Consider the following 111,606-nt stretch of genomic DNA (forward strand, 5'->3'; position numbering starts at 1 on the left):
GGAGGCGGTTGCGGCTGGTCTTGCCATCGTCGATGACGATGCCGTCCCTGATGGCCTCCTCGACGCTCGCCACGATCAGGCGTACGCCGAGCCGGTTGACCCAGTTGTCACGGGTGGCGAGCACCTCGGGGAAGTCGTAGCCGGTGTCGACCTGGAGAACCGGGAACGGGATCTTCGCCGGGTAGAACGCCTTCTCGGCGAGGCGCATCATCACGATGGAGTCCTTGCCGCCCGAGAACATCAGGACGGGCTTCTCGAACTCAGCCGCGACCTCGCGGAAGATGTGGATCGACTCCGCTTCCAGCTGGTCGAGCTGACTCAGCCGGTAGTCGGTGTGGGTCTGGGTCATGACGGTCGGAAAACCTCTCCTCGGGACAAGCAGCCCACATCGTAGCGATCAGGCAGCGCTCCGGACGAAGCACCGACCAAGTCGAGTGACGTGCTTCACTTTACCCATGACGGATGCGTGAATCTTTCCGGTCTCATCGGAGAGCGCGGGATCTACCGCTTAGCCTCGTCTCGTGAAGATCGCTATTGCCGGCCTGGGGTACGTGGGGCTCTCCAACGCCGTCGTGCTCGCCCAGCACCACGATGTCTGGGCGATCGACCTCGACCCGGGTCGCGTCGATCAGGTGAACCGGCGCGAGTCGCCGATCGAGGACGCGGAGCTCGAGGAGTACCTCGGCAGCCGTGAGCTCCACCTGACCGCAACGCTCGACCGGAGCCAGGCCTACGGCGAGGTGGACCTGGTCGTGGTGGCCACGCCGACCGACTACGACCCACGGACCAACAAGTTCGATACCTCGTCGGTCGAGGCGGTGGTCCGCGACGTCCTCGCGATCGCGCCGGCGGCGACGATCGTCATCAAGTCGACGGTGCCGGTGGGCTACACCGCGGGGCTGCGCGCGGAGCACCCGGATGCCGCGATCCTCTTCAGCCCGGAGTTCTTGCGTGAGGGCCGCGCTCTCTACGACAACCTGCACCCCTCACGGATCGTCGTCGGCGACCGCAGCGCGGCCGGGAAGATGTTCGCCGAGCTGCTGGTCGAGGGCGCCGAGTCGACCGACATCCCGGTGCTGCTGACGGACTCGACGGAGGCGGAGGCGATCAAGCTCTTCGCCAACACCTACCTGGCGCTGCGGGTCGCCTACTTCAACGAGCTGGACACGTACGCCGCGACGCACGGCCTCGACAGCGCCCAGATCATCGAGGGCGTCGGACTGGATCCTCGGATCGGCGGTCACTACAACAACCCGAGCTTCGGCTACGGCGGCTACTGCCTGCCCAAGGACACGAAGCAGCTCCAAGCGAACTACCGCGAGGTCCCCCAGAATCTGATCAGTGCGATCGTCGACGCCAACACCACCCGCAAGGACTTCATCGCTGCCGACATCCTGCGCCGAGAGCCGCGGACCGTCGGCATCCACCGGCTGATCATGAAGTCCGGCTCCGACAACTTCCGGATGTCCTCGATCCAGGGCGTGATGAAGCGGATCAAGGCCAAGGGGGTCGAGGTCGTGATCTACGAGCCCAACCTCGAGGAGGACTCGTTCTTCAACTCCGAGGTCATCCGTGATCTCGAGGAGTTCAAGGCGCGCGCCGACGTGATCGTCGCCAACCGGCGCACCGACCTGCTCGACGACGTGGCCGAGAAGGTCTACACGCGCGACATTTACGGTCGCGACTGAGTCGATTCGGCCGACGGGGGCGGTGGCGGGCCGTACTCCATCCGGTCGAGCTCGGTGACGGTCGGCGCGCCGTACATCGGCAGACCCTCGGTCTTGCGGATCAGGCCCCAGATCAGGGGGACGAGCACGAGCATCGCCAGGCCGATCAGGGCGATCAGCACCGGGTGCGTCTCGTCCTTGCCCAGCGGCGCCCAGCCCGACTTGTCGAGCAGCGCGACCCCGGACATCGTCAGCACGATCACGATGCCGCGACGGATGATCGACTGCGGCACGCGCGGGGCGATCCGGCTGCCGAGCATGGTGCCGGGCGTCGACCCGAGCACGAGCGGGATCAGGATCGACCAGTCGAGGCCGTTGATCGCGATGTTGGAGATCGCCGCGGCGAGCACCAGGGGCACGGCCTGGACGAGGTCGGTGCCGACCAGCTTCACCGCCGACAGGCCCGGGTAGAGCATCAGCAGCGCGATCATGATGACCGAGCCCGAGCCGACGCTGGTGATGCCGACGAGCAGGCCGCCCATCGCGCCGACCAGCAGGGTCGCGAGCGGGCGGATGTGCGGGTCCGGGTCGGCGTCCGGCTGTCCGCCGCGCACGCGACGCAGGTTGATGTAGAGGCGCAGGGCGTACGTCGAGGCGGCGAAGAGCAGCGCGAACCCGATGCAGGTCTTCAGCAGGTTGTCGAGGGACTCGGGCTCCTGCCCCGCGATCCGGTGGATGATCCACGGCCCGAGCAGCGCCATCGGCACGGACCCGACGATCAGCCACTTCGCGAGGCGGTAGTTGGGCGAGCCCTCGCGGGCGTGCACCGCGGCGCCGCCGGACTTGTAGATGGCCGCGGCCGTCAGGTCGGCGGTCACGACCGTCGCGGCGTCGCCGACGCCGAGGAAGATCAGCGCCGGGGTCATCAGCGCGCCGCCACCCATGCCGGTGAGGCCCACGATCACGCCCACGAAGAAGCCCGCGGCGAGGATCGAGAAGAAGGTGGTCGTGATCAGGTCGTTCATGCGCGCAGTCTCCTCGCGTCGGCGAGAGCCGGGACGACGGCGCGCAGGAGGTCCTGGAGCTGGTTCGCGCACGCCTGGGCGGCCTCGGGGCCGCGACGGTAGGGGTCGGGTACGTCGAGGGCGGGGTCGGCCGGGCCGCGGTGCTCGCCCGCATGATCGAGCAGGTCCCGGCCGGCGAGGTCGGTGGCCCGTGCCGCCTCGGCGAACTGCCCGAGGGTGAAGACCTTGCGGAAGGCGCCGGGGTGGTCGTCGAGGATGAACTGCCGGTGCGTGTGCTCCGCGGTCAGCACCAGGTCGGCGTCGCGCAGCAGGGCGGCGGTGAGCGGCCGGCTGCGGAAGGCGTCCCGGTCGTCGGCATCGAGCAGCTGGGCCATCTCGGTGTCCATCGCGCTGTCGCGGAAGCCGTGGGTGCCGGCGCTGCTGAACGTGACCTGCGCGTCCGGACCGGCGACCTGGCGGGCGAAGAGCTCCATGTAGGGCGAGCGGCAGATGTTGGCCGTGCACACGAAGAGCACGTTGAGGGGGGCGGCGGCGTGGGGTGGTTTCGAGACAGGCGCTAGCGCGCCTTCCTCAACCACCGTGCCTGCGGCTTCGTCGACCACCGTGCCGGCCGTCAGGTCGAGGTAGCCGCTCTCCGCCAGGGCGTCCAGGACGTCGTCGAGGGCGTCGTCGATGGTGCGGCCGGTGGTGTCGACGCGGACGTCGGCGTCCTCCGGCTCCTCGTACGGCGAGGAGATGCCGGTGAACTCGGGGATCTCGCCGCGGCGCGCCTTGGCGTACATCCCCTTGCGGTCGCGGCGCTCGCACTCCTCGAGCGGCGTGGCGACGTGGACGAGGAAGAAGGCGCCGCCGGCGTCCTCGACCATGGCGCGCACCTGCTGCCGGGTCTCGTCGAACGGGGCGATCGGGCTGCACACCGCCAGTCCGCCGTGCCGTGAGATCTCGGCCGCGACCCAGCCGATCCGCCGGATGTTGGTCTCGCGGTCCTGCTTGGAGAACGTGAGCCCGGCGGAGAGGTGCCGGCGTACGACGTCGCCGTCGAGGCTGGTGACCGAGCGCGCGCCCTGCTCGAGGATGCGGTCCATCAGCGCCCGGGCCAGCGTCGACTTGCCGCTGCCGGAGAGGCCCGTGAAGAAGAGGACCAGCCCTTGGTCCGCGGGCTCGGGGCGGGCCTGGTCGATGATCGCCTGGATGCTCGCAGGCGAGGGCGACGTCGAGTCGGGCACCCCGATGACCGGGTCCGGGCCCGCGTAGTTGGCCACCACCTGCAGCCCGAGGGAGTGGTCGGCTCCCGCGTCGCCGTGCGACGCGAGCGGCACCGCCACGACGACGGCGTCGGGCAGCAGGTCGGCGGCGGCCAGGGTGGCCCGGATCAGGTCGGTCGCCGGCAGCTCCGGCGTCCCGGTGCCGACGAGGGCGAGGAGCAGGACCGGTCCGGCGGCTCCCAACACCGCGAGCTCGTCCTCGGTCAGCGCGTCGACGAGTGGTACGACGGTGCGCCCGGCGTGCTGCTCGCGGGTCTGGGCGGGGGACAGGTAGAGGCGCCGGAACGGGCCGTACTGCGCATGGGTGAGCGGCGTGACCGCGCCGCCCGGGACGCTGACCCGTGCGAGAGGGAGCCCTTCGGGGTCGACGATCTCGACCGCGCCGGCCGCCTCGGCCGTCGCGGAGACCTCGGAGGGGAGGGCGAGCGTGACCGGGCTGCCGGGCTCACCGAAGGACGTGGTCGGCGCCAGGGCCCCGCTCGCCAGGAGCTCGAGGTCGTCGAGCTCGCGGGGCGTGGGGCAGTACTGCGGTGGGGCGGGGGTCGGCACGGGCGCAATCCTGCCATTCCCAGTGAAGTTAATCTGCACCCATGTCTAACCCCGAGGCCCCTGCGCCGGTCGTCGTGGCGGAGCTCGTCCGGTCCGGCTTCGTCGAGGGCCACCACCACGGCTCCGTCGTCGCGCTGGACCGGGACGGGCACGTGGAGTGGACCGTCGGGAGCACCGACCAGCCGATCCTGCCGCGCTCGAGCAACAAGCCGCTCCAGGCGCTGGCGATGGTGCGTCTCGGCCTCGACCTGCCGCCCGAGCTGCTCGCCCTGGTGTGCGCGTCGCACTCGGGGGAGCCGTTCCACCTCGACGGCGTACGCCGGATCCTCGCGTCCGCCGGGCTGGACGAGAGCGCGCTCCAGACCCCGCCCGACTACCCGCTGGAGGACGCCGAGTGGCACGCCGTCGTCGCCGCCGGCGGCGAGCGGACGCCGCTACAGATGAACTGCTCGGGCAAGCACGCGGGGATGCTCGCCACCTGTGTCGTCAACGGCTGGGACATCGAGACCTACCTGGCGCCCGACCACCCGCTACAGCGGGCGATCCTGGCCACTGTCGAGGAGGTCACCGGAGAGCCCGTCGCGGTCGTCGCCGTGGACGGGTGCGGTGCGCCGCTGCTCTCCACCTCGCTCGTCGGCCTCGCGCGCGCCTTCCGGACCCTGGCGGTCGCCGAGGACGGGCCTGAGCAGCGGATCGCCGACGCGATCCGTGCGCATCCCGAGTGGGTCTCGGGCACGCGTCGGGACGAGCGGGCGCTGCTCGCGGCGATCCCGGGTGCGATCGGGAAGGCCGGTGCCGAGGCGTGCTACGCCGTGGCGCTGCCCGACGGCCGGGCGTTCGCGCTGAAGATCGACGACGGCGGCGCCCGCGCGCGACCCGTGGTGATGGCGGCCGCGCTCGAGCGGGCGGGCATCGACGACGACGCCGTACGCCAGACCGGCGATGCGCCTCTCCTCGGCGGCGGTGCGCGGGTCGGCGAGATCCGCGCCGTCCTTTGAGGTCCTAGACCGCTATCGAGCCGCCGTTGGTCGAGCAGCGAGCGCCAGCGAGCGTCGTCGAGACCCCGGAGGTCGGGCGCCGTCGTCGGGTGCGGGGGACTCGACAAGCTCGACCACCGGTTTCGCTCGACCATCGGTTTCGCTCAACCGGGTCCTACTGCTGTGACAGGCTTTGGTGGTGACGAGACGCGCGCTGATCACCGGGATCACCGGTCAGGACGGCTCCTACCTCGCTGAGTTCCTGCTCGACAAGGGCTACGTGGTCCATGGCCTGCGGCGACGGTCGTCGTCGTTCAACAGTGCCCGGATCGAGCACCTGTACCGCGACCCGCGGGACCCGGAGGCCCGGCTGTTCTTCCACTACGCCGACTTGACCGACGAGTCCCGCCTGATCCGGCTGCTGCGCCGCATCCAGCCCGACGAGATCTACAACCTGGCCGGGCAGTCCCACGTCGGTGTGAGCTTCGACGAGCCCGAGTACACCGGCGACACCGTCGGGCTAGGGGCCGTGCGCCTGCTCGAGGCGATCCGGACTGCCGAGCTCGACTGCCGCTACTACCAGGCGTCCAGCTCGGCGATGTTCGGCAACGTGCCGGCACCGCAGAGCGAGGACACCGCCTTCCGACCAGCGTCGCCGTACGGCGCGGCGAAGGCTTACGCCCACTGGACGACCGCGACCTACCGGGAGGGCTACGGCATGTTCGCGGTCAGCGGGATCCTCTTCAACCACGAGTCGCCGCGGCGGGGCGAGACGTTCGTGACCCGCAAGGTCAGCCGGGCGGTGGCGCGCATCCAGGCCGGCCTCGCCGACTACCTCTACATGGGCAACCTCGACGGCGTGCGCGACTGGGGCTACGCGCCGGAGTACGTCGAGGGGATGTGGCGGATGCTGCAGGCCGACGAGCCGCGCGACTACGTGCTCGCCACGGGCCGCAGCTACACCGTCCGCGACTTCGTCATTGCGGCGTTCGAGCACGCCGGGCTCGACTGGGAGAAGCACGTCCGCACGGATGAGCGCTACCTGCGGCCGACCGAACCCTCTGCGCTGATCGGTGATGCGGCCAAGGCCGAGCGCGAGCTCGGCTGGAAGGCGCAGATCTATGGCAAGCGGCTCGTGGAGATCATGGTCGACGCCGACGCCGCCGCACTCGAGCACGAGGGGAATCCCTGGGTCGACCGACCTATGAGCTGGCCCCGTCCCTGAGGTGTGTCAAGAAGGAACGCTCGCGACGGCCAACGTGCCCTCGCCCTCGAGGGAGATCGGCCCGTCGGCGTGCGGGACGAAGAGGGTCTGGCCCCGACGCATCTCGTGGCGCGCGTGCGCGCTGGTCACGGCGACCTCGCCATCCAGGCAAAGCGCCGTACGCGGCCCCTCGGCCGGCAGCCGGTCGCCGGGCTCGCGCGCGACGGTGAGCTCGAACTCCGCGACCGGAGGCCGGTAGACCAGCGTGTTGGTGGTGAGCGCCTGCGGCTCCCACAGCGGCGCCGGCATCGGCGTGAAGTTGGCGATGTGCAGCAGCTCGTCGACGTCGACATGCTTCGGGGTCAGGCCGGCCCGTACGACGTTGTCGGATGCCGCCATGATCTCGACGCCGAACCCCGAGCTGTAGGCGTGCACGACGCCGGCGTCGAGGAACATCGCCTCGCCAGGCGAGAGCACGACGTGGTTGAGCAGCAGGGTGACCAGGACGCCGGGATCCGCCGGGTATTTCTTCGCGAGCGACGCGGTCTGGGCGAAGAGCCGTGTGCTCTCGCGCTCGACGCTAGCCCGGTCGAGGTACATCCGGCCCGGCGTACGAAACTTCTGGTGGCCGACTGCCTCGGCCGCTGAGGCCGCGGCGGCGATCTCGCCGACCAGCTGTTGGAGTTCGTCTCCGTGCTGCTCGAGGATCTCGCTGACCACGGTGTGCAGCGCCTGGAACGGCGGTGCGGTCTCGAGCTCCTTGGCGACGCGGTCGGCCCAGGGGTGCTCGAGGAGGCGCAGGATGCGGACGGTCTTCTCGACGTCGCGGAAGCCGGCCATGCCCTCGAACCGGGTGATCGCCACGATCATCTCGGGCTTGTGGAAGCAGTCCTGGTAGCTGCGTTCGGTGGCACCGACGGGGATGCCGGCCTGGTTCTCGAGCTCGAAGCCCAGGGCGGCGCGCTGCGAGGTGGGGTGCACCTGGAGCGACAGCGGCTCGGCGGCGGCCAGCGCCTTCATGAGGTAGGGAAGCCGGGGGCCGAAGGTCTCACGCACCTGCTCGCCAAGCGCAGCGTCTTCGTGGTCGCGGATGTGGTCGTCGAGCCGCGTGCCGTTGTCCAGCACCGCGGGATCGCCTGGGTGGGCGCCGACCCACATCTCCGCCTGCGGGCGGCCGTCAGCAGGCGTGCCGAGGAAGCGGGGGATCAGGCTCGTCGATCCCCACGCGTAGTCACGCGTCACGCACGTCAGGTGCTCCACACATCGATCGTAGGACCGTCGGGCGCAGGGCCGCCGCGTTTGTGGGCGACTTGTTGACGACCTGTGGGGATGCCGTGCTTGCTGTTGCACGCGCGTAACTCTCAGATGTGGAAGGACTCACACTCCGCCTGCTTGCAAACTGCTAGCACCTGCAAGCACAGTGGGGGCATGGCAATGGGCAAGGTCGGCAACGCCGTCGAGACCCTCGGCGACTACCTCAAGGAGCAGCGCGTCAGCGCACAGCTCTCCTTGCGGCAGCTCGCCGAGCAGGCCGGCGTGTCCAACCCCTACCTGAGCCAGATCGAGCGCGGACTGCGCCGGCCATCCGCACAGGTCCTGCAGCAGCTCGCCAAGGCACTGCGCATCTCCGCCGAGCAGCTGTACGTGCGTGCGGGGATCGTCAGTCCCGAGGCGGGCGTCGGCGGCTCCGTCGAGCTCGCGATCCTCGGCGACTCCGCGCTCACCGAAAGACAGAAGCAGTCACTGCTCGACGTCTACACGTCGTTCCTCGCCCTCAACGGGACGACGACCCAACCGAAGGAGTAGCACCATGGCGAAGTTCGCCCTGCCCACCCTTGACCTGCCCGCCGAGGCCACCCGCCCGCTGTACGCCGCTGCCGGCGCCACCGATCTCGTCGTCGGCTACGTCCGCGACGCGTACGCCGACCTGCAGAAGCAGCTCGCCGACGTCCAGAAGGACGTGCAGACCCGCATCTCGTCCTTCGAGTTCGAGCCGAAGGCCCTGCGCGACCAGGCCGTCACCGTCCTGGCCACCCAGATCGACGCGCTGTCGAAGGACGCCAAGTCGAGCCGCGAGGCCATCGAGAAGCGCGTGGCCGAGCTCCAGGCCGAGGCCGCAGGCCTCCCGGCGACCGTGACGGCGACGTACGCCGACCTCGCCAAGCGAGGCGAGGTCCTGGTCGGCCGGATCCGCACCCAGGAGTCGACGAAGGCCACCGCCACTGCGGCCAAGACCACGACGGCCAAGGCCAAGACGACCCAGACGCAGGCCACCAAGGCCGCGAAGAAGACGTCGACGACGGCCAAGAAGTCGACGAAGTCGACCGCGAAGAAGGCCACCTCGACGGCGAAGAAGACCTCGACCGCGCCGAAGAGCAGCGCCAAGGCGACCACCACCGCGGCGAAGAAGACCGCGACGGCTGCTGCCGCCGCGACGACCGACGCCGCTGCCAAGGTCGGCGACTGATCGATCGCTCCACTGCGAAGGCCGGCGACCCTGGAGGTCGCCGGCCTTCGTGCGTGATGTGGTGTCGACGCAGGACTTCGTCCTTCCTCGACCATCGGTCCCCGTAGGCTGTGCCGCGTGATGACGGTCCTCAACCTCGAGTACGGCTTCATGACGATCGTGGCGCTCGTGCTGCTCGTCGTGAAGATCTTCGCGTTCGTGAACTCGCTGCTCTGGTCGTCCGAGTCCTACACGGCGGCCGGCAAGCTGACCAAGCCGGCGTGGACGATCATCCTCGGCCTGGGCGCCGTCGTGCAGTTCGTCTTCCCGGGTGTCATCAATCTCCTCAACCTGGCCTTCACGATCGCGGCGTTCGTCTACCTCGCGGACGTGCGGCCGGCGCTCGCGAGTCTCACCCGTCGGCGCTGAGGTACCGCTCCAGCGCCACCGTGGCGTCCTCCGGGACGAACCCGGTCGCCTCGATCTTGGCCAGGCTCATCGCGCTGTTGAGCGGGCGCGGTGAGGCCTCGGGCTTGTCGGCGAAGTACTCCGCGGTGGTCGTCGAGGCCACGTCGGCCTCGTCGCGACCAGAGAGCCGGAAGATCGTCCGAGTGATCTCGGCCCAGGACATCACCGGGCCGCCGTTGCTGAGGTTGTAGGTGCCGTGTGCGGCACCGGTGTCGACCAGGTGCCGGGTGGCACGCGAGAGCTCGGTCGTGAAGGTCAGCCGTCCGACCTGGTCGGACACCACGCTGGGGGAGACACCGTTGTCGGCGAGCCGCTTCATGGTGCGCACGAAGTTGTTGCCCTCACCGATCACCCAGGAGGTGCGGAGCAGGTAGTGCTTCGAGGAGGTCCCGACCGCGATGTCGCCGGCGGCCTTGGTCTGGGCGTAGACGCCCAGTGGGGACAGCGGCTCGTCCTCGGTGTGCTCGTCGGCGGTGCCGTCGAAGACGTACTCCGACGAGTAGTGGACCAGTGTGAAGCCGTGCTCGCGGGAGAGCCCCGCCAGGGTCGCGGGTGCGCCGGCGTTCGCCGCCCACGCCGTACGGCGCCCCTCGGGCGTCTCGGCCGCGTCGACGGCCGTGTAGGCCGCGGCGTTGAGCACGAGCGCGTACTCGTGCCACGGCCAGGCGGCGACAGCCTCGGCGTCGGTGACGTCCAGCTCGTCCAGATCGACCAGGTCCGAGCCCGGGAAGTCGACCTGCAGCGCGCGGCCGAGCTGGCCGCGGCAGCCGATGATCAGCGTCTTCTTCGGCTGCATCCGCTCCGCAGCGTCGAGCGACGGGTTGTTGAGGTCCTTCTCCGAGATCTCCGCCTCGTCGAGCGGGATCGGCCACGGGATGGCCGCGGTGGCGTCGGCCAGGTCGAGCGCCGGGTAGGGCGTCGCCGGGCGCCAGTGCTCGTTGACCAGGTAGGAGTAGGTGACGCCGTCCTCGAGCGTCTGGTAGCTGTTGCCGACGCCTCGTGGCACGAAGACCGCGGTGGCCGGGTCGAGCTCGACGGTGTAGACGGCGCCGAACGTGTCGCCCTCACGCATGTCGACCCAGGCGCCGAAGGCGCGGCCGTTGGCGACGGAGACGAACTTGTCCCACGGCTCGGTGTGGATGCCGCGCGTGGTGCCGCGCTTGGCGTTGAAGGACATGTTGTTCTGCACCGGGCCGAAGTCCGGAAGGCCGAGCGCGACCATCTTCTCGCGCTGCCAGTTCTCCTTGAACCAGCCGCGGGCGTCCTCGCGCAGGTCGAGCCGGAGGACGACCAGGCCGGGGATCGGGGTCGTCTCGAGGGCGGGGAGCGACATCACTGGCCCTTCGCGGCGTACGACGCCTCGACCGCGTCCTTGTGGGGGCGCCACCAGGCCTCGTTGGCGACGTACCAGTCGATCGTGGCCTGCAGGCCGGCGTCGAAGTCCTGGTACTGCGGCTGCCAGTCGAGCTGGTGGCGGAGCTTGCCGGACTCGATGGCGTAGCGGCGGTCGTGGCCGGCGCGGTCGCGAACGAACTCGATGTCGTCCGCGCTGCGGCCGAAGTGACGCAGGATCGCCTGCACGACCTCGAGGTTGTTCTTCTCGCCGTCGGCGCCGATCAGGTAGGTCTCGCCGATCTGGCCGCGCTCCAGGATCGCCAGCACGGCCGACGAGTGGTCCTCGGTGTGGATCCAGTCGCGGACGTTGAGTCCGTCGCCGTAAACCCGCGGCCGGCGGCCGTCGATGACTTCGGTGATCTGCCGGGGGATGAACTTCTCGATGTGCTGCCAGGGCCCGTAGTTGTTGGAGCAGTTGGAGATCGTGGCTCGGACGCCGAACGAGCGGACCCACGCCCGGACCAGGTGGTCGGAGCCTGCCTTCGAGGCGGAGTACGGCGAGGACGGGTTGTAGGGCGTGTCCTCGGTGAAGCGCTTGGGGTCGTCCAGCTCGAGGTCGCCGTACACCTCATCGGTCGAGACGTGGTGGAAGCGCTTGTCGTGCTTGCGGGCGGCCTCGAGCAGCGTGAAGCTGCCGACGATGTTGGTGCGGATGAACGGGCCGGGGTCCTCGAGGCTGTTGTCGTTGTGCGACTCCGCCGCGTAGTGCACGACCGCGTCGACGCCTGCGACCAGCGGCTCCACGACTTCGGGCTCGGCGATGTCGCCGACGACCAGCTCGACGCGGTCCGCGGGCAGCCCGTCGAGGGACTCCTGGGTCGCGGCGTACGTGAGCTTGTCCAGCACCGTCACGTGGGCGTCGGTGTTGGCCACGACGTGGTGGACGAAGTTGGAGCCGATGAAGCCGGCTCCGCCGGTCACGAGGATGCGATCCATGGCCACGATCCTAGGAGGCGCCGACCCGGCACATAGGATGCGGGCCATGCGAGGGATCATCCTGGCCGGTGGGACCGGCTCCCGGCTGCACCCGATCACCCTTGCGGTGAGCAAGCAGCTGATGCCGGTCTACGACAAGCCGATGATCTACTACCCGCTCTCGACGCTCATGCTCGCCGGCATCCGCGACGTCCTGGTCATCACGACGCCGCACGAGGCCGAGCAGTTCGTTCGGCTTCTGGGCGACGGCAGCCAGTTCGGCATCTCGATCACCTACGCGGTGCAGCCGAGCCCCGACGGCCTGGCCCAGGCGTTCGTGATCGGCGAGGAGCACATCCGCGGCGAGGTCGCGGGGCTGGTGCTCGGTGACAACCTGTTCTACGGGCCAGGACTGGGGACCCAGCTCGCCCGCTTCGGCGACCTGCGGGGCGCGGCGGTCTTCGGCTACCGGGTCGCCGACCCGACGGCGTACGGCGTCGTCGAGTTCGACGAGGAGGGGCGGGCGCTCTCCCTGGAGGAGAAGCCCGAGAAGCCGAAGAGCAACTACGCCGTGCCCGGCCTCTACTTCTACGACCAGACGGTCGCCGACCGCGCCAAGGTCCTGCAGCCCTCGGCGCGTGGCGAGCTCGAGATCACCGACCTGAACCGCACCTACCTGGACGAGGGGACGCTGCAGGTCGAGGTGCTGCCGCGCGGTGTCGCCTGGCTCGACACCGGGACGATCGACGACCTCAACGAGGCCGGCAACTACGTCCGGGCGATCGAGCACCGGCAGGGCTTCAAGATCGGCTGCCCCGAGGAGGTGGCCTGGCGCAACGGGTTCCTCACCGATGCCGAGCTCGCGAAACTGGCCGAGCCGCTCGTGAAGAGCGGCTATGGCGCCTACCTGCTCGGGTTGCTCGACGACTGAACGTCGAAGGGCCGGTCAGTAGGCGCCGCGCGACCCGAAGACGGCGCCCAGTGTGCGAGCAAGGATCGACAGGTCCTGGAGCATCGACCAGTTGTCGACGTAGTAGAGGTCGAGGCGGACCGCCTCGGCCCAGGAGAGGTCCGAGCGGCCGGAGACCTGCCACAGTCCGGTCATCCCGGGGCGGACCCGGAGGCGACGGAGCACGTCGGCCTCGTAGCTGGCTACCTCGCGAGGCAGGGGCGGACGGGGGCCGACCAGGCTCATCTCGCCGCGCCACACGTTGAAGAGCTGGGGCAGCTCGTCGATGGAGTAGCGGCGCAGCCACTTGCCGGGGCCGGTGATGCGCGGGTCGTCGGCCATCTTGAAGAGGCCGGCCTCGTGCCCGGTCTGGGCGTACAGCTCGGCGAGCCGGGCCTCGGCGTCGACGACCATGGTGCGGAACTTCAGGCAGCCGAACTGCTCGCCGTCGCGGCCGGTGCGGGTCTGCTTGAAGAAGACCGGGCCGCGGTCGGCGACCTTGACCCGCAGGGCGGCGTACGCCATCAGCGGGGCGAAGGCGACGATCAGGAGCGACGAGCCGACCACGTCGAAGAGCCGCTTGCCCCAGCGGGCCGCGTCGGTCGCACGCGGCGGGTCGATGTGCATCAGGGGCAGCCCGCCGACCGGGCGCACCTTGATGCGCTCGCCCGAGACGTCGGTGACGCTCGGGGCGACGACGACCTGCACGTCGGCCTTCTCGAGGTCCCAGACGATCCGGCGCAGCTGGCCGGCCGAGGTGAGCGCGCCGCCGGCGAAGAAGACGAGGTCGGCGTCGGACGCCGTGATCACCGAGGTCGCCTGCTCGCAGGCGCCGATGATCGGGATGCCGGAGGCCGTCTGCTCGCGCAGGTCGCTGGCGGGCACCAGGGCGCCGGAGACGTGGTAGCCGAGCCAGGACTCGCGGTGCAGCACGGCGGCGATCTCGTCGACGTGGCTGGGGGACCCGGCGATCAGGACGCGGTACTGCAGCTTGCCCTGCCGCCGCGCCCGGTGGACGGCCTGGCGCAGCACCCAGCGGCCGACGAGCAGTGCCGGGATGCCCAGGCCGAAGGCGAGCAGGAAGAAGCCGCGCGAGAGCTGGAACTTGGCGAGGTAGCAGCCGACCCCGAGCAGGCCGGCGGTCACGATGCTGGCGTTGAAGACCCGCTTGTACTCATCCGTGCCGGCGCCGAAGACGTCGTCGCGGTAGCCGCCGAAGGTCGCGATCACCAGCAGCCAGGCGAGCAGGATCAGGGGGCCGACGACCTGGGCGGCGTCCGTGACGTCCGCCGAGCTGTCGAAGAAGTCGAGGCGCTGGCGGCCGAGGACGGCGAGCACGAAGACGCCGGTCATGATCGCCAGGTCGAGGATCAGGGCGGAGACCGGCAGGTAGCGGAGTGCGCGACTAGGAGGTCCGAGTGTCCTCGTCCTCTTGACCGAAAGAAGCGTCATACCAGTCCCCATGCCGTACCCCGAGTCGAGTGGTGTCGCACCCGGAGCCCCCCGTGATCCACCAGGCTGAACTCTGCCTGATGGAGCGCTCATGCGCAGCCGATTGACCAAACGGTAGGACGCGTTTGTTACGTCCGAAGCAAGGACGTGCGTCCGTGGGATTTCTGACGCGCATCTCCCGGATGACTTGGCTGGTTCGGAGTGGTTTATGGGGTCGTGATGGTGGTCACAATGCGTGCATGACCCTCGTGCTGGTGGTCCTTCTCGGGGCCGCGCTGTGGTTCCTGGCCCCCCTGCCGTTCGCGGTCGCCGTCGGACGATCGTTCCGGGCGAGCGAGGACGAGGCGGCGGTCCAGGAGATCGTCCGCGACTACGACGCCTCGAGCGTGTGATCCTCGACCCCGACGCTGTGCTCGAAGAGCGGCCAGGCGCGGGAGTCCTCCGGGTGCAGGTCCATCGACGCGCACCACTCCTCGAACGGGGTGGACAGCGACTCCGCGTCGCCACTGCCGGCTGAGAACACCAGGATCATGCTTGTGTCATCGGCGTCTCGCCGGCGCACTTGAGCCTTCGCCTATCAGGAACTCTTTGCAACCGATCGGTTGACAGCGGCCAGAGGCCGTGCGACGGTTGTTCAACTTGTTGGTTGAGCACGCAGGAGGCGTCGTGACGGACCAGCTCTCCCGGGCGTTCCAGGCCCTGGCCGACCCGACGCGACGCGATCTCGTCGCGCGGCTGGCGGCCGACGGCGACGCCAGCGTGGGCGACCTCGCTGCGCCGTACGACGTGACCGTGCAGGCCGTCTCCAAGCACCTCAAGGTGCTCGAGGAGGCGGGACTGGTGAGCCGCAGCCGGGACGCGCAGCGCCGGCCGGTGCACCTCGAGGCGGAGGTGCTGGACCTGATGACGAAGTGGATCGAGCGCTACCGGCAGCAGGCGGAGGAGCGGTTCGGCCGCCTCGACGCCGTGCTGGCCGCGATGGACGAGGACGAGACCGAGAGCGACGAGGGAGCAGCATCATGAGGACGCAGAACCAGACACAGATCGAGGCGGTGCCGGACCTGCCGGCGGTCCGCCTGGTCCGAGAGTTCGAGGCACCGCCGGAGCGGGTGTTCCGGGCCTACGTGGAGCCGGAGCTCTTCGCGCAGTGGTGCGGGCCGCGCAGCATCGACACCCGCATCGACGTGTGGGACGCCCGCAGCGGCGGCGAGTGGCGCTACACCGCCAGCCGCGCCAGCGACGACTTCGAGATGGCCTTCTGGGGCTCCTTCCACGAGGTCCGGCCCGCGGAGCGGATCGTGCAGACCTGGGCCTTCGAGGGTGCGCCCGACGGCGTCAGCCTCGAGACCGTGACCTTCGAGGCGCTGGACGGAGGGCGCTGCCGCGTGGTCGCCCGGTCGCTCGTCGAGTCGATGGAGGTGCGCGACCAGATGCTGCGCAGCGGGATGGAGACCGGGGTGCGCGAGGGCTTCGAGAAGCTCGACGAGCTGCTGGAGGAGGGCCGGTGACGACCCCGGCCGAGCACCACCGCGAGGTCGCGAGCGGGTTCGCCCGCCGCGTCGACGGCGCCACCGACTGGGACGCCCCGGCGCCCGTGGACGGGTGGACGGCGCGCGACGTGGTCGGGCACCTCGTCGAGTGGTTCCCCGCCTTCCTGGAGGGCGGCACCGGTATCCGGCTCGAGCCGGGTCCCACCGTCGCCGACGACCCGGTCGGCGCGTGGCACGCCCACGCGGCCGCCGTGCAGCAGCTGCTCGACGACCCGGCGTACGCCGACCGCGTGCTCAGCAACCCGCACATCGGCGACGTCCCGCTGCCCGAGGCGATCGAGCGCTTCTACACGGCCGACGTCTTCATGCACACGTGGGACCTGGCGCGGGCGACCGGCCAGGACGAGACCCTCGACGCCGCGACCTGCGCGGAGATGCTGGCGGGCATGGAGCCCATGGACGAGATGCTGCGCGCCAGCGGGCAGTACGGCCCGCGGGTGCCCGTGCCGGACGACGCCGACGCGCAGACGAGGCTGATCGCCTTCATCGGTCGCGACCCCGGATGGAGCGCGCCGTAGGGTTGGCGGCATGAAGATCCTGGTGACCGGCGGCGCCGGCTATATCGGCTCCACGACCGCGAAGGCGCTCGAGGAGGCCGGTCACACGCCGGTCATCCTCGACTCGCTGTTGACCGGTCCCAAGGCGTTCGTGCGCGACCGGATCTTCTACGAGGGCGACATCGGCGACCGGCAGCTGGTCCGGCGCATCGTCGACGAGCACCCCGACCTGGACGCCACCATCCACATGGCGGCGCGGATCGTGGTCCCGGAGTCGGTCGAGAAGCCCTACCTCTACTACAAGGACAACGTCGCGAAGTCGCTCGAGCTCTTCGACGAGCTCAACGCGGTGGGCAAGCCGCGGGTGCTCTTCTCCTCCTCGGCCTCGCTCTATGCCACCAAGGACGACTTCGAGGTCACCGAGCAGGACCCGCTCGCGCCCCAGTCGCCGTACGCGCGGACCAAGGGGATGATGGAGCAGGTCCTCATCGACATGGCGGCCGCCACCGACCTGCGCGCGATCATCCTGCGCTACTTCAACCCGATCGGCTCCGACCCCGACCTCGAGTCCGGCATCTACGCCAAGGAGCCCTCGCACGTGCTCGGCCAGCTCGTGATGGCCGCGCGCGGCCAGAAGGACTCCTTCACGATCACCGGCACCGACCTGCCGACCCGCGACGGCACCGGCATCCGTGACTACATCCACGTCTGGGACCTGGCCAAGGCGCACGTCCGCGCGATCGAGCGGTTCGACGACGTGATCGCGAAGGTCGGCGAGCCCAGCGTGGTGATCAACGTCGGCACCGGCTCGGGGGTGACCGTGCGCGAGCTCGTCAGCGCGTTCGAGGGGGTCTTCGGGCACGAGGTGCCGGTCACCGAGGCGGCGCCGCGCCCGGGCGACGCCGTCGGTGCCTTCGCGAACGTCGACCGGGCCGCCGACCTCCTCGACTGGCGCACCGAGCTCTCCCTCGACCAGGCGATCGAGTCGGCCCTGGCCTGGGGCGAGAAGCGCCACGAGATCCTGGGCTACGAGTGAGGGTCCTGGTCGCCGGCCTGGCGCTGGGTCTGACGCTGGGCACGGGGTCGTTGGCGGGCGCCCCGGCGTACGCCGACCGCTCCGACGTGCTCGCCCGGACGCCGGCCCAGCCGCTCGCCGGCCGGTTGGTCGTGCTCGACCCCGGTCACCAGCTCGGCAACCAGAACTTCCCGCGTCAGGTCGGCCGGCCGGTGCCCGACGGCCGGGGTGGCCGCAAGCCGTGCAACACGACCGGTACGGCGACGAACGCCGGCCTGCCGGAGGCGACGTTCGTGTGGCGCGTCGCCCGGCTGGTCCAAGCCCGCCTGGAGCGCCTCGGCGCCACGGTCGAGCTGACCCGGAGCAGCAACAGCCTCGACGAGTGGGGCCCGTGCGTCGACGCGCGTGGCCGGGCCGGCAACCGGGCGAAGGCCGACCTCGAGCTCAGCATCCACGCCGACGGGAGCCTGAAGCGTGGCGCCCGCGGCTTCCACGTGATCGCGGCGCCCGATCGCGGCCGCGCCTCGGTGCGGCTGGCGCGGGAGACCCGGGACGTCCTCGAGCACCGGGGACTCCGGGCCGCGAACTACATCGCAGGCGGCGACGGGCTCGACCTGCGCACCGACCTCGCGACGCTGAACCTCTCGCGCGTCCCCACGGCGATGGTCGAGCTCGGCAACATGCGTGACCGCGTCGACGCCCGGCGGATGACGACCGGCGCCGGGCGCGCGGCGTACGCGACCGCGCTCACCCGCGCGGTGCTGCGCTACCTGGGCTGAGGATCCTTCGCGGCGATGCCGTGCAGCACCATCGACACCACGTGGCCGGCCCGGGTCTCGATGTCGTGGTCGTCGTCGTCGCGCCGCTCCAGGCGGTAGGACAGCGAGTTGACCATCGCCGCCCCGTAGATCGCCTCGGTGAGCGCGCCGGAGGGGAAGCCCTCGATCATCTCGCCGCGCTCCACCGCTCGCAGGCAGATCTGCTCGACCTGGCGGCCGTGGACCTCGGTGACCGCGTCGGCGAAGTCACCGAGCCGCTCGGGGGAGCTGGCGCAGTCGAAGGTGACCCGCAGCGACGCCCAGCCGACGGTGCCGTGGAAGTAGCGCAGCATGTTGACCGCGAGCTGGTGCAGGTCCTCCGCGAACGAGCCGGTGTCGACCGCGGTCAGCCCCATCCCGTTGTTGGTGACGGCAGCGGTCAGCAGCGCGTCCTTGTCGGGCCAGCGCAGGTAGACGGTCGACTTGCCGACGCCGGCGCGGCGGGCGACGGCGTCCATCGTGAAACCGGACCAGCCGCGCGTGCCGTACTCGTCCAACGCTGCCCTCAGGATCTTGTCCTCGGCCCCGGGCGTGCGTGGTCGACCACGCCCCCGCCGTGGCTCCTCCCCCGGAGTCATGGGGCTGATTGAAACATCAGACACCTGGTGTCGGATATGGCCCGAGTCGGCTACTCGCCGGTCTGGGGTGGACTAGGAGGGAGTATTACCCGAGTCCGCCGATGATGACCTCGATGACGTCCGCAACCCGGGCGTCGACCATCTCGTCCGTGATCGGGTCGTGGTCGAGACGGCGGCCGAGGGTGAAGAAGAGTCCCGCTCCGTAGATCAGGTCGGTGATCGCGAGCGGGTCGACCGACGCAGTCAGCTCGCCGCGCTCCCGGGCGCGCCGGAAGATGCCGCCGATCACCTCGCGGTGCACCCCGCTGATCTCGCGGGTGAACTGCCCGAGCGGCTGGCTCGCGCTGGCGCTGTCGACGACCATCCGGAAGCCGGCCCAGCCCTCGGGGTCCGCGAACTCGTGGAAGACGCCGGTCGCGAGGCCGGTGAGGTCGCCGCGCAGCGAGCCGGTGTCGACCTCGACGACCGTGCGGCTGCGCAGGCGTACGGCGTCGGTCAGCAGCGCGTCCTTGTCGGGCCAGCGCAGGTAGAGCGTCGACTTCCCGAACCCGGCACGTCGCGCGACGCCGTCCATCGTGAACCCGGCCCACCCGTGCTCCGTGTACTCCTCCAGCGCGGCGTGCAGGATCTTCTGCTCCGCGCCGGGAGAGCGCGGCCGTCCCCGGCCGCGCTTCGGTACCTCGTCCCCCGACGTCATGCTTGATTGAACATCAGACATCCGGTGTCTGTTATGACTTCGAAGGTCAAATTTGGGCCGGGGTGGGTCGGCGACGCTCACCGTCTAGGCTCGATCGCGTGCCTGACACCCCTCCGTCGTACTCCGTCGACGGCTGGTCGGGGCGGCACACGCACCACTGGGACGACTGGAGCCTCACCGCGCTGACCGCCGCCAAGGGCGAGCGGACCGTCAGTCTCGTCGTGCCCGCCCGCAACGAGGCCGCGACCGTCGGCGACGTCGTCGCGAAGGTCCGCTCGGCGCTCGTGGACACGGTCGCCCTGGTCGACGAGGTCGTCGTGATCGACTCCGACTCGACCGACGACACGTACGCCGTCGCGACCGACGCGGGCGCGACCGTGCACCGCTCCGCCGAGATCCGTCCCGACCTCGGCACCCGCCCCGGCAAGGGCGAGGCGATGTGGAAGTCGATGTTCGTCACCTCCGGCGAGCTGATCGTCTTCATGGACGCCGACCTCGTCGACTGGGACACCCACTTCGTGCCCGGCCTGCTCGGGCCGCTGCTCACCGACCCGGGGGTCGAGCTGGTCAAGGGCTTCTACGAGCGGCCGATGGTCGTCGACGGCGCGACGGTGCCGTTCGAGGGCGGCCGGGTCACCGAGCTGGTCGCGCGGCCGCTGATCGGGCTGCTCTTCCCGGAGCTGGCGGGGCTGCACCAGCCGCTGGCGGGGGAGTGGGCCGTGCGCCGCTCGCTCTTCGAGAGCCTGTCGGTGCCCCACGAGTACGCCGTCGAGCTGGCCGCGTTGGTCGACACCCAACGCACCCGCGGGCTCGACGCGATCGCGCAGGTCGACCTCGGCGTACGCGCCCACCGGCACCAGTCGCTCAGCGACCTGACCGGGATGGCGACGCAGATCCTGGCCGCGGCCCTGGCCCGCGCGGGGGCCGGTCCGCAGGTCGACGAGCGGGCACCGGCGAGAGGATTCCGATGACCCTCCGCCTCGGACGACACGCGTTCGCGGACGACGCCACGCTGATGATGGCGATCGTCAACCGCACCCCCGACTCCTTCTACGACCAGGGCGCGACGTGGGCGGAGGAGCGCGCGCTCGAGCGCGTCGCGCTGGTCGTCGAGCAGGGCGCCGAGATCGTCGACATCGGCGGCATCAAGGCCGCTCCCGGGGTCGAGATCTCGGCCGCCGAGGAGATGGAGCGGGTCGTGGAGTTCGTGGCCCGGGTGCGGGCGGCGTACCCCGACCTGGTGATCTCGGTCGACACCTGGCGGGCCTCGGTCGCCGCCGCCGTCTGCGCCGCCGGGGCCGACGTCATCAACGACGCGTGGGGCGGCGCCGACCCGGAGCTCGTGGACGCCGCGGCGGAGGGTGGCGCGGCGGTCATCTGCACGCACACCGGTGGCGTGACGCCCCGGACGCGGCCCTACCGGATCGAGTACGACGACGTCGTGGCCGCGGCGATCGCCGACACCGTCGCCTACGCCGAGCGTGCGATCGCCGCCGGCGTCGCGAAGGAGTCGGTCGTCATCGACCCGGCCCACGACTTCGGCAAGAACACCTTCCACTCGCTGGAGCTCACGCGCCGGCTCGGCGAGATGGTCGACACCGGCTATCCCGTGCTGGTGTCGCTGTCCAACAAGGACTTCGTCGGCGAGACGCTCGACCTGCCCGTGGGGTCGCGACTCGTGGGGACGCTGGCGGCGACGGCGGTCTGCGCGCTCGCCTGCGCCCGCATCTACCGGGTCCACGAGGTCGTCGAGACCCGGCAGGTCGTCGACATGGTGTCGTCGATCGCGGGCCGCCGCCCGCCGCGCCGCGCGATCCGGGGGCTCCAGTGACCCGGGCCGTGCTCGTGCCGGGCGTGCTCGCGCTGCTCCCGGAGTACGCCGGCCTGGAGGACCCCGTCGCCGACCTGCGTGCCGCCTGCCTGGAGGCAGTGCGCTGGCTGGGTCCGGACCCGACGATCCTGGCCGACGAGCAGGGCGCGCGAGTCGGGAGGTCGCTCCTCCGGGCAGCTGGTTTCGAGACAGGACTTCGTCCTTCCTCGACCACCGCGGGTCTCCTCGTCGTGGGCAACGGCTCCGCGCGGCGTACCGAGAAGGCCCCCGGCCACCTCGACGAGCGCGCCCACGGCTTCGACGACGACCTCCGGGCGGCGCTGGCGTCGAGTGACGCGACGTGGCCGGACCTCACGCTCGGCGACAGCCTCTGGGCGTCGCTCGACGGGATCGGGCGGCTGCGCGAGATCCGCCCGCCCGGGGTCACGGCCACGATCGACTACGACGACGACCCGTTCGGGGTGCAGTACTGGGTCATGAGGTGGCAGTGGTGAGGGTGCTGGTCGGGCCGGACACCGACGACCTGGGCGAGCTCTACGCGCCGCTGCGTACGCCGTGGCTCCGGGTCAACATGGTCAGCACGGTCGACGGCGCCGCGACCGGCGAGTCCGGCACGAGCGGGTCGATCAACAACGCCGCGGACAAGGAGGTCTTCGACCACCTCCGCGCGACCTGCGACGTGATCGTGGTGGGAGCGGCCACGGCGCGCGCGGAGGGCTACGGCCCGGCCGAGCGCCCGATCGTGGTGGTCAGCCGGCGCGACCAGGTGCCCGAAGGACTCCGCGACGCACCGGCTGGCTCGGTGGTGGTGCGGCCGCTGGGTGATTCGGTCGACTTCCGGGCCTGGCTCCTCGAGCAGGGCTGGTCGACCGTGCTCTGCGAGGGCGGGCCCACGCTCCTGGGCCACCTTCTCACGGCGGGCGTCGTCGACGAGCTGTGCACGACCTTCGTGCCGCGGGCGGTCGGTGGCGACCACGGCCGGATCTCGGTCGGCCCGCCCGTCGACGTGCCCCTCACCCTGCACACGCTGCTCGAGCAGGACGGGACGCTGCTGGCGCGCTGGCTGGTCTGAATACCTCGTTTTGGTGACGACAGCCCGCCGAGGCGTTCCTACGGTCAAGGCATGTCACGCCGTCAGGCCACCGCCGAGCAGCTCGTGTGGCGAGTGCTCGTCGGCCTCACGCTGCTCGTCGCCCTGTGGCTGCTGCTCCTCGCCTCACCCGGCATCGTCTGACGCCGCGAGGTCCGCGTGCTCCTCGCGCAGCTGGCGCTTGAGGATCTTGCCGGACGGGTTCTTCGGCAGCGCGTCGACGACGACGACGTACTTGGGCGTCTTGAAGCCCGCCAGCACCGAGCGGGTGTGCTCGACGACCGCCTCGGGGGTGAGCGTCGCGCCCTGCTGGGGTACGACGACCGCGGCCACCGCCTCGACCCAGCGCGGGTGGTCGACGCCGAAGACGGCGACCTCGGCGACCCCCTCGAGCTGGTAGATCGCCTCCTCCACCTCGCGGCTGGCGACGTTCTCCCCGCCGCTCTTGATCATGTCCTTCTTGCGGTCCACGACGTACAGGCGGCCGCCCTCGTCGAGGTAGCCGAGGTCTCCGGAGTGGAACCAGCCGCCGCGGAACGCCTCCGCCGTCTTCTCGGGGTCGAGGTAGTAGCCCAGGGTGGCGTGCGGTGAGCGGTGCACGATCTCCCCGACGGTCCCGGCCGGCACGGTCTCGTCGCGGTCGTCGACGATCCGGGTCTCCACGTTGAGCGCCGCCCGGCCCGCCGAGCCGGGGAACTCGAGCTGCTCCTCCGGGCCGAGGATCGTGGCGAGCGGCGCCATCTCCGTCTGGCCGTAGAAGTTCCAGAGGTCGACGTCCGGCAGTCGGCGACGCATCTCCTCCAGGACCGCGACCGGCATCGGCGACGCGCCGTAGTAGCCCTTGCGCAGCGACGACAGGTCCGCCGCCTCGAAGTCCGGGTGGCGCAGCAGCGCGATCCAGATCGTGGGCGGCGCGAAGAACTTGGTGACCCGGTGCTGCTCGATCGCGCGCAGGATCGCGCCCGGCTCCGGCGCCGGCAGGATGATGCTGGTCGCACCGAGGTAGACGTCGACGCCGAGGAAGCAGTCCAGCTGGGCGCAGTGGTAGAGCGGCATCGTGTGCAGCTCGACGTCGTCGGCGCTCATCTGCCCGTCGATCACGCACGAGACGTACTGCCACATCAGCGACCGGCTGCTCAGCAGGGCGCCCTTCGGCCGCGACTCGGTGCCCGAGGTGAACATCATCCGCACCGGGTCGTCGTCCTCGACGAGCACCAGCTGCGGGGTGCCGTCGTGGTCGAGCCAGTCCTGGAGGTCCTGCCAGCCGTCGGGGACGTCGGCGCCGCCGAGGCGGACGACGGCGCGCATCGACACGCTCCCGGTCGTCGCGGTCGCGAGCGCCTGCTCGGCGACCGGCAGCAGCGCGTCCTCGACCACGAACGCCGCCGCGCCGCTGTGGTCGAGGATGAAGGCGATCTCGTCGGCGCCGAGCATGAAGTTGATCGGCACCAGGACGACCCCGGCGCGGGCGCAGGCGAAGTTCAGCACGACGTACTGCCAGCTGTTGTGGCACAGCAGCGCGAGCCGGTCGCCGGCCGCGAGTCCGTGGGCGTGGAGGGCGGCCGCCGTACGGTCCACGACGGCGTCGAGCTCGGCGAACGTCAGGCTCGCCCCGCCGTCCAGCACGGCGAGCTTGTCGGGGCTGCGCCGCGCCGTACGACGGGGCAGGTCGCCGAGGGTCTGCTGCCGGGCGCTCTGGACCAGGGGTGAGGGAGCCATGCCAGCAACGTAGCGCGACCGGCCGCCGCGGCCGCCGCTTCGTATACGATATCGCGACGCGAGGCGTCCGATATGTTTACCGACCCGAAACGAGCGGCAACGTCGGCGACACCGTCCGTCCCTAGATTGACGCCGTCAAGCCGGACTCGGACCGGCGCGTCTGACCGCCTCGCTGGCACGCGGCGGCGCCGTGGACATCTTCTGTCCTTCGCTGTGCGTCGACCAGCCCGGCCGCATGTCCGGGCGCCTCGGTGTGCGCGCGGACGCGTGCCAGCGCGCCCGCGCGCACCCCGTCGCCAGGCGCACGCCTCGCACCCGAAAAGAGAGCAAGCGTGCACACACCCCCCGTCTCACCCCTGCGGAGGCTCGCTGCCGCCGCCGTGGGCGGCCTCCTCGCGGTCGGCCTGCTGGCCGGCCTGCCGGCCGCCGCCGATGCCGCGGACGACACCGTCGCCACCGGCTCCGACTGGACGATCACCCAGGTCCCCGGTGGCTACGAGGTCACCAAGGAGCTCGACTCCCCGCTCCCGATGGTCGGCGACGTCCCGGTCCTGACCGTGGACGGCGTGGACGTCGGCGTCGCCCAGGAGTCCGCCGACAGCCTGTCGCTCACCGTCACCACCACGGCGGACGTCGCCGGCGCGAGCGACGTCGAGGTCGGCTGGTCGACGGGCCGCGCCAAGGTCGCGCCCACCAACTCGAAGGTCACCAGCACCCAGGAGCCGGTCGCCCCGGTCTCGAAGGCCAGCCTGCGCGCGCTCGCCGCCAGCGACGACGGGTCGACGCCCGGCACGTACTCGTACGTCGAGGACGACTACGACTTCGGCGACCAGGCGATCCCGCTGGCCGCGATCGGCGGCATCCGCGGTGAGATGACCGGCCGGATCTACCTGCCGACCACCGGCGGCGCCCGCCCGACCGTGATCATCCAGCACGGCCGGCACACCTCCTGCACGACGGGCACGGCCAACCCCAACCGCTGGCCCTGCGGCGCCAACCAGGTCGAGGTCCCGAGCTTCAAGGGCTACGAGTCGCTCGCCCAGAACCTCGCGACGCACGGGTACGCCGTGCTGTCGATCTCGGCGAACGCGATCAACGCCAACGACGCCCAGCTCACGCTCGACAACGGCGCGCAGGCTCGCGGTCAGGAGGTGCTCGACACGCTGTCGATGCTGAAGAAGGCCACCGCCGGCGAGCCCGTCAGCTACCACGACGCCGCCCGCGACCTCGACGTCAGCCTCGACACCGCGCTCGGCGTCGACACGACGCTCGTCGACAAGGGCTCGGCCCCGACCTCGGGCACCAACCCGGGTGAGCCGATCACGGCGAGCAGCCTCGTCGGCCGCTTCGACCTGAGCAACGTGGGCCTGATGGGTCACTCCCGTGGCGGCGAGGGCGTCGTCTCGGCGGTGAACCTCAACCAGGCGCTCGCGCAGCCGTTCGGCATCAAGAGCGTGCTGCCGCTGGCCCCCGTCGACTTCGGCCGGGAGACCGTCGCCGACACCGACATGATGGTGATGCTGCCCTACTGCGACGGCGACGTCTCCAACCAGCAGGGCCAGCACTTCACCGACGACTCGCGCTACGCGTTCGACGACAACTCGCTGCGGTCGGTCGTCTGGGTGATGGGCGCCAACCACAACTTCTTCAACTCCGTGTGGACGCCGGGCAAGTACGCCTACTCGACCTCCGACGACTGGGGCGCCACCAGCACCGACGCCGTGTGCGGCCCGGCCGCCTCCGGCAACCTGCGGCTCACCGCCGACCAGGAGTACAACGTCGGCGTCGCCGTGATGAGCGCGTGGTTCCGGCTGACCCTCGGCGGCGAGGACCAGTTCCTGCCGATGTTCGACGGCAGCGTCGACCCGGTGCTCGACTCGGTGCCGTCCGCGGACCTCTGGACCCAGGCCACGGCCCCGGCCAGCGACCGTGCCGACATCCAGACGTTCACCACGAAGGACTCGAACATCCGGGTCATCGGCGCCGCGCAGGCAGTGACCTGTGCCAGCGCGGGCTTCCGCACCACGCCGCAGCAGCTCGCGGCCTGTGCGACGGCGAGCTCGCTGCGCAGCACCAGCGCGATGCCGCACTGGACCCCGGCATCGTTCGGTCCGAACGCGCCGGCCTCGCCGATGATGAAGCTGACGTGGACCGCGGTCACCGGCACCAACGCCGCCTCCATCCGGGTCCCCGTCCCGGCCGGGTCGCGGGACGCCAGCGGCTACGACATGCTCAGCTTCAAGACGGCTCCGGACGAGTCCGTCACCACGGGCACCGACATGACGATCACGGTCGTCGACGGCTCCGGTGCGACCTGGTCCTCGCCGGTGTCGGCGCTGAACGCGGGCGCCGTCAAGCGGCTGCCGACCAGCACCTCCACCACGCTCAACAAGATCGTGCTGCAGCAGGTCGCCGTGCCGGTCTCGACCCTGGCGGCGTCGATCGACGTCACCAACATCCGTGAGGTCCGGTTCGCCGGTGCCACGGGTGCCGACGCCACCGCGGCCGGCGGGGTCTACCTGTCCGACCTCGCCCTGTCGCGGTCGACGACCGGCACGGTGGCCGGGCTGACGTCGACCCCCACGGTCAACGTCGACCCGACCTCGATCGAGGAGGGTCAGGAGCAGGGCGAGGCGCACGCCGCCGTCGTGCTCAGCGCCCCCGTCGACCACGAGGTCTCGGCCTGGTTCACGCTGATCGCGCCCAACACGCTCAGCACCTTGGGCAAGGTCGGCATCGCGGCGCAGCAGGTGACGTTCGCTCCCGGTGAGACCTGCCAGGAGGTCACGTTCCCGACGTACGGCGACAAGACCTACAGCGCGACGCTGACGACGGCGTACAAGATGGACATCGTCGCGCCGGTCGGCGCGATCGTCGGTGCCAAGCAGTTCGGCAACGTCACGGTCCGCGAGGACGACGTGCAGCAGGTCGAGCCGCCGGCGACGCCTGCGGCCCTGGCCCCGGCTGTCGGCGTCCAGGGCGACGTCTGCACCGAGTACGCCGCGAAGTCGGCGGCGCACCCGCTCTCGGCGAGCGTTGCCGAGCCGGCTCCGGGCACCTCGGTGACCCTGACCGGGTCGGGCTTCCGCTCCGGCGAGAGCGTGGCGTTCTCCGACGGCACCACCGCGCTCGGGTCGGCGGTCGCAGGACCGGACGGCACGGCGTCGTACGCCTGGGCCGTCCCGGCCCAGGCGACGCTCGGTGACCACGAGGTCACCGCGCTGGGCGCCGGCTCGGCGCGGACCGCGGAGGGCGAGGTGAGCGTCCTCGCGGCGACCACGACGACCCTGGCGATCGCGCCGGCGGCTCCGTCGATCAAGCAGGGGGTGACGCTGACGGCGACCGTGGCCGGCACCGACACCACCGGCTCGGTGGAGTTCTTCGACGCGACGACCTCGCTCGGCACCGCCGACGTGGTCGAGGGTGTCGCGACGCTCCAGGTGCCCGCCGGGTTCCTGGCCGGCGCGCACAGCCTGACGGCGAAGTTCGGCCAGACCGGCACGGCGAACGACTCGACCTCCCCGGTCGTGGCGTTCACCCTGGTGAAGGGCGTGACCACCACCGTGGTCACGCTCTCGGCGGCGAGCACGACGTACGGCACCGGTGCGAGCGGCACCGTCGCCGTCGGCGGCTCGTCCACGGGCGCGGTCACGGTGACCGTGGGCGGCACTGCCGTCCCGGTGACCGCCGGGGCGTTCGCCCTGCCGGCCTCGCTGGTGCCGGGCAGCTACCCCGTGGTCGCGTCGTACGCGGGCTCGGACCTCGACGACGTCAGCACCTCCACGGTCACCTACACGGTGACCAAGGCGGCGTCGAGGACGACGGTCACGGTCCCGGCCAAGGCCGCGGCCGGCAAGGTCGTCACGGTCTCCGTCAAGGTGGCCGGTGTCGCCGGGGCCGCTGCCCCGACCGGCAAGGTGGCGATCAAGATCGGGGCCAAGACGGTCGCAACGGTCGGGGTCCCGGCGTCCGGCAAGGTCATCAAGAAGGTCAAGCTGACCGCGGCCGGTGCCACGAAGGTCACCGCGTCCTACTCGGGTGACACGAAGTACGGCGCCTCCTCCGCCACGAAGGTGGTGAAGGTGGCGAAGGCGAAGAAGAGGTAGTCGCCCGCTGACGTCCGCCCCGACCTCCACCCCCATGGAGGTCGGGGCGGACCCATGTCGTGGGAGGGTGACGGCCATGCAGGTGGGGATGACGTTGCCCGTCATGGAGCCGGACCTCTGGGCCGCCGACGACACGCTCGAGGCGTGGTCGCGTGCCGTGGACGAGGGACCGTGGTCGTCGCTGTGCTGGGGCGAGCGGATGGCGTTCGACAACCCGCACTCGTTGACGCTGCTCGGTGCTGTCGCGGCATGGACGTCGCGGGCCCGGCTCACGACGACCGTCGTGGTGCCCCAGCTGCACGACCCGGTCTCGCTCGCCAAGGCGCTGGCCACCGGCGACCGGTTGAGCGGCGGTCGCCTCAGCGTCGGGCTCGGGGTGGGCGGCCGCGAGGAGGACTACCGCGCCGCCGGCGCCCCGCTCGGCACGAAGACGATGCGCGAGATGGCCGACCGGGTCGCGGTGATGAAGCGGGTCTGGGCCGGCGACCGGGTGGTCGACTCCGTGCTGCCCGTCGGGCCGGCGCCCGTGCAGCCCGGCGGCCCCGAGCTGCTGGTCGGCACCCTCGGACCGCGCACCATCCGCAGCGCGGCGTCCTGGGCCGACGGCCTGGCCGGGATGTCGCTCGACCTCGACCTCGCCGAGATGGCGAAGGTCTTCACGACCACCCGGGACGCGTGGGCCGACGAGGGCCGGCGTACGCCGCGGCTGACGACGTCCTTCTGGTTCGCGCTCGGCTCGGTGGACGTTGCGCGCGAGCAGGTCCGACGACACCTGCGGCACTACATGAACTGGATCCCCGAGCAGTACGTCGACGCCCTGGCCGCCACCGCCGGGTTCGCCGGCACCCCGGCCGAGCTGCGCGACCTGCTGCGCCGGATCGAGGACCTGGGCTGCGACGAGGTGCAGCTGATCCCGACCGACTCGGCCGTCGACCAGGTGCACCTGCTCGCGGACGTGGTCTGACCTCACCCCAGCGAGCGAGCCGATTGTCCCTCCGGACGGCCCGCCAAGCCCTACGGTGTGCGGATGCGGATGGACTGGGTGCCGATCTCTGCGGCGCTGCTCGTCACCGGGGCGCTCGCGCTGTGCCTGGGTGCCTTCCTGCTGCCCTCGTCCGACGGCACCGCCGAGACGCTGCGGATCGTGCAGCACCAGGGCGGTCAGTGGCTGACGGTCGCCGCGATCTTCTTCCTCGCCTCGGTCTGTCTCACCCTCGGGGTGCCGGCGATCCTCACGCTCTTCGACCGGCGCGGCTGGGCTCTCGGCATGATCAGTGCGCTGATGCTCGAGGTGGGGTTCATCGGCACCGCGGGCTTCGCGATGCTGATGGTCTTCTTCCGCTCGCTCGTCATCACCGACGCGCTGCGCGACAAGGGGCTCGAGGACGCGTCCTCCGAGGCCGGCCTCGCCGTCTTCCTCGCCGTGTGGGTCGCCGGCCTCTACCTCGGCGAGCTGCTGCTGGGCATCGCCCTGCTCCGGGCCCGCGCGACGCCGCGCTGGGTGCCGTTCGCGCTGATCGCCCACGCGCTGTCGTTCGCGATCTCGAGGTTCCTGCCCGACGTGCTGGGGAAGGCGCTGGTCCTGCTGCTGGTCGCCGGCTTCTGCGGGATCGCCATCCAGGCGACGCAGCCCGGGCCGAACCGCCGCTACGGCTGAGCTACACCGCCCCGAGCGCCTGTGCCAGCTCGGCCACCTGCTGCATCGGCGGCTCGTAGCCGGGGAAGTAGCAGCACACCCGCTCGGCGACGTCGCCGAAGCGGCGCCCGATCTCGGCCGCGCACTCCTCCGGAGTCCCTCGTACGGCGAGGGTCTCGAGCATCTCGTCGGAGACCAGCGCGAACATCGCGGCCAGGTCGCCCGTCTTCGAGAGCCGGTTCAGCTCCGGCTGCACGTCGGCCCAGCCCTCGGCCTCCAGCACCGGGACGTACGCCGGGGTGGAGCCGTAGAACGCGAGCAGCCCGCGGACACCCACCGACGCGGCCTCGAGCTCGGCCTCCGTGCGGCCCATCGCGACGATCGCCTGCGGCAGGATCGAGAAGCCGGAGCGCTGGCGCCCCGACCGGGCCAGCCCCTCGTCGACCGCGGGCAGCGTGCGCGAGCGGAAGTGCCGGTGGCTGTGGAAGGGCATCACCAGCAGCCCGTCGGCGACCTCGGCGGCCGTGCGGGTCATCACCGGGCCCAGCGCTCCGAGCAGCACCGGAGGCACGCCGTACGGGTTCGGGCCGGGCACGAACGTCGGCGGCATCAGCGTGTGCCGGGTGTGCTCGCCCTCGAACCGCAGCGGGGTGCCGTCCTGCCAGGAGCCGAGGATCGCCTTCACCGCAAGGACGATCTCGCGCATCCGTGCGGCGGGCGGCGACCACGTGGCGCCGTACCGCTTCTCGATGTGCGGCTTGATCTGCGAGCCGAGGCCGAGCCGGAAGCGGCCGCCCGACATCAGCTGGAGGTCGTACGCCGCGTTCGCGAGGTGCATCGGGCTGCGCGGCATCGCGATGGCGACGTTGGTCATCAGGTCGGTGGCGATCCCGGCCGCCGCGGTGGCCGCCAGGGGCAGGAAGACGTCGTGCGGGCCCTCGAACGTGAACAGCCCGGCGACACCGGTCGCGGCCAGCTCGCGGGCCCTGTCGACGGCGAGATCGGGTCGGGCGTCGAGCTGGATGTCGAGGAGCACGCGGTCAGTGTGGCGCAACCCGGGGGGCCGGCGCGGCACGATCCAGCAGCACGGCCCCGACGGCCGCGACCACGAAGAGCGACGACACGGTCAGCAGCGTGGCACGGAACCCGGGCGAGCCCCCGCCGTACGCCGCCATCAGCGCCACGCTCGTCGCGCTGCCGATCGTGAACCCGAGGTAGCGCAGCACCTGGTTGAACGCCATCGCGCTGCCGGTCTCGGCCTGCGGGAGGTGCGGCACCATCAGCACGGCCAGCGACGAGAACGTGAAGCCGCTGCCGACCCCGCCGAGGGCCATCGCCAGCAGCAGCTGCCACAGGTGGTCGTGCCAGAGGGCGAGCGCGACGGTCGACGCCAGGAACATCAGGCAGCCGGTCGGCAGCAGCGGGGCCGCGCCCAGCCGGACGCGCACGACCCGTGCGAGCTGGTTGCCGAGCACGCTCATCAGCGAGTAGGGCACCAGGATCAGGCCGGCGACCCAGACCGGCATGTCGAGCCCGAAGCCGGGCTCGTCGGCGCGCACGAGCACGACCGACAGCGTCAGCAGGCAGTACATGCCGAGGCCGGCCACCAGTGCGACGAGGTTGGGGGCCGCGATCCCGGGACGGACGGCCATCCGCAGGTCGACGAGTGGCGTTGGGCTGCGCAGCGTCCAGAAGGCCCAGGTGACCAGCAGCGCCGCGCCGCCGAGGCCGAGGCCGAGCGTCCGGGGCGACGTCCAGCCCCAGACCTCACCCTCGCTGACCGCGAGCAGCACGGCGAGCATGCCGACGCTGAGCAGCGCCGCGCCGGCCCAGTCGACCCGCATCGGCGCCGCCTCGGCCGACCCCGGGAGGTGGCGCCACGCCATCAGCAGCGTCGCGCCGGTCAGCACGGTGCCGAGGGCGTACGCCGCCGACAGCCCGCCCAGCTCCGCGACCAGCGCGGTGAGCGGGTAGCCGAGCCCGGCCCCGGCCACCGTGGTGACGGAGAGCAGCGCGATGGCGCGGTTCATGGGCTCGCCGACGAGGGCGTCGCGGGCCACCGCGATGGCGAGCGGCAGCAGCGCCATGCCGACGCCCTGCATGGCGCGGCCGGCCACCAGCACGGCGTACGTCGTCGGGACGATCGCGATCGCCGTCCCGGCCGTCACGACGGCCAGCCCCACCAGGATCGTCGGGCGTCGGAGCCGGCCGCTGGCGAAGCGGCCCACGATCGGCGTCGCGACCGCACCGGTCAGCAGCGTGGCGGTCAGCGACCACTGCGCGGTGGTCAGGCGGACGTCGTACGCCGCGGCGATGCTGGGTACCAGCGGCGCCCCGAGCGAGGAGACGACCGCCGTGATGGTGGTGAGCAGCGCCAGTGTGGGGAGCAGCAGGCGGGAGGTCGCTTGCCCGGTCACCGCTCCGGGTCCGGCTCGACCAGCGCGCTCGGTCGGAACCCGGCCCACTGCTCGGCGACCCGGTCGGGCTCGAGGAAGTAGTCCGTGCCGGCGTCCCACGTGTGCCCGGAGGCGGTACGCCGGAGCACGTAGCCGAGGCCGTGGCTGCGATAGACCTGGCCACCGGCGGCGCGGGCGCCGGCCAGCAGCTGGAGGTCGACCGAGCGGACCACCGGCCGGAAGCCGCCGACGCTCGCGAGCAGGTCGCGGCTGAAGAGCATCGTGCCCCCGGCGACGAAGCCGCCGGTGAGCTCCGAGCGCTCGGTGCGCTGGACCGTCCGGTCGACCTCCTCGAGGTAGACGAACTCCGCCGGGGTGCCGACGATGTCGGCGCCCGAGTAGTGCCGGGCCAGCTGGAGGTCGCCCAGGAAGTCGGGGCCGTACCAGTCGTCGTCGTCCATCTTCGCCAGCAGGTCGCCCGAGGCGGCCCCGGCCGCGCGGTTGAGCGCGTCGCCGTACAGCTCACCGGCGTCAGCGGACAGCACCACCGCGCCCGGGACCTGCGCGTGGACCAGCCCCGCATCAGGCTCGAAGCCGTGGCCGACCACGACCAGCTCGAGGTCGATGCGCTGCCGCGCGACCTGGCGGACGGCGAACTCGAGGCGCTCGGGCCGTCGCGTCACCAGCAGCACCGAGCAGGTGGGGAACGCCCGGAACGGCGTCCCCGCGGCCGCCGCGAGCCGGTTGCGCCAACCCAGGGACGAGTGCTCCAGCAGCGCCGTACGCCGCAGTCGCACCGAGTGCTCCTGGCGACGCAGCGGGTCGTCGAGGTCGACCTCGGTGGTGAGGAGGTCGGCCAGTCGCTCGCCCAGCGCCGCGCGGGCGTCGGCGGGCACGGGCCCGCCGACGAGCGGCACCCCGGCCATCGCCAGTCCGGCAACGGCGCGAGGGTCGGCGGGCCAGCCGACGCGCACCCCGCGGTGCTCGCGCAGGCCGGCGACCAGGGCCGCCGTCGCACCGCGCACGGGGTCGAGCCCGAGGCTGTCGAGCGGGACGACGTCCGCGGAGGCCTCCGCGAGGAACCCCCGGGGGTTGAGCAGCCCCTCGTCGAGCGGGCCGCCGAGGAGCAGCGGGTCGGTCACGACGACGGGCTGGCGCCCCGTGACCGGCTGCTCGTACGTCGGGGCCCCGGATCCGAGGACGACGTCGGGAGGGAAGTGGTCGTCGGGCTCGTCGTACGCGCCGGCGCTCCCCAGGACCTGGAACGGGTCGGCGGTCGCGACGACCAGTCCCGCGTGTCCCCGCGTGCCGCCGGGGGCGGCGGAGCGGGCGAGCTCGGCGATCGGGCCGCCGGCCTGGAGGCGGCGCGCGAACCGCAGCACCGTGAGCCACTCGCCGCTCGGCAGCCGTCGGGCGTTGCACGTCGTGAGCGGCGGCCACTCGGGACGCGGCACGAGGAGGGCGGGTTGCTCTCCCTCGGCCAGCCAGCAGGCGATGACGCGCGTCCCCCCGACCTTCGGCAGCACCGAGGCCAGCCGGCGCAGGGCTGCGGCGTCGGCGACCGCGACCAGGACCGCGGCCCAGGCGCGCGGCTCCGGCAGGTCGCCCGCGCCGCCGGCGCGCAGCAGGCGGTCACCGTCGACGTCGGCGAGCGGCGCGGCGGATGCGGCGTCGTGCAGCAGCAGCACGTCGCCGTCCGCCTGGTCGACCAGCCGTTGCAGCTGGTCGGTCGCCGCCGGCGCCATCAGAGGGCTACTTGCTCGCCTTGCGCGCCCGCGCCGCGATCTTGGCCCGCTCGTTCTGGTCGAGGATGACCTTGCGGATCCGGACCGTCTCGGGCGTGACCTCGACGCACTCGTCGTCGCGGCAGAACTCCAGGCACTGCTCGAGCGAGAGCTTCTTCGGCGGGATCAGCTTCTCGAAGTTGTCGGAGGTGGCGGACCGGATGTTGGTCTGCTGCTTCTCCTTGGTGATGTTGACGTCCATGTCGTCGGCGCGCGAGTTCTCGCCGACGATCATGCCCTCGTAGACCTCGGTGGTCGGGTCGACGAACATCACGCCGCGCTCCTGCAGCGACGTCATGGCGTACGCCGTGGCCGCACCCTTGCGGTCGGCGACCAGCGAGCCGTTGTTGCGCGAGCGGATCTCGCCGGCCCACGGCTCGTAGCCCTCGGAGATGTGGTGCGCGATGCCGGTGCCGCGGGTGTCGGTGAGGAACTCGGTGCGGAAGCCGATCAGGCCGCGCGCCGGGACCAGGAACTCCATCCGGACCCAGCCGGTGCCGTGGTTGGTCATCTGCTCCATGCGGCCCTTGCGGGTGGCGAGCAGCTCGGTGATCGCGCCGAGGTACTCCTCGGGGGCGTCGATGGTCAGGCGCTCGACGGGCTCGTGGACCTTGCCGTCGACCTCCTTGGTGACCACCTGCGGCTTGCCGACGGTCAGTTCGAAGCCCTCGCGACGCATCTGCTCGACCAGGATGGCCAGCGCCAGCTCGCCGCGGCCCTGCACCTCCCACGCGTCGGGGCGCTCGGTCGGGAGGATCCGCAGCGACACGTTGCCGATCAGCTCGGAGTCCAGGCGGTCCTTGACCAGGCGGGCGGTGACCTTCCCGCCCTTGACCCGGCCGACCAGCGGCGAGGTGTTGGTGCCGATCGTCATCGAGATCGCGGGCTCGTCGACGTGGATGAGCGGGAGCGCGACCGGGTTCTCGGTGTCGGCGAGGGTCTCGCCGATGGTGATGTCGGGGATGCCGGCGATGGCGACGATGTCACCCGGGCCGGCCGACTCGCCGGGCTGGCGCTCGAGGCCCTCGGTGACCAGCAGCTCGGTGATCTTGACGTTCTTGACCGAGCCGTCGCGCTTCATCCACGCGACCTGCTGGCCCTTCTTCAGGGTGCCCTGGTGGACGCGGACCAGCGCGAGCCGGCCGAGGAACGGCGAGGAGTCGAGGTTGGTGACGTGCGCCTGCAGCGGCGCGCCCTCGTCGTACGTCGGGGCCGGGATCGTCTCGAGGATCGTCTTGAAGAGCGGCTCGAGGTCGGGGGAGTCCGGCAGCTCGCCGTTCTCGGGCGCCTCGAGGGCGGCCACGCCCGCGCGGCCCGACGCGTAGACGACCGGGAAGTCGAGCGCGTCCTGGCTGTGGTGCTCGTCGAGCAGGTCCATGAAGAGCTCGTAGGTCTCGTCGACGACCTCGGCGATGCGGGCGTCGCTGCGGTCGGTCTTGTTGACCACCAGGATCACCGGCATGTCGGCGTTGAGCGCCTTGCGCAGCACGAAGCGGGTCTGCGGCAGCGGGCCCTCGGACGCGTCGACGAGGAGCACGATGCCGTCGACCATCGACAGGCCGCGCTCGACCTCGCCACCGAAGTCGGCGTGGCCGGGGGTGTCGATGATGTTGATGACCATCGGCTGGCCACCGCCGGCGGGACCGGCGTAGTGCACGGCGGTGTTCTTCGCGAGGATCGTGATGCCCTTCTCGCGCTCCAGGTCCCCGGAGTCCATGACGCGCTCGGCGACGCTCTCGGCCTGGTGGGCGGTGAAGGCGCCGGCCTGACGCAGCATGGCGTCGACGAGCGTGGTCTTGCCGTGGTCGACGTGCGCGACGATGGCGACGTTGCGGAGGTCCGTACGAGTGGAGGTGGCCATGCGCGCTGCTGCAATCCGTTCGGGTGGGAGAGTCGGCCCGAGCGGGCCTCGTCGAGTCTAGTCGGGGTGGACGTCTCGGCCCGCATCGCGCCGGGCCGCCGTACCCTGGACACCGTGGGGGGCCACGCACTTCGTGCTGTGCTCGTGACGGCCGTCGCTGTCACGAGCCTCGTCGTCGTTCCCTCCGATCCCGTCGGCGCGGTGAGCACCGGCCGGCCGACCGCGGTCGCCGTCGCGGCCGACGGCACGTCGTACGTCGGGTTCGCGAACGCCGCCGGACTGCTGGTCCTGGCCGCGGACGGCTCGCCGGCCGGGTCGTTCGCGACCGGCGGCCCGGTGACCGCTCTCGCCGCCGAGCCGAGCGGCGGCGTGTGGGTCGACGACGGCTCGGTCGTCACCCGGCTCAGCCGGTCCGGCGCGGTGCTCGCGTCGTTCCCGCACCGACCCGCCGCCTCCTGTGCCGCCGACGCCGACCGGTACGGCGGTCTCGCCGTGACGACCGCGCGGGTCTACGTCGCCGAGCGGTGCCTGGGGAGCGTCGGCGTCTACACGCGTGCCGGCGGGCTGCTGGCCACCGTCGACCTGCCGGGGTCGGGCAGCCCGCGCGGGATCGCCTGGGCGCCGGCGTACGGGAAGGTGCCGGCCCGTCTCTACGTCTCCGTGCCCGACGCGGGGAAGGTCTACGGCTACGACGCGGCGCGCCTGAGCGGGCGCTCGAAGCCCGTCGTCACGGTGACGGGCTCCCGCCCCGGCGGGCTCGCGGCCGACGACCGTGGGCACCTGGCCGTGCTCGACTCCACGACCAACGGGCTCTACCTCTACGACGCGCGCCGGCGCTACCGGCAGTACCGCACCCTGGGTCACCCGCCGACCGCCGCGACCACCAAGGGCTACCTCAGCCGGCCCGCCGCGATCGCGCAGGGCGGTGCGACGGCCGGCCGGCACTTCTGGGTCGCCGACACCGGCAACGGCCGGGTGCAGCGCTGGAACTCCGCCGGGACCACGCAGTGGATGGCCGACACCCGGCTGCCCGATGCGCCGGAGGAGCCCGACGACCCAGGCGACCCGGGCGACCCGGGTACGCCGACCGAGCCGGACCCACCGAGCACGCCGGTCACCACCTGCCGCGGCACCCCGTCGGTGCGCATCGACGCGGGCGGTCGGGTCGCCCGCAAGCCCTACGTGACGCTGGTGGTCCGGGCGCCGGAGGGCGCCCAGGAGGTGCTGATCTCCAACGACGGCTTCAAGCACTCCGACCGCAAGACCCTCACGTCGTCGTGCCGCTACCCCTGGACCCTCGAGGGCGGCGCGGGCCGGCGACCCAAGGTCGTGTCGGTGCGCTTCCCGGGCGTCTCCGGGGCGGCGAGCGACCGCGTGCTGCTCGACGGAGCACCGCCGGTGATCCACCGCGTCACCGCGAAGTGGGTGACCGCGCGCCGGGGCTGGGTCGTCAGGATCCGGGCGACCGACCGCGGCACTGGCATCGCCTACGCCAAGGTCGGCAAGACCCGCTCCAGCACCCGCCGGTTCTCCTGGCCGGCCGACATCGTGTCGTGGGACAGCAGCCAGCTGCGCTGGATCCAGGTCGTCGACCGGACCGGCCTGAGGAGTCGCTGGTACCGCCTCCGGCTCTGAGTACCGTGGAGGGATGCCTCGCATCGCCACCGCCGACCGCGTCGACCTCGAGCAGCTGCTGGACTTCGTCCGCACCCGGCACCACCTGGTGCTGGTCACCACGCGTGCCGACGGGCGGCCGCAGGTCTCCCCGGTGACCGGCGGGGTCGACCCCGAGGGCCGGATCGTGATCTCGACGTACCCGGACCGGGCGAAGGCCACCAACCTGCGCCGTCGCCCGGCCGCCTCCGTGCTGGTGCTCTCCGACGAGTGGGACGACGCCTGGGTGCAGGTCGACGGCACCGCCGAGGTGCTCGACATGCCGAGCACCGAGGCCGAGGACGGCCTGGTCGAGTACTTCCGCTGCATCGCCGGCGAGCACTCCGACTGGGACGAGTACCGCGAGGCGATGCGCCGCCAGGGCAAGTCGCTGATCCGGATCTCGGTCGACAGCTGGGGCCCGGTCGCCACCGGCGGCTTCCCGCCGGACCGCGCGCCCGCCTGAGCCGTCTGGACCGGGGCCGCCCGGAGGCTACTCGCGGGTTAGCCTCCCGCTGTGAAGGCCCTCGCGGGCCGGCTCCTCTGCCTGGCCCTGATCTCAGCGGGCCTCGGGACCGCCTCGTCGGCGACCCTCGGACCGGCGGTCGCGGCAGGGGGCGACGCCCCGACGGCGATCGCCGTCGGCCCGTCCGGGGTGTCCTACGTCGGGTTCGCCGGCGGCGGTCGGCTGCTGCGCCTCGACCCGCGCGGCGGCGCTCGCGGCACCGTGCCGCTCGACCAGGACGACCCGGTCGACGGCCTGTTCGTCAACGCCGCCGGGCAGATCTGGGTCGACTACGGGACGAGCACGTCGCTGCTCGCGCCCGGCGGCCGGGTGCTGCGTCACTTCACCCATGACGCGGCGGTCCTCTGCGACGGCAGCCCCGCCTCGTCGTACGGCGGGATCACCGTCGGTGGCGGCCGGGTGTGGGTCGCCGACCGCTGCGCCGGCACCATGTCGGTCTACAGCGTGGCCGGTCGGCTCCTCGCGACCGTGGACCTGCCGGGCCGCGACCACCCGCGCGGCATCACGTACGGCGTCGCGCAGTCGGGCCGGCCGGACACCGTCTACGTGGCGATGCCCGACACTGGGCGGATCGTCTCCTACCGGGCCGGCCAGGTGCGCAGCTCGGCACGCCCGGCGCGCACGGTCGTGCTGCGCCGACCGCCCGGCGGCGTCCGGCCCCGGCCCGGCGGCATCGCCGTCGACCGGTTCGGCCAGCTGACGGTGGCCGACGCCGCCAACAACGCGGTCTACCTGGTCGACACCAACCACGACTACGACCTTTGGCGGATGCTCGGCCACCCGCCGCGGGCCAGTCGGGAGGCCGGTCGGCTCAGCTCCCCGAGCGCGATCTCCCAGTACGCCCAGGACGGCGGTGGCCTCTCCGGCAACCTGTTCATCGCCGACGCCGGCAACCGCCGCGTGCAGCGGTGGAACACCAGCGGGTGGACCTACTGGGTCAAGCCGGTCCGGGCGGGTCGCGGATCCGGAGGCATGCGTGCTGCGCCGACCGTGACCGGCGCGGGCACCGTGGGCTCGGCGCTGACCTGCTCGTCGGGCAGCCGGGAGGGCGGCGACCTCCGGTACGCCTATGCCTGGTCGCGCGACGGCGTCGCCATCGAGCACACCGCGTCGGCGACGTACGTCGTGCTGAACGCCGACGCCGGCACCTCGCTCGGCTGCACCGTGACTGCCACCGACGATGACGGCGCGTCGGCCACTTCGGCGCAGCGCACCGTCGCCCGACCGCCCGCCGGCGCGCCGGGCGACCTCACGCCCCCGACGATCTCGGGCAACCCAGTCGCGGGGCAGACCCTCACCTGCGACCCGGGCGCCTGGTCCGGCAGCCCGACCACCGTGACGGCCCTGTGGCAGCGCGACGGCACGACCGTCGCCAACGGCAGCTGGACCTATGCCGTCGGCGCCGGCGACAGCGGTGCGGCGATCCAGTGCCTGGTCGTCGCCGGCAACGGGGCCGGGCTCGGGGCGGCGCGCTCGCGGCCGGCTGCCGCCGACGCGTGCCACGGCGCGACCGGCGTCGAGATCGACGGCGGCGCCACCGAGACGAGGTCGGCCTCCGTCACGCTGACCCTGCGCGCGCCGCGCGGGACGACGACGGTGCACCTCTCGAACGACGCGAGCTTCGCGGGCGAGACCGTCACGGCGTACCCGGCCGGTTGCACCCTCCCGTGGGTGCTGCCGTCGATCGCCGGGATGCCGCTCTCGTGGTCGGTCTACGTGCGCTACGACGGCTCCGCGACCACCTACACCGACGCGATCGTGGTGGACGTCCCCAGCTGAGTGAGAGGCTGGCGGCATGGGCCGCTGCCGGTTCGTGCCGCCGTACCTCCTCGCTCGGGTCGCTCCGCAGAGCCTCACCGTGGATGCGGCGCTGCGCGCCGGCCGCGCCGTACCGGTCGACGCGCGATCGGCAGTGCTGGCCGCACCCGGGCCGGCGTGGACCGTGCACACCGCCGAGCAGACCGAGACGCTGCCCGGCCGGGTCGTCCGCTCCGCTGGCTCGGCGCCTTCGGGCGACGAGGCCGTCGACGAGGCGGCGACCGGCATCACCGGGGCGCTGGCGCTCTTCGAGGAGGTCTACGGCCGCGCGTCGTACGACGGAGCCGGCGCGCCGGTCAGCCTGACGGTGCACTACGGCCAGGACTACGACAACGCCTTCTGGGACGGCGTGCAGCTGGTCTTCGGCGACGGCGACGGTCGCGTGTTCGAGCGCTTCACCAAGCCGGTCGACGTGCTCGGGCACGAGCTGACGCACGCCGTCACCGAGCACACCGCCGGGCTGGTCTACCAGGATCAGTCCGGGGCCCTCAACGAGTCCGTCTCCGACATCTTCGCGGCGTGCCTCAAGCAGCGCCTGCTCGGGCAGTCCGCCGACGAGGCGGACTGGCTGATCGGCGCGGGGATCTTCGTGCCCGGCATCTCCGCCCGCGCGCTGCGCGACATGGCGGCTCCGGGCACGGCGTACGACGACCCGGCGCTGGGCCGCGACCCGCAGGTCGGCCACCTCGACGACTACGTGTCGACGTCCGACGACAACGGCGGGGTGCACCTCAACTCCGGGATCCCCAACCGCGCCTTCCAGCTCGCCGCCGTCGCGATCGGTGGCTCGACCTGGGAGGGCGCGGGACGGATCTGGTACGCCGCCCTGACCGGTGACGCCGTCGGGCCGCGCTCCGACTTCGCCGCGTTCGCGGCCGCCACCGTCGCCGCCGCCGGGGCGCAGGCGGACGCCGTCGGCACCGCCTGGGAGACCGTCGGCGTGACGCCGGGCTCGACGTCAGCCCCCGCGACCCCGGCACCGGTCGGCACCGCGCGGCGGGTGAGCGTGCGCCGTACCGGTGGCTTCGCCGGCCGGCGCTCCGACGGTGAGCTCGACCTCGACGGCGACGACCCCCGCGCGCCCGAGGTCGCCTCGCTCGTCGACCGGGTCGACCTCCGGTCGGTGGCCGGAGGCGCCCCCCAGCCCGACCGCTTCGTCTACGAGTTCGACCTCTGCGGGGACCGCGCGACCCTTCCCGAGCAGCACCTCACCCCGGACCTGCGCCGCCTCGCCGACCTGGTCCTGGAGCCGCCGCCGGGGTAGTCCCTGACGTTTCGGCCCTCGGGGAACGATCCCAGGGACCGTTTCGTCAGGGACTACCCCGACGGACGGGCCTACGCCAGCGCCCGGTCCAGGGCCGCGGCGACGTGGAGGGTGGTGCAGGGGAAGACCGGGATGTCGGCGTCGGCCTGGTGGACCAGCAGCTCGAGCTCGGTGCAGCCGAGGATCACGCCGCCGGCGCCGGCGTCCCAGAGCTCGTCGATGAGGCCGACGACCAAACGACGGGAGCCGTCCAGCACCTTGCCGTGCACGAGCTCCTCGTAGATGACCCGGTTGAGGGTCTCGTGGTGCGCTGCGTCGGGGACCACGACGCTCAGGCCGTGCGAGGCGATCCGGTCGGTGAAGAACGAGCGGGACATCGCGAACGTCGTCCCGAGGAAGCCGACCGACTCGAGGCCCTTCGCCTTGCACTCCTCGGCGACGACGTCGGCGAGGTGGAGCAGCGGGATGCCGACCGCGTCGGCGACCTGGTCAGCCACGCGGTGGAAGGTCGTCGTGCAGAGCACGAGGAAGTCCGCACCGCCCGCCTCGACCCCGCGGGCGGCTGCGGACAGGATCTCGGCGACCTCGTCCCACCGCTCCTGCTCCTGGAGCGCCGTGACCTCGGCGAAGTCGACGGACGCCATCACGGTCCGGGCCGACGACAGCCCACCGACGCGCGTCTCCACGCCGCGGTTGAGCTCCTGGTAGTAGACCGCGCTGCTCTCCCAGCTGAGGCCTCCGACGAGTCCGATGGTCTGCATGAGCGTCAGTGTGGCAGACCCTCGCGGGTCGGTCGGATGATGTCTCGGCACGCCTGTCGCGCCCTCGCAGGCTCGGCCGCGGGCTCGCTCGACCACCACCGCGACAGCCCTTCGCTTCGCTCAGGACTGGCGGTGGACCTTGTGCTGCGCCGCTTGCGCCCGCGGACGGATCACGAGCTCGTCGATGTTCACGTGCGCCGGGCGGGTCACCATCCAGGTGATCGCCTCGGCGATGTCCTCGGCGACCAGCGGCTCGGCCACGCCGGCGTACACCGCCGCTGCCTTCTCGGCGTCGCCCTCGAAGCGGACCAGCGCGAACTCGTCGGTCTTCACCATCCCCGGCGCGATCTCCATGACTCGCACGGGCTGGTCCCACAGCTCCAGCCGCAGGGTCGCGGTGACGACCTGGGTGCCGTGCTTGGCCGCCGTGTAGCCGCCGCCGCCCTCGTAGGCGACCCGGCCCGCGGTCGAGCCGACGTTGACGATCGCGCCCGCTCCGGTGGCGACGAGCGCGGGGAGCAGGGCCCGGGTGACCTGCATCAGCCCGATCACGTTGACCTCGTACATCTGGCGCCACTCGTCGCTGTCGGCCCCCGACACCGGTGAGGCCCCGAAGGCGCCGCCGGCGTTGTTGACGAGTACGTCGAGCCGGTCGCCGACCGCGGTGGCCAGGGCCGCGACGGACTCCTCGGACGTGACGTCGCACGCGACCGCCGTACCCCCGATCTCCGCGGCCAGTGCCTCGATCCGGTCGATCCGGCGGGCGGCGCAGAAGACGTGGTAGCCGGCGGCGGCCAGCTGACGGGCGGTGGCGGCGCCGATGCCGCTGCTGGCGCCGGTCACGACGGCGGTCTTGGGGGTGCTCATGGAATCATTCTCGACGATCGGGGTAGGGATCGTTGCTGGAGGTCCCCGGACCGAGAGGAGTGAGCATGCGTGCAGCGATGGCCGTCGCCGCCGTCCTGGGCGGACTGTGCTGGGTGGTCGCGCTCTGGGTCGGCCTGCTCTCGGTGGTCGGCGCCGTCCTGCTGGCGGTCGCCGCCGTCGGCGCCGGCGTGGGGCTGGTCAGCCGAGGGGCGACGTGGCTCCGGCTGCTGGTCGGGATCTGCTTCCTCGGGTTCGTCGGGTCCGTCCTGCAGGTGCTGCGCCAGAACGCCGACGACCAGGCCGTGCTCGCGCTGGCGGGTGCTGCGGCCCTCGTGGCCGGCGTCGTCGTGCTCGTACGCCGGCCGGCGACCTCGCGGGGCAGCCACGCTGCGTGAGACGCGGGAATCAACCGCCGGGCCTCCGTGTTCCCTCTGGTTGGACCTGTTCACGAGCGAAACCGAGGTGCCTGTGGAGCCGATGCGGCGTGTGGCGATGATCAGCCTGCACACCTCCCCGCTCGACCAGCCGGGCACCGGCGACGCCGGCGGCATGAACGTGTACGTCGTCGAGCTGGCCCGGCAGATGGCCGCGCAGGGCATCGAGGTGGACATCTTCACCCGGGCCACGAGCTCCACGCTCGACCCGGTCGTGCCCGTCAGCGACGGCGTCCAGGTCCGGCACATCCATGCCGGCCCGTTCGAGGGCCTCGGCAAGGCCGAGCTCCCCGGCCAGCTCTGCGTGTTCGCCCGCGAGGTGCTCCGCGCGGAGGCCTCCCAGCCGCTCGGCCACTACGACGTCGTGCACTCGCACTACTGGCTCTCCGGCCAGGTTGGCGCGCTCGCGCGCGACCGGTGGGGCGTGCCGCTCGTGCACTCGATGCACACGATGGCGAAGGTCAAGAACGCCGCGCTCGCCGAGGGTGACACCCCCGAGCCGATGGCCCGGATCATCGGCGAGGAGCAGGTGGTCGAGGCCGCCGACATGCTGATCGCCAACACCGACCTAGAGGCGCACCAGCTGGTCGACCTGTACGACGCCGAGCCGTCGCGCGTCGAGGTGGTCCACCCCGGCGTCGACCTGGATGTCTTCCGTCCCTACGACCGCGCCGAGGTGCGTGCCGAGCTCGGGTTGCCTCCCGACGCGGCCGTGCTGCTCTTCGCGGGGCGGATCCAGCCGCTCAAGGCCCCCGACGTGCTGCTGCGCGCGGTCGCGGAGCTGCTCGCCCAGCAGCCGGACCTGCGGTCCCGCCTGGTCGTCCCGGTCGTCGGCGGCCCGTCCGGCAGCGGCCTCGAGCACCCCGAGTCGCTCGCGCAGCTCTCCTCCGAGCTCGGCCTCGACGACGTCGTACGGTTCGTGCCGCCCGTGGCCCAGCGCGAGCTCGCCCGCTGGTGCTCGGCCGCGACGCTGGTCGCCGTACCGTCCTACAACGAGTCGTTCGGCCTGGTCGCCGCCGAGGCGCAGGCGACCGGGACCCCGGTCGTCGCGGCCGCCGTCGGGGGTCTGACGACCGTCGTCCGCGACGGTCACAGCGGCCTCCTCGTCGACGGCCACGAGCCGGGCGCCTGGGCCGACGCGCTGCGCCGCGTCATCGAGGACGACGCGCTCCGGCTCCGCCTCGAGGGCGGCGCGCTCGAGCAGGCCCGGCGCTTCTCGTGGGAGCGCACCGCGGAGCGGACCCTCGACGTCTACCTCCGCGCCCGGGCCGAGATGGCACAGTCGTTGGCATGAGCTCCCCGGAGAGTGCCGACCCCCGTCAGGTCATCCGCGACCACCTCGACGCCGCCGAGGTCGAGTACGACGAGGCCGCCGACGGCGTCTTCTCGTTCTCCCTGCCCGGCGAGAAGAAGCTGCAGACCGCGGTCCGCCTCGACGTCGGCACGCACGCCCTCGGCATCCACGCCTTCGTCTGCCGCAAGCCCGACGAGCAGCACGAGCGCGTCTACCGCTGGCTGCTCGAGCGCAACCTGCGGATGTACGGCGTCGCGTTCGCCCTCGACCGGCTCGGGGACATCTACCTCGACGGCCGGCTGCCACTCGAGGCCGTCACGCCCGACGAGCTGGACCGGCTCCTGGGCTCCGTGCTCACCTACGCCGACGAGTCGTTCAACACGATCCTCGAGCTCGGCTTCGAGAGCTCGATCCGCAAGGAGTGGGAGTGGCGCAAGCTGCGCGGCGAGCCCACCCACAACCTCGAGGCGTTCCGCGGGTGGCTCGAGAGCTCACCAAGAGACCAGGACGGCGACCAGGGCGAGTAGCGCCGGCACCGCCTGGACGACCAGGATCCGCCGGCTCACCGTGATCGCGCCGTACACCCCCGCGACGATCACGCAGGCGAGGAAGAACACCGCGACGTCGAGCTCCTGGGTGACCAGTGCCCAGACGAGGCCCGCGACCAGGAAGCCGTTGTAGAGACCCTGGTTGGCCGCCAGGACCTTGGTCGCCTCGGCGAACTCCGGGGTGTTGCCGAAGGTCTTGCGGCCGAGCGGCTTGGTCCACAGGAACATCTCCAGGGCCAGGAAGTAGAGATGCAGCGCGGCCACGAGGCCGACCAGGATGTTGGCGAGGATGCTCACCCGAGCAGCATGGCAGCCTCAGGCCGGCGGCGAGACCTCTTGCGCGACCGTCCTCGGCTTGCGTCGCGCGACGGCCACGCCGACCAGCGCGAGCACGCCGCCGACGTACGCCATCGCGGGCGGCGCCTCGTCGAGGAGCAGGACGCCCATCACGATCGTGATCGGCGGGACGAGGTAGGTCGTGATGGCGAGGCTGCTGGCACTCATGTGCTGCAGGGCGTAGGCGTACGTCGTGAACGCGATCGCCGTCGGGAAGACGCCGAGGTAGACGACCCAGAGCACCGACGAGGTCGGGGCGTCGCCCGCCTGGTCGACGAGCTGGCCGAGGAACGGCAGGCACGCGATCGCACCGATCGAGCAGGCCAGCCAGGTCACGTGGATCGCGGGCAGCTTGGCGACGAGCGGCTTTTGCAGGATGAGGCTGATCGAGTAGACGACCGCGGAGACCAGGCAGAGCACAACGCCGAGGACGTCGTGGTCGCTGGAGTCCGAGGAGGAGAGGCTGATCAGGCCGACGCCGGTGAAGGCGAGGGCGAGCCCGAGGCCGATGTAGATGGTGAACCGCTCGTCGAGGAAGATCGCGGCGAGCACGGCGACGAGCACCGGCGAGACCTGGATCAGCATCGCGGCGGTGCCGGCGTCGACGCGGCGCTCGCCGGCGTTGAGGGCGACGTTGTAGACGCCGAACCACAGCACGCCGATGGTGACCAGCGAGACCCACTGCCGTCCGGTCGGGCGCGGCAGGCCCTGGCTCGCCAGGGCGACCACGCCGAGGCAGACCGCCCCGATCAGCGTCCGACCCAGGGAGAGCGCGCCGGGCGAGAAGTCCTCGCCGAGGTGACGGATCGCGACGAAGGCCGATGCCCAGAGCACCAGCGTCACGCCGACCGCGGTCACCGGCATCCAGCTCGGCGGGCTCTGGGCCTCGGGGACGGCCGGGGGCGTCGTCGTACTGGTCACCGGCTCAGACTAGGGACGCGCACCGACACCTGACATGCGGTTTTCGGACGTGGTTGCGCGATCCGCTGCCAGACCGGATCAGAGATCCAACTTGTAGCCCAGCCCGCGCACGGTGACGAGGTACTTCGGCTCGCCCGGGTCGGGCTCGATCTTGGCCCGCAGCCGCTTCACGTGGACGTCGAGGGTCTTCGTGTCGCCGACGTAGTCGGAGCCCCAGACGCGGTCGATGAGCTGCCCGCGGGTGAGGACCCGGCCGGGGTTGCGCAGGAACATCTCGAGCAGCTCGAACTCCTTGAGCGGCAGCCGCTGCGCCGAGCCGTCGACGGTGACGACGTGGCGCTCCACGTCCATCCGCACCGGGCCGGCCTCGAGGGTCGCCGGCGCCAGGTCGGGCTCCTGGCCACGACGGAGCACCGCGCGGATCCGGGCGACCAGCTCGCGGGGCGAGTAGGGCTTGGTGACGTAGTCGTCGGCACCGAGCTCGAGCCCGACCACCTTGTCGACCTCGTCGTCCTTCGCGCTGACCATGATCACCGGCACGCTGGAGGTCTGCCGGATCTGCCGGCACACCTCGGTGCCGGGGATGCCGGGCAGCATCAGGTCGAGCAGCACGATGTCCGCGCCGTTGCGGTCGAACTCGACGAGGGCGGAGTTGCCGTCGGCGGCGATCGCGACCTCGAAGCCTTCCTTGCGGAGCATGTAGGCGAGCGCCTCGCTGTAGCTCTCTTCGTCCTCTACGACGAGTACGCGGGTCACCGGTATTCCTCCTGGCTCTCCCTGGTGGAGAGGTAGCGGGGGAGGGTCAAGGTGAACGTAGACCCTTGCCCCTCGACTGACCACACGTTGACGTCCCCGCCGTGCGAGGCCGCCACGTGCTTGACGATGGACAGGCCGAGGCCGGTGCCACCGGTGGAGCGGTGCCGGGCCGGGTCGACCCGGTAGAACCGCTCGAAGATCCGGTCGATCTCCTCGTTGGGGATCCCGATGCCCTGGTCGACCACGGAGATGGACACGTTGTGCTCGTCGGCCTTCGTCGAGACCAGCACGGTGGAGCCGGACTCCGAGTAGGAGACGGCGTTGGCGACCAGGTTGGCGACCGCCGCGGTGACGAGCTCGGTGTTGCCGAGCACCTCGATGCCCTTGGCGCCGCTGGTGACCACCGCGATGTGCTTGCTCACCGCGTCGATCGCGCTGGTGTCGACGGCGACGTCGATCGCCGAGTCGATGGAGACGGGGATCGGCGCGTCCAGCGGGTCGTCGCCCTGGAGGCGGGAGAGCTCGATGACCTGCTGGACGAGACGCGAGAGCCGTTCGCTCTCGATGAGCATCCGCGACGAGAAGCGCTTGACGGCCTCGGGGTCGTCGGCCGCGTCGTTGACCGCCTCGGCGAGCAGCCGGATGGCGCCGACGGGGGTCTTGAGCTCGTGGCTGACGTTGCCGACGAAGTCGCGGCGCACGGCCTCGACGCGGCGCTCGCGGGTGCGGTCCTCGACCAGCGCCAGGACCAGCCGCGCGCCGAGCGGGGCGACCCGGGCGGTCACGTGCCGCGACGGCACGCCGGGGCGGGCCATCACGAGCTCGGTCTCGCGGATCTGCCCGTCGCGGCGTACCTGCTGGACCAGCGTCGCGAGCTCGGGGGAGACCAGCTCCTGGCCGCGCACGAGCCCCATCGAGTACGCCGGCGCGGACGCCTTGAGCACGGTGTCGCTGTCGTCGACGACGACCGCGCTGCTCTTGAGCACGGAGAGGACGGTGGCGACCCCGGCCGGGACGACGGGTTCCTCGGTGGCGACGCCCGTGCCATGCTGCTGACGGTCGCTGACGTGCCACGCCAGCACCGCGCCGCCTGCGACGACGGCACCGATGAGCGCGGCGAGAAACGCCTGCGTCGTCGCATCCACAAGAGAATCGTACGAGGGAATTCAGCGGGAGTTCGCCCACGAGGCTCGGGCTTCTGAACGTTCACCCCTCGTTCACGTCACAACCCCGGCTGGACACCTACGATGCTTAGGGTCTGTGCCATGCGAGAGGCATTCCACGAACAGCTCGACGGCATCTTCATCGACCTGGCAGCGATCTGCTCCGAGGTCGAGTCTGCGGTCCGGCTCGCGACCGAGGCGCTGCTGAGCGGCGACGCCGACATCGCCCAGCAGGTCATCAGCGCCGACGTCGAGATCGACCGGTCGCGCGAGCGCGTCGAGGACTCGGCGTTCCTGCTACTCTCACTCCAGCAGCCGGTCGCGAGCGACCTGCGCACCGTCGTCGCCGCGCTGCGGATGGTCAGCGAGCTCGAGCGGATGGGCGACCTCTCGGTGCACGTCGCCAAGATCGCCCGTCTCCGGGTGCCCAACCTGGCCGTTCCGGCCGCCGTCCAGCCGACCATCGAGCGGATGGCCTCGGTCGCCGAGGACATGGTCCGCCGGGTCTCCAAGATCATCACCGACCGCAACGTCGACGAGGCGCTCGCCCTCGTGCACGCCGACGAGGAGATGGACCGGCTGCGCCGCACCAGCTTCGCCGAGCTGCTCTCCGCCGACTGGGACCACGGCGTCGAGGCCGCGGTCGACGTGGCCCTCCTGGGTCGCTACTACGAGCGGATCGCCGACCACGCCGTCTCGGTCGCCAACCGGGTCGTCTTCGTCGTCACCGGCGAGAACCCGCGCTCCGTCGACGCCTGAACGGCCAGTACTCTCCGGCTGCTTCTCGACTCGCCGGATTTCGACGCGCCCGTCGCGGCTTCGTTCCTCAGCCGCGGGGCTTGCTCAATCTCCCTGAGCCCACGTCGGGTGCGGCTTCGCCGTACCCGACTGCTCAGCGACCCTGGTTCGCGACGGCGGCAGCGGCTTCTGCAGCGGCCTCCGGGTCGAGGTAGCGGCCACCGGCGACGGTGGGCTGCAGGTCCTCGTCGAGCTCGTAGACGAGCGGCATGCCGGTCGGGATGTTGAGGGCGGCGATGTCCTCGTCGCTGATCCCGTCGAGGTGCTTGACCAGCGCGCGCAGGCTGTTGCCGTGGGCGGCGACGAGCACCGTCCGGCCGGCCCGCAGGTCGGGGACGATGTCGGACTCCCAGTAGGGCAGGAACCGGGCGATGACGTCCTTGAGGCACTCGGTGCGCGGCAGCTCGGCGCCGAGGTCGGCGTACTGCGGCAGCCCGGCCTGCGAGAACTCGCTGTCGTCGTCGAGGGGCGGCGGGGGTACGTCGAAGGAGCGCCGCCAGAGCATGAACTGCTCCTCGCCGTACTCGTCCAGGGTCTCCTTCTTGTTCTTGCCCTGGAGGGCGCCGTAGTGGCGCTCGTTGAGGCGCCAGGAGCGCCGCACCGGGATCCAGTGCCGGTCGGCGCCGTCGAGCGCCGTGGCAGCCGTGTTGATCGCGCGCCGCAGCAGCGAGGTGTGCACGACGTCCGGCAGCACGCCGGCCTCGCGCAGCAGCTCTCCGGCGTGCACACCCTCGGCGCGGCCCTTGTCGTTGAGCGGGACGTCGACCCAGCCGGTGAAGAGGTTCTTGGCGTTCCACTCGCTCTCGCCGTGGCGGAGCAGGACCAGGGTGTACGTCATCTCAGTGCTCGATCTCAGTGCTCGGCCGTGGCGGGCTCGGGCTCGCAGTCCGCGGGCGGGGTGCCCGTCTCCGCGGTCGAGTCGAGGCCGGCGTACTCGTAGCAGTCGGGGACCGACGGCAGGTCCACGGTCGCGGTGCTGCCGTCGCCGAAGGTGAACTCCAACGTCAGGAAGTCGCCGGTCTCGAAGTCGCCCTCGATGGTGACCGGGGTGTCGGAGTCGGCCAGGTTGACCAGGCCGCCCGCCGGGATGTCGATCGGGTCGAAGTCGCCGACGGTGAGGTCGGCCGTGTCGCCCGCGCCGGCGATGCCGGTGACCGAGGCGTCGTCGTCCTGGTTGTTGTTCGAGAACGACGTGATCAGCGTGCCGGAGCCGTTCTCGGCGCTCACGACGACCGCGCCGAGCACGTCGATGTCGGAGTCCTGGTGGTTGGTGCCGGCGCCCGGGGTGTACGGCTTGTCGGTCGCGTAGTCGAAGCCGCAGGAGGTGAGCACCGGGGCGGCGAGCAGGAGCGCTCCCGCGGCGGTGAGCAGGCGAGCGGAACGGCGAAGCTGCATCTTCAAAGCCTTCACATCGAGGAACAACGGAGCGCGACGACAGGGGTGCGGGCTCAGCCTAGCGGTCGCCGGCCGCGGCTCTGACCCCCACTACTGACTGAGGCCGACGGCGTTCCCGACGAGGAGCAGCCCGACCAGCGCGAGCCCGGTCCAGGCGAGCGACGCGATCAGCAGCCGGGTGGCCCCGATCTTCAGGGCGACGCGCAGCGGCAGGTGTCGGAAGCCGTTCTCGTGGTCGCCGACCAGGCCGGGCAGGGCGCACAGGAAGTGCACGCCGACGCCGAGCGCCGCGGCCAGGGCGACCATCGCGGTCGCGGGCGGGTTGCCGGTCGCCTGACCGCCCCAGCCGCCGTACGAGAGGAAGCCGGGCAGGAGGGCGTACGACGCCGCCCAGGTCAACCAGGAGAGCCAGCCCGAGCGGAGGATCAGGTTGCCGAGCAGGCCGATGCCGACCGACGCGAGGTAGAGGCAGCCGGCGGTCACGCCGTTCGAGATCGCGAGCGGGACGAGGAGCAGGACGCCGCAGCCGAGCGCGAACCAGGCCGTCCCCGGGTCCAGGTAGCCGTCGGCGATCGGCTTGCCGCTCGGCAGGTGCTGGGCGTCGCGACGGCGGTCGACGAGGTCGTTGTGCCAGCCGAGCACGGCCTGGCCGACCAGCACGGTCGCCAGCACCAGCCCCACCTCGCGACCGGGCCGGCCGGAGAGCGCGGCGGCGACGGCCACGCCGGCGGCGGTGAGCGCCGCGAGGCGCGGGTGCGCGGCACGCAGCAACAGGATCGGGGTGGCGTGCGCCAGGGTCCGCCGACGCTCACGACCCCGGGAGGCGGGGCTGGAGGCCGGGGTGGGGGCCGGGGTGGGGGTCGGCTCCGGTGTCGGCTTCTGCGCGGACTCAGGGGCAGGCTCCGGCGTCGCCTCGGTGGGCGGGGGCTCGGTGGTGGTGGCCGTGGCGGTCCCGGCGTCGAGCTGTTCGGCCGGTTCCGTGCTCCGTCGGCGCAGGCGGGGCGACATACCCCGCAGTATCAACCAGCCGTCGCGTGGGTATGCCTCTTCCGGGTCCGGAACTGTCGACGCGCTGTCCTGAAGAGGGTTGCCGGGCCCGTCCGCGGAGGGCCGGCCACCACACCCACCGCGGTTCTGTCAAGCCCGGATTGTGCCCCTGACCTGCGCAAACGATGTCGGGTCCGCTGGGAGGCCGTGTTAGAATCCTCACCTAGGAAGGGGTACCTCACATATGACTTTCACCGTCGGCGAAACGGTTGTTTACCCGAATCACGGGGCCGCGATCATCGAGGACATCGAGATGCGGACCATCAAGGGAGAGGACCGGGAGTACCTCGTACTACGGATTGTCGCCCAGCAGGACCTGGTGGTGCGCGTGCCCGCCTGCAACCTCGACCTCGTCGGGGTCCGCGACGTCGTGGACAAGGACGGGCTCGACCGGGTGTTCGACATCCTGCGTGCCGCGCACGTGGAGGAGCCGACCAACTGGTCGCGTCGCTACAAGGCGAACCTCGAGAAGCTGCACAGCGGAGACGTGATGAAGGTGTCGGAGGTCGTCCGCGACCTGTGGCGCCGCGAGCGGGACCGCGGCCTGTCGGCCGGGGAGAAGCGGATGCTCGCGAAGGCCCGCCAGATCCTGGTGTCGGAGCTGGCGCTCGCCGAGCACACCAACGAGGACAAGGCCGAGGCCCTCCTCGACGAGGTCCTCGCCTCCTGATCCGTACGACGGGCCCCCGGACCACCAGGTCCGGGGGCCCGACGCATTTGTAGGGTCGGTACGTGGACGACGAGGTGGAGCCCGCACTAGGTGCGGTGATGGACGACGACCGGGGATCCCTCCCGTACGCGTTGATCCACGGGGAGTCCCTCGTCGCCGCGGCCTCGTGGGCGCTGGGCGAGGCGGGCGTGACCCCGGTCGACCTCGGGACCAGCTGGGAGGGGCTCGTCGACTCCGGTGAGCCGTTCGTGCTGCACGACCCGCTCTGTCCGATGACGCCGCCGGCCTTCATCGCCGACTGCGTGGCGCGCGCCGTCGAGCGCGGCTGCGTGGTGGTCGGCGTCCGGCCCGTCACCGACACGGTCAAGGTCGTGGACGACGGCGTGGTCGGCGAGACGCTCGACCGGGACGCTCTGGTGGCGGTCGCCTCTCCGGTGGTGCTGCCGGCCGGGGTGGTGGCCGCCCTCGGCGCCCTGCCCAGCACCGACTTCGTGGCCCTGGTCGATGCCCTGCGGCGGCGCTACCCGGTCGAGCTCGTCGAGGCGCCCCCGGCCGCCCGCCGGGTCGGCTCGGCCGAGGACCTGCGGGTGCTGGAGGCGCTCACGGCGGGGTAGTCCCTGACGATTCGGACCTCTGGGCACGCTCCCACGGACCATTCCGTCAGGGACTACCCCGACGGTGCGAGGCGCAGCGCCAGATCGAGGTCCTCCGGGAAGGTGATCTTGAGGTTGGCGGGCGAGCTCGGCACGGCCGCGACCGGGAGGTCGGTGTAGCGCGCCCAGCAGGCGGCGGTGTCGGTGCCCTCGAAGCCGTCGGTCGCAGCGTCGGCGTACGCCGAGACCAGGTCGCGGGCGCGGAAGGCCTGCGGCGTCTGGACGCCGTCCAGGCTCCCCGTACGCGGGACAGGCAGTGGCCGCCCGTCGCGGGACAGCAGGCCGGGCAGGTGGACCACCGGGATCGCGCCGCCGTGCTCCTGTGCGGCCGCGATCGTCGCCGCGAACAGCTCGGGGCCTGCGAGCGGTCGGGCGCCGTCGTGGATCGCGACCACGTCGATGTCGCCGGCCTCGATCGCCGGGCGGAGCGCGTCCAGCGCCGCCGCCTCCGACGCGTGCCGGGTGGCGCCGCCCTCGACCAGGCCGACCTCGGCGTCGCCCAGGTGCGGCTGCAGGGCGGCGGCCACGTCGTCCTGCTCACCGGGACGGACCACCACGAGCACGCGGCGTACGCCGTCGACCGCCGCTGCGTCGCGGACCGACCAGGCCAGCACGGGCCGGTCGCCGAGCGGCAGCAGCACCTTGTTGGACCCGGCCCCCACGCGCGACCCGGTCCCGGCGGCGAGGATCACGACGGCGGCGGGCACCCGCGGAGTCTACGGAGCCGGATCGGTCCAGTGTTTTCACGGCTGTTACACGGCGAAACAGGTGCTTGACGCGCCGCGCCTACGTTCGAGGGACCACGAGGGCCCAGGAAGGGTGCCCGGGAAAGGGTCATCGCGATGACGTCTGCGGCCCACCAGCGCGCGGAGGAGTGGCAGCCGGTCTGCCGCATCGTCGAGCTCACCGTCGAGCGCGGTGCGACGGCGCTGGTGCACGGGCAGGCGATCGCGATCTTCCGGACCCAGGACGACGAGGTCTACGCGTTGGGCAACCACGACCCGTTCGCCAAGGCGTCCGTGCTCGCGAAGGGCATCGTCGGCACTCGCGAGGGTGTGCCGTTCGTCGCCTCACCTGCCCACAAGCACGCCTTCGACCTGCGCAGCGGGCGCTGCCTCGACGACCAGCACGTGTCGGTGCCGGCGTACGACGTCCGCGTGGTCGAGGGCGTCGTGCTGGTCGGCCACCGGAAGGTCGACGCTGCCTAGCGGAGGCGCGACCGGCGTGTCGAGACCCGGTTAGTGGTCCTTGGCGAAGACGAGCGCCGTGGCGATCGCGGCGACACCCTCACCGCGCCCGGTGAGCCCGAGGCCGTCGGTGGTGGTGGCCGAGACCGACACGGGAGCGCCGACGGCGGCCGAGAGCGCCGCCTCGGCCTCCGGGCGCCGCGGCCCCACCTTGGGGCGGTTGCCGATCACCTGGATCGTGACGTTGCCGATCTCGAACCCGGCGGCGCGCACCCGGGCGGCCGTCTCGGTCAGCAGGGCAGCGCCGGAGGCGCCGGCCCACTGCGGCTCGGACGTGCCGAAGTTCGAGCCGAGGTCGCCGAGGCCGGCCGCCGAGAGCAGCGCGTCGCACGCGGCGTGGGCCGCCACGTCGGCGTCGGAGTGACCCTCGAGGCCCTGCGGCTCGTCCGGCCAGGCCAGGCCGGCCAGGTGGAGCGGGACGCCGTCGACGAGCCGGTGGACGTCGGTGCCGATGCCGACCCTCGGGAGTTGCTGCACACGAGGATCATGCCCTGCGACAGAATCACGGGGTGAGAAGCTTCCGCGGCAGCTGGTCGGTGGCCGGCCTGGTGGCCGGCTTCGCCGGTCTCGCTGCGAGCTATTTCGTCGCGATGGTGCTGACGACACGGGACTCCCCGGTGACCGCCGTCGCCGAGCTGGTGACCCGCCTGACACCCGGCCCGGTGGTCGAGCGGGCGATCCGGCTGCTCGGGCACCACGACAAGCAGTTCCTGCTGCTGGTCATCCTCGTCCTCTCGGGCCTGCTCTTCGCCTGGGCCGGGCGACTGGCCCGTCGGTCGTGGTGGGCGCCGGCGATCGTGTTCGCCGTGCTCGGGGTCGTGGGCGGGACGGCGGTCTCGGCGGAGCGCGGCTCCGGCGCGATCGACATCCTGCCGATCGCGGTCGGGTTCGCGACCTGGCTGGTCTGCCTCTCGCTGCTGACCGACCCGCTGCGCCGCCACGAGCGGGCGCTGGCCGAGGAGCCCGACCCCGACGCGGCGCCCGGGGCCCCGCACCCGGCCGACCACACCCGTCGTACCTTCCTGATCCGCGCGGGCATCATCGTCGCGAGCACGACCGTGGTCGGCACCGTCGGCCGCGTCGTGGGCCGCGGTCGGCGGCACGTGGAGGAGGCCCGCCGCCTGCTGAGGCTGCCGGGGGTCACTGCGCCGCAGCTGCCCGAAGCGGTCCGGGTCGGGCTGGACGGCGTGACGCCGTGGGCGACGCCGGCCGGCGACTTCTACCGGATCGACACCGCGTTCGTGGTGCCCACGATCGAGCCGTCGGACTGGCAGCTGCGCATCCACGGCATGGTCGACCGCGAGGTCGTGCTGACCTACCAGGAGCTGATCGACCGGCAGGTCACCCAGGGCTGGGTGACGCTCAACTGCGTCTCCAACCCGGTCGGCGGCAACCTGATCGGCAACGCGTGGTGGAGCGGGGTCCGGATCGCCGACCTGCTGGCCGCCGCCGGGGTCCAGCCCGGCGCCGACGCCGTGCTCCAGACCTCCGACGACGGCTGGACCTGCGGCACGCCCCTCGGGGCGCTCACCGACGACCGCAACGCGATGCTCGCGTTCGCGATGAACGGCCGGCCGCTGCCGATCGAGCACGGCTTCCCGGTGCGCACGATCGTGCCCGGCCTGTACGGCTACGTCTCGGCCTGCAAGTGGGTCGTCGAGATGAAGGTGACCCGCTTCGCCGACATCGAGGCGTACTGGACCAAGCGGGGCTGGGCCGAGCTCGGGCCGGTCAAGATGTCGTCGCGCATCGACGTCCCCGAGGACGGCGGCGAGGTGCTGGCCTCCGGCGGCCGGGTCGGCGGGGTGGCCTGGGCGCAGCACACGGGCATCCAGGCCGTCGAGATCTCGGTCGACGGCGGGGCGTGGGAGCGCGCGGTCATCGGTGGCGCTCCCAGCCCGGACACCTGGGTGCAGTGGACGGCCCGCATCGACGTCGAGCCCGGCGACCACACCCTCGCGGTCCGGGGCATCGACGCCGACGGCCTTGTGCAGACCGGCGAGGAGCAGGACGTGCTGCCCGACGGCGCGACCGGCTGGCACACGATCGACTTCACGGCCACGGAGGCGACGGATGGATGACTTCGCAGACCGGCCCGGCCTCGCGCTGGTGGTCGGCGGCAGCGGGGGCCTCGGCCGCGAGATCGCCGAGATGCTGCGCGACCGCGGCTCCGCCGTCGCCGTCACGCACCGGCGCAACCCGGTCGCGGACTCCTACCCGCTCGATCTCGGCGCCTCGACCGTCGCGGCCGACGCCGCCCGTGTCGTCGAGGAGGTGGCGGGGCGAGGCGGCCTCCACACCCTGGTGTACGCCGCCGGCCCGCACGTGCCGATGACGCACCTGTCCGCCGTGGAGCCGAGCGCGATGGCCGCCCAGCTCGCCGCCGACGCGGCCGGCTTCTTCGCGGTCGTCGCCCCCGCGCTGCCGCACCTGCGCGCCAGCCAGGGCTCGATCGTCGCCGTGACCACGGCTGCGACCAGCCGGTTCCCGGTGCGCGACGGGCTGTCGTCGGCGCCCAAGGCCGCCGTCGAGGCGATCGTGCGGGCGCTGGCGGCCGAGGAGGGGCGCTACGGCGTACGCGTCAACGCCGTCGGTCCCGGCATGCTGACCGACGGGATGGCGGCCCGGCTGATCGACTCCGGTGAGCTCTCCGAGGAGGCGCTTGCCATCACCCGACGCAACATCCCGCTGCGCCGCTTCGGCACCGCGCGCGACATCGCCGAGGCGGTCTGCTTCCTCGCCTCAGACCGTGCCGGGTTCGTCTCCGGCCAGAAGCTCGACGTCGACGGTGGCTACGGGGTGTGACGATGCGGGCCACCTGCGCCCCGATCCCTAGACTGGCGGCGTGACGCTCAGGCTCTACGACACTGCGACCCGCGAAGTCCGGGACTTCGTTCCCCTCGAGGAGGGGAAGGCGGGTCTGTACGTGTGTGGTCTGACCGTGCAGTCGGAGCCGCACGTCGGGCACGTCCGCTCGGGCGTCAACTTCGACGTGCTGCAGCGCTGGCTGCGTCATCTCGGGTACGACGTCAGCTTCATCCGCAACGTCACCGACATCGACGACAAGATCCTCACCAAGGCCGAGGCCCAGGGCCGGCCCTGGTACGCGCACGCCGCGATCATGAAGCGCGAGCTCGACAAGGCGTACGCCGCGCTCAACGTCGCGCCGCCGACGTACGAGCCAGCGGCCACCGGCCACGTCCCCGAGATGCTCGAGCTCATCGAGATGCTGATCGCGAAGGGGCACGCGTACGCCGCGGCCGACGGCTCTGGCGACGTCTACTTCGACGTGCGGTCGTGGCAGCAATACGGCGAGCTGACCCACCAGCGGATCGACGACATGGAGGCGGCCGAGGACGCCGACCCGCGGGGCAAGCGCGACCCCCGCGACTTCGCGCTCTGGAAGGGCTGGAAGAAGGAGTCCGAGCCGGAGACAGCGTCGTGGCCGAGCCCGTGGGGTCGCGGCCGCCCGGGCTGGCACATCGAGTGCTCCGCGATGGCCGGCAAGTACCTCGGCCCCGCGTTCGACATCCACGGCGGCGGCGTCGACCTGCGCTTCCCGCACCACGAGAACGAGCAGGCCCAGTCGCGCGCGGCCGGGCACCCGTTCGCGTCGTACTGGATGCACAACGCCTGGATCACCACCGCCGGCGAGAAGATGAGCAAGTCGCTCGGCAACACGCTCTCCATCCCGTCCGTGCTGGAGCGGGTGCGGGGCATCGAGCTGCGCTTCTACATCGTGAGCGCCCACTACCGCAGCCACGTCGAGTTCAGCTTCGAGGCGTTGGACGAGGCCGCCGTCGGCTTCCGGCGCATCGAGAGCTTCCTCGAGCGCGCGGGTGACGTCGCCGTCGGGGAGCTCCCCGAGGCCTTCGTCGCCGCCATGAACGACGACCTCGGGACGCCGGCCGCGGTCGCCGTGCTCTTCGACGTCGTCCGCGACGGCAACCGGGCGGACGACCCGTCGGTCCAGGCCGGACAGGTGCTGGCGATGCTCGACGTGCTCGGCCTCGACCCGGCCGACCCCGCGTGGGGTCCCGGATCCAGCAACGACCAGCAGCTGGTCGAGGCCGTGGACGTGCTCGTCCGCGGCCTGCTCGACCAGCGCACCCAGGCGCGTGCGGACAAGGACTTCGCCGCCGCCGACGCGATCCGCGACCAGATCAAGGCCGCCGGGATCGCGATCACGGACACCCCCGATGGCCCGACCTGGGCCCTGGAAGCAGGCACCAAGTAATGGCAGGGATTTCGAGACAGGCGCAGAGCGCCTTCCTCAATCACCGAGAGCAAGGGCACTGACGTGGCAGGCAACTCGCAGCGCAAGGGCTCGGTCAAGAAGTCGGGCAAGGGCAACCCCACCGCCGGCTCCGGCGGCCGCGTCAAGCGCGGCCTGGAGGGTCGCGGCCCGACGCCGAAGGCGAAGGACCGCGAGTACCACAAGGCCCACAAGGCCGCGAAGCGCGCCGAGAAGGCGGCCCCCGCCCGCCCGAAGCGGCGTACCTCCGGCGACGCCGAGTGGATCATCGGCCGCAACCCCGTGGTGGAGTCGCTGCGCGAGGGCGTGCCGGTCAACGCGCTGTACGTCGCCGAGGGCGCCGAGCGCGACGGCCGGCTGCGCGAGGCGTTCGCGCTCGCGGCCGACCGGGGCATCAAGCTGCTCGAGGTCACCCGCAACGAGATGGACCGGATGGTCGGCGCCGGCGTCCACCAGGGCCTGGCCGCGCGGATCCCGGCGTACGAGTACGCGCACCCGGACGACCTGCTGGACGCCGCCGCCGCGAACGGCGAGAAGCCGCTGATCGTCGCGGTCGACCACGTCACCGACCCGCGCAACCTCGGGGCGATCATCCGCAGCGCGGCCGGCTTCGGCGCGCACGGCGTGGTGATCCCCGAGCGGCGCGCGGCCGGCATGACCGCCGCCGCCTGGAAGACCAGCGCCGGCGCGGCCGCGCGCATGCCGGTCGCCCAGACCGTCAACCTCACGCGTCAGCTGAAGGCCTACCAGGAGGCGGGCTGCATGGTCGTCGGCCTGGCCGCCGAGGGCGACGTGGCCCTGCCGCAGTTCGACCTCGCTGACGGACCGCTCGTGCTCGTCGTCGGTGCGGAGGGCGACGGGCTCTCGCGCCTGGTGACCGAGACCTGCGACCAGCTCCTGTCGATCCCGATGGCCAACCAGCTGGAGTCGCTCAACGCCGGCGTCGCCGCGTCGGTCGCGCTCTACGCGATCTCCGAGGCACGCCGCTGACGGTGCGGCCTTCCCTCCGCAGGGCAGCCACGGTCTCGGCGTACGTCGGGGCCTGGCTGGGCTGCGCCCTCGCGGTCACGGCCGTGCTGTTCTTCTCCGGGACCAGGTCGATCGAGCTGGCGAGCCACGACGCCGTGGTGCAGCCGACGATGAGCGGCTCCGCGGTCCTCGAGACCGGGCCGGTGCTGCCAGACCTGCGCATTCCGGCCGCCGGCCGGCTCGGCGTCGACATCCGGCTGGAGAAGACCGACGCCGCCAGCACCGACGAGCTGGTCCGTCGCTACGCCTTCATCGCGGGTCAGCCGGAGGGCCAGATCGCCAAGGTCACCGACGCCGTCGAGGACATGCTGCTCGACGCGGCCCTGCGCGGCGCGGTGGTCGGGCTGGTGCCGATCGGGGTGTGGCTGCTCGTCGGCCGCACCCGGCGGCGCGAGCTCGCCGCCCGGATCGGGCTGGCGCAGGTGCTCGTCGGGGTCGGTGTGGTCGTGGTGCTCGGGGTCTGCGTCTGGCAGCCGTGGACCGACGACGTCGCCGACGACGGCGGCGAGTGGGTCTCGCTCCAGCAGTTCCTCGGTCCCGAGGTCGCGCTGCCCGACGAGCTCGACGACGTCCAGGTGCGCGGCGACGTGACGACCGCCCAGACCCGGCGCCTGGTCGAGAGCGCCGTCGACACCTACGACAAGAGCAAGGTCTTCTACGCCACCGCGGCCGAGCAGGCGGCGACCCTCGACCTGCGCCGGCCCGAGGACGGCGACACGGTGGTCGCCTTCGTCTCCGACCGGCACGACAACATCGGGATGGACCCGGTGGCGCGCGCGATCGCCGACGCCGCCGGCGCGACGGCGGTGTACGACGGCGGCGACGACACCTCCAACGGCAAGAGCTGGGAGGCGTTCTCCCTCGACTCCGTGTCCGAGGCGTTCGAGGGGCTGGACCGCTGGGGCGTCGCGGGCAACCACGACCACGGCTCCTTCGTGCACGACTACCTGGCGCGACACGGCTGGACGATGCTCGACGGCGAGGTGGTCCCCGGCCCAGGCGACACCACGCTCCTCGGCGTCGACGACCCGCGCTCCAGCGGGCTCGGGTCGTGGCGTGACGAGACCGGGCTGAGCTTCGCCGACGTCGAGCACCGGCTCGCCGACGCCGCGTGCGACAGCGACGAGCGGATCACCACGATGCTCGTGCACGACGCCAACCTCGGCCGCGAGGCTCTCGTCCGCGGCTGCGTCGACCTCGTCATCGGCGGCCACCTGCACGTCCGCTCGGGTCCGACCCGCGTCGACGGGCCGGACGGCGAGGTCGGCTACTCGTACACGACCGGCACGACCGGAGGCGCGGCGTACGCCATCGCGCTGGGCAGCAAGCCGCGCCGCGATGCCGACGTCAGCCTCGTGACCTACCGCGACGGCCGGCCGGCCGGCATCCAGTGGGTCACGCTTCAGCCGAACGGCGTCTTCCAGGTGGGCGACTACGTCGCGCTGGAGTATCCGACGCCCTAGATCCGAGTGGCGGCCGTCACCTCGCCGGTGGCCACTCGTTGAGGGAGAACCTGTTCCAGTTCTGGAGGCACCGGTGCGCCCTCTTCCTCGTACGGCCCTGTCCGCGACCTGCGTCCTGCTCGCGCTGCTGCTCGCGGCCTGCGGCTCCCGACTCGACCCGCAGACGGTCGCCGGCGCCTCGGGCTCCAGCGGCACCGGCGGAGGGGCGACCGTCCCGGGCGCGGACGCGGCCGGTCCTGACGGCAGCCTCCCGGCAGGCGGTGGCGGGGACGCGGCTGCGGCCGGCGGTGGTGGCGCCGCGAGCGCGGGCGCCACGGGCGGCGGGGGCTCCGCGGCGTCGGGTGCGGGCGGCGGCGGGTCGGGGGACGCGCCGAAGGGCACCGGCGCCAACGCCGCGGCCGGTGGCGAGAAGGCCGGCAGCTGCGCCGGCTTCAAGAACCAGACCGGCATCACCGACTCGACGATCACGATCGGCAACGCGTCCGACATCAGCGGGCCGGTGCCCGGGCTGTTCGAGGCCGCCCCGGAGGCGGTGCGTGCGTACGTCGCCTACTTCAACGCCACCAGCGACATCTGCGGCCGCAAGCTCACCCTGGCGTCGTACGACAGCCGCACCGACGCGGCCGCGGACCAGCAGGCGTACGTCAAGGGCTGCGACGAGGCGTTCGCCATGGTCGGGTCGATGTCGGCGTTCGACTCCGGTGGTGCGTCCACCGCCCAGTCCTGCGGCCTCCCGGACATCCGTACGGCGGCGACGACCGCCGAGCGGCTCAGCTGCACGACCTGCTTCGCGGCCGAGGCGGCCAACTCCCAGCAGTTCCAGAACGCCGTGCCCGACTTCGTGCTGAAGAACTACGGCGACGCCGGGAAGCACGCCGCGATGCTCTACATCAACGCGGGCGCGGCAGCCGAGAACGGCAAGACCCAGGCCGCCGCGATGGGCAAGCGTGGCATGCACTTCGACTACGTGCAGGGCATCGACATCTCGGAGTTCAACTACGCGCCGTACGTCCAGCAGATGAAGGACAAGGGCATCGAGTACGTCCAGATCATCGGCTCCACGGCCCAGTTCACGCGGCTCGCCGAGGCCATGAAGCAGCAGGGCTTCAAGCCCAAGATCTTCATGATCGACCCGACCGCCTACAACCCCGACTTCGTCAGCAGCGGTGGCGACGCCGTCGAGGGCACCACGGTCTTCATCAACTTCACGCCGTTCGAGGAGGCCGGCTCCAACAAGGAGCTGCAGCTCTACCTCAGCTGGCTCCAGCAGGTGAAGCCCGGCGCGACGCCGTCCTTCTTCGGGCTCTTCGCCTGGTCGGCCGCGCGGCTCTTCGTGCAGCAGGCCACCCAGCTCGGCGGCAAGCTCACCCGGAGCGCGCTCGCCTCCAGCCTCAAGGGCGTCAGCAACTGGACGGCCAACGGGATGCACGCACCGCAGCCCGTGGGCGCCAAGCAGGCGTCGCCGTGCTGGCGGTTCATCAAGCTCGTGAGCGGCAGGTGGACGCCGATCGGCGGCACGAAGTACCAGTGCAGCGGCACCACCTCGGTCGGCTGACCGATGCCTCGGTGTGGGCCGCGTCACCTTTCCCCAGCCCCCTCGTTGAGGGGTGGAACGTGTTCTGATTCCGGGAGGGTCTCGTTGTCCAGGCTGGTGTCCCCGCTGCGTGCGGCCGCGATCTCGGCCCTCGGTCTGACCGTGTGCCTCGGTCTGGCCGCGTGCGGCTCCCAGCTCGAGCCCGACACCGTCGCGCAGGTCAACGGCACGACCACCGGCGGTGCCGGGGGCGCCGCCGGCACGACCGGCGGCTCGGCGCCCGGCGACAGCAGCCTGCCCGGCTCCAGCGACGTGGGCGGCGCGGGATCCACCGGGGGCTCGACCGGGTCCGGGGGCACCGGCGGCGACGGGGGCGCCGGTGGTGGCGGGACCGCCACCGGCGACGCCGCCCAGGGCACCGGAGCCAACGCGGCGACCGGCGCCAGCAAGGCCGGCAGCTGCGACGGCTTCAAGAACCAGACCGGCATCACCGACAAGACGATCACGATCGCCAACATCTCCGACATCTCGGGGCCGGTGCCCGGCATCTTCGAGTCCGCCCAGCAGGCGACCCGGGCCTACGCGGCGTACTTCAACTCCACCAACGACATCTGCGGCCGCAAGCTCGACGTCGAGCTGCTCGACAGCCGCGCCGACGCCGGTGCCGACCAGCAGGGCTACACCAAGGCCTGCGACGACGCGTTCGCCGCGGTCGGCTCCATGTCGGCCTTCGACTCCGGCGGCGCGGGCGCCGCGCAGTCGTGCGGGCTGCCCGACCTCCGGTCCACGACCACCACGCCCGAGCGGCGCGACTGCAGCACCTGCTTCGCCGCGCAGGCGGTCAACCCGGGTCAGGTGGGCAGCGCGATGCCGCGCTACTTCGCGTCGAAGTACAAGGACGCCAGCCAGCACGCGGCCGTCCTCTACATCAATGCCGGCGCGGCTCCCGGCAACGCGGCGTCGTTCCGCGACGCGTGGGGCAAGAGCGGGTGGAAGATCGACTACTTCCAGGGCATCGACGTCGCGGAGTTCAACTACGCGCCGTACGTCCAGCGGCTCAAGGACAAGGGCATCAAGCTCGTCAACTACACGGGGCCGTACCAGAACACGGCCAAGCTGCTCGACGCGATGAAGCAGCAGGGCTACAAGCCCGACGTGTTCATCCAGGACTCGACGATCTACGACCAGCGCTTCGTCGACGAGGCCGGCTCCAACGCCGACGGCGTCTTCGCCTACTCCACCACGGCCCGCTTCGACGACTTCAGCGTCAAGGAGATGCAGCTCTACCGCTCCTGGCTGGACCAGGTGAAGCCGGGCGCGGTGCCCAACTACTTCGGCCTGTACGCGTGGTCCGCCGCGCGCCTCTTCGTCGAGCAGGCGACCAGGCTCGGCGGCAAGCTGACCCGGGCCTCGCTGGTCGGCGCGCTCAAGGGCGTCAAGAACTGGACCGGCAACGGCCTGCACGTGCCGCAGCAGGTCGGCTCCAAGAACACCGCCAGCTGCGTGTCGGTGCTCCAGCTCAACGGCGGCAAGTGGAGCCAGGTCTCACCGGGCAAGTACATGTGCGCGCCCCTCGTCGACGCCGGAGGGTCCTGACCCCATGAGCACGATCATCTCGTTCACGATCCTCGGCCTCTTCACGGGCGCGGCGTACGCGATCGCGGCCTCCGGCCTGGTGCTGACCTACACCACGACACGGGTCTTCAACATCGCCCATGGCGCCTTCGGCATGGTCATGGCCTTCACGTTCTGGGACTTCAGCCAGCGACAGGGGATGCCGACCTGGCTCGCCCTGGTGCTGGTGCTCGGGGTGGTCGCCCCCGGCACCGGCTGGCTCGTCCAGCGGTTCATCACGCGTGGCCTCGGTGAGGGCCCGGTCAGCGTCTCGCTCGTCGTCACCGTCGGTCTGTTCGTCGGCCTGATCGGCCTGGCGCAGTACATCTGGCCCCCCGAGCCGCGCACGGTCCCGCCGTTCCTGCCCGACAAGGGCGTGCAGATCGGCGACACCTACGTCACCGCCCACCAGATCATCACGATCGCGCTGTCGGCCGTGGTCGCAGGGCTCCTCTACCTGCTGCTCAACCGAACGCGTATCGGCACGGCCATGCGGGCCTCGGTCGACAACCCGGTGCTGCTCCGCCTCTTCGGTGGCAACCCCGACCGGGTCGCCTCGCTCTCGTGGGCGATCGGCATCTCCCTCGCTGCGCTCGCCGGGATCCTGCTGACGCCGGTGATCGGGCTGTCCTACTTCGACCTGACGCTGCTGGTCATCAACGCGTACGCCGCGGCGATGCTCGGCCGGCTCTCGAGCCTCCCGCTGACCTTCGTCGGCGCGATGGGGCTCGGCATCCTGCAGTCCTTCGCCGTGGCCTACCTGCCGACCGAGGGCTTCCTGTCCGGCCTGCGGGCCGTGGTGCCGGCGCTCTTCCTCTTCGTCGTGATCATCCTGATGCCCCAGGCCCAGCTGCGGATCGGCCAGGTCAAGGGCATCGTCTCCGCGCCGCTGCCGTCGATGACGCGGTCGGCGGTCTGCGGCGCCGCGCTGCTCGGCGTCGTCGCCGTGCTCGCGACCGCGATGTCGGACGCCAACCTGCTGCTGGTCGGCACCGCGGCGACGTACGCGATGGTGATGCTCTCGCTGGTGCTGCTGACCGGGTACGGCGGCCACGTCTCGCTCGCGCAGTTCACCTTCGCCGGGGTCGGCGCGCTGGCCTACGCGAAGCTCGACGAGCCCAACCTCTACGGCCTGGTGATGTCCGCCCTGATCGCGGCGGCCGTCGGTGCCCTGGTGGCGCTGCCGGTGCTGCGCCTGACCGGCCTCTACCTGGCGCTCTCGACGCTCGCCTTCGGTGTGCTGATGGACAAGCTGGTCTTCCAGGCCGACTTCGCCTTCGGCTTCAACGGCACCCTGCACGCCGAGCGGCTCTCCCTGCTCGGCACCTCGATCTCCTCGATCTCGGGCTACGTGATCGTGATGGCGACGTTCTTCGTGCTGATGGCGCTCGGCCTGCTCGTGCTGCGCCGCGGCGTCCTCGGCCGGCTGCTGATCGCCATGCGCGACAGCCCGGCCGCCTGCGGCACCCTCGGTCTCGACCTGCGCTGGTTCCGCGTCGGCCTCTTCGGCGTCTCGGCCGGCATGGCCGGCCTCGCCGGCGCGCTGTTCGCGGGCCTGCGAGGCACGATCGGTGCCGCCGACTTCCAGCTCTTCAACAGCCTCCCGCTGCTGCTGCTCGCCGTGGTCTTCGGCGTCACCTCGGTCTCCGGTGCCGCGCTCGGAGGCATCGGGCTGATGCTGCTGCCGGTGCTGCAGAGCTCGCGCCCCGAGCTGGCCGGCCTGGTCTTCGCGGTCCTCGGCTTCGGCGCGGTCGCCCTCGGCCGCGACCCCAACGGCCTCGCCAACCTGCTCTTCGGCCTCGGCCGTCGGCTCGACCGCCGCTTCGGCGACGTGGTCCGCCGGGCCGTTCCGCTCCTGCCGTTGCCGGCGGACCGCGCCGACACCTCGACCCACGGCGAGGTCCCGCTGATGGAAGACCTGCAGCAGCCGTTGAAGGAGGTGGGGGTCCATGCCGCTGCTCGAGGTTGACGACGTCGTCGTCCAGTTCGGTGGGGTGACCGCGGTCGACCACGCCAGCTTCGTCGCCGAGGCGGGCCGGGTGACCGGCCTGATCGGCCCGAACGGCGCGGGCAAGACGACCTGCTTCAACGTGATCACCGGTCTGCAGAAGCCCAACCGCGGCCGGGTCCGCTTCGACCGCCGCGACATCACCCGCCTGTCCGTGCCGCGCCGGTCGCGCCGCGGCATGGCCCGCACGTTCCAGCGGCTCGAGGCCTTCGGGTCGTTGTCGGTGCGCGAGAACGTCCGGGTGGCGCGCGACATCCACCGCGGCATCGCGGGCCTGGTGCGGCCGGCGAGCGCCGACGTCGACGGCCTGCTCGAGCGGGTCGGCATCGCGGCGTACGCCGGGGAGCGCGCCGACTCGATCCCGACCGGCACCGCGCGGCTGCTCGAGCTGGCCCGCTGCCTGGCCTGCGACCCCCAGCTGCTGCTGCTCGACGAGCCGTCGTCGGGCCTCGACGAGCAGGAGACCGACGCGTTCGGACTGCTGCTCGCGGAGCTCGCCGCCGAGGGTCGCGCCATCGTCATGGTCGAGCACGACATGGACCTGGTGATGTCGGTCTGCGACGAGATCCACGTGCTCGACTTCGGCCGCGTCATCGCCTCCGACGCGCCCGGCGCGATCCGCGCCAACCCCGACGTGCAGCGCGCCTACCTCGGCTACTCCGACGTCGACGAGGAGCTCGCCGAGCAGACGAGGGAGATCCTCCTATGAGTGTCCCGATCCTGGAGGTCGTCGACCTGCATGCGGCGTACGGCCGCATCGAGGTGCTGCGCGGCGTCGACCTGCGGGTCCCCAAGGGCGCGGTGATGGCGCTGCTCGGACCCAACGGCGCCGGCAAGTCCACCCTGGTCAAGGTCATCAGCGGGCAGAAGGGCGCGACCTCCGGCGACATCCACCTCGGCGGCGTGCACGTGCAGGACACCTCGCCGGAGGAGCTGGCCCGGCTCGGGCTGTGCACGATCCCCGAGGGTCGGTCGGTCTTCCCCAACCTCAGCGTCGAGGAGAACCTCACCCTGATGTCGTACGCCGGGGTCGCCACCGAGGCGGTCCTCGACACGGCGTACTCCTACTTCCCGCGGCTGCACCAGCGCCGCCACCAGCTGGCCGGCACGATGTCGGGCGGCGAGCAGCAGATGCTGGCGATGTCGCGGGCGCTCGCGTCCGACCCGGCGCTGCTGCTGCTCGACGAGCTGTCGATGGGGCTCGCCCCCCTGATCGTCGACGAGCTCTACGACACGGTCGCGCAGATCGCGGAGAGCGGGGTGTCGATCCTCTGCATCGAGCAGTTCGCGCGGACGGCGCTTCGGGTCTCCGACTACGCGGCCGTGATGACCGGCGGGCGGATCGTCGCCACCGGGGAACCCGCAGAAGTCATGGACACGATGTCCGACGTCATCCTCGGAGGTGCGGCATGAGCCGTTCGCGATTCCTGGTCCCGCTCGCCGCCGCCGCGGTCGTCGGAGCGATGCTCCCGATCTCGCCCGGCCTGGTGTCGGCGAGCAGCGCGGCCGACAAGCCGGCGTTCAGCGGCTACAGCGCGGACGCCTGGGCGGCGCCGGTGAAGATCGAGCTCTACGAGCCGACGATCCCCATCCCCGCCGACCCGCAGCTCGAGGTCGAGCTGGCCTACTCGAAGGTCGAGTCGGACTCCGGGAGCTCCCAGGCACGGGCGAGCTGGCTGTGGCCGGGGGACCCGGTCGGTGAGGGCGCCAAGACCTTCGTGACGCAGCTGGGCCTCCCCGAGCAGCTCGGCGAGGCCGGCTACCCCGTCCAGGTCAACGCGGCCCAGCCGAGCGGCGAGGCCGCCCAGGCCGACGAGCCGTTCCCCGGGACGGTCATGCGCACCAGCGCGACCGAGGACAAGACCCTTGCCCAGGTGGGCTTCTCACCCGACAGCGCCGTCGGCGACGGCACTGCCGGCGAGGGACAGGGCGGGGGCGAAGGCACGCCCGGCGTCCCCGGCCTGCCGGGGATCCCGGTTCTGCCCGGGGTCCCCGGAGCCGTCGGCCCGGACGCTCTCCAGCAGTTCGGGCAGGCGATCACCGGTGCGGTCACCGGGGCGCTCACCGGGAAGTCGACGCAGGCGAACGCCGCGGAGGACTCGCCGGCCACCCCCGGCCTGCCGCCCGAGCTGGCCGCGCTGGTCGACGTCGAGGGCTACACCTCGTCGAGCCAGACCGTCGCGACCGACGGCAAGGTCGTCAGCGTGGCCCGGTCCGCCCTCGGTGACGTCTCGCTCCTCGGTGGGCTCGTCACGCTCGACGGCCTGGTCGTGACCAGCACGAGCTCCAGCGACGGCAAGGCCGGCGCCCCGGCGGGCAAGGCCCGTCTGGGCGGGATGACGATCGCCGGCCAGGAGTTCTCCTTCGGTCCCGACGGCTTCGTGGCCGCCGGGCAGGCCGGCGCGATCCCGGGCCTGCCCGACCAGGCGGCCAAGGCCCTCGACCAGCTCGGCATCCGGCTGGTGCTCCCGAAGCCCGAGCTCGTCCGCCAGCAGGACAAGGCGACCAGCGACCTGGCCGGGCTGCGCGTCGAGATCGACACCGCCGTGCTGCGCCGTCAGCTCGACGCCCTCCCGCTCGGCGACCTCGTCGGCGCGGTGCCGGACGAGGCGGGCGAGCTCAAGAGCCTGCTCCAGGCAGCCGTCGGCCTGTCGCCCAAGATCGTGCTCGTGCTCGGCAACGCGGGCACGACGGTCGACACGGTGCAGGGACTCGTGTTCCCGACCGACATCCCCGACAACGACCCGAGCGGCGCCGGCGCGCCAGCCGGCGGGTCCGGCGGTGCCGGGACCGGCGCGTCGACCGGCAGCGTCCCCGCGGCCTCGAGTCCCACGGCGGGCTCCGACGCTCCTCCCGCGGCGACCGACGACCTCGATGATGCGGCCCTGGCCGGCTCCGGCCTGCCACCTCTCTACTCGATCCCCGGCGCGATCCTCGTCGGTGGTCTCGCCCTCGGTGCTCTCGGGGGCACCTGGCTGCGCAGGGCGGGCGTGCTCGCCCTCGGCGGCGCCGGCTCCTGCTCCCACGGCCTCGACCGGGGCCTGCCCGACCTGCGAAAGGCACGCTGATGACGACCATGAACGCACCCGGCCCGACGCCGGCACCGGCCCCCGCCCAGCGGCTGTCGATCGGGCTGCCCCGCGCGTCCGGCGACTCGGGCAGCGGCGCCGCGCCGATGAAGAACAACCACTACCAGCTGCTCCAGCTGGTGCTGTTCTGGGCCGGGGCGATCCTGCTGCCGCTCGGTCTCGTGGTGATCGTGCTGGGCTGGTACGGCGCCGCGAACACGCCGTACCAGTACGACCAGCTCTCCTACCTGGTCTCCGGCGGCCTGCTCGGCCTGGGGCTGACCTTCGCCGGCGGCTTCCTCTACTTCGGCGCCTGGCTGGCCCGGATCGCCGCCGACAACCGTGAGTCGGCGAAGCGGCTGGCGGACACGCTGCTGGTGCTGGCCGACGTGACCTCGCGCGCCGCCGCGAACAGCGACGACCTCGACGTCTCCGGGCTGCCGGTCACGGCCGGAGACGGCACCACGATGCATCGCCGCGACTGCGCGCTGATCGCGCACCGCGCGGACCTGCACCCGGTCGGCGAGGACAACGGGCACCTCACCCAGTGCCGGGTGTGCCGACCCTGATCACTCCTCGTCGGCGGTGACCTTCTCGTCGGGCTTCTTCATCAGCACCGTGTCCATGTAGTCGCGTGCGGTCTCCAGCAGGTCGACGGCGTGGCCGGCGCGCTCGGAGAGGTACCACCGGTGCACGAGGATCTCGTGGAAGATCTCGGCCGGCTCGAGCTTGCCGCGCGCCTCGGCCGGGATCATCGCGAGGATCGGCTCGTAGGTCTCGTTGAGCCACTTCGCGGCCACCAGGGAGCGGTCCTCGCGGCCGAGGTCGAAGTGGGCGGTGTACGCCGCGATGTCGTTGAGCATCCGGCGCGCCTGCGCGTCCTCGACGTGCAGCCCGGTCAGGGCCTGGAGCTCGCGCTGGTGGTGGCCGAGCTCGACCACCTTCGGCTGGATCAGGACCTTCTCGCCGTCCCAGTCCGTGACGATGTCGAGCTCGTCGACGTCGAAGCCGAGGTCGTTGAGCCGCTCGACGCGCTGCTCGATGCGCCAGAGCTCGTGGGTCGCGAACTCCTCGACGTCGGTCAGCTCGGACCACAGCGCGTCGTACCGCTCGCGCAGCATCTCGACGATGTCGTGCGCCTGCACCTCGTGGTCGAGCGAGTCGCTGGCCTGGAGGTCGAGCAGCTCGGCGAAGACGTTCTCCGTGGCGATGGTCAGGTCGTGCTCGCGCAGCCGGTCCGAGAGGCTCGTCTTCAGCTCGCCGGTCTCGGCGTCGACGAGGTACGCCGCGAAGCCACCTGCGTCGCGCCGGAAGAGCACGTTGGACAGGGACACGTCGCCCCAGTAGAAGTCGGCGAGGTGCAGCCGGACCAGCAGCACGACCATCGCGTCCACCAGTGACGGCAGGTTGTCGGCCGTGAGGCCGTGCGAGAAGAGCGAGCGGTAGGGGAGCGAGAACTGGAGGTGCTGGGTCAGCAGCGCCGCCGGCAGCTCCTCGCCGTGCTCGTCGACGCGACCGGTCACCACGCCCTGCGCGACGACCGCCGGCAGGCCCATCCGCTGCAGGTCGCGCAGCATCCGGTACTCGCGGAACGCGATGTCCTCCACCGTCTCCTTGACGGCGTACGTCGTGTCGCCGAGCCGGATGATCCGCACGACGTGCCGCGACAGACCGCGGGGGAGCGGCACGACGTGCTCGGTCCATTCCTCCAGCGGCGTCGACCACGGCAGGGCCAGCAGGGCCGGGTCCGGCCGGTTGGCGACGATGCGGAGTGCCACGCTGCCTACGTTAGAGCGTCCAGAGCGCGAACGACGGCCCGTCGCTCGCCGGCAGCGTGACCGCGCCGTCGATCTCGACCAGGTCGCTGTCGGTGCCGGTGCTGAGCAGGAGCGAGCCGTCGCCGAACCCCAGTGCGCCGGCGTCGAGGGTGATCGCCGGGCCCGCCGTACGACGCGCGGCGACCAGCACCGAGCCCGCCGGGTGCTCGCGGAGGTAGACGAGGACGTCGTCGTCGACGTGCGCCCAGCGCAGGCCGCCTCGGCGCAGGGCCTCGTGGTCGCGACGCAGCCGCGCCAGCCCGGCGTACGCCGCGAGCGTGTCGTCGTCCCAGCCAGCCGGGTCGGCCCAGGGGAACGGGCGCCGGGCATCCTCGCCGTTGACGCCCTCGAGGCCGATCTCGTCGCCGGCGAAGAGCATCGGGACGCCGGGCATCGTGAACTGGAGCCCGGCGGCGACCCGGTGCACGGCGCCCGAGCCGGTGACGGTGCGGATCCGGGCGCTGTCGTGGGAGCCGAGGATGTTCCAGGAGCAGGTGCTGGCGCGCCAGCCGTAGCGACCCTGCCACTCGCGCAGGCTGCGCACGACGCTGTCGCCGGGGCGCCGCGGCACGGGCACCGGGCGCCCGAACGCGCGCGCGGGCGACGCCGGGTCGCGCAGCCACGACCAGACCGGCCACGAGAAGCCGGAGTAGTTCATCGTGCCGTGCCAGCCGTCGCCGTCGACGTCGGTCGAGGCATCGTGGTTGTGCTCGCCGATCACGAAGGCGTCGGCACGCTCGGCCTCCGCGGTGCGGCGTACCAGCCTCGCGACCTCGTGGTTGACGTCGATCGCGCCGAGGCGGCCGGTCATGTTGGCGACGTCGACCCGCCAGCCGTCGAGGTCGTACGGCGGCCGCAGCCACCGCGCCACGACCGAGTCGGGACCGTCGACCATCGCCGCCCGCAGCGCCGGGTCGTCGTGGTTGAGCTTGGGCAGCGTGCCGTGGCCCATCCAGCACTCGTAGGAGCCGTCGGGCAGGAAGTAGTAGAACGACCGCGCGGGCGCGCCCTCGACGTCGCGCGCCGCGACGAACCACTCGTGGGTGTCACCGGTGTGGTTGGTGGTCAGGTCGCCGAGGATCCGCCAGCCGCGCTCGTGCACGGCCGTGGCGAGCCGGACGTACGCCTCGTCGCCGCCGAGCAGCGGGTCCACGGTCTCGAAGGTCGAGGCGTTGTAGCGGTGGTTGCTCTCGCCGGGGAAGACGGGCGTCGTGTAGACGACGCTGACGCCGAGGTCGTCGAGGTGGTCGAGGTGCTCGGTGACCCCGTCGAGGTCGCCGCCGTAGAACTGGAGCGGCGTGCGCGGGTCGAAGCCCTCGAAGACGACCTCGTCCTCCCAGTCGGCCTCGACGGCCCAGGCCGGCGTCGGGCGTTCGGCGGCCGCCACCGAGCGCGCGAACCGGTCCGGGAAGATCTGGTAGACGACCGCGTCCCGCGCCCAGTCCGGAGGCGCGTGGTGCGAGCTGAGCCGGAAGTCGAACGCGTCGGGCGGGTCGTGGTCGACGACGCCGGTCGCCGTGAGCCAGTGCTGGCCGCCGGGTCCGTCCAGCAGGAAGCGGTAGTTCGTCACCGGGTTGTGCACCGGCAGCGCCCCCTCCCACCAGACGGCGTGCTCGTCGCGGGCGGACTCCGTGCAGGGGTGGTACGTCGGCTCCGCGTCGTACGTCGTGCGCAGCCAGATCCGCTCCACCGGGTCGGCGGGGTCGGTGCGGAGGCGCACGGTCACCGTCGAGCCGGGTGCGGGCGCCTCGTCGGAGACGTACATCGGGGAGCCGTCGTGGTGCGGCTCGCGCAGGAGACTCATGGGGTCCGTCCGTGGGGCTCGAGGAAGACGGCGCCCGGTCCCCACTGGGCGGCGGTGTCGTCCGGGTTGGTCAGGGCGCAGGTCTTCAGGCTGAGGCAGCCGCAGCCGATGCAGCCGTCGAGCCGGTCGCGCAGTCGCTGGATGCGCTCGATCTGCTCGTCGAGGCGCGGGCGCCAGGCCTTGCTGAGCCGGTGCCAGTCCGACTTCGTGGGCGCCCGGCCGTCGGGCAGGGTCGCCAGCGCCGCGCCGATCTCCTCCAGGCTCAGGCCGACCCGCTGCGCCGTACGGATGAACGCGACGCGGCGCAGCGTGGACTGCTCGTAGCGGCGCTGGTTGCCGGTGGTGCGCACCGACGAGATCAGGCCCCTGGACTCGTAGAAGCGGATCGCCGAGGTCGCCACCCCGGCTCGCTCGGCGAGGTGACCGATCGTCAGCTGCGTCATGCGCCCAGCCTCGCCGGAGTTCAAGCATCGTTCAAGTTCTGGGGTAGTCCCTGACGGAATGGCCCTCCCCGGGCCTCCCGGCGGACCGTTCCGTCAGGGACTACCCCGATAGAACGTGTTCTAGTACCGTCCGGCAGGTGACTGACACCTCGCCCCGCATCGTCGTGATCACCGGAGCCGCCTCCGGGATCGGGTACGCCACCGCCGAGCTCTTCCGCGACCTCGGCGACACCGTCTACGGCCTCGACATCAACCCGACCGTCCCGGACGGCGTGACGTACGTCGAGTGCAACGTCGGCGACAAGGACGCCGTCGACGCGGCGATCGAGGTCTGTGCGACCAGCGGTCGGATCGACGTCCTGGCGAACGTCGCGGGCATCGTGCAGTTCGGCCGGATCGAGACGGTGACGGAGGAGGAGTGGGACCGCGTGCACGCGGTCGACCTCAAGGGCCCGTTCTTCCTGATCCAGGCCGCGCTCCCGCACATCCGCGCCGCCAAGGGCAACATCGTCAACGTCTCGTCGGTGGCCGGCAACGCGCCGCAGCCCTACGCCACGGCGTACGCCGCCGCGAAGGGCGGGCTCACCCAGCTCACCAAGGCGCTCGCCCTCGAGCTCTCGCCCGAGGGCATCCGTGTCAACGTGATCTGCCCCGGCACCGTGGACACGCCGATCGTCGAGCAGGTCTTCCACAAGCTCACCGACGACCTCAACACCCGGGTCGCGGACCGGCTGATGATGATGCTGCCCGGCGGCGCCATCAAACCCTCCGAGATCGGCGAGACCATCGTCTGGCTGGCGTCCCCGTCGGCCCGGATGATCACCGGCGCCGTGATCGCCCACGACGGCGGCATGAGCGGCTGACGGTCCGCCCCGTAGCATGTGCGCGCTGCCGGTGTAGCTCAGTTGGTAGAGCGCCTCTCTTGTAAAGAGGATGTCGCGGGTTCGACTCCTGTCACCGGCTCTCAGCGCAGCCGGCGTACGTCGAACGTCATCGGCGGCTCGGCGATGGCGTCCTGGGCGGCGACCAGCTGGATCTCGCGGGTGCCGGCGGCGATGGTCTCTTCGAGGATGCCGAAGACCGACGACGTCGTCCGGGCGAGCGCCTCGGCGGCGGAGCCCGTCGTCCGCAGGTGCGCCAGGTAGAGCGCGGCGGTGACGTCGCCGCAGCCGTTGGGGGTGATCGGCAGGAGCGGGGTCTGGACGGCCCAGGCGCCCTCGTCGGAGACGGCGATGACGTCGAGGCGACCCTCCGGGACGTCGTCGTGGAGGACGCTGGTGACCAGCACGTCGCGGGGACCGCGGGCGCGTACGTCGTCGACCGCGGCCAGGATCTCGTCGAGGGTGGTCGTGGTGCGACCGGCGAGGAAGTCCAGCTCGAAGTGGTTGGGCGTGATGATGTCGGCGGCGGGTACGACGGTGTCGCGCATGAACTCCGGGATGCCGGGGCGCACGAACATCCCGCGCCCGACGTCGCCCATCACGGGGTCGCAGCAGTAGACCGCGTCCGGGTTGAGCTCCTTCACCTTCGCCACGGTGTCGAGGATGATCGCGCCGACGGCCGGGTCGCCCTGGTAGCCCGACAGCACGGCGTCCGCCTCGCCGAGCACGCCGCGGTCCTCGATCCCGGCGATCACCTCGCGCACGTCGTCGGCAGCGAGCAGTGGGCCGCGCCAGGCGCCGTACCCCGTGTGGTTGGAGAAGTGCACGGTGAGCACCGGCCAGACCTCGTGGCCGAGCCGCTGCAGCGGGAAGACCGCGGCGGAGTTGCCGACGTGGCCGTAGGCGACCGAGGACTGGATCGACAGGATCTTCACGTCGTGATCCTCCCGCACCCGATCGGCTGGTCTCGACCCTGGATCGCGGAACTAGAACAAGTTACAGTTACCGGGTTCAGGACATTCTCTCGGTATGTGAGTAGAGGTAGCCGTGGCGCGCAAGCCGTCGTACAGGAACGAAGCCGACTACGTGGTGGTGGGCTCCGGCAGCTCCGGGGCCGCGATCGCGGGCCGGCTGGCGCAGTCTGGCGCGAGCGTGATCGTGCTGGAGGCGGGCAAGAGCGACGAGCAGTACCTCGTGAAGAAGCCCGGGATGATCGGCCCGATGCACGCCGTGCCGCAGATCAAGGCGCGCGTCGACTGGGGCCTCTACTCGAGTCCGCAGAAGCACATGCTCGACCGCAAGATGCCGGTCCCGCGCGGCAAGGTGGTCGGCGGCTCGAGCTCGATCAACGGCATGGTCTACGTGCGCGGCAACCGCGCCAACTACGACGCGTGGGCGGCCGAGGGCAACGCCGGCTGGGGTGCGGACGACGTCAATGCGGCCTACCGCCGGATGGAGGACTTCGAGGACGGCGCCAACGACTACCGCGGCGCCGGCGGCCCGATCCGGGTCACCCGCAACAAGGCGCCGCAGGAGGGGTCGCTCCAGTTCATCCAGGCCGCCTCCGAGACGTTGGGCGTGCCGGTCCTCGACGACTACAACGCGGAGTCGCAGGAGGGCGTCAGCCGGATGCAGCAGAACGCTGCCGACGGTCTGCGCTACAGCGCCTCCCGCGGCTACCTCCACCACCTCGACGTGCCGACCCTGCAGCTCCAGTCGGAGGTGCTCGCCCGCAAGGTCGTGATCGAGGACGGCCGCGCCACCGGCGTCGAGGTCACCGACAAGGACGGCACGCGGCGCACCGTCCGAGCCGGCAAGGAGGTCATCCTCTCGGCCGGCTTCGTGGGCTCCGCCCAGCTGCTCATGCTGTCGGGCATCGGTCACGCGCAGCACCTGCGCGACCACGGGATCGACGTGCTGGCCGACCTGCCCGTCGGCGACAACCTGCACGACCACCTCTTCCACGCCCTGACCTTCAACGTCACGACCTCGAAGATGCGGGGCAACGCCTTCTTCTTCGGCAAGGGCGTGGTCAAGGAGGCCGTGCGGCCGGGCACGACCTTCATGGCCAACTCGGTCTTCGAGGCCGTCGCCTTCCTGCGTACGTCGCAGGCGACCGACGTACCCGACCTGCAGCTGCACCTGCTGCCCTGGTCCTACGTCTCGCCCAACCAGGACGAGCCGATCCAGCACAAGGTCGACCCGCGGCCCAGCCTGACGCTGCTGTCGACGCTCATCTACCCGAAGAGCCGCGGCACGCTGCGGCTCGCGTCGTCGGACCCGACGGTCTCACCGCTGATCGACTTCCAGTACCTGTCCGACCCGGCCGACCTCGAGGTGCTCGCCGAGGGGTCGGAGATGGTGCGGCAGATCATGGCGGGCAGCGCGTTCCGCGGCGCCGTGAAGGAGGAGATCCACCCAGGTGCCTCGCTGACCGGGCAGCCGCTGCGCGACGCGATCCTCAACCGGGCGACGTCGGTCTACCACGGCGTCGGCACCTGCCGGATGGGCGTCGACGAGCTCGCCGTCGTCACGCCGGACCTCAAGGTCCGCGGCGTCGAGGGCCTCCGGGTCTGCGACGCCTCGGTGATGCCGTCGATCACCGGCGGCAACACCAACGCACCCGCCATCATGATCGGTGAGCGAGGCGCCGACCTCGTGCTCCAGGAAGAGGGAATGGCATGACACTGCAGCGACCCGCATCTCTCACCGACGACTTCCTGCGCGGCCTGGTCGCCCGGGTCCCGTCCAGCGACGGCGGCAGCTGGAAGCTGACCGAGGTCTACACCGGCGAGCTGCTCGTCGAGCTCCCGCAGTCGACGCCCGCCGACATCGAGCGCGCCTTCGCCACCGCCCGGGCGGCGCAGGTCGAGTGGGCCGCCCGGCCGCTCAAGCAGCGGCTCGAGGTGTTCAAGCGGGCGCACACGCTCTTCCTGGACCGCGCCCAGGTCACCACCGACCTGATCCAGGCCGAGAGCGGCAAGAACCGGCGGATGGCGATCGAGGAGACCTGCGACCCCCCGATGGTGATGAGCCACTACCTCAAGCGCGCGCCCAAGCTGCTCGCGCCGGTGAAGCGCGGCGGCCCGGTCCCGTTCCTCACCACGTCGACCGAGATCCGCCAGCCCAAGGGTGTCGTCGGGATCATCGCGCCGTGGAACTTCCCGTTCGCGACCGGCATCTCCGACTCGATCTCGGCGCTGATGGCCGGCAACGCGATCGTGCTCAAGCCCGACAACAAGACGGCGCTCTCGCCGCTGTACGGCGTCCAGCTGCTCGAGGAGGCCGGGCTCCCGAAGGGCCTCTTCCAGGTCGTCTGCGGCGAGGGCCCGGACGTCGGCCCGACGCTGATCGACAACGCCAACTACGTCATGTTCACCGGCTCGACCGCGACCGGCCGGGTTATCGGCGAGCGGGCCGGCCGCAACCTGATCGGCTGCTGCCTCGAGCTCGGCGGCAAGAACCCGATGATCGTGCTCGACGACGCCGACCTCGACGACGTCGTCCAGGGCGCGATCTTCGGCGCCTTCGGCAACACCGGCCAGATCTGCATGCACATCGAGCGGATGTACCTGCCCGAGTCGCGGTACGCCGAGTTCCGCGAGGCGTTCGTCGCAGCGACCGAGGCGCTGAACATCGGCGCGGCGTACGACTTCGGTCCCGACATGGGCTCGCTCGTCTCGCCCGACCACATGGAGCGGGTGAAGTCGCACGTCGACGACGCGGTCGCCAAGGGCGCCACTGTGCTGACCGGTGGGAAGCCGCGGCCCGACCTGGGGCCGGCGTTCTTCGAGCCGACGATCCTCGAGGGCGTCACGAAGGAGATGCTCGCCGGCGTCACGGAGACCTTCGGGCCGGTGGTCGCCCTGCACTCCTACCGGACCGTCGACGAGGCCGTCGCGCTGGCCAACGACACCGACTACGGCCTCAACGCGTCGGTGTGGGGCGGCGACGTCGCGACCGCCTGCCAGGTCGGCAAGCGCCTCGAGTCGGGCAACGTCAACGTCAACGACATCCTCGCGACGGCGTTCGCCTCGAAGGGGACGCCGTCCGGCGGCGTGAAGCAGTCCGGGGTCGGTGCGCGCCACGGCGACCAGGGCATCCTCAAGTACACCGACGTGCAGCAGCTCGCCGTGCTCAAGAAGCAGGTCATGGGCGCGCGGCCCGGCCAGGACTACGACGAGTACGTCAAGGGGATGCTCGGCGGCCTGAAGATGATGCGCAGGACCGGCATCCGTTGACGGCTCAGCGCGGGGCGTAGCCCAGCATCAGGTGGTCCTCGTGCTCTCCCCACCGCAGGTCGATCGACCAGCAGCCGGCCGCCGGCAGGTCGATGCCGGACGGGCCCGGAGCCGGGGCGACGGTGCGCGTCACCGTCCGGTTCCCGAGCGTGGCCCGGATCTCGAGCGGCCCGTCGGACGCGCCGACCCGCGCGACCCACAGGATCTTGTTGTTCTCGTCCGCGGCCGGCGGCGCCTCCAGGGGATGGTGGGTGGCCCACAGGATCGCGACCATGTCGCCGTCGTCGCCGAGGACGTGGGGGACCGCCTGGTCCGGGGGAGTGAAGCCGGCGCGGGCCCACTCCGGCAGCGGTGCCGGGTCGTAGTCGACGCGGCAGCCGCTGGCCGGCTCGGTCGTGGCCGGTTGCCCGGACTCCGAGCCGTCCGGGTCGTCCGAGCCGAGGACGGTGGCGAGCCCGGCGAGGGCGACCACTCCGACCGCGGCAGCGACCGCCAGCGGCGCGACCCACCGGCGCGTCCGTGTGTGGGTGAGTGGCTCTCCCAGTGGGGGCGTCGCGGAGTCGGCGACCCGCCTCATCGTGGCAGCGATGAACTCGTCGGTGTCCATGTCTACATCCCTCGATCCAGTGTCTCGGACGCCCGGGCGGCCTCCGCGGCTCGCCGCAGCGCGTCGCGGCCGCGGGCCAGGTGTGTCTTCGCGGTCGCCACTCCGCAGCCGAGGATCTCGGCGACCTCCGTGATCGGCTGGTCCTCCAGGTAGGTCAGCGCCACCGCCACCCGTTGCCGGTGCGGCAGCGCCCGCATCGCCGCGTCCAGCCAGGCGTCGAGGGCGGGCGGGCCCTGGTCCTCGGTGGCGGGCGGGTCGGGCGGTTCGGCGACCAGCAGCTCGCGCCGCCGACGTCGGGAGTTCTTGTGCAGGTTGGCCAGCGTGGTGCGGGCGTACGCGCCCATGTTGTCGTGGTGCGCGAGCCGGTCCCACCGGGCCGACACCCGCGCCAACGTGTCCTGGGTCAGGTCCCAGGCATCGTGCTCGTTGCCGCAGAGCACCCGGGCCAGGCCGAACAGCCGCGTCGACTCGACCGCCGCGAACTCGTCGAACCCCAGCTCCATGTGACCTGCCGCCTTCCCTCTCACCTCTAGAACACATCGGAGGGGCGCTTCGGACTACATGATCGTCGTACGGTCGTCCCATGTCGTTGCCACGGTCCTACCCGCCCGACACCTACCACGGCGAGGGCGGTGAGGTCTCCGCCTGGATGCGTCGCGACGACGAGCCGGCGGAGATCACCTACCGCACCGGCGGGACGTGCGAGTACCTCGCGACGGGCGAGCGCACGGAGGGCCGCTTCGGGCTCTACCGCTGGACGTTCGGCGATGCCGAGACCGGGCCGGACCCGCACTTCCACCGGTCGATCTCCGAGCAGTTCTACGTGCTCTCGGGCGAGGTGCGGCTGTACGACGGCCGTGCGTGGGTCACCGCCCGCTCCGGCGACTTCCTCTACGTGCCGGAGGGTGGGCTGCACGGGTTCCGTGGCGGTGGTGGTGCCTCGATGCTGCTGATGTTCGCCCCGGGCGGCCCGCGTGAGGACTACTTCGAGACGCTGGCACGCGGCGAGCAGATGACCGAGGAGCAGCGCGCGGCGTTCATGCTGCGGCACGACACGTTCTGGGTGTGAGGGAGCGACGCCGTGCACCCGATTTGTAGGGTCGCTGTGTGACTGAGATGACCTACCGCCCGCTGGGCGACTCGGGCCTGATGGTGAGCGCGGTCGGGATCGGCTGCAACGCGTTCGGCCGTCGGGTCGACCTGGACGGCGTACGCGAGATCCTGGCCGCCGCGCGGGAGGTGGGCGTGACGCTGCTCGACACCGCCGACATCTACGGCGCGCCGCCGGGTGCCTCGGAGGAGCTGCTCGGCCAGGCGCTGGCCGGGCAGCGCGACGAGTTCGTGCTGGCGACGAAGTTCGGCATGGACATGCAGGGCGCCAACGGCAACGACTTCGGGGCGCGCGCGTCGCGTCGCTACGTACTGCGCGCGGTCGAGGCGTCGCTGCGCCGGCTGCAGACCGACCACATCGACCTCTACCAGCTGCACGAGCCCGACGGCGTCACGCCGATCGAGGAGACCCTGTCGGCGCTGACCGACCTGGTCCGCGAGGGCAAGGTCCGCTACGTCGGCTGCTCGAACTTCGACGGCTGGCAGGTCGCCGATGCGGCCTGGACCGCGCAGACGGCGGGGCTGGAGGGGTTCGTCTCCGTGCAGAACCGCTACTCGCTGCTCGACCGCACCGTCGAGGCCGAGGTGACCCCGGCGTGCGAGGCGTTCGGGCTCGGCATCCTGCCGTTCTTCCCGCTGGAGTACGGCCTGCTCACCGGCAAGTACCGTCGCGGCGAGTCGGCGCCGGCCGGGTCGCGCGCCGACCTCGACCCGAGCCGGGCCGGCTGGCTCGAGCGCGCCGACTGGGATCGCATCGAGGCGGTCGAGAAGTACGCCGAGGCGCGCGGCCTCGCCGTACTCGATGTCGCGATCGCGGGGCTCGCGGCCCAGCCCGCCGTGGCGTCCGTGATCTCGGGCGCGACCTCGGGCGACCAGGTGCGGACCAATGCGGCCGCGCTGCGCTGGGTGCCGAGCCCCGAGGACCTGGTGGAGCTCGACGACATCACCCGTTGAATCGAGACTTCTGACGGTTCAATCGAGAGATTCGACCGTCAGAAGTCTCGACTCAACCGTCAGAAGTCTCGATTCAACCTGTCAGGCAACCTGGAGCGATCGCTTCGACAGGCCCATCCAGAACCCGTCGATGACCTGGAGGCCGGGCTCCTCGGGGTCGGTGGCAGCGCCGAGGGTGACGAAGAGCGGGGTGTAGTGCTCGACGGTGGGGTGCGCGTACGGCATGCCGGGGGCGTTCGTGCGGTAGCGGGCCAGCTCGTCGACGTCGCCGCGGAGCAGGGCCTCGCCGGCCCAGGCGTCGAAGTCCGTCGACCAGCCGGGGGCCTCCGCGTCGATGCGGAACTCCTTGAGGAACGGCAGCCCGTGGGTGAGGAAGCCGGAGCCGATGATCAGCACGCCCTCGTCGCGCAGCGGCCGGAGCCGCTCGCCGAGCGCCATCAGGCGCACCGGGTCGTGGGTCGGTAGCGACATCTGGAGCACCGGGACGTCGGCCTCGGGGTACATCAGCTTCAGCGGCACCCAGGCGCCGTGGTCGAGGCCGCGGCTCGCGTGCTGGTGCACGGGCTCGGACGACGGCATCATCGCGGCGATCCGCTGGGCGAGCGCGGTCGCGTCGGGCGTCTCGTAGGTCATCCGGTAGTACTTCGGGTCGAAGCCGCCGAAGTCGTAGACCAGCGGAGCGCCGCTCGCGGAGAGCATGACCGGCGCGGACTCCCAGTGGGCGCTGACGATCAGGATCGCCTTCGGTTGCGGCAGGTCCTGGGCCCACGAGGCCAGCTGCCAGGACCACAGCGGGTCGTCGAGCAGAGGCGGTGCGCCATGTCCGATGTAGAGCGCAGGCATGCGTGCAGTCATGATCACTCCAATGGTTTGAAATTCAACTTTATTCCATGGAGGTGGCTGTTGTCACGGCGTACGCCGGGGCCTCGGGGTCGGCCGGACCCCACGAGGTGCGGCCGTCGCCGGTGATCGGCAGCTGCGGACCGAGCAGGACGTCGGGTCGTGCGGCCGCCTGTGCCGCGCCCTTGACCCGGGCCAGCACCTCGCGGGCCTGGGCGCGCACGCCCTTCGACCCGTAGGCGCCGTCGACCGGGTAGCCCTGGATGTCCAGGCCGGCGGACCGGCCCAGGGCGACCGCGCGGGCGACGTGGAACTCCTGGGTGACGACCACCGCCGAGTCGACCTCGAAGACCTTGCGGGCGCGGACCATCGTGTGCCAGGTGTCGAAGCCCGCGTAGTCGGTGAAGACGTCCTCGGCGGGCACGCCCGCGGCGATCACGGCGTCGCGCATCGTGTCGGTCTCGTCGTAGCCGATCCGGCCGTGGTCGCCGGAGACCAGCACAGTGTCGACGACGCCGCCCTCGTAGAGCTCGACCGCACCGTCGACCCGGTCCCGGAGCATCGCGCTGAGCCGGCCGTCGCTGTGCACGAGCGCGCCGGGCACGATCGCGACCTGCGCGTGGGTGAGGTCCGCCGCGTCCGCGTGGACGCGACCGTGCGCCCGGAGCAGGACGACCCCGTTCGCGGCGGCGACCGTTCCGACGCCGAGCAGCACCAGGACCGTCGCCGAGACGATCAGGCGACGGACGACGCGACGGCGGCGGAGAGCTGGCATGCGCCCAGGCTAGGGCGCGATCGACCAGTCGACCGGCGTACCGCCCTGCTCGGCCAGCAGCGTGTTGACCTGGCTGAACGGCTTCGAGCCGAAGAATCCGCGGTACGCCGACAGCGGCGACGGGTGGGCCGACTCGACGACGGGGATCGGGTCGAGGAGGGGCTTGAGCTTGCGCGCGTCGGATCCCCAGAGGATGGCGGTGCAGGGGCCGCCGCGGGCCGCCAGCACCGTGATCGCCCGCTCGGTGATTGGCTCCCAGCCCTTCCCGCGATGGCTGTTGGACGCACCGGGCTGCACGGTGAGCGACCGGTTGAGCAGCATCACGCCCTGGTCGGCCCACGAGGTCAGGTCGCCGTGCCGCGGCGGGATGATGCCGAGGTCGTCGCGCAGCTCGGTGTAGATGTTGAGGAGGCTGGGCGGCAGCGGCCACACGTCGCGGCGGACGGCGAAGCTCAGCCCGATCGGGTGCTGGGGGTTGGGGTAGGGGTCCTGCCCGACGACGAGCACACGGACGTCGGCCAGGGGTCGCTGGAAGGCCCGGAAGACGGAGTCGCCACTGGGCTGGTAGCCGCGGCCGGCGGCGACCTCCTCGCGCAGGAAGACGCCCATCGCGCCGATCTGCTCGTCCACCGGCGCCAGTGCCTCGGCCCAGTCGGGTGCCATCAGGCCCTTGTCCACGAGTCCCGCGAGCGCGCTCATGCGCCGAGGCTATCGATGCCTAGAGGTGCGCGTTCCTCGGCAGGTACGGCGCGCGCCCGCGCTCCCCGACGTACACCTCCAGGATCGCCTGGTGGGTGGCGTCGCCGCCGATCGCGGACTGGTTCGCGACCAGGACCCGCCTGCCCAGGAACGTCGCGCTGCAGGGGGTGTCGAACGGGACCGGCGAGCCGTTGTCGCCCGTGAGCGCCGTGCCGAAGCGCCGCACCTCGGTGCCCTTCGCGGTCAGCTCGACGAGCTGGTTGGCGAGGCCGGCGAGGGCGACGTACACGTGCCCGGACTCGCCGATGCCGAAGCCGTCGGGCAGGTCGCCGGGCTGGGAGGTCCACAGCGTCGACAGGGTCCCGGGGCGACCGTCCCTGCCGATCGGTAGTCGGTAGAGGTGGCCGTTGGTCGGCAGGGCGGCGCCGTCGGACGAGGTCTGCTGGGTGATGAGCAGGTCGCGGCGGCCGGGCCGGTAGCGGATGCCGGTGGTGCCGAACTCGGCCGCGCCGGAGAGCGCCGGTGAGGTGAACCACCGCCGCGGCTCCGAGGCGTCCGGCGGCAGCCGCCAGATGACGCCGGCCGCGTAGTCGGTGACGAACAGCGCCCCGCGCGGCCCCCAGGTCGCGTAGTTGGGCACGGAGCCCGCGGGGAAGCGCGCCACCCGGTGGAAGCGGCCGGTGCGGGTGTCGAGGGTGAGGACCGAGGCGGTGGAGGTCTCGAGCAGCACCAGCTCGCCGTCGCGGGTCTGGTTGGCGACCTGGACGCCGTGGTCCTCACCGAGCACCTGGCCGGGCACCGTCCAGGAGCGCAACAGCGTCCCGTCGGCGGTCCACTCGAAGACCTTCGAGCGTGCAGTGCTGCCGGAGTCGACGTACGTGCCGCTGTAGACGCGGCCGTTGGTGTGCACGTGGACGTACGCCGGGAAGCCGGGCGACGGCACCAGCGAGAAGACGGTGGTGGTGCCCTTCGTCGGCGCCGCGGCGGGCGCCGACGCCCACGTCGAGACGGCCAGGACACCGGCGGCCAGGACGGCCAGGAGCCGCCTCATCGCAGCAGGTCGCCGATCTCGGTCGCGGCCCGCTCGCCGGCGCGCACGGCGCCGTCCATGTAGCCGCTCCAGTACGTCGAGGTCTCGGTGCCGGCCCAGTGCACGCGGCCGAACGGGCGACGGATGGCCGACCCGAACTGCGTCAGCGTCCCGGGCGCGTGGACGGCGGTCGGCCCGCCGCGGGTCCAGCGCTCCTTGGTCCAGTCGTGCTCGACGTACTCGATCGGGTGCAGGGCCTGCTCGCCGAACATCGCGGCGAAGCCCTCGAGCACGGCCTGGCGCCGCTTGGCCTTCGCCATCGGCCCGTAGGTGCGCCAGGTGGCGCCGCCGACGAACGCCAGCAGCACACCCGGGCCGCCGTCCTTCGGGGAGTTGTCGAAGACGGCGCGGGCGGCGCCCGAGTCGTTGAGGCCGAAGCCGTTGAGGCCGGCGTCGCGCCAGAAGGGGCGCTGGTAGACGGCGTCGCACTTCATCAGCTGACCCATGTCCAGGTGTCGCAGCAGCTGGAGCCGCCGGGTCGGGAGCTGCGGGTACCAGTCGATGTCGAGCACCAATGGCGGCGGGCAGGCGACGACCGTCCGCCGCGCGCGGACGGTGCCGCGGGCGGTGTGCACGACGACCCGGTGGTCGCGCTGCTCGATCCGACGGACGGGCGCGTTGAGCGCGACGATGTCGCCGAGCTTGCGGGCCAGGCGGATCGGCACCAGCTGCGAGCCGCCGACGAAGCGGCTCTCCTGGGCGCCGTTCGCGGTGTCGGAGTTGCGGGAGAACGTGCCGACGTTGGTCTCGTTGCCCGAGCAGGCGACGTACCAGAGCGTGAAGAGCAGCGAGAGCTCGTCGGGGTCGGCGCCGAAGCCGGGCTGGGTCCACGACTTGATCAGGTTGCCGATCCCGTCGGCGTTGACGGCGTTGCGGCGGACGAACTCGCCGAGGCTCATCGCGTCCCACTCGGCCGCGCTGGGGTGCGACCACGGCGCGCAGACGTCGATGGTCGAGGCCATCTGGTCGATGCGGGTGAGGAGCACGGCGGCGTCGGGGAGGATCGTCGGGTCCGGCGGGACGGTGCCGGAGTACTCCGTGCGACCGGTCAGCGAGGAGATGTAGACGCTGCTGCCGGTGTTGTACTCCTTGAAGGTCTTGACCTTCAGCTCCTTGGCCAGCCGCAGGATGTGGTCCTGCGTGGGCCCGACGAACGCGCCGCCGGACTCGATCGTCTCGCCGCCGCTCCGCTTCGAGAGGTGGTGGTTGAGGACCCGGCCGCCGACCCGGTCTCGTGCCTCGAGGACGAGCACGTCGAGGCCGCGGCGCGCGAGCCTGCGCGCGGCCACCAGGCCGGAGATGCCGCCGCCGACCACGACGACGTCGACGTCGCGGGGGAGCGCGCCCTGACGGGAGCCTGCGGCGACCGCGTCGTGCAGGCCGGTCGTCGCGGCGACCACGCCGCCCGCGGTCGTGCCGAGCAGCAGCCGGCGAGTGAGCGTCGGTGTCGTCATGTGGTGCCAACGACGGGCTCACGGCCGAGGTGACGCGTCCGGGCAGTGAAGTTGGGCACTAGCCGTGCCCTAGGGTCTGCGTCGTGACACGTGCAGCAGTGGCCGCAGCGGCACGGGCCTTGGCCGACGAGGGCCTCTTCATCGGTACGGCGGGCAACGTCTCCGTGCGCGACGGCGACCGGGTCGCGGTGACCGGCACCGGCGTGGTGCTGGGTCGGTGCACCGAGGACGACGTGACCGTCGTGTCGCTCGACGGCACAGTGCTGGAGGGCGACCTGGTGCCGACCTCCGAGATCGACCTGCACCTCGGGATCTACGCCGACACCGACACGGCCGCGATCGTGCACACGCACGCGCCGTACTCGACCGCGGTGGCGTGCGTCCTCGACGAGCTGCCCGTCCTGCACTACCAGCACCTGCTGCTCGGCGGGGCGACCCGCGTGGCGCCGTACGCGACCTTCGGCACGCCGGAGCTCGCCGCGCACGTGCGCGCGGCGCTGGCCGGGCGCCAAGCCGCCCTGATGGCCAACCACGGCTCGGTCGCGATCGGCACGACGCTCGACAAGGCCGTCGAGCACGCGCTGCTGCTCGAGTGGCTGGCCACCCTGCACCACCGTGCGAGCGCACTCGGGGCTCCGCGCGTCCTCACCGCGGACGACCAGGCCGACGTGATCGCCCAGGCGATCACCCGCAACTACGGAACCCAGCAGGAGAACCCCCGTGACTGACATGGTGATCGCCGCCGTCGGCGTCCACGTCCTCGACACCCACGTCATCGGCATCGAGTCGATCCCGGACGGCTCCGACGGCCAGCTCGTCGAGACGATCCGGATGTCTCCGGCCGGCACCGCCGGGGGTACGGCGGTTGTGCTCAGCCGGCTGGGTGCCGACGTCTCGTCGTACGGCGCGGTCGGGACCGACCCGATCGGCAGCGTGCTCCTCGGGCTGCTGTCGGCCGAGGGCATCGACGTGACCGGGCTGGTGCGCAAGGACGACCACCAGACGTCCGCGTCGGTCATCCCGGTGCGCCCGAACGGCGACCGTCCCGCGTGGCACTGCATCGGCGCCAACGGGGCCTTCACGCTCGACGACCTGCCGCTCGCGTCCCTGGAGGGCATCACGCACCTGCACCTGGGCGGCCCGGAGTTCCTCGGTGGCGAGGCGGCCGGACAGCTGCTCGCGCACGGTCGGTCGATCGGGGCGACCACGTCGCTCGACATCCTCGCCCCGGGTGACCCGGACATGCTCGCGTGGATCGCGGACGCCCTGCCGCACACCGACTACCTGCTGCCCAACGACGAGCAGGTGCTGGGCTTCACCGGCGCCGCGACCCTGGTCGAGGGCGCGCAGGCACTGGTCGCCGCCGGGGTCGGCTGCGTTGCCGTCACCCAGGGCGCGAAGGGCGCGCTCGTCGTCACGGCCGACGAGGTGATCGAGGTGCCGGCGTACGCCGTGGAGGTGGTCGACACCACCGGCTGCGGCGACGCGTTCTCGGCAGGCTTCCTGCGCGGGCTCTCGCTCGGCCGCGACCTGCGTGGTGCTGCCGAGCTGGGGTGCGCGACCGCCGCCCAGGTGGCCGGCGCGCTCGGTACCGACGCCGGGACCTACGACCTCGATGCCGTGACGTCCTTCGCGGAGGCGGGGACCCGGCCTACGCTGCCCGGGTGAGGTCTCGGGTCGCGCTCGCCGCTCTCGTCGCGCTGACGGCCACGGCGGTACCCGCGCTGGCCTCGTCGGCTTCCGTCGACGGCATCGCGACCAGGGCGTCCGGCCGGTTCGACCGGGCGGTGCTGACCTCCGACCAGACGACGCTCGCGCTCCGCGGGACGCAGCGACGCCTGGTGATGACGGCCTCCGGTCCCGGGCCCGACTGGAACCGGCGCGAGGTGTTCAGTGCCGTCGGTGCGCGGCCGAGCCGCGACCAGACGACCTGCGCGACCTGGTCGGCGCAGAGCGGGGACGACCTCCAGGAGGGCCTCGCGGTGCGGATCCGCCGGCACGGCGACCGGGTCCGGGCGATCACCCTGACGAAGAACACCTTCTACGAGGTCCACTACGTCATCAACCTGCTGACCTGGGACACCGCGCGCCGGGGCGAGGCCTGGCGGAGCGTCGGCCAGTACGACATGTCCGGCGTCCTGACCTCCGACGGCAAGCTCGACCCCCTGCCGTGGCGGGTCTGCCTGCGGGTCGAGGGTCGGAGCCTGTCCTTCCGCATCTGGGCGCTCGGCCGGGACCGCAGGCCGAGCTGGCAGGACCCCGACCACGCCCGGTCGACCACCCTGCCGCGCAGCTTCCGCCGACCGGGCCGACCCGGTTGGTACGTCGGGCACGTGCCCGACGGCGGCCGCCTCGTCTACCGCGACCTGGTCACCGGCTCGCCCTAGTAGGGCACGTCTCCCAAGTGACGCACCCTAGCGGTTCGGCCGCGCCAACCGGTCGAGGAACGCGACGAGCAGCGCCTCGCGCATCGCCGGCGAGGCCAGGTCGAGCATCGCGTTGACCTCCGCCATCCGCTCGGGCAGCGCGAGGCCCTCGCCTCCGCCCACGAGCCCGGAGGCCGCCAGCAGCCCGTCGAAGTCGTCGTCGGAAAGTGTCGCCGGGTCGAGGGTCTCGATGAACGCGGCGACCCCCGGGTCGACGCCGACCGGCCCGGCGGCGACGGCCGCGGTCACCGCGGCACCCAGCGCCGCGAGGAACTCGTCGACGTGGGCGAGGGTGGCGGCGCTGACGGAGAGGTGGACGTTGGACGGCTGGCCGGCGTACGACATCTGGGGCTGGACGTACCACTCCCGCGTCGCCATCTCGTCGCAGATCGTGAAGGCGTCGCAGGTCTCGTCGGTGACGAAGGCGATCAGGGTCGAGTCCGGCACGGCCACGAGCGAGAGCTGGGGGATCGCGGCGATGCCGGCGACGATCCGGTCGACCGCCTCGAAGACCTCGCGGGTCAGCTGCTCGTAGCCGGTGTCGCCCAGCGACTGCACGACGGCCCACGCGCCGGCGAGCGGACCACCGGACTTCGTGGACTGGATCGTCGAGTTCAGCATCGTGTAGCCGGGCCAGTCGGCGTGCGCGAAGTACTGCGGCCGCCGGTGCGCCGGCGAGCGGTGCATCAGGACCGAGGTGCCCTTGGGGGCGTAGGCGTACTTGTGGGTGTCGACCGAGATCGACGTGACGCCGTCGACGGCGAAGGTCCACGGCGCGACGTCGCGACCGATCCGGGCCGCGAACGGCAGCACCCACCCGCCGATGCAGGCGTCGACGTGACAGCGGATCCCGCGGGCGGCCGCGCCCGGCGCGACCTCGCGGACCGGGTCGATGACGCCGTGCGCGTACGACGGCGCCGAGACGACGACGAGCACGGTCCGCTCCGGGTCTTCGTCGACGGCGGCCAGCATCGCCGTCGGGTCGGCGCGGAAGTCGGGACCGACGGGCACGACGACCGCCTCGACCCCGAAGTAGTGCGCGGCCTTGAGGAACGCGGCGTGCACCGTCGACGCCACGACCATCCGCGGCCGCTCCACGTCGGGGCGGCTGTCGCGCGCGCCCTGCACCGCGAGCAGGCACGACTCGGTGCCACCGGACGTCACCGTGCCGACGGCGTCGGCGGGGGCGTCGAGCAGGCCGGCGGTGTAGCCGACCAGGTCGTTCTCCATCTGCAGCAGGCTCGGGAACGCGGTCGGGTCGAGGCCGTTCGAGCCGGCGTACGCCGCCACCGCCTCGCGCCCGATCCGGTTCACGTCGGGCAGGCCGGAGTCGTAGACGTAGGCGAGGGTCCGGCCGCCGTGGACGGGCAGGTCGGCGGTCTGCATCTCACGCAGGCGGGCCAAGGCATCGCTCATGCCGCGACCCTCTCATCCACGGTGTCGTGGTCGAGCGTGTACCTCCTCAGCCACCACAGGCTGAGGACGATCAGCACCGCCGGCAGGATCGAGAAGCCGAGCGTGATCGCCGTCAGCGCCGAGTCGGGCTGGGCGGCATCGCCGTCGGTCGAGGACCGGTAGCCGCCGATCGCGAGCACCAGGGCGAAGACGGCAGGCCCGAGCGCGAGGCCGAGGGTCTCGCCCGCGGTCCAGACGCCGGTGTAGACGCCGGCTCGGTTGGAGCCCGTACGGCGAGCGTCGACCGCGGCCGCGTCGGGCAGCATCGCCATCGGGAAGACCTGGCAGCCGGCGTACCCGACGCCGACCAGCACGACGGCGACGTAGACCAGTGCGACCGGTGCGGCCTGCGCGGTCACCGCGAGCAGGGCGCCGCCGGCGAGGAACAGCGAGCTGGCGACGTAGCCGCGCTTCTTGCCGACCCGGGTGCCGATGGCCGACCAGGCCGGGGTGAGCAGGAGGGCGGGGCCGACGAAGCAGACGAAGAGGATGGTGGCGGCGCCGTCCTTGCCGAGGACGTCCGAGGCCAGGTAGTCGACGCCGGCCAGCATGCAGCCGGTCGCCAGCGCCTGGATCACGAAGCAGGTGAGCAGCCAGCGGAAGTCGCGCGCCTCGGCGACGATCCGCAGCTGGTCGCGCAGGCTGCCGGCCCCCGGCTGCGGCGCCGTGACGGGCGCCCGTCGGGTGCCGACGTAGGCGCCGATGGTGCCGACGGCGATGATCGCCGCCATCACCAGGCCCATCACCCGGTAGCCGTCGCGGCCGCCCACCGCGTCGCGGATCGCCGGAGCCGTGGCGCCGGCGAGCATGATCGTGAACGCCAGGATCGCGACCCGCCAGGTCATCAGGCGGGTGCGCTCGTCGTACGACGACGTCATCTCGGCGGGCATCGCGACGTACGGCACCTGGAAGAACGCGTACGCCGTCGCGCACGCCAGGAACGCGACGAGGACCCACAGCGCCTCGAGGCCGGTCGCCATGTCCGGCGCCGCGAAGAGCAGCGCGAACGCGACCGCGAGCGCGGCGCCGGCCCGGAGCAGCCACGGCCGCCGCGGCCCGCGGTCGTCGACGGTCTGGTCGCTGATCCGTCCGGCGATCGGGTTCAGGATCACGTCCCAGGCCTTCGGGACGAACACGATGAAACCGGCGAGGATCGCGGCGATGCCCAGGCTGTCGGTCAGGTAGGGGAGCAGCATCAGGCCCGGGACGGTGCCGAATGCGCCGGTGGCCACGGAGCCCGAGCCGTAGCCCACCCGGACGCTTCGCGGGAGGGTGTCGGTGGCTGGCATGCCGGGAGGCTAGCGTTCCTGACGGTTGAGCGCGCGCGATCCTGCCGAGGTGTGCCGGCGCCGCGGGTTGGCGCCGATCGTCGTCTCGGGCGGCGCATCGGTTCCGTCCCACTGCTCGAACCACTCGTCGAGCACGGGCCAGGTGCCTGCGCGCGCGCCGCGGCCGGTGAGCAGGCCGAGGTGGCCGCCGGGCACGATCTCGAAGCGGACCTCTGCGGCGCCGGTGAGCAGCGGCACGGCAGCGCGGACGGCGGCGACGGGGGCGATCGTGTCGGCGGCGCCGGCGACCACGAGGGTCGGCGCGGTCAGGGAGGCGAGCTCGACCGGGCTGCCTGCGAAGCGGTGGTGCAGCCGGCCGAAGCCGCGACCGCGGTACGGCGCGCTCGCCGTCGAGAGCCGGTCCACGGCCTCGAGCTGCGCGAGCCAGTCGGCGTCGTCGAGGTGGGCGCCCACGGCCGCCGGCCGGGTCACGAGCTGCTGGACCGCGTCCAGCCCCAACGCCCAGCGCACCGCCGGCGCGCTGCCGACGACGCGTGAGGCCACCCCCACCGGGCCGGTCCAGTCGGTGGCGCTGACCAGCGGCCGCACGGGCGCCTGCATCGGGACCGCCGTCACGTCGACGGGCGCACCGAGCGCGGTCACCGAGGCGACCGGTAGGCCGGCGTCCCGGGCTGCGGCAAGCAGGGCGAAGGTGCCGCCGAGGCTCCAGCCCACGACGTGCACGGGTCGGCCGCCGGCGTGCTGCGACGCCGTGCGCACGGCCGCCGGCAGCACCTCGGTGACCCAGGGGTCGGCCGTCAGGTCGGGGTCGCGGAGGTCGGCGGGGTGCAGCTCCACGACGTACGCCGGCCGACCGCCGGTGACGAGGTGCTCGGCCAGGGAGCAGCCGCGGCGCAGGTCGAAGCAGTCGACGGGGACGCCGAGCGGCGGCACGAGCAGCACGGGCTCGCCGCGCCGCGCGACGGCCGGGTCCGGCTCGAGGTGGTGGACCCGGTGCCGCTCGCCCTCTGCCACCACGCTGCGTGGCATGGGACGCAGGTCGGCCAGCCCGCCCCGGCGGACCCGGTGGAGGACGTTGGCGGCAGCGGCCAGCACCTGCTCCGGCTTGGGCACGAGGTCCATGCGTCGACGCTACCCGGCGGGGGTCAGGGCAGGTAGGTGCGCAGCATCCAGCGCTCCGGCTCGGTCATCGCCTCGAAGCCGAACTTGGCGTAGAGGCCGTGGGCGTCCGCGGTCGCCAGCACCGCCCGCCGGACCTGCAGCTCGGTGAGCGTCGCGTCGACGGCCTCCATGAGCGCGACCCCGACGCCGAGACCGCGCGCGGACGGGGCGACGTAGACATCGCACAGCCAGGCGAAGGTCGCCCGGTCGGTCACGATCCGCGCGTAGCCGACCAGCTCGCCGTCGTCGTACGCGCCGAAGTTCAGTGAGCCCGCGATCGCCCGCTCGACGACCTCGCGCGGTCGGCCGATCGCCCAGTAGGCATCGGTGGACAGCCAACGGTGCAGCGTGTCGACGTCGAGCAGACCGGCGTCGGTGGAGACGGTGACCACGGGTCAGCCGCGCTTGGCCGGGCGCACGCTCTTGCCGTGTGCCTGGCCCAGCGAGCCCAGCTCGGCGAGGAAGCTGTCGGCCCAGGCGGCGACGTCGTGCTCCATGACCTGCTTGCGCATCGCCTTCATCCGCCGCGTCACGTCGCGGGCGTCGGCACCGTAGGCCTCGAGCAGCGCGGACTTCATGCCGTTGATGTCGTAGGGGTTGATCTGCCAGGCCTGGCGCAGCTCCTCCGCGGCGCCGGCGAACTCCGAGAGCACCAGCGCGCCGTCGTTGTCGAAGCGGCAGGCGACGTACTCCTTGGCGACCAGGTTCATGCCGTCGCGGAACGGCGTGACGACCATGATGTCGGCGGCCCGGTAGAGCGCCGCCATCTCCTCGCGGGGGAAGGACGCGTGCAGGTAGCTGATCGCCGGCGACCCGATCCGGCCGAGGTCGCCGTTGATCCGGCCGACCAGGCGGTCGATGTCGTCACGCAGGATGCGGTACTGCTCGACCTGCTCGCGCGAGGGCGTCGCGACCTGGACGAAGACGGCGTCGCCGACGTCGAGCTCGCCGTCCTCGATCAGCTCGGCGAAGGCGCGCAGCCGGGCGTAGATGCCCTTCGTGTAGTCGAGGCGGTCGACGCCGAGGAAGACCTTGCGGGGGTTGCCGAGCTGCTCGCGGATCTCGACTGCTCGCTCCTCGACCTGCTCCGAGCGGGCCAGCTCCTCGAAGCCCGCCGAGTCGATGGAGATCGGGAACGCCGCGGCCTTCACCGTCCGGCCGTCGGGCAGGTAGACGAGGTCGCGGTGGGTCTTGTGGCCGACCCGCTGGCGCACCAGGCGCACGAAGTTCTGCGCGGCGCCGCTGAGCTGGAAGCCGACCAGGTCCGCGCCCAGCAGGCCCTCGAGGATCTGCCGCCGCCAGGGGAGCTGCTGGAAGAGCTCGGTCGGAGGGAACGGGATGTGCAGGAAGAAGCCGATGCGCAGGTCCGGACGCAGCTCGCGGAGCATCGCCGGCACCAGCTGCATCTGGTAGTCGTGCACCCACACCGTCGCGCCCTCGGCGGCCTCCTCGGCCGCCCGCTCGGCGAACCTGCGGTTGACCGCCGAGTACGACGTCCACCACTCGCGGTGGAACTCGGGCTTGGCGACGACGTCGTGGTAGAGCGGCCACAGGGTCGCGTTGGAGAACCCCTCGTAGTGGTTCTCGACCTCCTCGGCCGTCATCGCCATCGGGACCAGGTTCATCCCGTCGTCCTCGAACGGCTCGAGCTCGTCCTCGGTCTCGGTGCCGCCCGGCCAGCCGATCCAGGTGCCCTGGTTGGCCCGCAGGATGGGCTCGATGGCCGTCACCAGGCCACCGGGGGACTGCCGCCAGCCCTGGCTCCCGTCGGGCAGCGTCACGCGGTCGACAGGCAGCCTGTTCGCGACGATGACCAGATCAGCCGAGCCAGAGGAAGCCACGTCGCCACCCTAGTCGGGGTGCGTACGGCGCCGGATCGGGCAGGTCGAGGTGGGTAGGGTTCAGCCGTGCCGTCCGCGCGAGCTTCTGTCACGCCGCCGCAGATCGGCCCGCTCCGCTTCGGTGACCTGGAGTCGGCGACCTCGGCCGACCTGGTGAGGAACGCGGACCTCGAGGGTGCTCGCTACGACGACGTCGTCGTGTCCCAGCTCGACCTGTCCGGCGCGCGGCTCGACCACGTGCAGGTCGTCGGCCTGTCCGCTGACGAGGCGGACCTCCGGGGCGGACGCCTGATCGAGGTGGAGCTGGACCGGGTCGACCTCACGGTCGTCCGGGCCGCCCGCAGCGACTGGCGAGACGTCCGCGTGACGGGTCGGATCGGCTCGTTCGAGGCCTACGAGGCGCAGTGGAGGTCGGTGCACTTCGTCGGCTGCAAGCTGAGCTTCGTCAACCTCCGCGGCGCGGGGCTCCTGGACGTGGCCTTCACCGACTGCATCATCGAGGAGCTCGACCTGCTGAGCGCGGTGGTGCGTCGGGTCGGGCTGACCGACACCCGGGTGGGACACCTGAGTGTTCGCGACAGCGAGCTCCAGGACCTCGACCTCCGCGGGGCGACCCTCGCGTCCATCGACGGCGTCCTGCACCTGCGGGGCGCCACGATCAGCCCCGGACAGCTCGACGTGCTCGCTCCCGTGATGGCCGAGAGCCTCGGCCTCAACATCGAGGCCTAGAACTTCAGGTGGTGGCTCAGGTCGCCCGTCTGGTCGACGAACATGGTGCGGCTGTCGAACCACCACGAGCCGTCTATCCGGTGGAACGTGTCGTGGTAGTGCCCGGTGATGATGACCTGCAGCGGTAGCGCGTCGGTCGCCTGCGTGACCAGGTAGCTGGTCCGGGCGGTGGCCGTCCCAGCCGCCTCGTCGACCTGGATCCGGGCGTTCGTCGTGAGGTGCTTGGTCTTCGGCGTCCCGGTGTCGTCGTAGATCCGGGTGGCCATGCCGTACAGGCGGCGTACGCCGTCGCGGCCCTCGAAGACGGTCTCCGGCGGCCCGTCCTCCTGGCCGAGGATCCGCCCGTGGGCGAAGAGGTCGGCGACGCCGTCGAGGTCGCCGGCGTCGATACGCTCGGCGTACTCGTAGAGAAGGTTCTCGATGTCGCGCGCGCTGTCGACCACCGCGACAGCATAGGTTCGCGCCATGCCCGGCGCGTGGGAACTCGAGAGCGTGCTCGCCGATGCACGTCGCAAAGAGGGACTCGACGACGTCGGGCCCGGCCCGTTCGAGGAGCCGCTCGGCGTCCTCCTCGAGGCGTACGCCGGCGCCGGGCTGAACGAGACGGGCGCTCACCTGCTGCGTGGCGGCATCGTGCACAGCCTGCGGGTGCGGCTGCGCGCGCAGGAGTGGTTCCGGCGCCGTCCCGAGATCGCGGACGAGCAGGTGGCCGACCCGGTCGTCGTGGTCGGCATGATGCGCAGCGGCACGACCCTCCTGCAACGGCTGCTCGCCGCCGACGAGCGGTTCCGCTGCGCGCGCGGGTGGGAGGTCGTCGAGGCGGCGCCGCCGCTCGACCTCGACTGGGGGGCCGAGGACCCGCGCATCGCCAAGGCCCTGGCGCGCGAGGAGCAGTCGCGGCAATGGGTGCCCGAGCTCTACGCGATCCACCCGATGTACGCGCTCGAGGCCGAGGAGGAGATCGTCTTCCTGGCCGACGCGTTCCTCTCCCACGTGCCCGAGTCCGGCGCGCACGTGCCGGCGTACCGCTCCTGGATCGACACACAGGACTTCGCCCCGGCCTACGATCACCTCCACAGGATGCTCCAGCTGCTCCAGTGGCAGCAGCGACAGCGCGGGGTCGAGGCCGAGCGCTGGGTGCTCAAGACGCCCGCGCACCTGGGGTACCTGGACGACCTGCGCACGAGGTTCCCCGGCCTGCACGTCGTGCACCTGCACCGCGACCCGGTCGAGACGATCGCGTCGGGCGCCAGCCTCAACGCGACCCTGCACGCGATGCATGCCGACACCGTCGACCTGCACCGGGTCGGCGCGGAGTGGATCGAGCGGATGGGGTGGACCAACGACCGGGCTCTCGCCAGCCGTGCGGCGTGGGGGGACGACCCGGGGCTCGTCACCGATCTCGGGTTCGCGGACGCCGTCGCCGACCCGATCGGCCAGGTCGCCCGGGTGTACGACGCGATCGGGCTGGAGCTGACCGCCCACGCCGAGCTCGCCATGCGCGACTGGTTGCAGCGGCGTCCGCGCGAGACGGGCCGCCCCGATTACACCCCCGAGACCTACGGGCTCACCGCCGACCGGATCCGGGACCGCTTCGCCTGAGGCGTGCCCTCGCCTGTCCCCATCGGAGTCGGTGACCGTCGCGACGCCTCTGCGCCACCACACGTTCACGGACGGCTGCAATGATCCCCGCCGGTCGGACATGAGGGAGACATGAGGTCGATCCGGGGCGTCCCACTGGTGGCCGCACTGTCGCTGACGGTGTGGCTCGTCGTGGTGCTCGCCCTCGTCCACCCGACCTTCGTCGACGTCCGCGTCTACCGCGCCGAGGGACGGGCGCTGCTCGACGGTCTCGGCCTCTACGGACCGCTCGCGGGCATCAGCAGCGTCAACACGTACCCGCCGTTCGCCGCCCTGGTGTTCGTGCCGACGGCGTGGGTGTCGCTGGCGTCCGTCGAGGCGGCCTCGGTCGTCGTCAACCTGGTGCTGCTCGTCGTCGTCTCGCGCCTGTCGCTGCGCCTCGTCGGCGGACCGGTCACGGCCTCGGCTGCACTCCTGCTGGCGGCCGTCGCACTGTGGAGCGAGCCGGTCACGACGACGCTGCTCTACGGCCAGGTCAACCTCGCGCTCCTGGCGCTCGTGCTCTGGGACGCGACCCGTCCGGCGGAGTCGCGACTACGGGGCATCGGGTTCGGCCTCGCGGCCGCGATCAAGGTGACCCCGGCGCTGCTGGTCGTCTACCTCCTGCTCACCGGTCGGCTCCGGGCCGCGGCCGTCGCGACGGCGACGTTCGCGGCGACGCTCGCGGTGTCGGCGCTCGTCGACGCGAACGCGACCTGGGCCTACTGGACCCGTCACCTCTTCGACGTGAGCCGAATGGGTCGGCTCGAGAACTCCGTCAACCAGTCGGTGCGCGGCTGGCTCGTCCGGGCCCACCATGCCCGCGACCTGCCCCCGCTCGAGCTGCTGCCCGTGCTCCTCGTCCTGGTCGCCGGGCTCGCCTGCGCCGTGCTCGCGCACCGTCGCCTCGGCGACGCCTGGGGGCTGCCAGCCGCGGCGGTGACCGGCCTGCTCGTCTCGCCGATCTCGTGGAGCCACCACTGGGTGTGGTGCGTCCCGATCCTGGCGTTGCTGTGGTGCCAGGCCGGGGCCTGGGTGCTGCCGACCCTGCTGGTCTTCTGGTCGCACGCCGTGTGGCTGGTGCCCCACGGCGACGCGGTCGAGCTGCACCTGACCGCGCCCGAGCTGATGGGCTCGGGGTGCTATGTCGTCTTCGGGATCGGCTTCCTCGCACTCAGCCTTTTCCAGCTCAGAGCCGTAGCCTCGGCGCGTGCCGTCCCACTCTCCGTTGCCGACCCGCCACGGGTTGAGCGCCGCGTGGGTGCGGACGCCTGATCGCGACCGGGCCGGGTCCTGGTCGACGATGGGTCCGTGGCTGCGCGATCGGCTCGGCCCGCGCGTCGACGTGGCGAGGCTCCTGGCGGAGGAGCGCTTCGTCTACGACGACCTGAGGGTGGTGCGTGAGGACGACCCCTTCGTCCTGCACACGTTCGTCTGGTTCCACCGCGACCTGCCCGACGAGGTCGAGGTGCCCGGGGACCTGCCGATCCTGCACCGCGACGAGCGGCTGGTGGTCGTCGACAAGCCGGCCTTCCTGTCCACGATCCCGCGCGGCGAGCACGTCCTGCAGAGCGTCGTGGTGCGGCTGCGCGCCGAGCTCGGGCTGCCCGAGCTGTCGTCGCTGCACCGCCTCGACCGGGTGACGTCCGGGGTGCTGATGCTGGCCACCGAGCGCCGGTGGCGCGGGCGCTACCAGGTGCTGTTCGAGCACGGCGCCGTCCGCAAGACCTACCGTGCGCTGGCACCGTGGCGTGACGACCTGACCTTCCCGGTCACCGTCCGCAACCACATCGCCAAGGAGCGCGGCGCCTGGCTGGCCGAGGTCGTGCCCGGCGCGCCGGTCAACGCGGAGACCGAGATCGACGTCGACTCCCGCGAGGGCGACCTCGCCGTCTACCGGCTGCTGCCGCGCACCGGCCGGACCCACCAGCTGCGGCTGCACCTGCATGGCCTCGGCATCCCGATCGTCGACGATCCGCTCTATCCCGAGGTGCGCGACATCGCCCTCGACGACTTCAGCCGGCCGCTGCAGCTGCTCGCCAGCGAGCTCGCGTTCACCGACCCCGTCGACGGCTCCGAGCGCCACTTCACCAGCGCCCGGCGCTTCCCGCTCTAGAGCGCCGGCCGAACCTGCTCCAGCGCCTCCTGGGTGAGGTCGGCGAGCCCGGCGACGTCGTGCGGCCCGGGGGTCTCGGTCCACACGGCGAGAGCTGCGAACACGGCGCCGGCCACGACCTCGGCGCGTACGGCGGCGTCGAGCTGCGCCGCGCCGCGCTCGGCGAGGATCGCCCGCAGCTCGGTGGCCATGGCCCCCTGGCGGTCACGGAAGGTGCGCTCGATCCGCTCGGGGCTGAGCAGCTCCGTGCGCAGGCGGGCGATCTCGGTCAGCAGCTGGGGGTCGGTCGGGGCGGAGCCGAGGGAGGCGAGCACGGAGCGGATCAGGTCCTCGCCGTCGGGCCGTTCCCGCATGGCGGTGCCGAACCATGCCAGCTGGGTGACGACGTCGCCGAACAGCACCTCGTCCTTGGTCGCGAAGTGACGGTAGAAGGTGCGCTCGGTGACGCCGACCTCGGCCGCGATCGCCGGGACGCTGGCTGCTTCGAAGCCGTCGGCGACGAAGTGCCGTAGGGCAACCTCCCGCAGGGCATTGCGGGTCCGCTCCGACTTCGACACACTCGCATAATGTCAGGACTGACATTTGAGGGGAAGTCGATGACCCATCCGATCGCCACCGCCGAGCAGCACGCACACGAGCTCGCCGCGCTGGAGCTGGTCGAGCACCCGACCGTGCGGGCGGCGTACCGCGACGTCGCCGAGACCTGGCTCGGCCGAGCGAAGGCGTCCGACGCGATGCGCGCACGCTTCGAGGCGGCGTACGAGGAGGTGATGTTCTCCGCGGCGGTCTGGTCGTCCAACCAGGACCCGTTGCGGCCGAAGGTCACCACCATCACTCGGCTCGAGCACGAGGTCGACGGTCGCCGGATCCCGGGCACGCGCTGGGGGATCGACAACCCCGACACCGTCTACCGCGTCGTCCCGATCTCGGGGGACGAGCGATACGTCCTCCGCGGCCGCGTCGGTCAGCACCGGATGACCGAGAACTACTTCACGCTCTGGGACGCCGGCATGGGCACGGTCGACGTGCTCGACGGTCGCCGTATGCAGGTCGAGGACGACGGCTCCTTCACGATCACCGTCGACTCCTCGGCGGCAGACGGCCGGCCCAACCACGTGCGGTCGACGGCGGCCGCCCACGAGCTCTACGTGCGCGACGTGCTGCTCGACTGGGGCCGCGACGACCCGAACGCGTTCACGGTCGAGCGGCTCGGCGGTCCGCCGACGACGCCGGCGCTCTCGCTCGACGAGCAGGCCGAGGCGACCGCGCGGATGATGGCGCACTTCGCGAACTTCACCGGCAAGCTCAGCCACGGCATGTACAAGTCGCCGGAGAACCACTTCTCCCTCGCGTGGACCGCCGACCACACCGGCGCGATGCGCCACCAGGTGTACGTCGCCGGGCGCTTCGTGCTCGCGCCGGACGAGGCCTTCGTGGTCGACGTCGGCGACGGTGGCGCTGAGTACTTCACGGTCCCGCTCTCCAACATCTGGGGCACGACGCTCGACGTGCTCGACCGCACGGGCAGCCTCAACAAGGCACAGTCGCTGGCCAACGAGGACGGCACCTACACCTACGTCGTCGCGGCGCAGGACCCCGGCGTGCACAACTGGATCGACACCGACGGGCTGCTGGAGGGGATCCTCACGCTGCGGATGGCGGAGTTCCCCGAGGGCGGCCCACGACCGGACCTCTCGGCGCGGGGCCGGGTCGTGCAGCTCGACCGCTTCGACGCCGAGCTGCCCGACGTGCCGCGGGTGACGGCCGACGAGCGAGCGACCCAGCTCGCCGAGCGGCGTACGGCGTACCTGCGCCGCCTCCCGGAGGTGACGGCATGAGCCGCTGGCTGGTCACCGGCTGCTCCACCGGCCTCGGCCGCGAGATCGCCCGCGCGGCCCTGGACGCCGGCCACCGGGTCGTCGTCTCCGCGCGCCGGGTCCGGGACGTCGAGGACTTCGTGTCGACGTACGGCGAGGCCGCCCGCGCCGTCCCCCTCGACGTCACCGACCGGGCGCAGATCGACGCCGCCGTCGCCGCGGCGCACGACGCGTTCGGCGGCATCGACGTGCTGGTCAACAACGCCGGCTACGGCTACCTGTCGGCGGTCGAAGAGGGCGACGACGCCGAGGTACGCCGGCTCTTCGACACCAACTACTTCGGGGTCGTCGACACCCTCAAGGCGGTGCTCCCGGGCATGCGCGCGCAGGGCAGCGGCCACGTCGTCAACATCTCTTCGATGACGGGGCTGGTGGCCAACCCGCCCAACGCCTACTACTCGTCGACGAAGTTCGCGCTCGAGGCGCTGACCGAGGCGCTGGCCAAGGAGGTCGGCCCCCTGGGCATCAAGGTCACCGCCATCGAGCCGGGCGCCTTCCGCACCGACTGGGCCAAACGCTCCATGCACCAGGCGTCCGCGCCGATCGAGGCGTACGCCGCGGACGTCGGCGCGCGCAAGGAGCTGATCCGGGCGTTCGCCGACCACCTGCCCGGCGACCCGCGGAAGGTCGGGGAGGCGGTCGTCATGGTGACCACGCTCGACGACCCGCCCCTGCGGCTGCTGCTCGGGCGCGACGTGCTCAAGGCCGCTCGCGACAAGCTCACCGACATGAGCGCCTCGATCGACGCGTGGGAGCACGTGACGGTGGCGACCGACCTGGAGGGCGTGTGAGCGGCCTTCCCACCGCCGCCGGGGTCCTCGACGGCATCGACCTGTCAGGCCGGACTGCCCTGGTGACCGGCGGCTACTCCGGCATCGGAACCGAGGTCGTGCGTGCCTTGGCGGGTGCCGGAGCGCACGTGCTAGCACCGGCCCGCCGGCCCGGCAAGGCCGAGGAGGTGCTGGCCGGGATCGACGGCGTCCAGGTCGGCGAGCTCGACCTCGCCGACCAGGACAGCGTCGCGACGTACGCCGACGGGGTGCTCGGCTCCGGTCGGCCGCTCGACTACGTGATCGGCAACGCGGGGGTGATGGCCTGCCCGGAGACCCGGGTGGGCCCCGCCGGTCGCGCGGAGTGGGAGCTGCAGCTCGCGACCAATCACCTCGGCCACTACGCGCTGGTCAACCGGGTCTGGCCGGCGATCGCGGCGAGCGGCCGGGTCATCAGCGTCTCGTCGACCGGCCACCACCTCTCGGACATCCGGTGGGGCGACCCATGGTTCGCGGTCGGCTACGACAAGTGGCTCGCCTACGGGCAGTCCAAGACGGCCAACGTGCTCTTCGCGGTCCACCTCGACCGGTTGGCCCGCGACCGGGGCGTGCGGGCTTTCTCGCTGCATCCCGGGGCCATCCTCACCCCGCTCGGCCGGCACCTCCAGGCGGAGGACCTGGACGCCGTGATGACGCTCGACGCCGACGGGCAGCCGCTGCTGCCGGACTTCCGCTCGCCGGAGGAGGGCGCCGCGACGGCGGTCTGGGCGGCGACCTCGCCGACGCTCGATGGCCGGGGCGGCCTCTACCTCGAGGACTGCGGGATCGCCGAGGTCGTCCCGCCGGGCCCGCAGGCGACGTCCGGCGTGAAGGACTACGCCGTCGACCCCGAGGCGGCGGCCCGGCTGTGGGCCTGGTCGGCCGAGGTCACCGGCGTCGACGCCTTCGCGTGAGTTGTCGGGCTGGCCCGACAGCGGCTGTCGGGCTGGCAGGATCGCCGGGGAGTGCCGAGATTCCTAGCGTTGATCCCATGACGGAGACCCTGACCTTGTCCACCGCGATGCCCGCCCCGACGCCGGCGGCGACGCGCCCTCACGGCGTACGCCGGGTGCTGTTCGAGAGCGGCTACGCCCTCTCGGCGTTCCCGATCGCGCTGGTCGCGTTCGTGGTCGTGATCGTCGACCTCGCGCTGGGGGTCGGCCTCGCGATCTTCATCGGCGGCATCCTGCTGATCTCGATCGGCGTGATGGTGGCGCGCGGCTTCGCCCGCTTCGAGCGGATCCGGATGCGCGGGATGCTCGGCCGGCCCGCACCGACGCCGCGCTACCTCTGCGCCCCGTCGGACGCCGGCTTCTGGCGCCGGTCGCTGACCCCGCTCAAGGACGCACAGTCGTGGCTCGACGTCGTCTGGGCCATCGTCGGCCTGGTCACCGGCACCCTCGCCTTCGCCGTCACCCTCGTCTGGTGGGCGGCCGCGGCGGCCGGGCTGACCTACTGGTTCTGGCAGCTCTTCCTGCCGGAGCGCGGCCAGGGCGACCACGAGCTCGCCTACTACCTGGGCGCCGGGGACGGCCGCACCGCGGCGAGCCTGGTCCAGTTCGCGCTCGGCCTGCTCGCGCTGGTGACGCTGCCCTGGGCCGTCCGGCTCGTCACGACGATCCACGCCAGCCTCGCCTGGGTGCTGCTCAGCAGCCGGGCCGACCTCCAGCACGAGGTCGCCCGCGTCGAGGACAGCCGCGACGCGGCTCGGGTCGCGGAGGCCGAGTCGATGCGCCGCCTCGAGCGCGACATCCACGACGGTCCGCAGCAGCGGCTGGTCCGGCTGACCATGGACCTCGGCCGCGCCAAGAAGCAGGTGGCCGACGACCCGGAGCGGGCCGCCGCGACCATCGACGACGCCCTGGCCCAGGCCCGAGAGACCGTGGCCGAGCTGCGCTCGCTGAGCCGGGGCATCGCCCCGCCGCTGCTGGTCGACCGCGGCCTCGCCGCTGCGCTGGAGGAGATGCTGGCGCAGAGCGTGGTCCCGGTCGAGTCCCGCATCGACGTGCCCGCGCAGCTGCCGCCGCACGTGGAGACCGCCGTCTACTTCGTGGTGGCCGAGGCACTCACCAACGTCGCCAAGCACGCCGCCGCCGCGTCGGTCACGGTCTCGGTGCTGGCGACCGAGCGCGAGGTCGAGGTGCGCGTCGAGGACGACGGCGTCGGCGGGGCCCACCCGGCCAAGGGACTCGGCCTCGCCGGCCTGCGGCAGCGGCTCGCCGCGGTCGACGGCACCCTGGAGATCACCTCCCCGGAGTGGCACGGCACCGTCGTGGACGCGAGGATCCCCCTGTGAGGTCGGTGCTGTGAGGGTGGTGATCGCGGACGACTCGCTGCTGCTCCGTGAGGGGCTCCAGCTGCTGCTCGCCGAGGCCGGCCACGAGGTGGTCGGCTCGGTGGCGGACGGGCCGGCGTTCATCGCGGCGATGCTCGCCGAGCGACCCGCGCTCGGCGTCGTCGACGTGCGGATGCCGCCCAGCCACACCGACGAGGGCCTGCGGGCCGCCGTCGACGTACGACGCAGCTGGCCGGAGGCGCGGCTGCTGGTGCTCTCGCAGTACGTCGAGGTCTCCTACGCCGACGACCTGCTCGCCGCCGGCGACGGCGGCGTCGGCTACCTGCTCAAGGACCGGGTCAGCGACCTCGACGACTTCCTCGGCGCCGTGCAGACCGTCGCGGCCGGCGGCACCGTGCTCGACCCGATGGTCGTGCGCCAGCTGATGGGCCGGCACCGCGACCCGCTCGCCGACCTCACCCCGCGCGAGCGCGAGGTGCTCTCCCTGATGGCGGAGGGCCGGTCCAACGCGGCGATCGCCGACGCGCTGTCGGTGTCGCTGGGCGGGGTGGAGAAGCACACCCAGCGGATCTTCGCGAAGCTCGGCCTCTCGCCCGACGACGACTCCGCGCACCGCCGGGTGTCGGCAGTGCTGGCCTTCCTGCGCGGCTAGCCCGGGAACGTCACGCCGACCTGGGCGCGCACGTCGTCCATCTGTCGCAGCAGCGTCAGCGTCTGCGCGTGTGGCACCTGCGGGCTCTCGCGCAGGCCGGCGCGCAGGCAGCGGCCGACCTCGGCGATCTCGTTGCCGTAGCCCTGACCGATCACCGGCTCCTCGCCGAGCACCTCGACCGGCGTGCCGGGCTCGACGACCCAGCTGCCCGGACCCTCGACGTACGGCGTGAAGACGGCCTTGCTCGGGTGGTGGAAGTCGTCGAACTGGATCCGCCCCTGGTCGGTGGCGATCTCGGCACGGCGCGAGGAGTAGGACGTCATCGAGGCCGTCATCGTCGCGAGCGCGCCACCGGGGTAGCGGCCGACGACGGCGACGTCGAGGTCGATCCCGCGGTCGGAGAGGTCGGCGGTCGCGGTCAGCTGCTCGGCCTCGCCGAGCAGGAGGTGCGCGATCGTCAGCGGGTAGATGCCCATGTCGAGCAGGGCGGAGGCGCCCAGCGCGGGGTCGAGCATCCGGTCGTCCGGACCCGCGTCGACGCGGAAGCCGAGCTCGGCGTGCAGGTGCCGCGGTCGGCCGAACTCGCCCGCCGCCAGCCGCGTCCGCAGCTCCCGGACCACCGGGTGGCAGGCCGTCCACATGGCCTCCATCAGGAACCGGTCGTGCTCGCCGGCCAGCCGCACCATCTCCTCCGCGTCCCCGGTGTCCAGGGTCAGCGGCTTCTCGCAGAGCACGTGCTTGCCGGCCTCGAAGCAGAGCCGGGCGTTGTCGAGGTGGAAGGCGTGCGGTGTCGCGACGTAGATGACGTCGACGTCCGGGTCGGCCACCAGCTCCTCGTAGGAGCCGTACGCCGCGGTGCCGCTCCCGTCAGCGCCGTGCTCGGCGGCGAAGGACTGCGCGCTCTCGAGCCGGCGCGAGCCGACCGCGACGAGCCGGGCGTCCGGCACCAGCGCGAGGTCGCGGGCGAAGGTCTGGGCGATCTTGCCGGTGGCCAGGATGCCCCAGCGGATCTCGTCACTCATGGGGCCGACCCTACTGATGGCGACTCGCCGCCCGGTCGAATCACATCGATGTGGTTCGACGCCTATAGTGACTGGTATGGATGCCGCGAACGCGCTCACCGGTGAGGCGGGCGACGCCACTCCGGGTCTCAGTGCGCGCGACGCCGAGATCCTCGAGTTCGAGCGGCAGTGGTGGAAGTACGCCGGCGCCAAGGAGACCGCGGTCCGCGAGAAGTTCGACATGTCGTCGACGCGCTACTACCAGGTCCTCAACGCCCTGATCGACCGCCCCGAGGCCCTCGAGGCGGACCCGCTGCTGGTCCGCCGCCTGCGCCGCCTGCGGGCGGCCCGCCAGCGGCAGCGCTCCGCGCGACGACTCGGCTTCGAGGTCTGAGATGGCCCGCAACCAGAGGGGAGCGGTCTTCCCGTCCCCGGTCGTGATCCTCAGCGTCATCGCGGTCGCGATGGCCGGCGTCGCGTTCGTCGCGACCCGCGGCTCCGAGCCGACCGAGCGCGAGGTCACCACGGTCGTCAAGGAGCAGCCGAGCGAGACCCCGTCCGCGACGTACAGCCCGAGCGCGAAGCCCAAGCCCAAGCCGACCGTCCAGCGCGGCAAGGTCTACGTCGAGGTCTACAACAACTCCGGCATCACCGGGCTCGCGGGACAGGTCGCCGACCGCGCCTCCGACATCGGCTGGAAGGTCGTCGGGTCGGACAACTGGTACGGCACGATCCCGGGCACCACGGTCTACTACCCGCAGCGGCTCAAGGCGGCGGCGAAGAAGTTGGCGCTCGACCTCGGCATCCAGCGCACCGCGCTCGCGGTCGACCCGATGCGACGCGACCGGCTGACGCTGATCCTGACCGCCGAGCTCGACTGAGCAGTTCGCCACATTTCGGCGTCCGGTGGGCCGCACCCGACGCCGTGATGGTTGGGTGGAGCCATGGAGTTCACCTCCCCCGACGGGGAGCGGCGCTACGCCGAGCTGGTGCGGGTCGCGAGTCGGGCCGTCGTCGGCCTGGACTTCGACGGCACGCTGTCGCCCATCGTCGACGACCCCGAGAGGGCGCACATCCACGACGACGCCTCCGACGTGCTCGTCGACCTCGCTCGTGAGGTGGCCGCGGTCGCGGTGATCACCGGTCGCCCGGCGCGCCAGGTCCTCGACCTCGGTGGTCTCGAGGAGGTGGGCGACGCCCTCGCGAACGCCGACGCCGACCTCTACGTCTTCGGCCAGTACGGCAACGAGCGCTGGTCCTCGCACCAGCGCCGGATCCTGTCGCCGCGACCGCCGCGTGGCCTCGCGTCGTTCGAGCGCGAGCTGACCGGCGTGCTGCGCCGCGCCGACGCCGCCGACGCCTGGGTGGAGGACAAGGGCCTCGCCGTCGCGGTCCACACCCGCCGGCTGCCCGACGCCGACGCGGCCTTCCAGCGGCTGCTGCCGCTCATCCGCGACCTGGCCAAGAGCAACGAGCTGATCACGGAGCCGGGCCGCAACGTCATCGAGGTGCGGTCGTCGGGCATGCACAAGGGGTTCGCCGTCCGGACCCTCGTCGAGGAGCTCGACGCCGGCGGGTTCCTCTTCGCCGGCGACGACCTCGGCGACATGGAGGCCTTCGAGGCGGTCGCCGAGCTCCGCGACGGCGGCATGCCCACCCTCCTCGTCTGCTCGGCCTCGTCCGAGGAGAGCGCCCTCGTCCCGCTCTCCGACGTGGTCGTCAAGGGCCCCGACGGCGTCCTCGAGCTGCTCCGCCGGCTGACGGCGGACGCGCGCGCGGCGGGGTAGTCCCTGACGGAATGGTCCTCCGGCAGGCCGTTCCAGGGCCAGAACGTCAGGGACTATCCCGACGGTGTTCGCCCTGAGTGAACTGGAGCCGCTCTCCGGAACACTGGGCCACTCCCGGAAGTTGAGTCGCTATCACTCAATCTTCCAGAGGGAGGGCGTTCGCATGACCGCCACCAGGCTTCCCGTTCTTTTCGTGTCCGACCTCGTCGTGCTGCCCGGGATGGTCGTCCCGCTCGCGCTCGACGAGTCCTCCCAGGCCGCCATCGACGCGGCGCGGGCGGGCTCGGACAACCAGGTCCTCGTCGCCCCGCGGCTCGAGGACCGCTACGCGTCGTACGGCGTGATCGCGACCGTCGACCGCGTCGGCCGCTTCAGCGGCGGTTCCCCGGCCGCCGTGCTCAAGGCCGGCAGTCGCGGCCGGATCGGCTCGGGCGTCACCGGCCCCGGCGCGGCCCTGTGGGTCGAGGTCGAGCCCGTCGACGACGTCGTCAGCGACCACGCTCGCGAGCTGGCGGAGGAGTACAAGCGGCTCGTCGTCGCCGTGCTCCAGCGCCGCGAGGCGTGGCAGGTCATCGACCAGGTGCACCAGATGTCCGACCCGTCCGCGATCGCGGACGCGGCCGGCTACGCGCCGTACCTCTCCATCGACCGCAAGCGCGAGCTGCTCGAGAACCCCGACGTCGAGTCGCGCCTCGAGACGCTCATCGCCTGGACCCGCGAGCACCTCGCCGAGTCCGAGCTCACCGACAAGATCGGCGAGGACGTCCGCGACGGCATGGAGAAGCAGCAGCGGGAGTACCTGCTGCGCCAGCAGCTCGCCGCGATCCGCAAGGAGCTGGGCGAGGGCGAGCCCGAGGGTGCGGAGGACTACCGCACCCGCGTCGAGGCCGCCGACCTGCCCGAGGCGGTCCGCGAGGCCGCGCTCAAGGAGGTCGACAAGCTCGAGCGCTCCAGCGAGCAGAACCCCGAGGCCGCGTGGATCCGCACCTGGCTCGACACCGTGCTCGAGCTGCCGTGGGGCGTCACGACCGAGGACGTCAACGACGTCACGGCCGCCCGCGCGATCCTCGACGCCGACCACCACGGCCTCGACGAGGTCAAGGAGCGGATCGTCGAGTACCTCGCCGTCCGTGCGCGCCGCGCCGAGCGCGGCCTCCAGGTCGTCGGCGGCCGGGGCTCCGGCGCCGTGGTCCTGCTCGCGGGGCCTCCCGGCGTCGGCAAGACCTCGCTCGGCGAGTCCGTCGCGCGCTCGCTCGGCCGGAAGTTCGTCCGGGTCGCCCTCGGTGGCGTCCGTGACGAGGCCGAGATCCGCGGGCACCGGCGCACGTACGTCGGCGCACTGCCCGGCCGGATCGTGCGGGCCATCAAGGAGTCCGGCTCGATGAACCCGGTCGTGCTGCTCGACGAGGTCGACAAGGTCGGCTCCGACTACCGGGGCGACCCGGCCGCCGCGCTGCTCGAGGTGCTCGACCCGGCGCAGAACCACACGTTCCGCGACCACTACCTCGAGCTCGACCTGGACCTCTCCGACGTGCTCTTCATCGCCACCGCCAACGTGGTCGAGCAGATCCCGTCGGCGCTGCTGGACCGCATGGAGCTGGTCACCCTCGACGGCTACACCGAGGACGACAAGGTCGCCATCGCCCGCGACTTCCTGCTCCCGCGCCAGCTCGAGCGGGCCGCGCTGACCGACGACGAGGTCTCGGTCACCGACGCCGCGCTGCGCGAGATGGCCGCCAACTACACCCGCGAGGCCGGCGTACGCCAGATGGAGCGGCTGCTCGCCAAGGCGCTGCGCAAGGCCGCGACCCGGCTGGCGACGGGGGCCGAGCGCGTCGACATCGACGAGCCGGACCTCAAGGACCTCATCGGGCGTCCGCGGTTCACCCCGGAGGCGCACGAGCGTACGTCGGTCCCCGGTGTCGCGACCGGCCTTGCGGTGACCGGCCTGGGCGGCGACGTGCTCTTCATCGAGGCGTCGGCCTCCGAGGGCAAGGCCGGTCTCACGCTGACCGGCCAGCTCGGCGACGTGATGAAGGAGTCGGCGCAGATCGCGCTGTCGTTCGTCCGGGCGCACGCGGTCGAGCTCGGCGTGGAGCAGTCGTTCTTCGAGAAGGCGATCCACGTGCACGTGCCGGCCGGCGCGACCCCCAAGGACGGGCCGTCCGCGGGCATCACGATGGTCACGGCGCTGACGTCGCTGGCCACCGGCCGCCCGGTGCGCTCCGAGGTCGGCATGACCGGCGAGGTCACCCTCAACGGCCGGGTGCTGCCGATCGGCGGGCTGAAGCAGAAGCTGCTCGCCGCCCAGCGCAACGGCCTGACCGAGGTGTTCGTGCCGCTGCGCAACGAGCCGGACCTGGACGACGTACCGGCCGATGTCCTCGAGGCGCTGACCGTGCACGTCGTCGGTGATGTCATGGACGTCGTACGCGGTGCGCTCGAGGCGGCCCGGGAGACGGCCACCGCCGCGGCCTGACGCCGCCCTACGGACGCCGGTCGTCCAGCATGTGGATCTGATGTGCACATGCTGAGACGGCCGGCGTACTGTTCTGCACAGCTCATCAAGAGGGACAGAGGGATACGGCCCTGTGAAGTCCCGGCAACCGCCGCGAGCCTCCGCCGCCCGGAACATCGGGATGCGGTTCGCGGAAACGGTGCCAATTCCGTCCGGCGCGACCGTCGCAGCCGGAGAAGATGAGAAGGAGGACTTCATGAGCGCTGTAGTTGCAGAGAAGACGACCACGCTGCGCGAGGGCGCGTTCGGCAATGCGACCAACCTCGCCTGTCGCGAGTGCGGCCACTCCGTGGAGCTGGGTCCGCACTACGCCTGTCCGGAGTGCTTCGGGCCGCTCGAGGTCGCGTACCAGTTCGGCGAGGTCACCCGCGAGCAGATCGAGGCCGGCCCGGCCAACATCTGGCGCTACCAGGCGCTGCTCCCGGTGCCCACCGACATCCAGGACAGCCCCAACACCGAGCCGGGCTTCACCCGCCTGCTCCGGGCCGACAACCTCGCCGCCGAGCTCGGCATCACGAACCTGTGGGTCAAGGACGACTCGACCAACCCCACCAACTCCTTCAAGGACCGGGTCGTGGCCTGCGCGCTGAGCGCGGCCCGCGAGCTCGGCGCGAAGGTCTTCGCCTGTCCCTCGACCGGCAACCTCGCGAACGCCGTGGCCGCCGCCGGCGCCCGGGCCGGGATCAAGACCGTGGTCTTCATCCCGAGCAACCTGGAGCAGCCGAAGCAGGTCAACTCCGCCGTGTTCACCGAGTCGCTGGTCGCCGTCAACGGCAACTACGACGACGTCAACAAGCTCGCCTCCGAGATCGCGGGGGAGGAGGACGGCTGGGCGTTCGTCAACGTCAACGTCCGCCCGTTCTACGCCGAGGGCTCCAAGACCCTGGGCTACGAGATCGCCGAGCAGCTCGGCTGGCGGCTGCCCGACCAGATCGTCATCCCGGTCGCGTCCGGCTCGCAGCTGACCAAGGTGCACAAGGCCTTCCAGGAGCTGATCAAGCTCGGGCTCGTCGAGGACAGGCCCTACCGCGTCTTCGGCGCCCAGGCCGCCGGGTGCTCGCCCGTCTCCGTCGCCTACAAGGCGGGCGTCGACGCGATCCGCCCGGTCAAGCCCGACACGATCGCCAAGAGCCTGGCCATCGGCAACCCCGCCGACGGCATCTACGTGCTCGACATCTGCCGCGAGACCGGCGGCGCGGTCGAGGACGTGACGGACGACGAGGTGCGCGACGGCATCGTGCTGCTCGCCCGTACCGAGGGGATCTTCACCGAGACCGCCGGCGGCACCACCGTCGCCGTGCTGAAGAAGCTCGTGGAGACCGGCCAGCTCGACACCTCGCTCGAGACCGTCGTCATCAACACCGGCCACGGCCTGAAGACCCTCGACGCGGTCTCCGGCTCGGTCGGCCCGGCCGCGACCATCGAGCCGTCGTACGCCGCCTTCGCCGCCACCGGCATCGCCTGATCGAGGAGAGTCCCAGCACATGAGCGTGTCCGTCCGGATCCCGACCATCCTGCGCACCTACACCGGGGGCGACTCCGAGGTCACCGCCTCGGGCGCGACCCTCGCCGAGGTGCTCGACGACCTCGACGGGAACTACAGCGGCATCAAGGGTCGGATCCTCGACGAGTCGGGCGCGCTGCGGCGCTTCGTGAACGTGTACGTCGGCAACGAGGACGTGCGCTTCCTCGACAACCTGGACACCCCCACCCCCGACGGCACCCAGATCTCGGTCATCCCGGCGGTCGCCGGCGGCTGACCGCTGCCGGCGAATTTGCTGTAACGCCGGGTTAGTCGCTCTTCCCACGGTGTTGCAACCCGGTGGGAACAGTCAGTAACCCGGCGTTACAGCTGCGCACGCCGCTCGATCAGGTGTGCCCGCTCGGCGAGGTTGCCGCACCGCCCGATGGCCTCGTCGTACGCCGTGCGGGCGTCGTCGAGCCGACCCAGCCGCGACAGCAGCTCGGCGCGGGTGGCGGGGAGGCGGTGGCCCGGGAGGGACAGGTCGGCCAGCACGTCGAGGCCGGCGGCCGGACCGGAGGCCTCGGCGACCGCGACCGCCCGGTTGAGCCGCACGACCGGTGACCCGGTCAGCGCCTCGAGCTCCTCGTAGCGCAGCACGATCCGGTCCCACGACGTGTCGGCCGACGACGGGGCGACCGCGTGCTCGGCGGCGATCAGCGCCTGGAGGAGGTACGGCGAGGCGGGCTCGTCGACGAGGGGCCGCAGCAGCTCCACGGCCTCGGTGACGTCGGCGAGGTGCCAGCGCGAGCGGTCCTGGTCGGGGAGCAGCACGAGCTG

Annotated in this window: 112 protein-coding genes, 1 tRNA gene and 1 riboswitch (2 of these 114 running past the window's edge); of the genes, 67 read left to right on the top strand and 46 right to left on the bottom strand. The window is 72.0% G+C overall.

Annotated elements, in window-relative coordinates:
• Nucleotides 1-349, bottom strand: the 5' portion of a protein-coding gene (gene cysD / locus ASC77_RS09420) for a sulfate adenylyltransferase subunit CysD (protein ID WP_056151362.1). Its footprint begins 566 nt before the window's first position; only the first 349 of its 915 coding nucleotides appear in the window; it begins with the start codon at nt 347-349; its stop codon lies beyond the left edge, outside the window.
• Between the two features lie 172 nt (nt 350-521).
• Here cysD and ASC77_RS09425 point away from each other — a divergent pair, with 172 nt between their 5' ends.
• Nucleotides 522-1,688, top strand: coding sequence for a nucleotide sugar dehydrogenase (locus ASC77_RS09425; RefSeq protein WP_056151364.1), 1,167 nt, complete (start codon nt 522-524; stop codon nt 1,686-1,688).
• Here ASC77_RS09425 and ASC77_RS09430 read toward each other — a convergent pair.
• Together ASC77_RS09430 and cysC are read right to left on the bottom strand one after the other, a co-directional pair.
• Nucleotides 1,673-2,692: a sulfite exporter TauE/SafE family protein gene (locus tag ASC77_RS09430; protein ID WP_056151366.1), complete on the bottom strand. Its 1,020-nt coding sequence runs from the start codon at nt 2,690-2,692 to the stop codon at nt 1,673-1,675. The two genes, ASC77_RS09425 and ASC77_RS09430, sit on opposite strands and share 16 nt — an antisense overlap.
• Nucleotides 2,689-4,506: an adenylyl-sulfate kinase gene (gene cysC / locus ASC77_RS09435; RefSeq protein ID WP_056151369.1), complete on the bottom strand. Its 1,818-nt coding sequence runs from the start codon at nt 4,504-4,506 to the stop codon at nt 2,689-2,691. The genes ASC77_RS09430 and cysC overlap by 4 nt, the downstream gene beginning before the upstream one ends.
• A 41-nt stretch (nt 4,507-4,547) precedes the next feature.
• Here cysC and ASC77_RS09440 point away from each other — a divergent pair, with 41 nt between their 5' ends.
• Nucleotides 4,548-5,504 (top strand): asparaginase, encoded by a 957-nt coding sequence (locus ASC77_RS09440; protein WP_056151371.1) that lies wholly within the window; start codon nt 4,548-4,550, stop codon nt 5,502-5,504.
• 178 nt (nt 5,505-5,682) lie between these two features.
• Complete coding sequence (gmd, locus tag ASC77_RS09445; RefSeq protein ID WP_056151373.1) at nt 5,683-6,708, top strand: GDP-mannose 4,6-dehydratase; 1,026 nt, start codon at nt 5,683-5,685, stop codon at nt 6,706-6,708.
• 6 nt (nt 6,709-6,714) lie between these two features.
• On the opposite strand, the gene manA is transcribed toward gmd, so the two are convergent.
• Nucleotides 6,715-7,947, bottom strand: coding sequence for a mannose-6-phosphate isomerase, class I (gene manA, locus ASC77_RS09450; protein WP_056151376.1), 1,233 nt, complete (start codon nt 7,945-7,947; stop codon nt 6,715-6,717).
• Between the two features lie 168 nt (nt 7,948-8,115).
• On the opposite strand from manA, the gene ASC77_RS09455 reads away from it, so the two are divergent.
• The 3 genes from ASC77_RS09455 (at nt 8,116) to ASC77_RS09465 (ending at nt 9,562) form a co-directional block, all read left to right on the top strand.
• Complete coding sequence (locus ASC77_RS09455) at nt 8,116-8,493, top strand: helix-turn-helix domain-containing protein (RefSeq protein WP_056151378.1); 378 nt, start codon at nt 8,116-8,118, stop codon at nt 8,491-8,493.
• A 4-nt stretch (nt 8,494-8,497) separates the two neighbouring features.
• A complete protein-coding gene (locus tag ASC77_RS09460) occupies nt 8,498-9,154 on the top strand; it encodes a hypothetical protein (RefSeq protein ID WP_056151379.1) in 657 nt (218 codons plus the stop codon).
• 120 nt (nt 9,155-9,274) lie between these two features.
• The gene (locus ASC77_RS09465; RefSeq protein WP_056151381.1) at nt 9,275-9,562 is read left to right on the top strand and encodes a DUF2516 family protein; all 288 of its coding nucleotides are present in this window, start codon (nt 9,275-9,277) and stop codon (nt 9,560-9,562) included.
• Here ASC77_RS09465 and ASC77_RS09470 read toward each other — a convergent pair.
• Nucleotides 9,546-10,934: a sugar nucleotide-binding protein gene (locus tag ASC77_RS09470; RefSeq protein ID WP_056153930.1), complete on the bottom strand. Its 1,389-nt coding sequence runs from the start codon at nt 10,932-10,934 to the stop codon at nt 9,546-9,548. The two genes, ASC77_RS09465 and ASC77_RS09470, sit on opposite strands and share 17 nt — an antisense overlap.
• Nucleotides 10,934-11,932 carry a dTDP-glucose 4,6-dehydratase gene (rfbB, locus tag ASC77_RS09475; RefSeq protein ID WP_056151383.1) on the bottom strand — a complete coding sequence of 333 codons (999 nt, stop codon included), beginning with the start codon at nt 11,930-11,932 and terminating at the stop codon, nt 10,934-10,936. The genes ASC77_RS09470 and rfbB overlap by 1 nt, the downstream gene beginning before the upstream one ends.
• 46 nt (nt 11,933-11,978) lie before the next feature.
• Between rfbB and rfbA the strand changes: the two genes are divergently transcribed.
• Complete coding sequence (gene rfbA / locus ASC77_RS09480) at nt 11,979-12,842, top strand: glucose-1-phosphate thymidylyltransferase RfbA (RefSeq protein WP_056151385.1); 864 nt, start codon at nt 11,979-11,981, stop codon at nt 12,840-12,842.
• A 15-nt stretch (nt 12,843-12,857) separates the two neighbouring features.
• Here rfbA and ASC77_RS09485 read toward each other — a convergent pair whose 3' ends face one another.
• On the bottom strand, nt 12,858-14,312 hold the full coding sequence (locus ASC77_RS09485) for a sugar transferase (protein ID WP_162249813.1): 1,455 nt from the start codon (nt 14,310-14,312) through the stop codon (nt 12,858-12,860).
• A 239-nt stretch (nt 14,313-14,551) separates the two neighbouring features.
• Here ASC77_RS09485 and ASC77_RS26565 point away from each other — a divergent pair, with 239 nt between their 5' ends.
• Complete coding sequence (locus ASC77_RS26565) at nt 14,552-14,704, top strand: hypothetical protein (protein WP_156391016.1); 153 nt, start codon at nt 14,552-14,554, stop codon at nt 14,702-14,704.
• On the opposite strand, the gene ASC77_RS26570 is transcribed toward ASC77_RS26565, so the two are convergent.
• Nucleotides 14,683-14,844, bottom strand: coding sequence for a hypothetical protein (locus ASC77_RS26570; RefSeq protein WP_156391017.1), 162 nt, complete (start codon nt 14,842-14,844; stop codon nt 14,683-14,685). The genes ASC77_RS26565 and ASC77_RS26570 overlap by 22 nt on opposite strands.
• A gap of 134 nt (nt 14,845-14,978) precedes the next feature.
• Between ASC77_RS26570 and ASC77_RS09490 the strand changes: the two genes are divergently transcribed.
• Genes ASC77_RS09490 through ASC77_RS09510 form a run of 5 tightly spaced genes read left to right on the top strand, consistent with a single transcriptional unit; the run spans nt 14,979 to nt 18,153 of the window.
• Nucleotides 14,979-15,335, top strand: a complete 357-nt coding sequence (locus ASC77_RS09490) for an ArsR/SmtB family transcription factor (protein ID WP_056151389.1) — start codon at nt 14,979-14,981, stop codon at nt 15,333-15,335.
• A complete protein-coding gene (locus tag ASC77_RS27180; protein ID WP_056151391.1) occupies nt 15,332-15,820 on the top strand; it encodes an SRPBCC family protein in 489 nt (162 codons plus the stop codon). The genes ASC77_RS09490 and ASC77_RS27180 overlap by 4 nt, the downstream gene beginning before the upstream one ends.
• On the top strand, nt 15,817-16,380 hold the full coding sequence (locus tag ASC77_RS27185; RefSeq protein ID WP_056151395.1) for a TIGR03086 family metal-binding protein: 564 nt from the start codon (nt 15,817-15,819) through the stop codon (nt 16,378-16,380). Before ASC77_RS27180 ends, ASC77_RS27185 begins: the two co-directional genes overlap by 4 nt.
• A gap of 10 nt (nt 16,381-16,390) precedes the next feature.
• On the top strand, nt 16,391-17,395 hold the full coding sequence (gene galE / locus ASC77_RS09505) for a UDP-glucose 4-epimerase GalE (protein ID WP_056151397.1): 1,005 nt from the start codon (nt 16,391-16,393) through the stop codon (nt 17,393-17,395).
• Entirely contained in the window at nt 17,392-18,153 is a 762-nt protein-coding gene (locus ASC77_RS09510; RefSeq protein ID WP_082574611.1) for an N-acetylmuramoyl-L-alanine amidase, read from the top strand. Before galE ends, ASC77_RS09510 begins: the two co-directional genes overlap by 4 nt.
• On the opposite strand, the gene ASC77_RS09515 is transcribed toward ASC77_RS09510, so the two are convergent.
• Entirely contained in the window at nt 18,141-18,770 is a 630-nt protein-coding gene (locus ASC77_RS09515; protein ID WP_082574612.1) for a TetR/AcrR family transcriptional regulator, read from the bottom strand. The two genes, ASC77_RS09510 and ASC77_RS09515, sit on opposite strands and share 13 nt — an antisense overlap.
• Before the next feature lie 85 nt (nt 18,771-18,855).
• On the bottom strand, nt 18,856-19,467 hold the full coding sequence (locus ASC77_RS09520; RefSeq protein WP_056151401.1) for a TetR/AcrR family transcriptional regulator: 612 nt from the start codon (nt 19,465-19,467) through the stop codon (nt 18,856-18,858).
• Nucleotides 19,468-19,565: 98 nt separating this feature from the next.
• Between ASC77_RS09520 and ASC77_RS09525 the strand changes: the two genes are divergently transcribed.
• Genes ASC77_RS09525 through ASC77_RS09540 form a run of 4 tightly spaced genes read left to right on the top strand, consistent with a single transcriptional unit; the run spans nt 19,566 to nt 22,370 of the window.
• Nucleotides 19,566-20,438 carry a glucosyl-3-phosphoglycerate synthase gene (locus ASC77_RS09525; RefSeq protein WP_056151404.1) on the top strand — a complete coding sequence of 291 codons (873 nt, stop codon included), beginning with the start codon at nt 19,566-19,568 and terminating at the stop codon, nt 20,436-20,438.
• Nucleotides 20,435-21,298 (top strand): dihydropteroate synthase, encoded by an 864-nt coding sequence (folP, locus tag ASC77_RS09530; protein WP_056151405.1) that lies wholly within the window; start codon nt 20,435-20,437, stop codon nt 21,296-21,298. The genes ASC77_RS09525 and folP overlap by 4 nt, the downstream gene beginning before the upstream one ends.
• Complete coding sequence (locus ASC77_RS09535; RefSeq protein ID WP_056151407.1) at nt 21,295-21,792, top strand: hypothetical protein; 498 nt, start codon at nt 21,295-21,297, stop codon at nt 21,790-21,792. Before folP ends, ASC77_RS09535 begins: the two co-directional genes overlap by 4 nt.
• The gene (locus ASC77_RS09540; RefSeq protein WP_056153936.1) at nt 21,789-22,370 is read left to right on the top strand and encodes a dihydrofolate reductase family protein; all 582 of its coding nucleotides are present in this window, start codon (nt 21,789-21,791) and stop codon (nt 22,368-22,370) included. The genes ASC77_RS09535 and ASC77_RS09540 overlap by 4 nt, the downstream gene beginning before the upstream one ends.
• Nucleotides 22,371-22,514: 144 nt before the next feature.
• On the opposite strand, the gene ASC77_RS09545 is transcribed toward ASC77_RS09540, so the two are convergent.
• Nucleotides 22,515-24,107 carry a fatty acyl-CoA synthetase gene (locus tag ASC77_RS09545; protein ID WP_056151409.1) on the bottom strand — a complete coding sequence of 531 codons (1,593 nt, stop codon included), beginning with the start codon at nt 24,105-24,107 and terminating at the stop codon, nt 22,515-22,517.
• A 332-nt stretch (nt 24,108-24,439) separates the two neighbouring features.
• On the opposite strand from ASC77_RS09545, the gene ASC77_RS09550 reads away from it, so the two are divergent.
• The 3 genes from ASC77_RS09550 (at nt 24,440) to ASC77_RS09560 (ending at nt 29,870) form a co-directional block, all read left to right on the top strand.
• Entirely contained in the window at nt 24,440-28,213 is a 3,774-nt protein-coding gene (locus ASC77_RS09550) for an Ig-like domain-containing protein (RefSeq protein ID WP_156391018.1), read from the top strand.
• Nucleotides 28,214-28,301: 88 nt separating this feature from the next.
• A complete protein-coding gene (locus tag ASC77_RS09555) occupies nt 28,302-29,177 on the top strand; it encodes an LLM class flavin-dependent oxidoreductase (RefSeq protein WP_056153939.1) in 876 nt (291 codons plus the stop codon).
• Nucleotides 29,178-29,240: 63 nt separating this feature from the next.
• A complete protein-coding gene (locus ASC77_RS09560; RefSeq protein WP_156391019.1) occupies nt 29,241-29,870 on the top strand; it encodes a hypothetical protein in 630 nt (209 codons plus the stop codon).
• 1 nt (nt 29,871) lies between these two features.
• Here the strand turns inward: ASC77_RS09560 and ASC77_RS09565 are convergent, their stop codons facing one another.
• The 4 genes from ASC77_RS09565 to typA are packed head-to-tail and all read right to left on the bottom strand — an operon-like array spanning nt 29,872 to nt 35,890.
• Nucleotides 29,872-30,885: a TIGR03617 family F420-dependent LLM class oxidoreductase gene (locus ASC77_RS09565; RefSeq protein ID WP_056153942.1), complete on the bottom strand. Its 1,014-nt coding sequence runs from the start codon at nt 30,883-30,885 to the stop codon at nt 29,872-29,874.
• Between the two features lie 4 nt (nt 30,886-30,889).
• Nucleotides 30,890-32,266, bottom strand: coding sequence for an MFS transporter (locus ASC77_RS09570; protein WP_162249814.1), 1,377 nt, complete (start codon nt 32,264-32,266; stop codon nt 30,890-30,892).
• Nucleotides 32,263-33,990 carry a glycosyltransferase gene (locus ASC77_RS09575; protein ID WP_056151417.1) on the bottom strand — a complete coding sequence of 576 codons (1,728 nt, stop codon included), beginning with the start codon at nt 33,988-33,990 and terminating at the stop codon, nt 32,263-32,265. Before ASC77_RS09575 ends, ASC77_RS09570 begins: the two co-directional genes overlap by 4 nt.
• Nucleotides 33,991-33,997: 7 nt before the next feature.
• Nucleotides 33,998-35,890: a translational GTPase TypA gene (gene typA / locus ASC77_RS09580; RefSeq protein WP_056151419.1), complete on the bottom strand. Its 1,893-nt coding sequence runs from the start codon at nt 35,888-35,890 to the stop codon at nt 33,998-34,000.
• A 144-nt stretch (nt 35,891-36,034) separates the two neighbouring features.
• Between typA and ASC77_RS09585 the strand changes: the two genes are divergently transcribed.
• The 4 genes from ASC77_RS09585 to ASC77_RS09600 are packed head-to-tail and all read left to right on the top strand — an operon-like array spanning nt 36,035 to nt 41,151.
• Nucleotides 36,035-37,525, top strand: coding sequence for a hypothetical protein (locus ASC77_RS09585; RefSeq protein WP_156391020.1), 1,491 nt, complete (start codon nt 36,035-36,037; stop codon nt 37,523-37,525).
• A gap of 13 nt (nt 37,526-37,538) precedes the next feature.
• On the top strand, nt 37,539-38,009 hold the full coding sequence (locus ASC77_RS09590) for a PPOX class F420-dependent oxidoreductase (RefSeq protein WP_056151423.1): 471 nt from the start codon (nt 37,539-37,541) through the stop codon (nt 38,007-38,009).
• Between the two features lie 51 nt (nt 38,010-38,060).
• On the top strand, nt 38,061-39,848 hold the full coding sequence (locus tag ASC77_RS09595; RefSeq protein ID WP_056151425.1) for a hypothetical protein: 1,788 nt from the start codon (nt 38,061-38,063) through the stop codon (nt 39,846-39,848).
• A gap of 16 nt (nt 39,849-39,864) precedes the next feature.
• Nucleotides 39,865-41,151, top strand: a complete 1,287-nt coding sequence (locus ASC77_RS09600) for a protealysin inhibitor emfourin (RefSeq protein WP_056151427.1) — start codon at nt 39,865-39,867, stop codon at nt 41,149-41,151.
• Nucleotides 41,152-41,222: 71 nt separating this feature from the next.
• On the opposite strand, the gene ASC77_RS09605 is transcribed toward ASC77_RS09600, so the two are convergent.
• Both ASC77_RS09605 and ASC77_RS09610 read right to left on the bottom strand, forming a co-directional pair.
• A complete protein-coding gene (locus ASC77_RS09605) occupies nt 41,223-41,912 on the bottom strand; it encodes an aspartate/glutamate racemase family protein (protein WP_056151429.1) in 690 nt (229 codons plus the stop codon).
• 120 nt (nt 41,913-42,032) lie between these two features.
• Nucleotides 42,033-42,779: an SDR family NAD(P)-dependent oxidoreductase gene (locus ASC77_RS09610; RefSeq protein ID WP_056151432.1), complete on the bottom strand. Its 747-nt coding sequence runs from the start codon at nt 42,777-42,779 to the stop codon at nt 42,033-42,035.
• 65 nt (nt 42,780-42,844) lie between these two features.
• Between ASC77_RS09610 and ASC77_RS09615 the strand changes: the two genes are divergently transcribed.
• The 3 genes from ASC77_RS09615 to ASC77_RS09625 all read left to right on the top strand — a co-directional run bounded on the left by ASC77_RS09615 (nt 42,845) and on the right by ASC77_RS09625 (nt 45,034).
• Nucleotides 42,845-43,174 carry a hypothetical protein gene (locus tag ASC77_RS09615; RefSeq protein WP_156391021.1) on the top strand — a complete coding sequence of 110 codons (330 nt, stop codon included), beginning with the start codon at nt 42,845-42,847 and terminating at the stop codon, nt 43,172-43,174.
• A 97-nt stretch (nt 43,175-43,271) separates the two neighbouring features.
• A complete protein-coding gene (gene mshA, locus ASC77_RS09620) occupies nt 43,272-44,507 on the top strand; it encodes a D-inositol-3-phosphate glycosyltransferase (RefSeq protein WP_235547562.1) in 1,236 nt (411 codons plus the stop codon).
• Nucleotides 44,504-45,034, top strand: a complete 531-nt coding sequence (locus ASC77_RS09625; RefSeq protein ID WP_056151435.1) for a YbjN domain-containing protein — start codon at nt 44,504-44,506, stop codon at nt 45,032-45,034. The genes mshA and ASC77_RS09625 overlap by 4 nt, the downstream gene beginning before the upstream one ends.
• On the opposite strand, the gene ASC77_RS09630 is transcribed toward ASC77_RS09625, so the two are convergent.
• The 4 genes from ASC77_RS09630 to ASC77_RS09645 form a co-directional block, all read right to left on the bottom strand.
• Complete coding sequence (locus ASC77_RS09630) at nt 44,999-45,352, bottom strand: DUF1304 domain-containing protein (protein WP_056151439.1); 354 nt, start codon at nt 45,350-45,352, stop codon at nt 44,999-45,001. The two genes, ASC77_RS09625 and ASC77_RS09630, sit on opposite strands and share 36 nt — an antisense overlap.
• A gap of 18 nt (nt 45,353-45,370) precedes the next feature.
• Entirely contained in the window at nt 45,371-46,312 is a 942-nt protein-coding gene (locus ASC77_RS09635; RefSeq protein ID WP_082574615.1) for a DMT family transporter, read from the bottom strand.
• Nucleotides 46,313-46,390: 78 nt separating this feature from the next.
• On the bottom strand, nt 46,391-47,068 hold the full coding sequence (locus ASC77_RS09640) for a response regulator transcription factor (RefSeq protein WP_056151442.1): 678 nt from the start codon (nt 47,066-47,068) through the stop codon (nt 46,391-46,393).
• Nucleotides 47,065-48,213 (bottom strand): sensor histidine kinase, encoded by a 1,149-nt coding sequence (locus tag ASC77_RS09645; protein WP_056151445.1) that lies wholly within the window; start codon nt 48,211-48,213, stop codon nt 47,065-47,067. The genes ASC77_RS09640 and ASC77_RS09645 overlap by 4 nt, the downstream gene beginning before the upstream one ends.
• Nucleotides 48,214-48,333: 120 nt before the next feature.
• Here ASC77_RS09645 and phoU point away from each other — a divergent pair, with 120 nt between their 5' ends.
• Nucleotides 48,334-48,990 (top strand): phosphate signaling complex protein PhoU, encoded by a 657-nt coding sequence (gene phoU, locus ASC77_RS09650; RefSeq protein ID WP_056151448.1) that lies wholly within the window; start codon nt 48,334-48,336, stop codon nt 48,988-48,990.
• Nucleotides 48,991-49,123: 133 nt separating this feature from the next.
• Here phoU and ASC77_RS09655 read toward each other — a convergent pair whose 3' ends face one another.
• The 3 genes from ASC77_RS09655 to ASC77_RS09665 all read right to left on the bottom strand — a co-directional run bounded on the left by ASC77_RS09655 (nt 49,124) and on the right by ASC77_RS09665 (nt 51,432).
• A complete protein-coding gene (locus tag ASC77_RS09655; protein WP_056151451.1) occupies nt 49,124-49,867 on the bottom strand; it encodes a phosphoglyceromutase in 744 nt (247 codons plus the stop codon).
• A gap of 14 nt (nt 49,868-49,881) precedes the next feature.
• On the bottom strand, nt 49,882-50,424 hold the full coding sequence (locus tag ASC77_RS09660; RefSeq protein WP_056151455.1) for a hypothetical protein: 543 nt from the start codon (nt 50,422-50,424) through the stop codon (nt 49,882-49,884).
• Nucleotides 50,425-50,514: 90 nt separating this feature from the next.
• Nucleotides 50,515-51,432 (bottom strand): UbiA family prenyltransferase, encoded by a 918-nt coding sequence (locus ASC77_RS09665; RefSeq protein WP_082574616.1) that lies wholly within the window; start codon nt 51,430-51,432, stop codon nt 50,515-50,517.
• A gap of 223 nt (nt 51,433-51,655) precedes the next feature.
• Between ASC77_RS09665 and ASC77_RS09670 the strand changes: the two genes are divergently transcribed.
• Nucleotides 51,656-52,141 (top strand): CarD family transcriptional regulator, encoded by a 486-nt coding sequence (locus ASC77_RS09670; RefSeq protein WP_056151458.1) that lies wholly within the window; start codon nt 51,656-51,658, stop codon nt 52,139-52,141.
• A 62-nt stretch (nt 52,142-52,203) separates the two neighbouring features.
• A complete protein-coding gene (locus ASC77_RS09675; protein WP_235547564.1) occupies nt 52,204-52,755 on the top strand; it encodes a 2-C-methyl-D-erythritol 4-phosphate cytidylyltransferase in 552 nt (183 codons plus the stop codon).
• 53 nt (nt 52,756-52,808) lie between these two features.
• On the opposite strand, the gene ASC77_RS09680 is transcribed toward ASC77_RS09675, so the two are convergent.
• Nucleotides 52,809-53,501 (bottom strand): IspD/TarI family cytidylyltransferase, encoded by a 693-nt coding sequence (locus ASC77_RS09680; protein ID WP_056151464.1) that lies wholly within the window; start codon nt 53,499-53,501, stop codon nt 52,809-52,811.
• A 135-nt stretch (nt 53,502-53,636) separates the two neighbouring features.
• On the opposite strand from ASC77_RS09680, the gene nirD reads away from it, so the two are divergent.
• Nucleotides 53,637-54,002, top strand: coding sequence for a nitrite reductase small subunit NirD (nirD, locus tag ASC77_RS09685; RefSeq protein WP_056151466.1), 366 nt, complete (start codon nt 53,637-53,639; stop codon nt 54,000-54,002).
• Nucleotides 54,003-54,032: 30 nt separating this feature from the next.
• Here the strand turns inward: nirD and ispF are convergent, their stop codons facing one another.
• On the bottom strand, nt 54,033-54,518 hold the full coding sequence (ispF, locus tag ASC77_RS09690; RefSeq protein ID WP_056151469.1) for a 2-C-methyl-D-erythritol 2,4-cyclodiphosphate synthase: 486 nt from the start codon (nt 54,516-54,518) through the stop codon (nt 54,033-54,035).
• A gap of 32 nt (nt 54,519-54,550) precedes the next feature.
• On the opposite strand from ispF, the gene ASC77_RS09695 reads away from it, so the two are divergent.
• From ASC77_RS09695 to ASC77_RS09750, 12 genes are all read left to right on the top strand, one after another.
• A complete protein-coding gene (locus tag ASC77_RS09695; RefSeq protein ID WP_235547566.1) occupies nt 54,551-56,122 on the top strand; it encodes a molybdopterin-dependent oxidoreductase in 1,572 nt (523 codons plus the stop codon).
• Nucleotides 56,115-56,846 (top strand): SDR family NAD(P)-dependent oxidoreductase, encoded by a 732-nt coding sequence (locus ASC77_RS09700; protein ID WP_056151472.1) that lies wholly within the window; start codon nt 56,115-56,117, stop codon nt 56,844-56,846. The genes ASC77_RS09695 and ASC77_RS09700 overlap by 8 nt, the downstream gene beginning before the upstream one ends.
• 40 nt (nt 56,847-56,886) lie before the next feature.
• Nucleotides 56,887-58,278: a cysteine--tRNA ligase gene (gene cysS / locus ASC77_RS09705; protein ID WP_056151475.1), complete on the top strand. Its 1,392-nt coding sequence runs from the start codon at nt 56,887-56,889 to the stop codon at nt 58,276-58,278.
• A 63-nt stretch (nt 58,279-58,341) separates the two neighbouring features.
• On the top strand, nt 58,342-59,286 hold the full coding sequence (gene rlmB / locus ASC77_RS09710) for a 23S rRNA (guanosine(2251)-2'-O)-methyltransferase RlmB (RefSeq protein WP_056151478.1): 945 nt from the start codon (nt 58,342-58,344) through the stop codon (nt 59,284-59,286).
• A gap of 2 nt (nt 59,287-59,288) precedes the next feature.
• Complete coding sequence (locus tag ASC77_RS09715) at nt 59,289-60,788, top strand: metallophosphoesterase (RefSeq protein ID WP_235547567.1); 1,500 nt, start codon at nt 59,289-59,291, stop codon at nt 60,786-60,788.
• A gap of 73 nt (nt 60,789-60,861) precedes the next feature.
• A complete protein-coding gene (locus tag ASC77_RS09720) occupies nt 60,862-62,343 on the top strand; it encodes an ABC transporter substrate-binding protein (RefSeq protein WP_056151482.1) in 1,482 nt (493 codons plus the stop codon).
• An 84-nt stretch (nt 62,344-62,427) separates the two neighbouring features.
• On the top strand, nt 62,428-63,918 hold the full coding sequence (locus ASC77_RS09725; RefSeq protein ID WP_156391022.1) for an ABC transporter substrate-binding protein: 1,491 nt from the start codon (nt 62,428-62,430) through the stop codon (nt 63,916-63,918).
• 4 nt (nt 63,919-63,922) lie between these two features.
• Entirely contained in the window at nt 63,923-65,905 is a 1,983-nt protein-coding gene (locus ASC77_RS09730; protein WP_082574617.1) for an ABC transporter permease, read from the top strand.
• Nucleotides 65,886-66,653, top strand: coding sequence for an ABC transporter ATP-binding protein (locus ASC77_RS09735; RefSeq protein WP_056151488.1), 768 nt, complete (start codon nt 65,886-65,888; stop codon nt 66,651-66,653). Before ASC77_RS09730 ends, ASC77_RS09735 begins: the two co-directional genes overlap by 20 nt.
• The gene (locus ASC77_RS09740) at nt 66,650-67,357 is read left to right on the top strand and encodes an ABC transporter ATP-binding protein (protein WP_056151491.1); all 708 of its coding nucleotides are present in this window, start codon (nt 66,650-66,652) and stop codon (nt 67,355-67,357) included. Before ASC77_RS09735 ends, ASC77_RS09740 begins: the two co-directional genes overlap by 4 nt.
• Nucleotides 67,354-69,012: a choice-of-anchor P family protein gene (locus ASC77_RS09745; RefSeq protein WP_056151494.1), complete on the top strand. Its 1,659-nt coding sequence runs from the start codon at nt 67,354-67,356 to the stop codon at nt 69,010-69,012. The genes ASC77_RS09740 and ASC77_RS09745 overlap by 4 nt, the downstream gene beginning before the upstream one ends.
• Nucleotides 69,012-69,581, top strand: coding sequence for a hypothetical protein (locus ASC77_RS09750; protein WP_056151496.1), 570 nt, complete (start codon nt 69,012-69,014; stop codon nt 69,579-69,581). Before ASC77_RS09745 ends, ASC77_RS09750 begins: the two co-directional genes overlap by 1 nt.
• Here ASC77_RS09750 and ASC77_RS09755 read toward each other — a convergent pair whose 3' ends face one another.
• The 3 genes from ASC77_RS09755 to soxR are packed head-to-tail and all read right to left on the bottom strand — an operon-like array spanning nt 69,582 to nt 73,076.
• Entirely contained in the window at nt 69,582-70,790 is a 1,209-nt protein-coding gene (locus ASC77_RS09755) for a DUF4032 domain-containing protein (RefSeq protein ID WP_056151499.1), read from the bottom strand.
• A gap of 10 nt (nt 70,791-70,800) precedes the next feature.
• Entirely contained in the window at nt 70,801-72,633 is a 1,833-nt protein-coding gene (locus tag ASC77_RS09760; RefSeq protein ID WP_056151502.1) for a glycoside hydrolase family 13 protein, read from the bottom strand.
• Complete coding sequence (soxR, locus tag ASC77_RS09765) at nt 72,630-73,076, bottom strand: redox-sensitive transcriptional activator SoxR (RefSeq protein WP_056151505.1); 447 nt, start codon at nt 73,074-73,076, stop codon at nt 72,630-72,632. Before soxR ends, ASC77_RS09760 begins: the two co-directional genes overlap by 4 nt.
• A gap of 137 nt (nt 73,077-73,213) precedes the next feature.
• Here soxR and ASC77_RS09770 point away from each other — a divergent pair, with 137 nt between their 5' ends.
• Both ASC77_RS09770 and ASC77_RS09775 read left to right on the top strand, forming a co-directional pair.
• Nucleotides 73,214-73,939 (top strand): SDR family NAD(P)-dependent oxidoreductase, encoded by a 726-nt coding sequence (locus tag ASC77_RS09770; RefSeq protein WP_056151508.1) that lies wholly within the window; start codon nt 73,214-73,216, stop codon nt 73,937-73,939.
• A 27-nt stretch (nt 73,940-73,966) separates the two neighbouring features.
• Nucleotides 73,967-74,039: transfer RNA gene (locus ASC77_RS09775), tRNA-Thr, on the top strand.
• A 1-nt stretch (nt 74,040) separates the two neighbouring features.
• Here the strand turns inward: ASC77_RS09775 and pdxY are convergent.
• Nucleotides 74,041-74,892: a pyridoxal kinase PdxY gene (gene pdxY, locus ASC77_RS09780; RefSeq protein WP_056151511.1), complete on the bottom strand. Its 852-nt coding sequence runs from the start codon at nt 74,890-74,892 to the stop codon at nt 74,041-74,043.
• A 112-nt stretch (nt 74,893-75,004) separates the two neighbouring features.
• On the opposite strand from pdxY, the gene ASC77_RS09785 reads away from it, so the two are divergent.
• Together ASC77_RS09785 and ASC77_RS09790 are read left to right on the top strand one after the other, a co-directional pair.
• On the top strand, nt 75,005-76,642 hold the full coding sequence (locus ASC77_RS09785) for a GMC family oxidoreductase (protein WP_056151516.1): 1,638 nt from the start codon (nt 75,005-75,007) through the stop codon (nt 76,640-76,642).
• Nucleotides 76,639-78,198 (top strand): succinic semialdehyde dehydrogenase, encoded by a 1,560-nt coding sequence (locus ASC77_RS09790; RefSeq protein ID WP_056151518.1) that lies wholly within the window; start codon nt 76,639-76,641, stop codon nt 78,196-78,198. Before ASC77_RS09785 ends, ASC77_RS09790 begins: the two co-directional genes overlap by 4 nt.
• Nucleotides 78,199-78,202: 4 nt before the next feature.
• Here the strand turns inward: ASC77_RS09790 and ASC77_RS26575 are convergent, their stop codons facing one another.
• Nucleotides 78,203-78,805: a hypothetical protein gene (locus ASC77_RS26575; RefSeq protein ID WP_056151520.1), complete on the bottom strand. Its 603-nt coding sequence runs from the start codon at nt 78,803-78,805 to the stop codon at nt 78,203-78,205.
• Between the two features lie 2 nt (nt 78,806-78,807).
• Nucleotides 78,808-79,308: a SigE family RNA polymerase sigma factor gene (locus ASC77_RS09800; RefSeq protein ID WP_056151523.1), complete on the bottom strand. Its 501-nt coding sequence runs from the start codon at nt 79,306-79,308 to the stop codon at nt 78,808-78,810.
• Between the two features lie 80 nt (nt 79,309-79,388).
• Between ASC77_RS09800 and ASC77_RS09805 the strand changes: the two genes are divergently transcribed.
• Both ASC77_RS09805 and ASC77_RS09810 read left to right on the top strand, forming a co-directional pair.
• Nucleotides 79,389-79,874 (top strand): cupin domain-containing protein, encoded by a 486-nt coding sequence (locus ASC77_RS09805; protein ID WP_056151526.1) that lies wholly within the window; start codon nt 79,389-79,391, stop codon nt 79,872-79,874.
• 47 nt (nt 79,875-79,921) lie between these two features.
• Nucleotides 79,922-80,869 (top strand): aldo/keto reductase, encoded by a 948-nt coding sequence (locus ASC77_RS09810; RefSeq protein ID WP_056151528.1) that lies wholly within the window; start codon nt 79,922-79,924, stop codon nt 80,867-80,869.
• 81 nt (nt 80,870-80,950) lie between these two features.
• Here ASC77_RS09810 and ASC77_RS09815 read toward each other — a convergent pair whose 3' ends face one another.
• From ASC77_RS09815 to ASC77_RS09835, 5 genes are read right to left on the bottom strand one after another with little or no spacing between them, the layout of a single operon-like run.
• On the bottom strand, nt 80,951-81,724 hold the full coding sequence (locus tag ASC77_RS09815; RefSeq protein WP_056153957.1) for a dioxygenase: 774 nt from the start codon (nt 81,722-81,724) through the stop codon (nt 80,951-80,953).
• Nucleotides 81,725-81,752: 28 nt separating this feature from the next.
• Nucleotides 81,753-82,484, bottom strand: a complete 732-nt coding sequence (locus ASC77_RS09820) for a vancomycin high temperature exclusion protein (protein ID WP_056151538.1) — start codon at nt 82,482-82,484, stop codon at nt 81,753-81,755.
• 9 nt (nt 82,485-82,493) lie between these two features.
• Nucleotides 82,494-83,183 (bottom strand): uracil-DNA glycosylase, encoded by a 690-nt coding sequence (locus ASC77_RS09825; protein WP_056151540.1) that lies wholly within the window; start codon nt 83,181-83,183, stop codon nt 82,494-82,496.
• A 19-nt stretch (nt 83,184-83,202) separates the two neighbouring features.
• Nucleotides 83,203-84,234 carry an SMP-30/gluconolactonase/LRE family protein gene (locus ASC77_RS09830; protein ID WP_056151544.1) on the bottom strand — a complete coding sequence of 344 codons (1,032 nt, stop codon included), beginning with the start codon at nt 84,232-84,234 and terminating at the stop codon, nt 83,203-83,205.
• Entirely contained in the window at nt 84,231-85,727 is a 1,497-nt protein-coding gene (locus ASC77_RS09835; protein WP_056151546.1) for a flavin monoamine oxidase family protein, read from the bottom strand. The genes ASC77_RS09830 and ASC77_RS09835 overlap by 4 nt, the downstream gene beginning before the upstream one ends.
• Before the next feature lie 83 nt (nt 85,728-85,810).
• Here ASC77_RS09835 and ASC77_RS09840 point away from each other — a divergent pair, with 83 nt between their 5' ends.
• The 3 genes from ASC77_RS09840 to ASC77_RS09850 are packed head-to-tail and all read left to right on the top strand — an operon-like array spanning nt 85,811 to nt 88,114.
• Nucleotides 85,811-86,455, top strand: a complete 645-nt coding sequence (locus tag ASC77_RS09840; protein ID WP_056151548.1) for a class II aldolase/adducin family protein — start codon at nt 85,811-85,813, stop codon at nt 86,453-86,455.
• Between the two features lies 1 nt (nt 86,456).
• Nucleotides 86,457-87,395, top strand: a complete 939-nt coding sequence (locus ASC77_RS09845; RefSeq protein ID WP_156391082.1) for a carbohydrate kinase family protein — start codon at nt 86,457-86,459, stop codon at nt 87,393-87,395.
• Nucleotides 87,392-88,114: a hypothetical protein gene (locus ASC77_RS09850; RefSeq protein WP_056151552.1), complete on the top strand. Its 723-nt coding sequence runs from the start codon at nt 87,392-87,394 to the stop codon at nt 88,112-88,114. The genes ASC77_RS09845 and ASC77_RS09850 overlap by 4 nt, the downstream gene beginning before the upstream one ends.
• Nucleotides 88,115-88,141: 27 nt before the next feature.
• Here the strand turns inward: ASC77_RS09850 and ASC77_RS09855 are convergent, their stop codons facing one another.
• The 5 genes from ASC77_RS09855 to ASC77_RS09875 are packed head-to-tail and all read right to left on the bottom strand — an operon-like array spanning nt 88,142 to nt 93,899.
• Nucleotides 88,142-89,569: a pyridoxal phosphate-dependent decarboxylase family protein gene (locus ASC77_RS09855; RefSeq protein WP_056151558.1), complete on the bottom strand. Its 1,428-nt coding sequence runs from the start codon at nt 89,567-89,569 to the stop codon at nt 88,142-88,144.
• Nucleotides 89,566-90,897, bottom strand: a complete 1,332-nt coding sequence (locus ASC77_RS09860; RefSeq protein WP_056151561.1) for an MFS transporter — start codon at nt 90,895-90,897, stop codon at nt 89,566-89,568. The genes ASC77_RS09855 and ASC77_RS09860 overlap by 4 nt, the downstream gene beginning before the upstream one ends.
• Nucleotides 90,898-90,906: 9 nt before the next feature.
• A complete protein-coding gene (locus tag ASC77_RS09865; protein WP_056151563.1) occupies nt 90,907-92,019 on the bottom strand; it encodes an alpha/beta fold hydrolase in 1,113 nt (370 codons plus the stop codon).
• 23 nt (nt 92,020-92,042) lie between these two features.
• On the bottom strand, nt 92,043-92,450 hold the full coding sequence (locus ASC77_RS09870) for a GNAT family N-acetyltransferase (RefSeq protein WP_056151567.1): 408 nt from the start codon (nt 92,448-92,450) through the stop codon (nt 92,043-92,045).
• A 3-nt stretch (nt 92,451-92,453) separates the two neighbouring features.
• Nucleotides 92,454-93,899, bottom strand: a complete 1,446-nt coding sequence (locus tag ASC77_RS09875) for an alpha,alpha-trehalose-phosphate synthase (UDP-forming) (RefSeq protein WP_056151570.1) — start codon at nt 93,897-93,899, stop codon at nt 92,454-92,456.
• A 66-nt stretch (nt 93,900-93,965) separates the two neighbouring features.
• On the opposite strand from ASC77_RS09875, the gene ASC77_RS09880 reads away from it, so the two are divergent.
• Nucleotides 93,966-94,628: a pentapeptide repeat-containing protein gene (locus ASC77_RS09880; protein WP_056151571.1), complete on the top strand. Its 663-nt coding sequence runs from the start codon at nt 93,966-93,968 to the stop codon at nt 94,626-94,628.
• Here ASC77_RS09880 and ASC77_RS09885 read toward each other — a convergent pair.
• Entirely contained in the window at nt 94,625-95,071 is a 447-nt protein-coding gene (locus ASC77_RS09885) for a nuclear transport factor 2 family protein (protein WP_056151576.1), read from the bottom strand. The two genes, ASC77_RS09880 and ASC77_RS09885, sit on opposite strands and share 4 nt — an antisense overlap.
• Before the next feature lie 22 nt (nt 95,072-95,093).
• On the opposite strand from ASC77_RS09885, the gene ASC77_RS09890 reads away from it, so the two are divergent.
• From ASC77_RS09890 to ASC77_RS09905, 3 genes are all read left to right on the top strand, one after another.
• Nucleotides 95,094-96,230: a sulfotransferase family protein gene (locus tag ASC77_RS09890; protein WP_056151578.1), complete on the top strand. Its 1,137-nt coding sequence runs from the start codon at nt 95,094-95,096 to the stop codon at nt 96,228-96,230.
• A gap of 111 nt (nt 96,231-96,341) precedes the next feature.
• A complete protein-coding gene (locus ASC77_RS26130) occupies nt 96,342-97,523 on the top strand; it encodes a glycosyltransferase 87 family protein (protein ID WP_082574619.1) in 1,182 nt (393 codons plus the stop codon).
• A gap of 28 nt (nt 97,524-97,551) precedes the next feature.
• Nucleotides 97,552-98,364 carry a pseudouridine synthase gene (locus ASC77_RS09905; protein ID WP_200944985.1) on the top strand — a complete coding sequence of 271 codons (813 nt, stop codon included), beginning with the start codon at nt 97,552-97,554 and terminating at the stop codon, nt 98,362-98,364.
• Here ASC77_RS09905 and ASC77_RS09910 read toward each other — a convergent pair.
• Entirely contained in the window at nt 98,361-98,921 is a 561-nt protein-coding gene (locus ASC77_RS09910) for a TetR/AcrR family transcriptional regulator (protein ID WP_056151586.1), read from the bottom strand. The genes ASC77_RS09905 and ASC77_RS09910 overlap by 4 nt on opposite strands.
• Before the next feature lie 39 nt (nt 98,922-98,960).
• On the opposite strand from ASC77_RS09910, the gene ASC77_RS09915 reads away from it, so the two are divergent.
• From ASC77_RS09915 to ASC77_RS09935, 5 genes are all read left to right on the top strand, one after another.
• Complete coding sequence (locus ASC77_RS09915) at nt 98,961-100,202, top strand: hypothetical protein (RefSeq protein WP_056151589.1); 1,242 nt, start codon at nt 98,961-98,963, stop codon at nt 100,200-100,202.
• Entirely contained in the window at nt 100,199-101,032 is an 834-nt protein-coding gene (locus ASC77_RS09920) for an oxidoreductase (RefSeq protein WP_056151594.1), read from the top strand. Before ASC77_RS09915 ends, ASC77_RS09920 begins: the two co-directional genes overlap by 4 nt.
• On the top strand, nt 101,029-101,964 hold the full coding sequence (locus tag ASC77_RS09925) for an oxidoreductase (RefSeq protein WP_056151597.1): 936 nt from the start codon (nt 101,029-101,031) through the stop codon (nt 101,962-101,964). The genes ASC77_RS09920 and ASC77_RS09925 overlap by 4 nt, the downstream gene beginning before the upstream one ends.
• A 77-nt stretch (nt 101,965-102,041) precedes the next feature.
• A complete protein-coding gene (locus tag ASC77_RS09930) occupies nt 102,042-103,346 on the top strand; it encodes a sensor histidine kinase (RefSeq protein WP_082574620.1) in 1,305 nt (434 codons plus the stop codon).
• Nucleotides 103,347-103,356: 10 nt separating this feature from the next.
• Entirely contained in the window at nt 103,357-103,998 is a 642-nt protein-coding gene (locus ASC77_RS09935; protein WP_056151600.1) for a LuxR C-terminal-related transcriptional regulator, read from the top strand.
• Here the strand turns inward: ASC77_RS09935 and ASC77_RS09940 are convergent.
• Nucleotides 103,995-105,020 (bottom strand): Gfo/Idh/MocA family protein, encoded by a 1,026-nt coding sequence (locus ASC77_RS09940; protein ID WP_056151604.1) that lies wholly within the window; start codon nt 105,018-105,020, stop codon nt 103,995-103,997. The genes ASC77_RS09935 and ASC77_RS09940 overlap by 4 nt on opposite strands.
• Before the next feature lie 76 nt (nt 105,021-105,096).
• Here ASC77_RS09940 and ASC77_RS09945 point away from each other — a divergent pair, with 76 nt between their 5' ends.
• The 6 genes from ASC77_RS09945 to ASC77_RS09970 all read left to right on the top strand — a co-directional run bounded on the left by ASC77_RS09945 (nt 105,097) and on the right by ASC77_RS09970 (nt 111,064).
• Nucleotides 105,097-105,393, top strand: a complete 297-nt coding sequence (locus ASC77_RS09945) for a DUF3263 domain-containing protein (RefSeq protein ID WP_056151607.1) — start codon at nt 105,097-105,099, stop codon at nt 105,391-105,393.
• A 1-nt stretch (nt 105,394) separates the two neighbouring features.
• Nucleotides 105,395-105,880, top strand: coding sequence for a LytR C-terminal domain-containing protein (locus tag ASC77_RS09950; RefSeq protein ID WP_056151610.1), 486 nt, complete (start codon nt 105,395-105,397; stop codon nt 105,878-105,880).
• A 63-nt stretch (nt 105,881-105,943) separates the two neighbouring features.
• Entirely contained in the window at nt 105,944-106,786 is an 843-nt protein-coding gene (gene otsB, locus ASC77_RS09955) for a trehalose-phosphatase (RefSeq protein ID WP_056151613.1), read from the top strand.
• 163 nt (nt 106,787-106,949) lie between these two features.
• Nucleotides 106,950-109,265: an endopeptidase La gene (gene lon / locus ASC77_RS09960; RefSeq protein WP_056151616.1), complete on the top strand. Its 2,316-nt coding sequence runs from the start codon at nt 106,950-106,952 to the stop codon at nt 109,263-109,265.
• Between the two features lie 79 nt (nt 109,266-109,344).
• Nucleotides 109,345-109,490: riboswitch (SAM riboswitch) on the top strand.
• A 10-nt stretch (nt 109,491-109,500) separates the two neighbouring features.
• Entirely contained in the window at nt 109,501-110,769 is a 1,269-nt protein-coding gene (gene thrC / locus ASC77_RS09965; protein WP_056151618.1) for a threonine synthase, read from the top strand.
• 19 nt (nt 110,770-110,788) lie between these two features.
• Nucleotides 110,789-111,064 (top strand): MoaD/ThiS family protein, encoded by a 276-nt coding sequence (locus ASC77_RS09970; RefSeq protein ID WP_056151622.1) that lies wholly within the window; start codon nt 110,789-110,791, stop codon nt 111,062-111,064.
• An 86-nt stretch (nt 111,065-111,150) separates the two neighbouring features.
• On the opposite strand, the gene ASC77_RS09975 is transcribed toward ASC77_RS09970, so the two are convergent.
• A protein-coding gene (locus ASC77_RS09975; RefSeq protein ID WP_056151625.1) for an RNA polymerase sigma factor crosses the window boundary here: on the bottom strand, nt 111,151-111,606 show its final stretch. It continues 750 nt past the right edge of the window; only the last 456 of its 1,206 coding nucleotides appear in the window; the start codon falls outside the window, past its right edge; it ends in the stop codon at nt 111,151-111,153.

Source organism: Nocardioides sp. Root1257 (assembly GCF_001425175.1).
Lineage (GTDB): Bacteria > Actinomycetota > Actinomycetes > Propionibacteriales > Nocardioidaceae > Nocardioides.

Excerpts from the sequence above, each read along its gene's own strand:
- ASC77_RS09430 (WP_056151366.1), bottom strand. The coding sequence starts at position 2,692 with ATGAACGACCTGATCACGACCACCTTCTTCTCGATCCTCGCCGCGGGC.
- ASC77_RS09440 (WP_056151371.1), top strand. The coding sequence starts at position 4,548 with ATGTCTAACCCCGAGGCCCCTGCGCCGGTCGTCGTGGCGGAGCTCGTC.
- ASC77_RS09455 (WP_056151378.1), top strand. The coding sequence starts at position 8,116 with ATGGCAATGGGCAAGGTCGGCAACGCCGTCGAGACCCTCGGCGACTAC.
- ASC77_RS09460 (WP_056151379.1), top strand. The coding sequence starts at position 8,498 with ATGGCGAAGTTCGCCCTGCCCACCCTTGACCTGCCCGCCGAGGCCACC.
- ASC77_RS09465 (WP_056151381.1), top strand. The coding sequence starts at position 9,275 with ATGACGGTCCTCAACCTCGAGTACGGCTTCATGACGATCGTGGCGCTC.
- ASC77_RS09470 (WP_056153930.1), bottom strand. The coding sequence starts at position 10,934 with ATGTCGCTCCCCGCCCTCGAGACGACCCCGATCCCCGGCCTGGTCGTC.
- rfbB (WP_056151383.1), bottom strand. The coding sequence starts at position 11,932 with ATGGATCGCATCCTCGTGACCGGCGGAGCCGGCTTCATCGGCTCCAAC.
- rfbA (WP_056151385.1), top strand. The coding sequence starts at position 11,979 with ATGCGAGGGATCATCCTGGCCGGTGGGACCGGCTCCCGGCTGCACCCG.
- ASC77_RS09485 (WP_162249813.1), bottom strand. The coding sequence starts at position 14,312 with ATGACGCTTCTTTCGGTCAAGAGGACGAGGACACTCGGACCTCCTAGT.
- ASC77_RS26565 (WP_156391016.1), top strand. The coding sequence starts at position 14,552 with ATGACCCTCGTGCTGGTGGTCCTTCTCGGGGCCGCGCTGTGGTTCCTG.
- ASC77_RS26570 (WP_156391017.1), bottom strand. The coding sequence starts at position 14,844 with ATGATCCTGGTGTTCTCAGCCGGCAGTGGCGACGCGGAGTCGCTGTCC.
- ASC77_RS27180 (WP_056151391.1), top strand. The coding sequence starts at position 15,332 with ATGAGGACGCAGAACCAGACACAGATCGAGGCGGTGCCGGACCTGCCG.
- galE (WP_056151397.1), top strand. The coding sequence starts at position 16,391 with ATGAAGATCCTGGTGACCGGCGGCGCCGGCTATATCGGCTCCACGACC.
- ASC77_RS09515 (WP_082574612.1), bottom strand. The coding sequence starts at position 18,770 with ATGACTCCGGGGGAGGAGCCACGGCGGGGGCGTGGTCGACCACGCACG.
- ASC77_RS09520 (WP_056151401.1), bottom strand. The coding sequence starts at position 19,467 with ATGACGTCGGGGGACGAGGTACCGAAGCGCGGCCGGGGACGGCCGCGC.
- folP (WP_056151405.1), top strand. The coding sequence starts at position 20,435 with ATGACCCTCCGCCTCGGACGACACGCGTTCGCGGACGACGCCACGCTG.
- ASC77_RS09545 (WP_056151409.1), bottom strand. The coding sequence starts at position 24,107 with ATGGCTCCCTCACCCCTGGTCCAGAGCGCCCGGCAGCAGACCCTCGGC.
- ASC77_RS09555 (WP_056153939.1), top strand. The coding sequence starts at position 28,302 with ATGACGTTGCCCGTCATGGAGCCGGACCTCTGGGCCGCCGACGACACG.
- ASC77_RS09560 (WP_156391019.1), top strand. The coding sequence starts at position 29,241 with ATGCGGATGGACTGGGTGCCGATCTCTGCGGCGCTGCTCGTCACCGGG.
- ASC77_RS09575 (WP_056151417.1), bottom strand. The coding sequence starts at position 33,990 with ATGGCGCCGGCGGCGACCGACCAGCTGCAACGGCTGGTCGACCAGGCG.
- typA (WP_056151419.1), bottom strand. The coding sequence starts at position 35,890 with ATGGCCACCTCCACTCGTACGGACCTCCGCAACGTCGCCATCGTCGCG.
- ASC77_RS09590 (WP_056151423.1), top strand. The coding sequence starts at position 37,539 with ATGCCTCGCATCGCCACCGCCGACCGCGTCGACCTCGAGCAGCTGCTG.
- ASC77_RS09600 (WP_056151427.1), top strand. The coding sequence starts at position 39,865 with ATGGGCCGCTGCCGGTTCGTGCCGCCGTACCTCCTCGCTCGGGTCGCT.
- ASC77_RS09605 (WP_056151429.1), bottom strand. The coding sequence starts at position 41,912 with ATGCAGACCATCGGACTCGTCGGAGGCCTCAGCTGGGAGAGCAGCGCG.
- ASC77_RS09610 (WP_056151432.1), bottom strand. The coding sequence starts at position 42,779 with ATGAGCACCCCCAAGACCGCCGTCGTGACCGGCGCCAGCAGCGGCATC.
- ASC77_RS09615 (WP_156391021.1), top strand. The coding sequence starts at position 42,845 with ATGCGTGCAGCGATGGCCGTCGCCGCCGTCCTGGGCGGACTGTGCTGG.
- mshA (WP_235547562.1), top strand. The coding sequence starts at position 43,272 with ATGATCAGCCTGCACACCTCCCCGCTCGACCAGCCGGGCACCGGCGAC.
- ASC77_RS09625 (WP_056151435.1), top strand. The coding sequence starts at position 44,504 with ATGAGCTCCCCGGAGAGTGCCGACCCCCGTCAGGTCATCCGCGACCAC.
- phoU (WP_056151448.1), top strand. The coding sequence starts at position 48,334 with ATGCGAGAGGCATTCCACGAACAGCTCGACGGCATCTTCATCGACCTG.
- ASC77_RS09655 (WP_056151451.1), bottom strand. The coding sequence starts at position 49,867 with ATGACGTACACCCTGGTCCTGCTCCGCCACGGCGAGAGCGAGTGGAAC.
- ASC77_RS09660 (WP_056151455.1), bottom strand. The coding sequence starts at position 50,424 with ATGCAGCTTCGCCGTTCCGCTCGCCTGCTCACCGCCGCGGGAGCGCTC.
- ASC77_RS09665 (WP_082574616.1), bottom strand. The coding sequence starts at position 51,432 with ATGTCGCCCCGCCTGCGCCGACGGAGCACGGAACCGGCCGAACAGCTC.
- ASC77_RS09670 (WP_056151458.1), top strand. The coding sequence starts at position 51,656 with ATGACTTTCACCGTCGGCGAAACGGTTGTTTACCCGAATCACGGGGCC.
- nirD (WP_056151466.1), top strand. The coding sequence starts at position 53,637 with ATGACGTCTGCGGCCCACCAGCGCGCGGAGGAGTGGCAGCCGGTCTGC.
- ASC77_RS09700 (WP_056151472.1), top strand. The coding sequence starts at position 56,115 with ATGGATGACTTCGCAGACCGGCCCGGCCTCGCGCTGGTGGTCGGCGGC.
- ASC77_RS09730 (WP_082574617.1), top strand. The coding sequence starts at position 63,923 with ATGAGCACGATCATCTCGTTCACGATCCTCGGCCTCTTCACGGGCGCG.
- ASC77_RS09735 (WP_056151488.1), top strand. The coding sequence starts at position 65,886 with ATGCCGCTGCTCGAGGTTGACGACGTCGTCGTCCAGTTCGGTGGGGTG.
- ASC77_RS09740 (WP_056151491.1), top strand. The coding sequence starts at position 66,650 with ATGAGTGTCCCGATCCTGGAGGTCGTCGACCTGCATGCGGCGTACGGC.
- ASC77_RS09745 (WP_056151494.1), top strand. The coding sequence starts at position 67,354 with ATGAGCCGTTCGCGATTCCTGGTCCCGCTCGCCGCCGCCGCGGTCGTC.
- ASC77_RS09750 (WP_056151496.1), top strand. The coding sequence starts at position 69,012 with ATGACGACCATGAACGCACCCGGCCCGACGCCGGCACCGGCCCCCGCC.
- ASC77_RS09760 (WP_056151502.1), bottom strand. The coding sequence starts at position 72,633 with ATGAGTCTCCTGCGCGAGCCGCACCACGACGGCTCCCCGATGTACGTC.
- soxR (WP_056151505.1), bottom strand. The coding sequence starts at position 73,076 with ATGACGCAGCTGACGATCGGTCACCTCGCCGAGCGAGCCGGGGTGGCG.
- ASC77_RS09790 (WP_056151518.1), top strand. The coding sequence starts at position 76,639 with ATGACACTGCAGCGACCCGCATCTCTCACCGACGACTTCCTGCGCGGC.
- ASC77_RS26575 (WP_056151520.1), bottom strand. The coding sequence starts at position 78,805 with ATGGACACCGACGAGTTCATCGCTGCCACGATGAGGCGGGTCGCCGAC.
- ASC77_RS09800 (WP_056151523.1), bottom strand. The coding sequence starts at position 79,308 with ATGGAGCTGGGGTTCGACGAGTTCGCGGCGGTCGAGTCGACGCGGCTG.
- ASC77_RS09805 (WP_056151526.1), top strand. The coding sequence starts at position 79,389 with ATGTCGTTGCCACGGTCCTACCCGCCCGACACCTACCACGGCGAGGGC.
- ASC77_RS09810 (WP_056151528.1), top strand. The coding sequence starts at position 79,922 with ATGACCTACCGCCCGCTGGGCGACTCGGGCCTGATGGTGAGCGCGGTC.
- ASC77_RS09815 (WP_056153957.1), bottom strand. The coding sequence starts at position 81,724 with ATGACTGCACGCATGCCTGCGCTCTACATCGGACATGGCGCACCGCCT.
- ASC77_RS09820 (WP_056151538.1), bottom strand. The coding sequence starts at position 82,484 with ATGCCAGCTCTCCGCCGCCGTCGCGTCGTCCGTCGCCTGATCGTCTCG.
- ASC77_RS09825 (WP_056151540.1), bottom strand. The coding sequence starts at position 83,183 with ATGAGCGCGCTCGCGGGACTCGTGGACAAGGGCCTGATGGCACCCGAC.
- ASC77_RS09830 (WP_056151544.1), bottom strand. The coding sequence starts at position 84,234 with ATGAGGCGGCTCCTGGCCGTCCTGGCCGCCGGTGTCCTGGCCGTCTCG.
- ASC77_RS09835 (WP_056151546.1), bottom strand. The coding sequence starts at position 85,727 with ATGACGACACCGACGCTCACTCGCCGGCTGCTGCTCGGCACGACCGCG.
- ASC77_RS09845 (WP_156391082.1), top strand. The coding sequence starts at position 86,457 with ATGGTGATCGCCGCCGTCGGCGTCCACGTCCTCGACACCCACGTCATC.
- ASC77_RS09855 (WP_056151558.1), bottom strand. The coding sequence starts at position 89,569 with ATGAGCGATGCCTTGGCCCGCCTGCGTGAGATGCAGACCGCCGACCTG.
- ASC77_RS09860 (WP_056151561.1), bottom strand. The coding sequence starts at position 90,897 with ATGCCAGCCACCGACACCCTCCCGCGAAGCGTCCGGGTGGGCTACGGC.
- ASC77_RS09865 (WP_056151563.1), bottom strand. The coding sequence starts at position 92,019 with ATGGACCTCGTGCCCAAGCCGGAGCAGGTGCTGGCCGCTGCCGCCAAC.
- ASC77_RS09890 (WP_056151578.1), top strand. The coding sequence starts at position 95,094 with ATGCCCGGCGCGTGGGAACTCGAGAGCGTGCTCGCCGATGCACGTCGC.
- ASC77_RS26130 (WP_082574619.1), top strand. The coding sequence starts at position 96,342 with ATGAGGTCGATCCGGGGCGTCCCACTGGTGGCCGCACTGTCGCTGACG.
- ASC77_RS09905 (WP_200944985.1), top strand. The coding sequence starts at position 97,552 with ATGGGTCCGTGGCTGCGCGATCGGCTCGGCCCGCGCGTCGACGTGGCG.
- ASC77_RS09915 (WP_056151589.1), top strand. The coding sequence starts at position 98,961 with ATGACCCATCCGATCGCCACCGCCGAGCAGCACGCACACGAGCTCGCC.
- ASC77_RS09920 (WP_056151594.1), top strand. The coding sequence starts at position 100,199 with ATGAGCCGCTGGCTGGTCACCGGCTGCTCCACCGGCCTCGGCCGCGAG.
- ASC77_RS09930 (WP_082574620.1), top strand. The coding sequence starts at position 102,042 with ATGACGGAGACCCTGACCTTGTCCACCGCGATGCCCGCCCCGACGCCG.
- ASC77_RS09940 (WP_056151604.1), bottom strand. The coding sequence starts at position 105,020 with ATGAGTGACGAGATCCGCTGGGGCATCCTGGCCACCGGCAAGATCGCC.
- ASC77_RS09945 (WP_056151607.1), top strand. The coding sequence starts at position 105,097 with ATGGATGCCGCGAACGCGCTCACCGGTGAGGCGGGCGACGCCACTCCG.
- ASC77_RS09950 (WP_056151610.1), top strand. The coding sequence starts at position 105,395 with ATGGCCCGCAACCAGAGGGGAGCGGTCTTCCCGTCCCCGGTCGTGATC.
- otsB (WP_056151613.1), top strand. The coding sequence starts at position 105,944 with ATGGAGTTCACCTCCCCCGACGGGGAGCGGCGCTACGCCGAGCTGGTG.
- lon (WP_056151616.1), top strand. The coding sequence starts at position 106,950 with ATGACCGCCACCAGGCTTCCCGTTCTTTTCGTGTCCGACCTCGTCGTG.
- thrC (WP_056151618.1), top strand. The coding sequence starts at position 109,501 with ATGAGCGCTGTAGTTGCAGAGAAGACGACCACGCTGCGCGAGGGCGCG.
- ASC77_RS09970 (WP_056151622.1), top strand. The coding sequence starts at position 110,789 with ATGAGCGTGTCCGTCCGGATCCCGACCATCCTGCGCACCTACACCGGG.